We start from the raw sequence: 115,343 nt of genomic DNA, 5'->3' as shown, positions 1-115,343 counted from the left end.
ATCTGAATGCCTGCGCTAGCACCAATTCGTGTGGCGCCCGCCTCAATCATCCTTAGCGCGGTCTCTTGATCCCGAACAGCCCCAGATGCCTTTACACCGATATGCGGGGATACATGAGCTCGCATCAATCGAATATCCTCAACGGTTGCACCGCCTTTGCCAAAGCCTGTCGATGTTTTGACGAAATGGGCTCCTGCTTGTTCAGACAGCCGGCATGCCGAAATTTTCTCATCATCTGTAAGCATGCCTGTCTCAAAAATAACCTTTACGATCGCCTTCCCCTGTACCATGCGAACGACTTGTGCAATATCTTGCTGAACCTCATCGAGCTTACCATCCTTCAAGAGTCCAATTTGCAAGACCATATCGATCTCGGAAGCGCCATCTTCCACAGCTTTCGCTGCTTCAAAAGCTTTGACTACGCTCGAACTTGCGCCTAATGGAAAACCTACGACAGCCGCAATCTTCACATTCGAGCCTTGCAGTAATTCTTTACATTTGGCTACCCAAACACCATTGACGCACACGCTGAAAAATTCATACTTCTTCGCTTCTTCACACAGTTTCACGATATCCGCTTCATTCGCATCTGGCTTCAATAACGTATGATCGATATATTGGGCTAATTGCGCTGTATTCGTCATGCAAAATCCACCTCAGCTTTTAATATTTCCAATGCGCTTCGCAAAATGCGGTCATTGTTATCATATCCGTGTTGTTTTTGTTGTGCCCAAGCCTCTTGCGGCTTAAACCAAAACACCCCGTTGATTTCCTCCACTTGTGCTTGCAAATCGCCTTCTAGCGCTTCAACAACATAATAATGGACAATCTTCTCCGTCTCTCCATGAACAGGATGTTTGTATGTATACGAAATTTGGTCAATCGGTTGTATGATGCGTCCAATCAAACCCGTCTCTTCTTGAATTTCACGTAATGCCGTCTCTTCGATCGTCTCGCCCGGCTCCATTTTCCCTTTTGCCAGCGATACTTTCCCAAAACGATCTTTGATTAATTGGATTTCGAGGCCTTGTTCACCTTGACGGTATACGACACCGCCTGCACTAATCTCGCGCATTTAAATCATCCTTTCGAGTTTCTTTTCTCTAAAATAAACTTTCGCCATCCCCTAAATCCCCTTCCGGAGGAAGGGGACCCCAGAGGGCTTCCCTCTGGACTCCCAAAATGAGCGAGGGATCAACTTTCACTTTATCTATTTCATTTGTTCAATCAATCGCTACTGTCCATACCCATTTGCCAAAATAGGCAAACGGTGAGGACGCGCTTTACATCCACGTATCTACTTACATGCTTTAACCTTACTGACCTTGACTATCTCCTCTAGACTCCCAAAATGGAAGAGGCTCCAGCTTTCCCTATATCTATTTACTGTGTTCAATCAATCGCTACCGTCCAAACCCATTTGCCCAAATAGGCAAACAGTGCGGACGCGCTTTACATCCACGTATCTACTTACAAGTTATTTTACACGGAAATAGGTACGAACGCCATAAAGCGTGTTTAGCCGAGGTTCCCAGCAGGAATCTCGGCTAAACGAAAGCGTTCCTTGCAAATATGAAACTAAAATCCGCCAACCTTGATCCCACGACCCATTTCGGGTGTCCAGAGGGCGGTAGCCCTTGGGGTCCCCTCCTCCGGAGGGGATTTAGGGGTGGTGATTAAAGCCATAAAGCGTGTTTAGCCGAGGTTCCCAGTGGGAATCTCGGCTAAACGAAAGCGATCCTTGCACATATGAAACTAAAATCTACCAACCTCGATCCCACGACCCATTTCGGGTGTCCAGAGGGCGGTAGCCCTTGGGGTCCCCTCCTCCGGAGGGGATTTAGGGGTGGAGAAATAAGGGGGGTCCGGGGGGTTAAACCACCTGGCGTTCCTCGATGACGCGCACGAGTGCCCCTTTGCATTCGTTGACACCCGGTTCTGTAATTTGCACACGGCACAATTTACCTGTCAAGGAGTCATCCCCATCGAAGATCACCTGCAAATAGTTATCCGAGAATCCTTTGACTTTGCCAGGACCCGCTGTACCTTTGGAATCCCGCTCAGGAATGACATCCACCACTTGACCCACGAATTTCTCGGCATAAGCCAATTGCATTTTCTCGGACAACTCAATCAACTCATGCACGCGAGCATGCTTAATCTCGTCATCCACTTGATCTTCCATACGAGCGGCAGGCGTACCTGTACGCTTGGAATACGGGAAGACATGCATTTCAGAAAATTTAATTTTCTCCATAAATTCAAAGCCGTTGCGGAAATGTTCATCCGTTTCACCCGGGAATCCAACGATCACATCTGTCGTAATCGCAACGTCTGGCATCGCTTCTTGAATACGTTCAATTTTAGCGGCAAATTCTTCTACCGTGTATTTACGACGCATCCGTTTCAATACTTCGTTGTCGCCTGCTTGAAGCGGAATATGCAGGTGGCGGCACATTTTCGAAGACTTCCCAAGAACTTCGAGCACTTCTTCCGTAATCTGACTCGCTTCGATCGAGCTGATGCGAATCCGCTCAAGACCTTCCACTTTATCCAGATCCCACAGTAAGTTCGCTAGACGATAGTTCTCTAGATCATCCCCGTATCCACCGGTATGAATCCCTGTCAACACGATTTCCTTGTAACCAGCTGCAACAAGCTGCTTCGCTTGCTCGACAACGCTCTCCGGATCACGGCTGCGTGATAGTCCGCGAGACCACGGAATAATACAGAAGGTACAGAAGTTATTGCATCCTTCTTGGATTTTCAAGTAAGCACGCGTATGATCTGCGAAATCCGGCACATCCAACTCTTCGAATTCACGTGTTTTCATAATATTGCGAACGGCATTGATTGGCTGGCGTTCATGTTGAAGCTGCTGCACGTAAGGCATAATTTTATCGCGATCTTGTGTTCCGATGACAAGATCCACGCCTTCGATATCCAGAATCTCCGCAGGAGATGTCTGTGCATAACACCCGGTTACCGCAATAATGGCATCCGGATTACGACGTACGGCACGGCGAATAATTTGACGGCTCTTCTTATCGCCCGTATTCGTAACGGTACACGTATTAATTAAGTAGACGTCCGCGGTTTGGGTCTCAAAATCCACTTGTTCATAGCCTTCATTCTTGAACAACTGCCAAATCGCTTCGGTATCATAGAAGTTAACTTTACAGCCCAGGGTGTAAAATGCTACTGATGGCATTCTCTACACGCCTCCCATCTCTCCAGATTCATAGAAAAGGCACGTAAGCCCCACCATTGCGGCGGTCTCCGTGCGTAAGATACGTTTGCCTAACCCCACCGATTGCGCACCCGCTGCTTCGGCTGCTTCCATTTCCGAGACGGTGAAGCCGCCTTCTGGACCTACGAGCAGAAGCACCTGCGGGGGTTGACTTGCTTCGTAAGATGCTACGAACGGTTGAACAGCGCTGCGAAGCTGAAGTCCCTCTTCTTTTTCATAACAAAAAAGAATGAGGTCATACGATCCAAACCGTGCAAGCAATTGCTTCCACGTGCTGGTCGACTCTACTTCAGGAACGCGATTGCGATGAGCCTGCTCTGCCGCTTCCTTCGCAATCTTGCCCCAACGTTCCACCCGTTTGGCTTCTTTCTTCGCATCATATTGAACGATCGTTCGCTCAGAAATATAGGGGATAAACCGAATGGCACCGATCTCAGTACATTTCTGAATGACGGTCTCCATCTTATCGCCTTTTGGCAAGCTCTGGGCAACAGTCACCTGCATCCAAGCCTCTTGCGTTAATGCTCTCATCTCTACAATTGAAGCTTCGACGCCGTTAGGCGCCAGATCAACAATCTCCACTAACGCTTCTTTGTCCGCACCGTCGCTAACAATTAATTTCTCACCGACGCGCGCACGCATAACTTTACTAATATGATGGGCGTCATCGCCCGTAATCATAACGGTATGTTCGCCAAATTGGTCTGACGGGATAAAATATCTTTGCATTCATCATCGTTCCTAATCATTATTTCAAAAATCAACAAATTACATCATACCTCTTTTAACCCGTAAAATCTATATGATTAAGTATTTTCCACTCTTCTTACGATAATCCAAGAATTTGGGCACACGCATTATAGAAGCTTGTTTGTATAGGCCGAATGAGGCTAAAGAGCGGTTGAATCGTAACTTGACGAACGGGTGGAAGAAATACAATCAGCAAGAAGATGAAAATAGACCACTTCTCGAACTCTTGTAACTTCGAACGCAGCGAACGCGGAGCAAGGTCCTCAACAATCCGATAACCATCCAACGGGGGCAGTGGAATCAAGTTGAAAATAAAGAGCAAAATATTAAAATGCACGAGATAATTAAAGAAGATATCGATGGCTTCACCAATACGCTCATTGGAGAACGAAGCTTGAACATTAAATTTGTACAGCAGAATATGAATAAACACACCGATAAACGCAACCACGAGATTACTAATCGGTCCTGCTGCAGATACGATAATCCCCATGAGACGCGGTTTCTTAAAGTTATCCCGATTCACAGGGACCGGGCGAGCCCAACCAAACCCTGCAATCAAGAACAGCAATGTGCCCAAGACATCCAAATGACGGCTCGGATTTAACGTGACCCGACCTAAAAGCTTTGCCGTCGGGTCACCGAATAAGTTGGCGAAGTACGCATGTGAGAATTCATGAACCGTAAATGCTACCAGCAAAACAAGCAGCATAAATGGGAGATATTCAACAGGCACGACCAAAAAGTTATTCAAAAAATCCATTCGTCACCTACGACTTTCTCGCCACAAACGCGATCCAATCATCTTCACGGTTCTTCTCAACAATCGTGAAGTTGGCTGCAACCAACGCCTGCTCGACAGCTTCTTCTTTATTCTTATATATACCAGAGGCGATGTAGGTTCCGCCATCCTCTAATGCGTTATATACGTCATCGACGAACAACATAATAACCTCGGCAAGAATATTGGCTACAACGACTTTCACAGGCAATGTTATCCCAAGCTTGGCCATGTCGTCACCTTCAGCATTCCGATTGATCACTTGAAGCAAATCGCTAAGATGCACGGTGATATCCTGCTCTAACCCATTCAATTGTATGTTTTCTTGTGCGCACGTTACTGCGACGGGATCCAAATCGAGCGCAAGAACATGCTTGGCGCCTAATTTCATGGCACCAATGGCGAGAATACCCGAACCTGTGCCTACGTCAATGACCTCTTCGCCGCCTTGAATGACCTTCTCGAGCGTACGAAGACACAACGATGTTGTCGGATGGGCTCCTGTCCCGAATGCCATCCCTGGATCCAACTCAATGATTTTCTCTTCCGGTGCTGGTGTGTATTCTTCCCATGTTGGCTTAATGGTTAACGTATTCGTGATACGGATGGGCTTGAAATACTGTTTCCATGCCGTAGCCCAGTCCTCCTCATTGACGATCTTCGTCTCCATCGTATAAGAACCTGGATCGATATCAAACGTCTTTAATTCTTCAATACGAGGCTTAACTTCCGCAATCAGATCTCCCGGATTCGCAACATCAGCAAAGTATCCTTTAATGACCGCTTCCCCTTCTGGGATATCATTCAGCGGAAAATCATACAATTGACCTAAGGACGTATCCCGCTTGCGGTTCAAAGAACCCGATTCTTCAATGGATACACCATCCGCACCCATTTCATGCAAGAAATTGGAGATCATTTCCTGTGCTTCTTCCGTTGTATTTATCGTTAACTCGTGCCATAACATTAGTTAAAATCCTCCCACAAATCATCATTACCGTTTATTGTACTATACCATGACACTTTTCACAAAAAATCACGATCACACATCTGCTAATTTCATAGCCTCAATCAATGACATCTTCTTCTTATTTTCTTCATGAATCAAATACGTATCTTGTACATGGTCGATGTACAGCACGCCATTCAAGTGATCCATCTCATGTTGGATACAACGGGCTAAATACCCTTCCGCCACAAGCTCAATCGTCTTCCCTTCACGCGTCAATGTCGTGATTTTCACATCATTGTACCGCTTTACGATCCCTATATACCCAGGCAGTGACAAGCAGCCTTCATACCCGATTTGTTCACCGGATTTCTCAATGATCTCGGGATTAATTAACTCGTAATAGACATCTTCAATTTGCATAACAATGACCCGACGGAGAATGCCCACTTGCGGTGCAGCAAGACCTGCGCCATACGCGTCATCCAATGTATCCTTCATATCATTCAATAAATTGATGATTTTTGCATTTATTTCTGTGACGGGTTTCGCCACTTTTCTCAATACAGGTTCGCCAAAAGGCACGATTTCTCTTACGCTCATTACGGTTTTCCTCCCAAAATTCTGATCTATTCGCATCCCCAAATATACTATATGCAAAATAATTCTGACAAGAATAAAATAACCCCACAAAGTGAGGACTTGGCTTAGAAGCGGATTCAGGTACTTTGCGGGGACCCGGAAACTATAAATTCTATAGATGTAAAAAAGCATTCCCTCTAAAAAACAAAGGAATGCTTCGAATTGCACAGAAGATTACTGTATCGATCCACCCGATAATTCAATGGCATGTTTAGCCTGTCCATAGGTATCATCCGGCATCGTTGCCGTCAGAACAAAGCTGCGTGCTGCTTCAGAAAATGCATTCGCTCCTGCTGCATATAATCCTGCCATCGCAGACGTCGAATAGGATAACATCGACATCGAGCTCAGATTTCCTAGACTATACCAAGCTGGGTCGCCATTGTAATTGAGGAAGCCTTGGTACGTATCTGTCGTGCCACCGATCTGTTCAACCGTGACTTGTTCCACACGAAGCGAACGAAGCTTATTTTGAGCGGCCTCAGCATCAGCAGCGCTTTGAAATACAGCTTTTACTTGTATCGTCACCTAGAACCCCTCCATTACTCATTCTCTTGACGTGCGTCTGCTGCCTTGGCACGCTCGAGAGCTTCTAGGTCATCTTCGTCTGCTGCTTCCAGTGCAAATTCAACATCTTCGTTTTTTGAAATAGGCAATTGATGTTTTGCCTGTTCATCCTTATTTCTTGCCACGCTCATCATGCTCCTTTTTCGTTCATGTCTTCTATAGGATGCTCTTTTTGACAGGAACTATAATCAAAGGAACCGAATTCTAATAAAAAAAGCCTGATCAGCGCATAAGGCTAATCAGACTTTCTGTGGTTACAAGTTTGAAATCAATCTCCGCGGAACGCTTTTTTCATCCGATCGAAGAACGATTTCTGCTGTTCATGCGTTTGTTCCCCGCTTAAGCCTGCAAACTGACGGAGCAATTCACGCTGCTCTTCTGTCACCTTGGTCGGCGTAACAAGAGTCACCTTGACATGTTGATCCCCTTGACCAATACCGCGAAGACGCGGAACCCCTTTGCCTTTCAAGCGGAAATAGGTTCCTGTCTGCGTTCCCGCAGGAATCTTCAGTTTTACTTTCTCCGTCAATGTCGGAATTTCGATCTCATCACCAAGCGCCGCTTGCGCAAATGTCAGCGGAATCTCGCAATAAATATCGTCTCCTTCACGTTCAAAGAACTCGTGCGATTTCACACGAATGACAATGTACAAATCCCCAGCAGGACCGCCGCGTAAGCCGCCTTCCCCTTCACCGGACATGCGCAATTGTGCGCCATCATCGACACCCGCAGGAATTTTGACATGAATTTTACGTTGTTTCTTCACTTTACCCTGACCGTTACATGTCGTACAACGTTCACGGATAATTTGTCCTTTACCGCCACATGTTTGACAAGCACGACGATTCACCATACGGCCGAAAGGCGTATTTTGAACTACCTCTTGTTGCCCTGTACCGTGACATGTGGAGCAAGTATCCGGCTTCGTGCCCGGTTTCGCACCTGATCCGTGACAAGTATCGCAATTCTCTGTACGCGGAATCGTGATGTCCGTTTCTTTTCCGAACACCGCTTCCTTGAACTCAATCGTCATCGAATATTGCAGATCATTCCCGCGTTGTGGTGCATTCGGGTCACGGCGACCGCCGCCACCGCCAAAGAACATATCGAAGATATCACCAAAACCGCCGCTGAAATCAGCGCCGCCACCGCCAAACCCTTGGTTTGGATCGACATGACCGTACTGATCATAAGTGGCACGCTTTTGGTCATCGCTTAGCGTCTCATAAGCTTCTTTTACTTCTTTAAATTTATCTTCAGCATCTGCTGCTTTGTTCACGTCAGGGTGATATTGTCGAGCAAGCTTACGGTAAGCTTTCTTGACTTCTTCATCCGACGCTCCCTTATCTACACCGAGAACCTCATAAAAATCCCGCTTGTTCGCCACTTTTCCACCCCCATTGCTTTTTACATTGTACATGGTTCATGAACAAAACGAAAGTCAAAGCGAAGGAAACCCTCGCTTTGACCTGTCGTTTCACCTTGTGAAACTAAAAGCGGTTAACCCGCTTAACGTCCTGCATTACTTCTTCTCGTTGTCGTCAACCACTTCGTAATCCGCGTCAACCACATTATCTTTACCGCCTGCTGCTTGACCTTCTTGGTCAGCACCTTCAGCTGCTTGCTGTGCTTGAGCTGCTTGCTCATACAACTTCACAGAAAGTTGTTGTACGATTTCAGTCAACGCTTCCGTCGTGGATTTGATTTCCTCAAGATTATCTGTCGCAAGGGCAGCTGTCACTTTTTCTTTCGCTGCATTTGCTTTATCGATTTCGGCTTGATCTACTTTGTCGCCAAGATCTTTGATTGTTTTGTCAACTTGGTATACCAATTGATCCGCGTTGTTTTTCGCTTCCACCAAATCTTTACGATTACGGTCTTCTTCAGCATGCAATTCTGCATCCTTCATCATACGTTCAACTTCGTCATCGCTTAGACCGCTGGAGGAAGTGATTGTGATTTTTTGGCTTTTATTCGTACCTTTATCTGTAGCAGATACGTTAACAATACCATTCGCATCGATATCAAATGTAACTTCGATTTGTGGAACACCACGCGGTGCCAATGGAATATCGCCTAGTGTAAAGCGGCCTAATGTTTTGTTACCCGCTGCCATTTGGCGCTCTCCTTGCAATACATGGATCTCAACACTTGGTTGACTATCTGCGTACGTGGAGAACACTTGCGATTTGCTCGTAGGAATTGTTGTATTGCGGTCGATCATCTTCGTGAATACGCCGCCTGCTGTTTCAATACCTAGGGACAATGGTGTTACGTCAAGCAATACAACGTCTTTTACATCCCCTGTTAATACACCCGCTTGAACCGCTGCACCTAAGGCAACCACTTCGTCTGGGTTAACGCCTTTGTGCGGATCTTTACCGATTAAACGTTTGATGGCTTCTTGTACCGCAGGGATACGAGTGGATCCACCTACAAGAACAACGCGGTTAATTTCGCTTGCACTTAATCCAGCATCGCTCAAAGCTTGACGAGTTGGGCCTAACGTACGCTCAACAAGGTTCGCAGACAACTCTTCAAATTTCGCACGTGTTAAACTCAATTCTAAATGCTGAGGAACCCCGTCAACAACCGTGATGAACGGCAATGAAATTGTTGTTGTCAATACACCTGACAATTCTTTTTTCGCTTTTTCTGCTGCATCTTTCAGACGTTGAACCGCTGCTTTATCTTTAGTCAAGTCAATACCATGTTCTTTTTTGAACTCAGCCGCTAAATAGTCAATAACCACTTGGTCGAAATCATCTCCACCAAGGCTGTTATCTCCACTTGTTGCTTTAACTTCGAAGAAGCCATCGCCTAGTTCAAGGATCGATACGTCAAATGTACCGCCACCAAGGTCAAATACAAGAATCGTATGATCTTCTGCTTTTTCCATACCATATGCTAGGGCTGCTGCTGTTGGTTCGTTCACGATACGCAATACTTCAAGACCTGCAATTTTACCCGCATCTTTTGTAGCTTGACGTTGGCTATCATTGAAGTAAGCAGGAACTGTGATAACAGCTTGTGTTACCGGTTGACCCAAGTAAGCTTCTGCGTCAGCTTTCAATTTTTGCAAGATAATTGCAGAAATTTCTTGTGGTGTGTAGTCTTTTCCGTCAATAGATTCTTTATGGTTCGTACCCATATGACGTTTAATTGAGCTAATTGTACGGTCTGGATTCGTGATCGCTTGGCGTTTTGCTGTTTCCCCAACGATACGCTCTCCGTCTTTCTTAAAACCGACAACAGATGGCGTTGTGCGGTTTCCTTCTGGATTCGGGATTACGACGGCCTCGCCGCCCTCCATTACTGCTACACAAGAGTTTGTTGTACCTAAGTCAATACCAATTACTTTACTCATTGTAATTATCCTCCTCTAATTCATACGAACATTCGTTTATTTGGGTTATATAGAAAGCCGCTGCAACAGCGGATGTTACATACTCACTTTAACCATGGCTGGGCGAATTACTTTGTCTTTTAACAAATAACCCTTCTGAACTTCTTCCACCACAACACCTTCTTCATGCTCATCAGATTCAACTTGCATAATGGCTTGATGGTATTCCGGATTAAATGGTTGACCCACGCTGTTCATTTGTTGCAAGCCTTCTTGTTCTAATACTTGCGACAATTGACGGAAGATCATATTGACACCCTTCGAGAAGGATTCGAATTCTTGATTGTCCGTTGTTGCTAGAATGGCACGTTCGAAGTTGTCCAGAACGGGAACAAGCTGTTCAACCAACTTCAAAGATGCATATTTTGCAAGCTCATCTCTTTCCTTTGACGTCCGACGACGGAAATTATCGAAGTCCGCTTGTGTTCTTAAGTAACGATTATTGTTCTCTTCAGCCAAAGCGTTCAGACGCTGAATTTCCAATTCTGTCTCAGATAGTTCCGTTGTGTCTACAGTTTCTTGTTCTACTTCTACTTCTGCTTCAGTTGCTGTATGTGATGACGTCGTGTCTTGTTCATGATGATCTGTCATGTGCTCGTCCCTCTCCTCCGTCGTATTCTCTCTCTTTTTCACGATACATTCACCTCCTTAACGTAGTACGATTATCGCATTTTAATAATGGTATGGATGCGTAATATAGCTGCCGCAACCTCACCCGCTGCATGAATTGCATGTATTTTAACATACGCGGGGTCAATAATGCCCTGCGCTGTATAATCAATCATTCCACCCGTGTCGCAATCCACGCCCACCGCATCTGTTGCATATTGCAATTGTGCCGAACGGGCTTGCTCCACTTTCTCCAGCGGATTAAATCCCGCATTGAGTACAATTTGAGACATGGGCTTTCGAAGGGCTGCTGCAACAGCCGCCACGCCGAATGATTCCATCCCTTTTAAGGATTCCCGATATCGCTCTAACTCATAAGAGACCGCAAGCTCGGTTGTTCCTCCACCAGGTAAAATACCGCTTCGTATGGCCGACTGAACCGCCGAAGCAGCATCCGCAGCAATGCGGGCACGTTCCCCTACAACTTCAGCCGTGCTAGCGCCGACGATGATTGTCACCGCGTTACTCCCTGCAATCCGAACCCTTTCAAGCCGTTCATCATAATGAACGAGCTCAGAATAACCGAGCATACCTAGCAATTGATCATCATGCTTATGTAGCGCAGCACGTTTCACCGGGATTGCACCGGTACATTGACAAATGCGTCGAATTTCCTCTCGACTCACACGCTGAACCACCATCATGTGATGGTCTGCGCAGAACTGTTCAGCATCCGGGTGAATACCTCTTTCTAAAACAATAAGTCCAACTTGAAGGCGAGATAACCGCTCTAACTGCTCCATAAAACGGGATCGCAACTCCATATACTGCTGAAAACCAGCTTCTGTCGTTAATAGCTCTTCATCTAATTGCTCAGGTTCTAATGCATCCTGCATCACTAAAATTCGAGCTTCACGTCGTTCTACGGCTCCGTGTCGGTGGATCGGCTGTTGCCGAAGCATAAGACCCAACCAAACTTCGCTCTGCGCCTTCTCATGCGCAAAGACAGCTTCTGCTAGACTGTAGTTCTCCTCGAGCAACTTAGAGGTCCCTACGCGGTCTGCCGCCTCCATGACGAGTTCTACAATATCTTGTTGCTCTCGCCCTGCAATACGGGCTACCTGGTGTAACAGGGGATCCGCAATTCCTTGAATCTGCACGGCGCGTTGTTGCAGCGCCTCCTTGGTCCATTGAATCCCATGCTGCATACCAGCAACGACCTTGGAAGCTGGAACACCACGCATGACTTGGGCTACCCCTTCCTGAACCAAAGCCCCTGCAAGAACGGTTGCCGTTGTAGTTCCATCGCCAACTTCACGTTGTTGAGAACGAGCAACTTGAATCAACAACTTGGCTGCGGGATGCGAAACATCCATTTTCTCAAGAATGGTCACGCCATCGTTCGTAATGATTACTTCTCCTTGCGGTCCGACGAGCATCGCATCCAGCCCTTTTGGTCCGAGCGTGCCTTCGACAGACGAGCAGATCGCACGAATCGCATTCGCGTTATTGATGAGCGTCGCATGACGCTCATCCCCTTCATGCAAATTAGAGTTCCCTTGCGTCATGCTACACAGATCCTCTCACACGCTATTTGTTCCAATGTTGCAGCACGGCGGTCATATTTTTGGATAAGAAATCTAAGAGTCCAATGACTTTGCCGTACTCCATTCGCGTAGGTCCGAGAATTCCAATCGTCCCCATCGCTTCTCCATCCATCGTATATGTCGCTGTAATTAAACTGCAGTTATTAATCGCTTGATGGTTGTTCTCTGTACCTATTCGTACTTGAATCCCGTTCTGAGCGGATGAGATCATCTTCAATAAGGTAGGCGTCTCATCGAGCAGATCCAGTATGGTCTTCACTTTATCGACATCTTTAAATTCAGGCTGAGTTAACATGTTGGTTGCACCGCTTAAGAACACGCGGTTCTCTTCATCACTCTTAAGAACATTCTCAACGATACCAATAAGCTCTTCATATTGCGACACATGTCTGCTCATTTCGTCGCCGACTTCACTGAACAGCTGTGATTTTAATTTATATAACGGCACGCCGACCAATTTATGATTCAACAGGTTCACCATTTGCTCCAAATCGGAAGACGAAATTCCTGCCGGCAAGGTAACCGTCTTGTTCTCCACATGCCCTGTATTCGTGACCACGATGGCTACTGCCGTCGTGTCTGTCAGCGGGAGCAATTGAAAATGTCTCAGTGACGTACTGAACATTTCAGGTCCAAGCACGATGGACGTGTAATTCGTCATATTCGCTAAGATCGTTGCGGCATGCTGTATCACCTGTTCGGTTGCATTTAGCTTCTCCGCAAAGAAAGATTTCATCATCTCTAACTCGGTTGGTAATAATGTACCAAACTGAACTAGATGGTCAACATAATAACGATACCCTTTATGCGAAGGAATCCGCCCGGCAGACGTATGCGGCTGTTCCAGGAATCCGAGTTCCTCCAAATCAGACATCTCGTTGCGAATCGTCGCAGGGCTGTAAGATACTTCCCCCCGCTTCGAAATGCTTCGGGAACCTACTGGCTCGGCAGAACGAATATAATCATCTACTATGGCATTCAATATCATCCGCTGACGCTCCGTTAACATGCAAAAGCCCTCCCTTTTAATCGATATGCCCGACTCTCGTTAGCACTCCTCTTTAATGAGTGCTAAGCGTTAATACAAAAATACCAAACTGACAAGATAATTGTCAAGTCAGTTCATCGTCTTAAACGCGCCTATTTCGTCACATGAATGTCGCTTCATACAATGTATGCAGCCTTTACGTGCTTTTCCTCTAGAAAAGCTATTTTGGGACGATATTCAAGACATCTTCACGCACGAATGAATTGATATGAAAAAAAACTACGATACAGCCATGTTCGCGGGCTTATTATCGTAGTCTTTTGCTAGTCAGTTCAACATCTTAAGTACTGCAATCTCGTCACATGCATGCTGTTTCTTACAGTGTACGCAATCTTTCCATACCTTCTCTGGGAAAATCTCTTTTTCAACGACATCAAAGCCGTTTTTTTGGAAAAAAGATACTTCATAGGTTAATGCCATGACTTTCGGAATTTCTAGTTGCCTTGCTTCCTCTATGAGAAAATCGACGATCTTTGAGCCGATTCCTTGTCCCTTATGTCCATCGGAGATGCCTAATGATCGAATTTCGACCAAGTCTTGACCTAAGCGGGTCAATGAACCGCATCCTACCACTTCATGATCGATTTCTGCAACAATGAACCATTCCAGCTGTCTCTCCAGCAATTCCCGCGAGCGCGGCAGCATAATTCCCTTTTCCGCATATCCTCTGATTAATTCCACTAAGGTATCCAAATCTTCCATCGTCGCTTTTCTACACACCGCTACCGCAGGCATCGCTCTTCCCCCTTACGAAATCCTGGTTGTATTTGTAAACAAGAATAAATATACAACACAAGGTATAATTACGCAAGAGAGAAATTTCCATGCTTTAGATCACATTAATCATGGGATTCGATGAATTCCGCGAAGACGTCATTTCCGAATAATATGCCTTGTTCACTTAGTTTATAACCGATATCGGTCGCTTCAATTAACCCTTTGTTACGCAATTTCTCAAGCTGAGGTGCATAAATATGATCCAAATCTGCATTGAACTGTTCACGGAAACCTTCCCGCGACACCCCTTGAAGCATCCGCAACCCTACCATCATGAAATCTTCCATCGCTTCAGCTGCGCTGATCTCATATTGCTCTAGACGAGGGAATCCGAGTTTACTCGCATCATTATACGCTTGAACGCCTTTAATATTCACATGACGCTCACGGTTCACATATCCATGTGCACCTGCACCAATCCCATAATAGCTTTCATTGAGCCAATATTTCATGTTATGTCGACTCGCCATGCCTGGTTTCGCGAAGTTACTGATCTCATACTGCTCATAACCCGCTTCCTTCATCCGTTTCATGAGCAACAGATACATCTCGAGCTCAATGTCTTCATCCGGTAACGGGAGCTGGTTCTTCTGGAACATCGCATGAAATAATGTATTCTCCTCGACCTTCAGACTATAGATGGAGTAATGAGGGAGATTCAGCTCAAGCGCTTTTGTAATGCTGTCATCTAACATCTCAAGCGTTTGATTCGGCAATCCGAACATTAAATCGATGGACATGTTATCAAAGCCCGCCGTGCGAGCATTTTCAATACTGCGATAGACGTCATCCGTATTATGAATACGCCCGATTTCACCTAACAGTTGGTTATTGAAGGATTGGACACCGAAGCTAATTCGATTCACGCCACCGGCACGCATCACTTTGAGCTTCTCTAAATCCGTCGTTCCCGGATTGGCTTCCATAGAGAATTCCAGATTCGGATGCATCCGTGGAAACGCCTTGTGTACGGACTTCAGAAAATAATCCATTTGCTCAGGCGTGAGCACTGTCGGTGTTCCTCCACCCACGAAAATCGTCTCAATCACTTCCGGTGGTTGTAACGCCGTTGTCTGTGCCATCTCACGTTCCATGGCCTCCAGATATTCCATCACAGGCTGACCTTTTAACACATAGGAATTGAAATCGCAGTAGAAACATTTATTCGTACAAAAAGGGATATGAATATATAGCGCTTTAGGAGCTGCAACATGCTGCATGCTTCCGATCGATTGTATTTGTTCCATCTTGCATTCACCTAACTTTCACATATGGCTTCTCTTCTATCTAAAAAAAGGGAAGCACGAGGCTCCCCTTCATCTTCAACATCTATCAGCAGATTACTCGTCGATTCGTAGCACAGCCATGAAGGCTTCTTGCGGCACTTCAACACTACCGACTTGCTTCATGCGTTTCTTACCTTCTTTTTGCTTATCGAGTAATTTACGTTTCCGTGAAATATCGCCCCCGTAACATTTCGCAAGAACGTTCTTACGCATGGCTTTGACGGTCTCACGGGCTACAATTTTGGTACCGACAGATGCTTGAATCGGCACTTCGAACATTTGACGCGGGATCAATTCGCGCAGCTTCTCACAAATGATACGGCCACGGTTGTACGCACGGTCTCTGTGTACGATAAAGGACAATGCATCAACTTGCTCGCTGTTCAGCATGATATCCATCTTCACTAAGTTGGATTTACGGTATCCTGACACTTCATAATCAAAGGATGCATACCCTTTTGTGCTCGATTTCAGCTGATCGAAGAAATCATAGACGATTTCCGCAAGCGGCATATCGTACGTAATCGTAACACGGTTTGTATCCAAATATTCCATGTTGATAAATTCGCCGCGTTTGCCTTGGCACAGCTCCATAATTGCCCCAACATAATCATTTGGTACAATAATCGCTGCCTTCACATACGGTTCTTCTACAAAATCAATACGTCCAACTTCTGGGTAGTTCGACGGGTTATCAATGGTAAGCACTTCACCGTTCGTCAATGTAACACGATAAATAACACTTGGTGCCGTCGTAATCAACGGAATGTTGAACTCACGCTCAATCCGCTCTTGAATAATTTCCATATGCAGAAGTCCTAAGAATCCGCAACGGAATCCAAATCCTAAGGCACTCGATGTTTCCGGTTCAAAACGAAGCGATGCATCGTTCAGCTCCAGCTTCTCAAGCGCTTCACGCAAATCGGTGTAATCCGAGGATTCAATCGGATACAGACCGCAATATACCATCGGATTAATACGGCGGTAACCAGGCAATGGCTCAGGCGTTGGATTTTTCGCATCCGTCACCGTATCCCCGACGCGAGTATCCTTCACGTTCTTAATCCCAGCCACGATAAATCCTACGTCGCCTACGTTAAGCTCGTCCACGATACCCATCCGCGGCATAAACGCACCCACTTCGATAACTTCGAAGGTTTTTTCCGTCGCCATCATCTTGATCTTCGACCCTGCACGAATGGAGCCGTCAATAACCCGAACATACACGATAATACCTTTATAGGCATCATAGTGAGAATCGAATATCAAAGCCTTTAGTGGTTGATCCGGGTTCCCTGTTGGTGCGGGAACTTTAGATACGACCTGCTCCAGGATCTCCTTGATTCCGATTCCTGCTTTGGCAGATGCAAGTACTGCGTCGCTCGCATCCAACCCAATAACATCTTCGATTTCTTCCTTCACACGTTCCGGATCTGCGCTAGGCAGATCAATCTTATTAATAACTGGCAGAATTTCCAGATTATTATCAAGTGCCAAGTACACATTCGCTAACGTCTGTGCCTCGATCCCTTGGGCTGCATCGACAACAAGCAGTGCGCCTTCACATGCAGCCAGGCTTCGTGATACCTCGTACGTAAAATCGACATGTCCTGGTGTATCAATCAAGTTCAGCAAATAAGTCTCTCCGTCGTCTGCTTTGTATTCCAAACGTACGGCTTGAAGTTTAATTGTAATACCGCGTTCACGCTCTAAATCCATTTGGTCCAACACTTGCGCCTGCATTTCACGTTGCGACAACGCGCCGGTATATTCCAAAATCCGATCCGCTAGGGTTGATTTCCCGTGGTCGATATGTGCGATAATACTGAAATTTCTAATTTTCTTTTGTCGAGCTTGAATGTCCGTCATTCCTTACCCCCACTACAAAGCCAAAATGTTTTCAATTTACTCATTATAGCAGTTGTGTGAAAACCCTTCAATGGTGGGGGACAAATCCTTAATCCAGAATCGAACTGAACATGGACACAACCCATTCAATTCCTTTATGAGACACGGATTCAAGGACCCCACCTGTCGTGCTTGCTAATTTATCTACGGTTGGCTGTTTCGTGGGAACTAAGGCAATATAGTCTTCTTGCGCTGCCGTATGTTTCCCATCCAAAACTCCATCCTTCGTGATTGTCTGCTGATTTGCTTGTTGCTTCGTATTCGACGTCTGCGGGTACTGAACTTCCATCTGTGAATTAGATTGTTGTTCCGCTGTAGGTATCTGTTGTTGGACAGCCCAGGCAGGCGGATTGTTCTGAAGGGCTGCCGGACCCTGAATTCGTTCAATTCCTGATGAAGCTAAATTTAGTCCCAACATGACACCAACCGCTACCATCGCAACCATGGCAAATACTCTTCTTTGAAAAATGGACATGTGTAACGCCCCTTTCCCTCTATGTAATAAATATCTTTATTTTTTCGTTGCTTTTGCATTTACTTTCTCAGCTTGGAATACTTCATCCGCAATGAGCCTTGCTAAGATATCTGCGGTCCGATAACTTTCTTGCAGCGTATTATCTACCCCGCCGATCTCAATCAAGAAGCTGTTCGGTGAGAGAGATTGATTATATTCTCCGTTTCCATTCGCGGAGCTTTTCCCCCAGATTCCTCTAGAAATGCCAGGATACTCTTTCTCCAACTTGGCATGAATTTTGTTAGCGAAAGCTTCGTTTTCACGCCAATTCTTATTACCATGCCCAATAATGAAATAGACTTGTGCGTAATCTTTTCCGTTAATCGTTACCGTTGTTTTCTTACGCGCCTGAGAATCCCGATGAATATCGAAGAAAAATTGCAGATCCTGATTCTGAGTCATCGCTTCCTTCACCGTTGTCCGAGAATATTTATAAGAATAATTCCAGTTGTATGATTTCACCGTTGCGGCGTAGTCCTCTTCGGAATGAAGGGTTCCAACACCTAATTGCTCTAGCTTTTCGGCTAACCGTTGTCCAACAAGTGTAATATTTTTCGTCGCAGAGTTCGGTTCTTTCATCTTCTTGCTTAATTCTGGATTCCAAGATTCCCGGTTATGCGAATGATAGATAAAGACAAACTTCTTGCCGCTGATCGCTTGCTTGGTGCCGTCTGTTGTTTTACCTGCGTCGATATCTTTGGCTGGTACTTTCGTAGGGACTTGCGTTGCCCCTGGTAAGGGTATCTCAACCGAAGGGGTAGGCAGTGCTAGCGGTGGTTCTTGAATCGCCGGGGAATCGTTAAAATCCTCTGGAGCCGTCATGGCACCATTCCCAATGGCTGTCCGAAGCGGAACGGCGTCATCTCTACCTAATCCCGGCAACTCATGTGATAGTAGGCTCTTTGGGTCCGATGGGTTGACGTTCGTTAGCATTTGAAAAAGAAAGGAACTTAGCTTCTGTCGCGATAAAATGGGCTCTTCCGTACTTGTCGATAAGTGCGGTACTTCCATTCCTAGCATGTCCAAAAAAAAGTGACTTGAAACGGCTGCTGCGAATCCTTTCATCGACGTACTAGGTGACGTATTCCATTGCTTCTGCAGCATCGTCCCTAGACCTAACATTATAAAAAAGAGCATCGAGCACAACGTGAGTATTGCGAACGTTCTGCCCATCACGAGTATTTGCATCATCCGTTGCTTCATCTTAGGAATATGTATCGTTTGGAATGTGGTCGGCTTCATAGCATCTCCTCCTGAATCTAGCGATGATTTACTATATGAGCCGAATCTAGCAGATAGAACAAAAATCGGATCAAGAGAATTGAAAAAGATAGGCATTGATGCAAGTCTATGAATTGATTTTGTAAAAGAGGAGAGGGGCTCTCTTTTCGGTCGCTTCTTGTCCGCAGCTACCAAAGAGCGAACGCAGGCTCCTACAAGAGATCCCCCTCCTCCTTTTCTTAAAAATCCAAATAGGACTTCCATCAATTCTTTTTCAAAGTCTTGATCCGATTTTTGAGAGGAGGGGAGGAGGGGAAGGAAACGCTAGTGGGTATACGCTCCCACGTTGTCTTTATCCACGGCCTTATGCAATGCAGCATTCAGACCACTGGCGATAATATTCGCAATATCCTCAATAAATTCATCGATTTCTTTGGGTGTCACAATCAGATCATGACCTAAAGGCTGAAGGACTTCTTTAACTAATGCAAGTCGGTCATTTTCAGGAATTTCATCTAACATCCCGAGAATCTGCTTTGTATTGTTCGTTTCTTGTTGAAAGTGTGTCCGCATCATTTCGATGGCATTGTTCACGATGGTTGATGCATAACACACGGTAGGTACGCCAATCGCAATACAAGGGATACCTAGAATCTCTTGGGTAAGACCTTTACGCTTATTTCCTATCCCTGATCCAGGATGTATACCGATATCGGCGATTTGAATCGTGGTGTTCACACGTTCTAATGCTTTGGAGGCCAAGGCATCGATCGCGATAATCAGATCCGGCTTGATTTTCTCCACAATGCCTTGCACGATTTCACTCGATTCAATTCCTGTAATACCTAATACGCCTGGAGCGACGGCGCTCACTGGACGGTATCCATCATTCACTTGGTCTGGTGTTAATTCAAAATAATGGCGTGTCACCATGGTATTCTCCACGACTAAAGGGCCTAGCGAGTCCGGCGTCACATTCCAATTCCCTAATCCGACGATCAACACCTTGTCCATTTCCTTAATGCCTAGCTTGACGAGAAAAGAGGCGAATTCTTGCGCGAACTTTGTTGCCACACGATCTTGAAGATCGGTGTCTTTATTGCGAAGTTCAGGTACTTCAATCGTAATATAGTGACCTTTGACACGCCCTAGAATTTGAGCACCCGCATCGGTCTCCACATCAATCCGTGTCACCTTAATACCCCGATCCTCATCCACTTGCTCCATAACACCCGGAATCGTACATCCGTGCTGTGCAGTTGCCATTTCTCTAGCTTCTAGCGCAAGGTCCGTCCGAACCGAATACTGCTGCAAATCCAATTGGTCGCTCATTTCGTTGCTCCTTCACATTCATTTTCTATAGTGTGCGAGGAGTTGCCTATGATTATTCAAATCGCGCATATTCTACGATACGGATTCTTTCCTTGATTTTTGTGAAGTCGCGTGATAAACTATTTTAAGTTGTGGAATCTCTATTGGTTCCAGTTATCGTAGGTAGTAATGCCTTACAGGAGGTGAATGCAATGCCAAACATTAAATCCGCTGTGAAACGCGTAAAAACAAATGAAAAACGTCGTTTACTTAACGCTTCTCAAAAGTCCGCTCTTCGTACTGCTGTTAAAGCTGCTGATGTAGCTGTAGCTGGTACTGAAGTTGAAGTAGCTAAGAGTGCAATTCAAGTTGCTTCCAAAAAGCTGGACAAGGCTGTAACTAAAGGCTTAATCCATAAAAATGCAGCAGCTCGTAAGAAGTCTCGTTTAGCGAAAAAATTAAACGCTCTTTCCGCACAAGCGTAAGGTTAGCGAACAAAAAAAAGTCCTCGAGATCACTCTCAAGGGCTTTTTTATATGTCTTTTTTACATTTAGACAGCTAATCTTAGCAAAAACAACTCTAAACCTAACACTTTTTCTTTCTTCCCCGTCTTCATTTCATAGTCTAATTCCGCAATACTTGATAAAATCGATGCCAGCCGTTCACCTTCGAATTTACGCGCTTGTTCTCCAGCTAATTTGACGACATAGGGATGCAGACCAACTTGTGATGCGATCTGCTGCTGGGAGTAGCTCTGTCGCGTCAATTCCTTCACTTGCAGCATAATCCGGAACTGTCTAGCAATTAACGCTAAAATTTTAATAGGCTCTTCCCGTTGCTTCAATAGATCATACATAATGGAGAGCGCGCGATCTACACGTAGATTGGCAATCTCCTCGATCAACGCGAAAATATTCTGTTCCGTATTCCGCACGACGAGGCTCTTCACCGTCTCCTGATCGATCATGCCACCTTGTCCGACGTATAGACTTAATTTATTGATCTCTGCGGATAACGTCTGTAAATGCGTACCTGCGTAATTGACGAGCAGCTCAGCTACACCCGGTGCCAATGAACAAGCGTGTTGCTCAGCCTGCTTGGCGACCCACTGCAACAGTTCTTCAGCGCTTAAGGGCATGAACGAAATCAAGGCTCCCTTCTCTTTCACCGCCTTGACGACTTTCTTCCGCTCATCTAACTTCTCACCTTGCGCAATAAATACAATGACGCTGTATTCCGCTGGACTATTTAGATAAGCGATAAGATTTTCGACCCGATGCTCGATTTTGGCTGATTCTTTGCCTCCTGCGATGAACAGGGATGGGTCTCGAACAATGATTAGTTTGCGCGGAACGAGGAAAGGCAATGTCTGTGCCTCGTCGATCACGGTATCAATCGGCACTTCCCCTAAATCATATTTGCTTAGCGCAAAGTCGCGATGCTCTTCATCGATCAATTTTTGGGTTAAGTATTGTACGAATTCATCCATTCTATATTTTTCCGTTCCATAACAAACATAGATCGGCTGTATGTTTCCTTTGTGTATATCGCGCATAGCTGCTTTGTAATCCACCAGTCGCTCCCCCTTCTACTACAGTTATCTTAACAAAAAAGCTTGTCCCTCGCCAACTATAATGATGCTTTAACGACAACAAAGGGACTACGCTAATTGCATGCGTAATCCCTCTGTCCCATAGCATCTATATAAACATTCGCGAAGAAGTCCTAGGTTCTTCTTAGCGAACGATCATACGACGCAACGGCGCCGCAGACTTGTTGTTTGTATAGTATACGACGGCGGCGTAAAAGTGTGCATCAAATCCAATGTAAATTTATGATTTGGACTTCTTCGGCGTAATGGTCATGAGCTCCGGCTCACCGAATGTCCCATCTGCATTTTTGGACGAAAATTCAAATGTGAAGGTCTTCTGATCCTCGGACCACATCGGATTCGTTACCATACCGTCTGTTAATGTCTGTTTATACAGCACTTTCTTCTTGCCATTATAAACGACCAACTTATGTTCATCGAATACCGCACGGAAGGCTTTATCTTCTGAGCGTACTTCCATATGGGCGTCAGCAAGCGACGTATCGAAACCCGGTGCTGCTAAGGACATCAGACCCATCATGTCACTGGACTCGAATCCTTTATCTTCAACTTCTTGAGAAATAGACCGGCGATCCTGCTCCTGATCAGAGCTTTTGTCTGTATTACCCGAGTTGTCATTCCCTTGCCCATTATCAGATTTTTTCGACTGTTGATTGGACGAGCCTGCGTCCGATTTAGGATCCGATTTAGTATCTGGCTTAGCGTCCGGTTTCGTCGTAGGAACCTGCTGCTCTCCGCCGCTGCCTCCCACTTTATGGTCTTGTTGACCTGATTTTTCACCTTTGGTCGGAGGTGTTGACTTCGTATCCTGCTCAGAAGGCACGGTTGCAGGTTTTTCTTGCTGCGTGTCCTTTGGGGCAGGCTCATCTGGAGCTTTACCTTGATCCGCAGGTTTTGTTTCATTCAAGTTATCCGCTTTATTCGGCTCATCTGCTGCTTTGGTGTCCGTTCCAGCATCATACGTAGCTGTTGAAGGAGCCGTGGATGTCTTTCCTTTATCTAAGGTCTGACTCTCATTCATAACCATACTCTTGTCAGCAGATGACTCTTGTACACTCGTTAATTCCATATCCGCTTGTTGAACCGAATCCGGTTTGTTAAATAGTAGAAATAGTCCGACTATAAATCCAGCAGCTACAACTCCGCCAAGGGTACGGAAAGGCATCCGATCTCTCCAACGGGGTTTCATCGGCACAATCACCGATGGTGATGATGTTTCACGTACCGCTGCGTTCTGCTGCTGCTCCAAATCTAATAGATCAAGTTGTGGCATAATCGCATCAACAAGACTGAATTTAGGCATGACTTTCGGCATATTCTCGAGTTCTGCGGATAGGTGTTTGAGACGTTCGAACATTTCGGAACAATCCGAGCACTGTTTCAAATGCTCCATTAGGTGGGAGATTTCGATCTTGTTCAGATCGTCATCCACATATCTATTCATTAATTCCATCACCTCTGGACAATTCATCATCGAACACCACCCTTCTGATAATCATGTAGTAATAATTGCAATTGTTGCCGTGCTCGGAATAAATAGGACTTCACCGTATTTAACGGCAAGTTGAGCGCATCTGCGATCTCATTATAGGAGAAATCCTGTAAGTATCTCAGCACAACGACCGCCCGATGATGTTCAGGCAATTTCTCTATTGCCTCTTGAATATCTTTGGCTACATATGTGGACATGACTTCCTGTTCCACATTATCGTCCCCTTGAAATACGAGCTCATGCTCATCAATAGAGACCGACGGTTTATTGCGACGGAATTTATCAATACATATGTTAGTTACAATACGTTGCACCCATGTTTTAAATTGGGCTTTCTCTTCATAGGAATTTATTTTCGAATAAATACGAATTAAAGCTTCCTGAGAAGCGTCCATTGCATCCTGTTCATTATTGAGAATATAGTAGGCTGTACGATAGACGTGTGTTTCAATATTACGCAATAGAGTGATGAGTGCGTCGCGATCGCCCGACTGAGCAGCTCGAATGAGTTCTTGCTCTACCACTACTAGGATCCTCCCCTCTTGCAACATTACAGACGGTTTCATACTCGAAATTGTTGCAATGTTGCGACCAAAATTCATAATAAATATTTGGCAAATCTTTTTGATACTTTTTTTCACATGCTAGAGTTCTTGTCTTAGGATAACAGAAAATGATTTAAGTGACCACTTTGTTCATTCGATAAGCCTTCTAACATCTATGCTGTTGTCGTGTATACGCATCTGAACTTCCCCATATAGGTCTGTGCGATAAATATCTATCCCCATCTGTTCCAGTCGATCTATGACTTGGGGACTGGGATGACCAAAGGTGTTATGCTCGCCCACGGAAATCACGGCAGTTCTGGGGTTCCAATAATCTAACCAGCGTTCAGATGTCGAAGTTTTACTGCCATGATGCGCAACCTTTAATACATCAACCGAACCTTGCCTAGATGCTGATTTTCCCCCAAGCCTCTCTAATTGCTCCACGATTTCTTGCTCTATACCCTGTTCTATATCTCCAGTAAATAGAACCCGTGCATGCTTCATATGTAATAGGAAGACGACGGAATGATCATTTTGCTCGTTCATCAACGTTATACGCGAGGAATCTCCAAGTGTTGCGGTGGGATAGATAAACTGTACCTTCGTCTCGGTATCCAGTTGCATGGGGATGGAAGGATTCGCCTGATATAAAGGGATATCTTGATCCAGTGCCGTTCTGAACAATTTGGACATCGAGGCATTGGGCTTGAATGTTCCGTTGAAAATAAATGCCTTTACAGGAATTTCTTCCAGGACGGCCTGCAACCCTCCAGCATGATCCTGGTCCTCATGGGTCAAAATGAGCGCATCCAATTGATGAACACCACGCTGTTTCAATAGTGGCACCAGCAGCTCTCGTCCGACTTCATACGGCTCTTCACGAGCCTTCCATTCGTCACCCTTTTGGCCAAATCTCACGGTTCCACTCCCATCCACAAGCATATGCTTACCCTCCGGCGTTCGGATGAGAATGCTATCTCCTTGCCCCACATCCATAAATTGAACGTATCCGTGATGATCATAGAATGTAGGATTGTACGCATACAGCAGAAATAAGCTGCCAACAAGCAGGTATCCGCTTCGTGACACCAGCTCTCGTCTCTTCCAAGCTCTAGATTGCCCCTGTGGATGTCCCGCCAAATCCGGAGTTAACGGAAGGGTGTCTTCATGAGAAACTTCGCCAGGCCCTGGTATAGTAGATTTTCGTTCTCCGATCATACGTACACCGATTTCAACAAGCGCGTAATAGATCAGGATCCACCAAATCGGTGGCGACGCCCAAATCATGACGAAAGTATTCGATTGATTCATCCATGTAATCAGACCAAAGCACCACGTATTAAGCCATTCCGTAGGCCATACGAGCAGATTGGCAATCGCTGGATGAATAAAGCTTAGAACTAGTGCGATTGACCCAAATGGTAGAACAATAAAACTAATCAAGGGTACGAATACAAAGTTAGCGAGAAGCGATAGAAGCGATACTTGATTAAAGTAGTATATCGTTAACGGAAACGATACCACCTGCGCAACACTCGAAATAGCTACCAAACTAGCCAGCCATGCTGACCTGAAGGGCAGCCTGCGTTGAATGCGCGGTACCCATAGAATCAACCCCGCAGTAACAATAAATGATAACTGAAAGCTCACATCTAGAATGTAATACGGATTCCATAGTAACATCACGAGTGCAGCAAGACATAAGATATGCAGACCATCTTTCAGGATCTGCTTACGAAGGGCATATAACGCAATCATCGACATCATGCCGGCACGAATGACGGAAGGCGATGCGCCTGATATCAATACATACGGTGGTATTAAACACATGACGATCAGAAGACTCTTTTCCTTCGACCATCGCAGACGCCGAAACAACCATAAAAAAGAACCCACATACACCGCAACGTGTGTGCCCGATATCGCTAGAATATGGGTAAGTCCCAGCTTCGAGAAGTCACGGAATTTTTCTGGATCCAGATCACCGCTATCTCCAATGACAAGTCCCTTCATATATCCATCGTGAGGCGGAGTGAATAGCAGAGACAATTGCTGCCCCAGTCTCAAACGCACTTCATCATTCCCACGTAGAATCGTCTGTTGATTCCAGGCGGTTGGCGCCTCCGTCACGATGGAGTCTAGGCCTTTCGCTTGGAGCATCCAATGCACATGCTTCAGACGCAGATAAGCCCGGTAATCAAAAGCTCCAAAGTTGTGGGCCGTACCTGGAAATCTTAATGTCCCTGATATGTTGATGTGATCTCCACGCTGCCAGGTAGACGCAATCTGCTGTTGAGGCTGCTCTATTAATTGAATTTGAACCATGATATTCTCTGAAATTCGAAGCGGTTGCTTCGGATCATCTGTCCCCCATTCATCAGCCGCCATTTGAAAACTTACCCGATCTCCGTCCAGCGCCACTTGTGAAGTTATTCTCCCAAACATCGTCACCTCGGCGTTGTCGAGTTTAGCCGTTCCGATCCCTGTCATGTCGGGTAGACGGCTCATATTGTGATCATCGGTCCACGTATAATACAGCGTTCCGCATACCAACACCAGACCATATATCAGCATGTGATGTACTGAAGATAAGCGATAGTATATGGATAAAGGCAATGTAACGAGAAGGAATCCCGTCACAATCAACCCTAGAACGAACCCTTGCCACAAACAAGCCATGCCCATACCTATGACCCAACTTACGGTGATCCATACCATAGGCCTGCGGTCGAACATTTTCATCTAACCTGCCACCTCTCCTAAACAAAAAGAACCTTCAATCATCTTCGCCATAGGTTTGGCGTTAGGATTGAAGGTTCTTCCTCATGGTTATATACGATTGGATTGCTTATTTCTCTATCAGTTGGAGACAGACATCACGGTATCATTCGGCGGTTGATAACCTGCCAAGTGGCGGAAGGTAATTCCTTTATGCTCCATCATCGTAATTACTTTTTCACTATCTTTCGGGTATGGACGATGGTATACGATTTCAACCACACCGCTATTGGCTAACATATTCGCACAAGTCCAGCAGGGCTGATCTGTGACATAGACGATCGAGCCCTCCCGGTCATTGCGGTCTGTGAACAACAATAAGTTTTGCTCTGCATGAATGGTTCGAACACAACGCTGCTTCTTCACCATCTCTTCGCGTCCATCTATGATTTTCAATTCATATTCTTCTGCAATCATACATCCCGCTTCTTCACAATCAGGTACACCCATAGGTGCCCCGTTATAGGCGGTACCGAGCAGCTTCTTGCCTTGTACAAGAACGGCGCCGACATGGCGTCTCGGACAACGGGAGCGTGTTGAGACCATGTAGGCGATGTCCATAAAATAAGTATCCCAGTCTTTACGCATGTTCGTTTCATCTCCAGCTTAGTTAAGTGATGCGACCATTGTAGCATGTTTTCATAACGGTGTATATTTTCAACGGTTTTCACACCATTACAACCCAACCAACGGTTTCAATTTAGCGAACACCTTGGGACCAATTCCCTTCACATTCCGAAGCTCATCAATCGACGCAAACTTCCCGTGCGCCTCCCGGTAAGCGATAATTGCCTTTGCTTTGCTATCACCTATCCCTGGCAGCTCCATCAGCTGTTCTTTCGTGGCTGCATTCAACGGAATAAGCTGATGAACAGGTTCGATCTTTGTTTCTCCTTGACGCATATCATTATTCACTTGCGAGGATGGTATCGGAATGATCGCCTGACTCGGGGCTTCTACGATATCGGTTTTCTTAGGTTTCACCTCAGGAGAAGTATCTGTCTGTATGGTTGCGCTTTGTGTACTAGAGACATCTTTGGATTTTGTTTCTTGCAATGTATTCGAGGTTAACGTCTGTTCCATGCCATCATTCAACTTCGTCCAACCCGGAATATCAGCGGCGGAGGAAGAACGAATCCAAGCGAATACCAATATACTTACCCCAATACATACAAGGCCGAACATGAACCAACTTTTACGGTCAGACATGGATTGTCCTTGTCGTTCCATCTAGTCACCTTCTTTGAAAGATTGTCATATCATAGCATGATGGTCAAACCATTGTGCATATATTGAAAAAATAGAATGTGCTCATAGCAAGATAAGGGAGGAATCAGGATGAAAGTAGGATTCATCGGAACGGGGAGTATGGGCAGGACGCTGATCGAATCGTTCATTGAATCCGGTGCACTTGAACCGGGGCAAATTATCGCCAGTAATCGAACCATGCAGAAGGTTCATCAATTGGCATCTCAATATCCGGGGCTGCAAATTGCCACCTCCAATACCGAAACGGTAGTCGGAAGTGAAATCATATTTCTATGCGTTAAACCGATGCAATTTAAGAGAGTTGTCGATGAAATTGAACCTATCGTTCAGGATCATCAAATTCTTGTCTCCATCACGAGCCCAGTGCAAATCCTTCATCTAGAAGATCATTTGCGCTGCAAAATTGCCAAAGTCATACCGAGTATTACGAACTCCGTATTGAGCGGTGCAACGTTGTGCATATATGGCAGTCGTATAAAAGGCAAAGACCGGTTGCTGCTGGAGGATTTGTTGCAATCCATAAGTCGTCCTGTAATCGTTGAAGAAAATTACACCAGGGTGACTTCGGATTTCTCTAGCTGCGGACCGGCCTTCATTGCTTTTTTTCTACAAAAATGGATTGATGCTGCGGTGGAAACGACGGGAATTAATCGGGAACAAGCGACCTGTCTTGCCAGTGAAATGGTGCTAGGAACAGGCAAATTATTAACGGAGGGCCGACTTACGCCTGAAGAAGTTCAGACCCGTGTCGCCGTCCCAGGCGGAATCACCGCCGAAGCTCTTCACTTGTTAGAGAATGAGCTTCAGGGCGTTTTCCATCAATTAATTCGAGCCACCCATACCAAATATGATGAAGATTTAGAAAAATTAAACGTTCTGTTTAACCGGACGGAAGTTAACCGACCACAATATTAACGAGCTTGCCTTTGACAGCAATAACTTTACGAATCGTCTTGCCATTCATCGCGGCTTGAACATTTGGCTGTGCTAATGCTTTTTCTTGCATACCTGATTCGTCCAAGTCTTTGCCGATCATCATGCGTTCAACAATTTTTCCGTTTACTTGTACGACAATCTCAACTTCAGCATCGACGGTCAACGACTCATCATACGTTGGCCACGCTACATAAGAGATACTACCGGAGTGACCCAGACGTTCCCATAGCTCTTCCGTGATATGTGGTGCAAGCGGAGCCAGCATCTGCACGAAGTTCTCGATCGCTTGACGAGGCAATTCTTCTGCTTTGTAAGCCTCATTAATAAATATCATTAACTGGCTGATCGCCGTGTTGAAACGTAGACCATCGAAATCTTCGGTCACTTTCTTCACGGTGCGATGCCATGTCCGCTTAAATGCTTCACTACCTTCTCCATCGGTAATCTTCGGATTAAGTACGCCATCCTCCGTTACGATGAGGCGCCAGATCCGTGCCAAGAAACGGTACGATCCCTCTACCCCATTCGTGTTCCAAGGCTTCGTTGCTTCCAAAGGTCCCATGAACATTTCGTACATCCGTAATGTATCGGCGCCGAACTCGTTGACAATATCATCCGGATTAATGACATTCCCACGCGATTTACTCATTTTCTCATTGTTCATCCCCAAGATCATTCCTTGGTTCACAAGCTTGTGGAACGGCTCTTTCGTATCGACGATACCCAGATCGTACAATACTTTGTGCCAGAAACGGGCATACAACAAGTGAAGTACGGCATGCTCAGCTCCGCCAATATATAAGTCAACAGGCAACCAAGCTTGTTGTTTGTCCTTCGCACACAATTCATCGTTGTTCTTCGGATCGATGAAACGCAAGTAATACCAACAGCTGCCCGCCCATTGCGGCATGGTATTCGTCTCGCGACGAGCTGCCATTCCTGTCTCCGGATCAACCGTGTTTACCCACTCCGTAACATTCGCCAGCGGGGACTCTCCTGTACCGGATGGTTTAATATGTTCCACATCAGGCAGCAACAATGGAAGCTGATCTTCCGGAATCGTCTTCATGGTTCCGTCTTCCAGATGAATCACCGGAATTGGCTCTCCCCAATAACGTTGACGGCTGAACAACCAATCACGCAATCGGTACGTCACTTTACCTTGACCTTTTCCGTTCGACTCAAGCCACTCGATCATGGAAGCCATAGCATCTTCTTTGTTCAAGCCATCCAAGAAGCCAGAGTTCACATGTGCACCTTCACCAGCATAAGCTTCCTCTTGAACATTCCCGCCTTGAACGACTTCAATAATTGGCAAATCAAATTTCTTAGCAAATTCCCAGTCACGTTCATCATGCGCAGGAACCGCCATAATCGCACCTGATCCATACCCGGCAAGCACATAATCTGCGATCCAAATCGGCAATTTCTCACCATTCACTGGGTTAATGGCATAGGCACCCGTGAATACGCCGCTTTTGTCTTTTGCCAAATCTGTACGCTCTAAATCACTCTTATGCGAAGCTTTCAGTTGATACGCAGCTACAGCATCAGCTTGTTCCGCTGTCGTAATCGCCGCTACCAACTCATGCTCAGGCGCAAGCACGCAATACGTAGCACCGAATAATGTGTCAGGACGCGTCGTAAATACCGTTAATTGCCCTTCATAGCCATCGATCGCAAAGTTGACTTCAGCCCCCTTGGATTTACCAATCCAGTTCCGCTGCATATCCTTAATGCTCTCCGCCCAATCCAATTCTTCCAAATCATCTAATAGACGATCGGCATAAGCCGTAATCTTCAGCATCCATTGACGCATCGGCTTACGCACAACCGGATGGTTCCCACGCTCACTGAGTCCATCGATCACTTCCTCATTGGATAGAACCGTTCCAAGCGCTTCACACCAGTTCACTGGCACTTCAGCGACATATGCAAGACCCATTTTGTACAATTGGATAAAAATCCACTGCGTCCATTTGTAATATTCCGGATCTGTTGTACTGATCTCACGATCCCAGTCATAGGAGAATCCTAGCGACTTGATTTGACGGCGGAAGTTGTTAATGTTCTTCACCGTAATGTCGCGCGGGTGTTCCCCCGTATCTAATGCGTGTTGTTCGGCTGGCAACCCAAATGCATCCCAACCCATCGGATGAAGGACGTTATATCCTTGCATACGCTTATAACGTGATACAATATCCGTCGCCGTATATCCTTCTGGATGTCCTACGTGCAGGCCTGCACCTGATGGATACGGAAACATATCCAGGGCGTAGAATTTCTTCTTGCTTGGATCGTCAATCGTCTTAAATGTTTTGTCTGCGTCCCAATACTTCTGCCATTTCGGTTCAATGACAAATGGGTTATACCCTTGTGATTGCTGAATTTCCTGTGTCATTCGCTCTTCATCCTCCTACGATATCAACCATTTTTCATACAAAAAACCTCTCATCCGTAGCGCAAACATGTCGCTAGGGACGAGAGGTTGCTCCCGTGGTACCACCCTAGTTAGCCCTTGGCATACTTTGCCAAATGCTCCCTTTAGCACCCTTAACGCGGGTGAAACGATGCGATTTGATCCACTTGGAGTTGACCGCATGACTCAGAGGCGAGTTGATTTTGACGAACCATCGGCTTTCACCACCCGCCGACTCTCTGACAGAATTCGATCAAAACTAATAATCCTCATCAAAGTCTTCTTCCATATCTAGCTTAATACTGCTCATTATAAAAAATCGACAACGTCTATGTCAAGGTAGAACAACTATTTCAATGCAATATAAAATAATCGGCTCGTCTCATCCGTTGGCTGGTTCCAGGTGAAATCCCCAAACGTATGCACACTCGTAAATCCGACGGCATGCAGCTGAGACATAATCCATTCGGGATCATACGCACGCTGAACATGCATTTCTTCGAACCGTTGGAACAAATCCTGCCCACCTGATTGCCCTTCAGCGCGAGCAAAAATCGTTAATTGATGCTCAATTTCATGCAGGGAAGGTTCATAATCACACACCCAAATATAAGATATGTTCTCTTCATCATAAATGAAAGGCTGCTCAGCGACATACTTTTCAAATTGGCGAGGATGATGCACATCAAATAAGAAGGATCCGCCCGGTTTGAGTGCTGCATAGGTTCGTTGAAAGGCTTGCTCCAGATCTCCGTCTTCCACGAGATAATTCAAGCAATCACAGAAAGAAATAACGGAATCCACTTCATCTGGAATCTCCCATTCCCTCATATCCTGCTGTACAAGGCGGATGCGCCCTTCCCGCAACAACCGGCTGCCTGCTGGCGACTGATCGAGCTTCTGATGCGCAACAGCAAGCATATCTGCTGATAGGTCGATGCCTGTCACCCGATAACCTTCGCTTGCTAACGGAATGGCTAAACTGCCTGTCCCGCAGCCCAAATCAACGATGCTCTTTGGCTTCCCATATGTATCCCAGCCTTGGCGAGCGAATCGCAGCCACTCTGTGTAAGGCATATCTGCCATCAGTTCATCATAAACATAGGCAAATTGCTCATAGGATTGCATCATTGTGAATCGCTCTCCACGTTTTCGGTATTCTCCGTTTTTAGATACGTCCAGTTATCTTTTTGCGTCACAAGCCCCTCGCGCATTAATTTACCTAACGCACGCTTAAATGCTGATTTGCTAATCCCAAAGCGCTGCTTGATAATATCTGGCGGGGTAGCATCCGAATAAGGCATCGCGCCATTCGGACGTTCTTTGATGAAAGCAAGTAAACGATCGGCATCCTCTTCACGCCCAACTTCTTTGCGAGCTGCCATCGACAGATTGATCCGTCCATCTTCTCGAATAAAGCTGACTCTCGCTTTTACGCGCTCGCCAAGACGAAGCATATTCACACGTTCCGAGCTATGAATCATTCCTATCACCCCGAAACCAAGAACACCGCCATCCACAAGGACGAACGTTCCCATTTGAAGGGTTTTGTACACCGTGCCTTCGACCCACTGGTTTAACCAAGTGCTTGGCGCATGGAACGTAAGCGGGTCCAATTCGCGTTCTCCAGCAAGCTTCGCCTTTAGTCGTCCTTGCTTATCATGATCCATCGTGACGAACACTTTATCCCCCACTTGGGGATGAAGCTCCTTCAGCTCAGGTAATTCGCGAATGGGCAAGAGCAGTTGGCGACCCAATCCCATCTCCAAGAAACAACCAAGACGAGGATGAATATCCGCTACTTCAAGTAATGCCAAATCCCCTAACGTCAAATAAGGGGTCTTCATTGTCGCAGCTAGACGATCTTCCGTATCGTAAAAGATAAAGACCTCTACGATTTGCCCCGGCTCCACTTGACCGATAATTTCCGAATAATGAAGCAGGACATCCTGCTCCCCATTGGTTAGAAAAAAGCCATAGGGAGATACCTCACGATCAATAGGTAATTGGACGACTGTACCTGCGATTAAGCTCATAGATTCACAACTTTCGCATCAGACCATAGTCGTTCAATGTTGTAATATTCACGCTCATCACGATGGAAGATGTGCACGACAACATCCCCAAGATCCATGAGTACCCAACGAGCCGAATCCATGCCCTCGATTCCGCGAACGATACCACCCTTTTCATGAACGCGTTTGCGGATTTCCGTCGCGATCGCATTCACTTGTGTATCTGAATTCCCGTGGCAAATGACAAAATAATCTGCAATCAAGGAAATCCCTTGAAGATCTAATGCAACGATATTCATCGCTTTCTTTTCATCTGCTGCCGTAACTGCAATTTCTAGTAATTCTTTGGACTGAACCGCCATTCGTCAACCTCCCAAATGTTGTATTAAATCATTTCTCGCTAAGATCGTTAGCGGATAAATTCGTTTTTTCTTCGATACTAACAGTTCTATGGTGGAATCAAATCCTGCAATCAAAGCCTCTTCAAGGCTATGTTTGGCTAGTTCACGAATATTATTCACACCTGGGAAATCTCTTCCCGGTTCCATATAGTCTGCTAAACAGACGATTTTGTCCATCAAGGTCATTTGTTCGCGCCCTGAGGTATGATAACGAATCGCATCCAATACTTCCGGATCCGTAATCCCAAAATCATTCTCTGCAACAAATGCGCCAACAGGCGCATGCCATAACTGCTTATCATGTTCCAACAGGATCGCCGGCATATGCTGCTCACGTACGACCCGTTCCAATCGATCGATCGGCCAATATTTCGCTACATCATGTAAAATCGCTGCTAACTCTGCTCTTACAGGGTCGCCGCCATATTGTTCTGCGAGCTTCACGGACGTTGTCATGACACCTAATGTGTGATCCCAACGTTTCGCAGGCATCTGAGAACGCACAGCTTCAATTATCGCTTCACGACTTCGATTCATACAGATCATTCCTTTGGATGAATTGATGGACTGGCTCCGGTACCATATACCGGTAAGACCGGCCTTGACTCGCACGCTCCCGAATCTCCGTCGAGGACAATTCAATAAGCGGGATTTCAACCATCTTCACTTTATCGCGTATATGTGCAGGTAACTCATTCAAGTGTAAGGTCGTACCCGGTCTCTGCACACCAATAAACTCAATACGTAACGCCAAATCATCAATGCGATGCCACTTAGGCAAATAATTCACCATATCCGCGCCCATCAGAAACGAAAAGGCATGGTTCGCATGACGACGTTGAAGCTCTTCGATGGTATCTACTGTATAGGAAACACCACCGCGCTCCATCTCAATATCCGTCAAGCGAAAGAACGGATGCCCTTCAATCGCCAGACGAATCATTTCCAACCGTTCCTGCCCCGTAGCGAGCGGCTGGTAATCTTTATGCGGCGGGTCTGCAGCCGGCATGAACCACACCTCATCTAGATGCAAGACTTCACACGTATGTTCCGCAAGGAGCAAATGTCCTATATGAATGGGATCAAAGGTCCCGCCGAAGATGCCGACTTTATGCATGAGCAATCCTTCGCCCCTATCTTATGATCTCGGCAGCTCGATTTGCTTATGTTCGCGAGATTCTTTATACAAGACAATCGTTTTACCTATCACTTGTACAAGTTCTGATTGTGAGCCTGATGCGAGATCTTGTGCAATTTCATTGCGATCTCCTTCATTGTTGTTCAGAATTGAAATTTTAATTAATTCCCGGACTTCAATCGCTTCGTCGATGTGACGAATAAGCTGATCGTTCACGCCACCTTTACCAACTTGAAAAATCGGGTTCAAATGATGAGCAAGCGAGCGTAAATAACGTTTTTGTTTTCCTGTAAGCATGGTTGTTTCAATAGCCTCCAATTTTAACTTCTACAGCAATGACTTTAATACAGCTTGACGCATAACCTCAATAGGTGCAGTCTGTCCTGTCCAATATTCAAAAGCATAAGCCCCCTGATAGACAAACATGCCTAATCCACCGTGCGTTCGGCTCCCTCGTTCCCGAGCCTGTCGTAAAATGGTCGTCTCGAGCGGATTATAAATCAAATCACTTACAATAATATCCGTACGGAACCCTTCTAGTGAAATGGGAGTTTCCTCCATATGCGGGAACATCCCAACAGATGTGGTATTAATGATGATATCGACATCACCGCAAATATCCGAAATTTGTTCGGTTCCTATCCCTACAAGATTTCCACAATGTTGTAAGGCAAGCGCTAGTTCTTCTGCTCGTTCGATCGTGCGGTTCGCAATCCAGATCACTTCCGGCGATTCTTGCGTCAGGGCATACACGATGCCTCGCGCCGCTCCACCTGCACCGATCACCAGAATTCGTCTACCAGCTAGGTCCGGTTCAACTTCTTCCTTCAGAGATCTGACATAACCAATCCCGTCCGTATTATAGCCAATTAAACGTCCCTTGTCATTGACAATTGTATTGACAGCGCCGATGAATTTCGCGCCTTCATCCAATTCATCCAATAGGGGAATGACATTCAGCTTGTGCGGTATCGTGACATTAATGCCTCGAAATCCCAACGCGCGAATGCCGCGAATGGCTTCGCCAATGTCTTCCGGCTTGACATGCAGTGCTGTGTAGACACCATCGATACCCAGCGCTTGCAGCGCACTATTATGCATCAACGGAGATTTCGAATGACGAATCGGATCCCCGATCACGCCGAATACACTCGCTTCACTACTGATCATGACTCCCGCTCCCCTAACTTAAATCATCGAATCTCTTGCCAGCACTTTAACGCCTTTTGGCGCATGGATAGTCACGAGTGCCCCTTCATCGGAGTTCACTTTAATCCAACCCAGTCCTGAAATGAATAGATCCGACTTACTGCCTTTCGGAATCCGGATTTGATGTTTCGTCCATACCGGAAGATCTTCAATCTGTTCACGATTCGGCGGTGCCAGCATCTCCCCGCGATGCTCAGCATATAACTCATCTGCTCGATCCAGCTTGGTCCGATGAATATTCAACCCATTGGATACGAAGCAGGTAAACGATTGTCGTGGGCCTTGTACAAAATCAAAGCGTGCCATGGCGCCGAAAAATAAAGTCTGTCCTTCATTTAACTGAAATACCATTGGCTTCAAAGGACGATCAGGCATAATAGCCCCTAAATCCTTTCGGGAAACAAGCTCCGTTAAGCGCGATGGATAGACAATTCCCGGTGTATCAATGATAAAATTGCCGTCATCTAACGGAATTTTCACTAAATCAAGGGTTGTCCCAGGAAAACGAGATGTGGTCAATTCCCGCTCTATATCACTGTAGTCTCGGATCAAGCGGTTAATTAAGGTCGATTTGCCTACATTCGTCGCCCCAACAACATAAATATCCTGACCGTGTCGACGATATTGCCCCACTTTGTCGAGCAGCATTTCAAAGCCTTGGTTTTTCTTCGCGCTGACAAGCACGACATCAATCACTTTAATGCCATGTTCCTTGGCACGTTTCTGCACCCAGTTCGTCAACCGATTCCAGTTCGTTACTTTTGGCAGCAAGTCGATTTTATTAACAACCAGCAGCACAGGATTATTCCCTACAAAACGTTGCAGACTGGAGATTAAACTTCCGTCAAAATCAAATAAATCAACAATGTGAATGACCAGCGACTCATTCTTGGACGCACCGACTTGACTGAGCAATCGCAAAAAGTCATCCTGCTCCAATGTGACTGACGCTGCATCATTATAGTTCTTAATGCGGAAACAGCGTTGACAAATGACGGGCTCGCGGTCTAACGTCTGAGCTGGGATATAGCCCGGTAATTCTGGTTTCTCTGTTTGTAATTTCACGCCGCAGCCTTCGCACGAGGTTATCTCGTTATGTTGCTGTCGTTGTTCAGTCATCGTTGTTCCTCCTCGTGCCAAAGACCCTTTTTCCGTAATCTTCGCAAAATAACTTTCTCCATTCGACGGTTAAACTGCGTCATCACACCTTCATCCGCAGCTGCGATTGGCAGCACGAGAATGGTATATAATCCTGTGCGGTTCCCGCCAAATACATCCGTTAACATCTGATCTCCAATAACAACCGTCTGCGCGGCCGATAGATTCATGAGTGAGAGCGCCTTCCGAAACGGCTTGCGTCTAGGTTTGCGCGCTGCATGAACGAAAGGAATGCCTAACGGCTTCGTAAATAAGGAAACGCGCCCCTCATCATTATTGGACACAATGACAACTTGGAAACCTGCTTGTTTGGCAGTTTCTAGCCAAGCAACCAATTCAGGTGTGGCATGCGGTTCTTTCGCACCGACAAGCGTGTTATCCAGATCCGTAATAATACCGCGATATCCTTGCGCATATAAAGCTTCCAAGTCAATATCGTACACGGTATTTACCCGTAATCTGGGAATAAACTTCTCTAACAAATACGTCACCTCAGTTTCATACGACAAACTATACCATATTCTTTGTTTTTCGTGCAAAGAATTGCCGCCCAAACCGTAAGGCTTGAGCGGCAATTGTGGTTTACATATTATAGTCTTTGCATGAGCTTTTTCATTTCGGATTGAGCCTGCGACCAATCTTGATCCGTAACAGGTTTGGTGCTGTACTTCGCCTTCTCAAATAAAGGCAATAGTTGATTCCATGCACCAGCGAGCGCACTTCGTTCCTTCTCCCAGCGCGACACACTTTCACGCAGCGTTTCGTGCTCCTCACGAAGCAACCCTTTTCGACGGCAATAATACAGCCAATGTTCCGTAAGGACAATTAATTTCTGTCCGCTTGAAGGACGATGTCCATGAACTAGCGTTCTCCATAACATGTTCCAATGCAATCGATAACGAACAAACAATACATACAACATGATAACAAATATGATACCCATAATGGAATAGGTAAGAATCGAAGGTTTCATAAACGCGAAGGAACTCTCTTTTGTCTCATCTGTATTGGCTGTTGTATCCAAGTCCGGGACGGTTACAGGCGCAGCTTGATTTTCTTCTTGTGCCATCGGAATGGTGAATCCGGGTGTCGCTTCAAAGGGGATCCAGCCAAACCCTTCAAAGTAAATCTCGGCCCATGAATGGGCATCCGCATTACTTACAATGTACGTCCCTTCTTCTTTGGCCATCTCTTCCATCATCGCATTAGGCATGTACTGATCCGGACGGTATCCCTCTTTGGAGCCCCCAACGTACCCCTTAACCCATCTTGCAGGAATGCCAATAGAACGGGCCATCGTGACAAGTGAAGTAGAGAAATAATCACAATATCCTTGTTTTAGCTCGAATAAGAAGCTATCTACAAAATCACTGCTTTGTTTTAATGACAGGTCCGGTTCATTCGTATAGGTGAACTTTTCTGATTTCAGGTAAGTTGTCAGTGCCTGGATTCTGTCGTAATCATTCTGCTGCCCCGCGGTCAGGGATAATGCCAGATCCTTCACACGCGCAGGAAACTCCTTAGGCAGCTGTATATAATTCATGCGATTGATGGATGTGCGATTACGTTCAACTTTTAATTCACGAAGCTTTGCCTCATCTATAATTGGAATTTCGGACACGAACGTATAGGTCTTCGGATAATCTTTCTTCCCCGTAAACAACATGGAAGAACTCTCCGGCTTCCACGAGATATCTCCCATTTTTGCAGCATCATCTAATTGTGTTAAACGCTGTGCGGAATATGCGCCAAATAGGACAGGGTATGACTCGTTGCGTCTCATCGTAACTGTGGCGGTTAGCTGCGTAGTCTCTACCGTAGGTGCCAGGTCAAAAGATTTTAACGGCTGATCTAACGCCACCGGCTGAACTTGGGCTAACGTCTCCGAGTAAGATTCAATCCAACCTTCTCCTGTATAATAAGAACGAGTCTCTCCACGCCAATAACTTCGATGATTCGTATTGATTTCCATCACTGGTGTGTGGTCAAAATCAAAACCCGCACCTAAGGTGCTATCATCACGGCCATAGCCTGAACGGTACGCCCTGGCGTTTATGGTATCAGCACTCACTTCCCCGCTATAAAATGTAGGGACAGCTTCCCCTTTCCATGTTTTCCACATGGTATATGGATCAGGGATAAGCGGAACGGTGGATGGCATGCTCGTACCCGCGACAACAATCACAAGCAAGAGCAAACCTACGGTACAAATCAATTTCAGCGGATAGGTGGCAAGGTTTCTCCAGCCCTCCGGATATTTGGAACGCAACCGAATAAAATGATCGACGATGAGCCAAGACAGCCCTGCCAACACAACCCAAGCGACTTGCTTCCATAAATTCAATACCGTAAATGAATCCAAGATCGCAAGCCCGATCAACTGAATCGTCATAAAAGCGATAATCCTTCGCCGGCTTCGAACAAGAAACCGAATGATCTCGAACAAAGCCCACGTTCCGAAGGTAAATAACATATAAGGGTATTGCGATGCCCCCCATGAAAGGATGACATCACTCCACTTCACTGTTCGCAAGGTAAGCAGCTGATAAGCCCCTAGCACCTCAAATTGAATAAGTCCGATGAGCAGGATGATAAGGATGCGTCGAATCCATACATGGAGAGGAATAAAGAGTTGAATCGCCGTATAACCGAGCAGTGTAAGTCTAACCATCTCTATCGTCTCTTCCGACCATAGATTTTTCAAGGGCAACTGCCACTGCCATAACATTACGAGCACGCAAAGTAGGATTAATTTATCCAGCCCATCTTGCCTAAGATTTCGAGCTATCGCCAACAGCGACTTGACCATTTGACCAACCTCCTAACACAACAGGAAGCTCCTGCAACCGCTGCACAGGATATACCACGATACCTTTTGATAAACAAAACGTGCTCCAGCCTTCAGGTGATCCGGTTAGAGGACTCGTCATCAGCATCTGACTCACGGTCATTTGCTTATGCTGCAGCCATTGTAAAAGTCGTAGGACACTATCACTGGTACCCGGACTGATGACGACATAGAAGCTTCCCGTACCTAATTTCGATTGAAAAGGCTGCAATCGTCCGCTGAGCTCGGCATATCCGTCTGCATCCGTATCCATTAAGTGATCCTTGATTTGTTTATGGTGAAGTGTCGAGCTTCCCGGCTCAAAGATGTCCACGGATTTCCCTAAAGAAATAAACCCAACGGGGATCTGACGCTCACGACTGAATTCAAGCAGTGACGCAGCAATCGATACAGCCAGTTCGAACTGTTCTTCGGTTGCATAATGCCGCTGAGTTCGGTCAAGCACCAACACCATGGAAGGCAAAGACTCCCGTTCGAATTCCTTCGATTTCCATTCCCCTGTCTTCGCCGTAGCGTTCCAATGGATCCGTGAAATACGATCTCCGTAAATATATTCCCGTACCCCGTTAATTTGGGTTGTTTCTTTGGAGGACCGGTGAATCATGGCGTGTCTGCCGTATCCTTGATTCCGAACGTCGAACATTCTCCATCTCGGAATGCGAATGGTCTGGGGCAGCACACAGAATTGGGATGCGACCTGAATGGCTCCCTTGTGCTGGAACCATCCGAAAACATCCTCCATGGCACATTCTGACGTACCAAAGCTATAGAACCCTCGCTTCAAGTTCGTTAGCTTATAGTGCATCACGCAATTCCGATTCCAATCGGGGATTACAAGCGATTCAAAGGTCAACGTCTCTCCATGCCGACGTACGAGTTGATCGCGCAGCAAGACATAAGGGGCCATGCCAATCATTTGGACTTTCACAGACAATTCTGCTTCAATCGTGTCTCCTGCGTAAAATATGGCTCGGTTCTCGCCCGCATAGCGCAGTTTGCGTATTCCCTTCGACTTCGATATTCCGCTCCATTTGCCGATCCATAAATACAAGCAAATCATGGTCATCATGCTTAAGAGCATGAAAGAGGTTTTCCCACCTTGAAACAGCAGAAAAAATAAGCAAATGATCCAACTCGCGAAGACGATCCAGAAACGTGAAGAAAACGAAAACCATTGGCGTGCTGACGAGCTACGATTCGATGGCTTCATTTGCATTCCTTCATCGCTCCAATCTAACGGGAACATCCACCTGCTTTAAGACTTGATCCATAAATGTATAGGGTGTCAATCCTTCAATTCTCGCTTCAGGACGCAGCGTAATCCGATGGGCAAGCACATGAGGAGCCAGCTCCTTCAAGTCATCCGGGATCACGTAATCCCTCCCTTGAACAAATGCATAAGCTTTAGCAGCTTGCATGAACGATACCGATGCCCGAGGGCTTGCGCCTAACACGGTCAGGGCATGGTCTCGCGTCTTGCGGACGATATTGACAAGGTAGTCACCCACGGCTTGATCCAAGTGAATATGTCGAACCTCCGCCTGAATTTGCGCCAGCGTCTCCATCTCTGTCACCGCTTGAACGGTATCAATGGGTTGTCCGTATTGATGGGAAAATAACAAACTAGCCTCGGTTGCTGCGTCCGGATAGCCTAAGGAAATGCGCAGCATGAAGCGGTCAAGTTGTGCTTCCGGGAGCATATAGGTACCATCAAATTCGATCGGATTTTGTGTAGCAAACATCATAAAGGGATGTGGCAATGCATAACTCTCTCCATCCACCGTCACATAACGCTCTTCCATTGCTTCCAACAAAGCCGACTGCGTCTTCGTCGTTGCACGATTGATCTCATCTACAAGCAAAATATTCGTAAATACCGGGCCAGAACGAAACACGAACTGCTCTTCACCGGGATGAAATATGGACACGCCAGTAATATCGCTTGGCAATAAATCCGGATGACATTGAATCCGTCGAAATTGGCCGTTGATCGTTCGGGCTAATGCTTTGATGAGTTGAGTTTTACCTGTTCCTGGCACGTCTTCCACTAACACATGACCGCCTGCAAGTACAGCGGTAAGGAGCAGCTTAATCTCAGCGCTTTTGCCGAGAATACATGCTTCCAATTGGGTTCGAATCGCTGAAATCGTCTGCATATACGGGTTCATATTCATCAACAACAACCCTTTCGTCAACTAATAATATCAATCGTTTCCTATATTTTACATGATGGGGAAATGAGCGTATATAGTAGACTTTTACAGGGTTATGTGGCATTTTCCACAAAAAAACAGACAAAGAAGATCGTGACGAGCACTTCCGTGCCATGTCACTTTTCCTTGTCTGTTTTATCCATTTCACATGTTGCATTAACCTTTTGGCTTCGCAATTAATGAGGCAATAAACGAGAAGATGATCGCCGAAGAGATCCCCGCACTTGTCACCTCAAAAATCCCTGTGATGACACCGACCCATCCATCACGTTTAAGCTCCGTTAATGCTCCGTGAACTAGTGAATTCCCGAAGCTTGTAATGGGTACGGTTGCTCCGGCTCCTGCAAAGCTGATTAACGGCTCGTACCATCCGAGACCATCAAGCGCTGCGCCGGCGACAACAAGCGTTGTCATCGTATGCGCTGGCGTCAATTTAAACACATCGAACATCAATTGCCCGATCACGCAGATGATGCCTCCTATAACAAAGGCCCACAAAAACTGCACGATTTACCCCTCCAAACCTGTTGCAATCTTCCACCAACAATTACATTATGAGTTATTCGAGGGTTGGTTATGCGGACCTTTCAGATATTCATCCGGGTCAAAACGTTTGAGCGCCGAAAGTTTCGGAAGCAATACAAGAATAAATACGAGCAAAATAACACCCATGCCTACAACGGCAAACTGAATTGGGACTTTGGTGTTCAGGTATAAATAAATGAATAGCCCAATAATTGTAAGCGAATTTTCCACCAGGTTCTGTACCGCGATCGTCTTTCCTGCGCCTACGATATCCTTGCCAACGGTCTGCAAGATCGTGTTCATAGGAATTAAGAAGATCCCGCCGAACACGCCAATCAAAAATAACATAACAACAGACAACACCAGACTATGCATGAAGGCCGTGACTAAGACGCAAAGGACCATCAGAAAGCCGAAATAATAAGAAAGGTACATTTTGCTTGCCGGAATGATCCGAGGCATTAGAATCGATCCTAGCACGACACCGATCGCCGTACTGCCGATAATTAACGATTGTTGATCCGTATTCGTAATCCCTAAGTTCGCAGGAATCCAAGCAACAAGCGCAATGCGAAGCACGGCAGCTGTTAACCAAAATGCCCCTGTTGCCACCAAAGAAAACTGTGCTTGCGGATGACGGAACAACGCGCGGGTATCTTGAAAGAATCGTCTGGCTGCAGCGATGTATTGAATTTGCGTATTGCCAGGGATCTTAGGAATCAAGAAAGTGAGCGCCCATGATAATCCGTAAACTATGAAACAGGTAACAAGACCTAATAGATCCGAATATTCAGCCAAAAATCCCCCTACGACAGTACCTAATAAAATGGCTAAAATCGTGGTGCCTTCCACTTTCGAATTCGCACGCAGAAGTTCATCTTCCGTTCTGGTTAGCTCGGTTAGGATACCGTATTTCGCAGGAGAATAAATGACGGCTCCAATCCCTAAGATCGCGTAACAAAATATCGGATGAATACCAAAAATAAGTAATAGAATGGCAGCTGCCTTAAATAAGTTGCCGACCATGAGGACGCCAGACTTCGCATTCCGATCCGCGAATGATCCCACAAATGGGGCTAAGATCAGAAATACAGCTAGAAATCCGATCTGAATATACGTAACCGCTTGGTCTGGGTTCTCCAGTCCTTGTCGTTTCAACATCCCGATAATAATAAAGAAATTAAGATTATCGGAAAATGCGCTCATAAACTGTGTAAGCACCACAGCATTCACAGGGCTAAGCAGCTTCTTGCGAGGCTTAGCAGAGCTATTGTTCTGTAGCATAGATAATGTTCTCCTTTTTCCATAATTCCAATTTGTGACACCGTCCAAGCCACGAAGTAGAATATACCATAGCCCTCCAGATATATCCACGATTACCGATCCCTTCACACCAAAAAACCCGTTTCAACATAGGTTGAAACGAGCTGGGTAACCTATTAACATTCCTAGCAATAAGTAAGATCACCGAACACTCTCTTTCATCGATTTCAATCGTTTCATGACATCATTTTCACCACGGCCAAAATAATCATGGAGCTTCGAATACTCTTGATAGAGCTTCTCGTATACCGCGACATGTTCAGGAATCGGCTGGAATGTCTCTTCTTTAACGCGCGCCATTGCTTTAGATGCATCGACAATGGAGTCGTAACCGCCTCTCTCGGATCCTGCCGCAACGGCACCGAACATCGCAGCGCCTACCGCCGGTGTTTGCTTGGAATCCGCTATTTTGATCACACGGTTCGTTACATCCGCATAGATTTGCATGAGCAGACGGTTCTTTTGCGGCAATCCGCCACAAGCGTACAATTCTTCAACCGGAACGCCGTTATTGTGGAACGCATCTACAATTTTGCGCGTACCGAAGGCTGTGGCTTCTAATAGCGTACGATAGATTTCTTCCGGCTTGGTTAATAATGTGCAGCCGAGCAGCAATCCTGTGAGATCCGTGTCCACAAGAACCGAACGGTTGCCATTCCACCAATCCAACGCAAGCAGCCCTGTCTCACCTGGTTGATATGCGGCAGCTTTCTCCTCTAACCAGACGTGAATGTTCTTCCCGTCCCGTTCCGCAGCATCCTTGACATAACTAGGAACAGCCTCTTCCACATACCATTCAAAAATATCGCCTACGGCCGATTGGCCTGCTTCATAGCCGAGGTATCCCGGAATAATCCCGTCTTCAACCACACCGCACATGCCTTCCACATGTCTCTCTTCGGTTCCTAAAAGCATATGACAAATGGATGTCCCCATCGCCATCACGAGCTTGCCCGGGGTAACCACACCGACGCCTGGAACAGCCGCATGTGCATCGACATTCCCAACCGCGATCGCCGTGCCTGGCGCAAGACCCATTAGCTTTGCCATGTCTTCTGTTAATTCTCCGGCTTTCGTGCCCAGAGGCGCTACCTCACCTCGTAATTTCGTTTCTGTCAGGTTCTCTAAGCGAGGATCTAACGCTTTGAAGAATTCCTTATTTGGGTAGCCATCTTGTTTGTGCCAAATGGACTTATAACCTGCCGTGCAGCTGTTCCGGACAACATACCCTGTCATCTGAGATATAACCCAGTCTGTCGCTTCCACGAACTGATCTGTAACTTCATAGATATCCGGCGCTTCATTCAAAATTTGCCAAATCTTCGCAATCATCCACTCGGATGATATTTTGCCGCCATAACGCGGTAGGAATGCTTCGCCACGTTGTGCTGCAATTTCATTCAACCGATTCGCTTCATCTTGCGCAGCATGATGTTTCCACAATTTCACCCAGCTGTGTGGGTTCCACATAAATTTCTCGTTGAAGCACAATGGCTGTCCCGCCGCATCAATAGGAAGCATGGTGCATGCAGTAAAGTCAATGCCAAGACCAATCACATCAGCCGAGTTAATACCTGATTGCGCAATCACGGCCGGTACGGAACGCTGCAAGACTTCAATATAATCCGCAGGGTGTTGAAGGGCCCAATCATGCTCCAACTCGATCCCTAAGCCTGGAAGCTCCTCATCAATCACGATGTGCGGATAAGGTGTGACATGTTCCGCTATCTCTGCACCGTTCGCAAGATCTACCAGAACTGCACGGCCCGATTGCGTACCATAATCCACACCAATTGCGTATTTTTTAGTCATTTTGGCTCCCCCATTTTTTGTCCGTAGTAGGCATTTGCGCCGTGTTTTCGTAAGAAATGACGATCTAATAATGTCTGATCCATCGGTTGCACATCAGGATTCACTTGACGCATCCGTGAAGCAATTTTCGCCACTTCCTCAAGCACCACCGCATTGTGAACCGCATCCTGCGGGTCCTTGCCCCAGTTAAATGGCGCGTGGCAGTAAACTAATACGCCTGGAACTTGGTCTGGATCCAAATCCCTGAACGTCTCAATGATGACATTCCCTGTCTCTAGCTCATACGCACCTTGAATTTCGGCCGCCGTCATCGGACGCGTACAAGGTACTTCGCCATAGTAATAATCTGCATGTGTTGTTCCGTAAGCCGGAATGCTTATACCCGCTTGCGCCCAGCTGGTCGCCCAAGGTGAATGGGTATGTACAACTCCGCCAATGTGTGGAAAAGCTTTATATAACGCAATATGCGTCGCCGTATCGGAAGAGGGTCTTAAATTCCCTTCAACTACATTCCCGTCCAAGTCTAATACGACTAAATCTTCCGCTTTTAACTTCTCATACGCGACACCGCTTGGCTTAATAACGACAAGCCCTCGTTCCCTGTCGATACCGCTTACATTTCCCCAAGTGAATGTGACAAGCCCGTGCTTCGGCAGATCCAAATTCGCTTCTAGAACGGCCTGTTTCAATGATGCTAACAATAGATATCAGCCCTTTCTTAAAGGATTATGCTTTTGAGATTATTATAAACTTGTACGTACAACTTTGGAAGATATAAATCGAAACTTGCCTAACCTTGTCTCGAACTTGTATGTAATTGGATGTAAAAAAAGAACACCAACCTTTGATAGGCTAGTGTCTCTTGAGAAACGCTGATTGTATGATGTAATAACTTATTCGATGCTGCGGGTAGATTCCCGGATAATAAGCTCCGGCTTATAGATATAAGGTTCTGGTTGTTTGATATTCCCTTCAATCATATCGATCAATTGTTCTGCTGCACGTTTCCCCATTTCATTCTTCGGATGAACAACGGTCGTTAATTTGGTTTCTGTCGCCGTGGCCAAAAATGAATCATCAAATCCGACGACAGATACGTCCTCAGGGACGTTCATGTCTGCTTGCCGGATCGCTTCGAGCAATCGAACCGCAAGCTCGTCATTATAGCTTACAAAGGCCGTTGGTCGATTCACTTCACGACTCAGGAGAGACAACGCCATCTCGAATGGCTTTGTCTGTTTCTCTTCGGTTTTATAATGAATCACCGAATCCGGCTGCAAAGGCATATCATACTCTCGATGTGCGCGAATAAATCCTTTTAATCGATTTACGCCTTGTAGGTCATCCATCTTGAAAAACCCTGCGATATGACGGTGCCCCTGCTGGATCAGATGCTCCGTCGCCATAAAACCGCCTGCTTCATCATCCATTTTCATATAGGGACAATCCATTTCAGCATACCGTTCGTTGATCATTAAGAAAGGAATATGTTCCAGATCCAGCGATAAATAATAGCTTAAGTTCGGATTCCCTTCTGCACTGCGCGTAGGCTCGATAATAAGTCCGCTCAAAGGCTGACTTAAAAGAGCTTGCAGATTCTCACGTTCGCGTTCTTTATCGTTGTCTGTACTGGATAATACCAAGCGATAGCCACGGTTCCGCAACACAGCTTCAGCACCTTGCACGATATGCGGAAAGATATAGTCCGAGATGTACGTTGTTAAAATACCGATCGTTGGGACTTCAGGGTTCACGGACCGATGCTGCTGCGGCGCAGACACGAATGTCCCTTTCCCTTGAATCCGTTCAAGCCATCCGTCTTTCTCCAGCTCACCAAAGGTCTGTCTTACCGTCTGCCGGCTTAATTGGAACTGTTCTGCAATTTCATTCTCAGACGGCATTTGATCGCCGCGTTTCAGTCGTCCTTCATCGAACCAAGTTAATATTTCATGCTTTAACTGCATATATTTCGGCGGTTGCTTCTTCTCCATCATTCACCTCGTAAATCGGATCGTCCTAAATATCATTACAAATTACGAGTATTATAGCATGATTGCCCGTATTTTGAGAAAAAAGCGGCTGTCACATCGACAACCGCCTTCTAAATTAGTCCTTTATTAACGCAATTTCCAAGCGATATCATTCAAACGAAGTTCGTTGCGGAATGCCAGCGCCGTCGTGCTATGATCAATAATAACACACTCAATCCCCAACATTTCTGCAAAGTCTACGATATCTTCCGCTGTCAACGCGTAAGAGAATCCTGTATGATGCGCTCCGCCGGCATGGATCCAAGCCTCTGCCGAGACTTTCAAGTTCGGTTGCGGCTTCCATAATACACGTGCTACAGGAAGCTTCGGCATATCGTTCTCTAATTTCACCGCATCGACGACGCTCACGATCAGACGTAACCGGTTCCCCATATCGACGATGGATACATTAACCGCTGCTCCTTCTTTGCCATCAAACACGATCCGAGCAGGATCCTCCTTCCCGCCAATCCCAAGCGGATGAACCTCAATCCGAGGGCGCGTCTCGGCGATTGTCGGACATACTTCCAACATATGTGCGCCAAGAATCATTTCATTATTAGGTTCAAAATGATAAGTGTAGTCTTCCATGAAGGAAGTATCCTTGCCATCCGCCATAACCTTCATTAAGCGCACAAGTGCCGCTGTCTTCCAGTCGCCTTCACCGCCGAACCCGTAACCTTGTTCCATCAAACGCTGAACAGCAAGTCCTGGCAGCTGTTTCATGCCGTGTAGATCCTCGAACGTTGTCGTGAATGCCGTGAATCCGCCTTCTTGCAAGAAAGCTTTCATCCCTAGCTCGATCCGCGCCTGTTCCGAAATAGAATCCCGGACAGCACCAGCTTCTAGTCCTTCTGGGACGATATCATATTGAGTTGCATATTCATCGATCAATGCTTGCATGTCCTCATCGGACACCGCTTGAATGTAATCCACCAAATCTCCAATACCATATCCGTTCACAGACCAACCTAATTGAATTTGCGCTTCGACTTTATCGCCTTCCGTAACTGCAACCTGGCGCATATTGTCCCCGAAGCGTGCAACTTTCAATTGACGGCTCTCATTATATGCTACGGCAACACGCATCCATCTTCCGATTCGAGCGCGTACTTCGCCATCTTCCCAATGTCCTACAACGACTTTGCGAGCAATCTTCATCCGTGCGCCAATGAACCCGTATTCACGATCGCCATGCGCAGATTGGTTCAAGTTCATGAAATCCATATCAATGCTGTCCCATGGGATATCCCGATTAAATTGTGTATGCAGGTGGAGCAGCGGTTTACGCAGCTCATTTAATCCTGCGATCCACATTTTAGCTGGGGAGAAGGTATGCATCCATGTCATAATCCCCGCGCAAACAGCATCTGAATTCGCTTGGATCACGAGGTTATAGATTTCTTCAGCCGTCTTCACTACCGGTTTGAAAACCAAATTTACCGGGATGGCTGAATCTAGATTTAGAGCATCCGTAATCATCTTGGAATGAGCATCCACCTGCTCTAAGGTTTCTGGACCATATAAATGTTGGCTTCCTGTAACAAACCAAATTTCATATGTTTTTAATGGCAACATGTGTGAAATTCCTCCTTAGATTCAATAAGGTTATTACTCCAAATGTATTGTCTTTAATTGTATGTACATTTATATATTAAACCCTGAAAATAATTTTAGATGTACGTACAAGTTAATGTTGAATTCATTCTACGCTTTTTAGATTAGAAATTCAAGAACAAAAAAAACCATGTCTCTGCTCAAAATCCAAGAGACATAGTTAAGATCTTATATTCATGATTAATTTCCTGTTCTTGATCGTCCATAAATTTCTCGAAATGTATTCAACATCGCATCCACATCCGGTTTACGACCTGTCCGATTACGAATATCGATCGCTTTATTCAAATATAACGTGAAAAGACTTAAGATCTCAGGACTATCACCGCTACCCACAGAACCTTGCCGTGAGATTCTATGAACCCCCAGCTTCGAGGCGCGCTGACGAATTCTTTTCAATGACCGATCTTCTGGAAACAACGCTACCAGCTCCTCAACGTCTATCGTCGGATATTGATTGCGAATGATTTCATCTTCCCACGGTTCCCATCTTCTCCCTGTCACTGACATTCAGCATACTCCTCTCGATGGTGTTGAGTAAAATATACGTCAATAAACCCGCATGAACACAACAACGGAACCATAATAAACCCGGTATATGAATGAATCATATGGCTCCCCTCATTAATCAAAGGTTTTGTGACATACACCGATAATCCATATTCCTTAAATTTTTTGCATATGCCTTGGCCGAATAACCTTCCAAACTCATGAAGTACGCGCCATCCCTTGTCATCGAATAAAGTAACATTCGTTCGACCACACATCTGCTCTATCAAATTCAAACAAGTTAGCCGATTAATATTACATATGATCTGTCCCTCTATATCTCCAATTACCTGCAATATGATCGTAATATGTTCACTCTTTAGTTTGTTATCTGAAACGTCGTTGTCCATGGATACGGCTTCAATGCCTAACTTATCTTCTAGAATGATTGCCCCCACATCGGCGATGATTTGCGATATTTCTGTGATTGCAGCCATGCAGTAACCCCCTTGCTTCCACTTTTTTCTTTATAAGACTAATGTACTACATGACTTTTAGCATAAGTTGTGATTTATGTTTAACGAATGTGTTTTCTGCTCATATTTATTTAACATTTACCTGCCTGGGCACAAAAAAAAGCAGGAATCACAGAAAAATTAGTCTGTAATACCTGCTTCTTAAAGCATATTTGCTTATTTTCCGCTAACATCCTGCGGGTGTGCTTCTGTTACGAGTTCGACTGCACTTGCATTCGATACGACTTGGTCTGGATTTTTACACCCTGGAATCACGGTTGTCACCGCCGGATGCTTCAAACACCATGCCAGAGCCCACTTCGCCATATCCACGCCAGATGGAACTTCATTTTGCTTGATCTGTTCAACTTCCTCCAGCTTGCGACGCGTCGCTTCCTGATCATGACGATGACGAACGTCCGTCTCCCCGAATACAGCGCCAGGCTTGTATTTACCGCTCAAGTAGCCGCTTGCAAGCGGAACGCGAGCGAGAACACCTAGATCCTGTGCCTGACAAGAAGGGAAGACACGCTGTTCAGGAGCACGGTCGATGCGGTTATACACCACTTGGATCGCACGTGAGTTCACTTGCGAAGATGCTGCCGTCTGATGTAAGTTATCGTTATTGCCGATCGATGTACCTAAATTGCGAATTTTGCCTGCTTGAACCTGTTTGTCCAGAACCGTCCATAGCTCATCATTATCAAAGGATGTATCCGGGCCGGAATGGAATTGATATAAATCGATATAATCGGTATGTAATGCTCGAAGCGAAGCATCAAGCTGACGAACGACGCCTTCAGCATCGAATACGTCGGTTCTTGTGAACCTTTCATGAAAGTGATGCCCGAATTTCGTGGCGATGATCCAATCCTCACGCTTGCGTCTAGAAATATAGTCCCCGATAAACGCTTCAGATAAATGATCCCCGTAGCATTCCGCCGTGTCAATCAAGTTAATGCCTAACTCATGTCCTTTGTCGAGGATCGCATCTACATCCTCTTGCGTAAATTGCTGTCCCCATTCCCCGCCGAACTGCCATGTTCCTAACCCAACGACGGATACATTTAAATCTGTTTTTCCTAATCTGCGGTACTTCATGGAATCACTCCTTCATCCGTAATTAAGTTGATGTCCAAGCATCAAAATGCATTCAACCTGCGTTGACACCCAGCAAGTACTTTCCACCCTAAGCGTACCATAGAAACACCCGTGAAGGCTAACGGAAGAGGGGCGAAGAAATTGCTGATATTTCAGCATCATGGTAGCAGGCAACACACTACTTACAAGCAACACGTTAGATGTTAACAAAAAAATGTTTCTAAACGATCAAACTTCCCACACACACATGAGAAAAACCGTCAGGTGATCACCCGACGGTCCTTTATTGAGTGAACCTATACGTTGATGGATAGGGGAGATGGGTTGGTGTTTTGCGTAATAGCTGTCGTAGATACGAAATTTTGACAATTTTATAAGCTCTTTGTGTGAAACGGACATGAGAGACCTTATTGTTTGCTATGCTCTTAGATTAGCCGTTGTTGCGGACACAGATACACTTATTCCATTCGGATCATGAGTATATAGCTTATGTTTAGCATGATAAGAGCTGCTGTGTCCGTTCACCCTGCATTTTGAGTGCTTTTGGCATCATTAAGGTCTACTGTGTCCGTTCATTTCTCGCTCCGTTCGCTGCACCCTAATTTGATTTCGGCTATCTCTTGAAAAGTTAATTCTAGAACGTCTAAAAGAACAACGACTACAGCGGCAAGCTGAAGAAATCATACGTTTCTCTGAACCACGCTCCGTCTTGAATCGCTTCACCACCCAAGATGCGTGGCCACGCCACAGAGAAGCGATAGGTTTGGATACCTAGCTCTTTCATCAGCGTCACGTCTTCTTCCTAGCGATGGTAGCTGTCACAAGCGACATCTCTCCCAGGATTTTTGCAAAACACTAAATTTACCATGATTTACAAATGCAGCAACAAACAAGACCCCACCTCCCGAAGAAAGTGGAGCCATAGTCATACTATTCCTTACTTTTAGTTGGTTCCAGTGGCTTGATCCTCTCTAGGTCCGAATTCTCCGCGAATAACAACATATTCGGCTTGGTCCGTTGTTCCCGATTTCAACCACACGGTGATCATCTCGTCTGCTTTCAGATCATTCGCTTGGATTTTCTCGTACGCCATCTTCTCATCTTGGCGCGTCATCGTATAGATTGGCGTATCTGCCGCAATTTGAATGACACTCGTGTCTTCCTCAAACGTCATACCGCCGCCCATCCCCCGACTGCGTTGTCCTTGCTTCTCGCTGCCGTCGCCTTCGCCTTCCTTCATATCATTCGGTGCTGGTTGGTCGCCAGAAGTAGCTGAGGCAGACTGTTCATTCCCCGTTTGGTTCGATGGTTTGTTTCCATCGCCCTGACTTTGTCTCGCACGTTCTCCACCCTGCCCCGGTTGGAAATTTGCTTTCTGTATCGTCACTTTCGTACCTTCAATCGCAACAACTTTCGCCATGAAATCCATTTGACGATCCGGCTGGTCGGGGGCATTTTGCATTTGCATCATACCTTGTCGTCCCATCCCAGTGTCTGTACCCTCGTTTTGTGCGCCAACCGCTTGGGAGGTCCCATCATTCCCTGCATTCGAGCTGCAAGCTGTCGTAAGACCTAGGACGATCATGAATGTACAGATCCATCCGATCACTCGTGTTCCTTGCCGACTCACTGTCTTCACCTCTTCATAAAATATCTGTTTGATCCCTTTTTGGATCCCTAACAGCATATCAAAAAGGTGTGAACAAATTATGGACAAACAATCGGAATTATATTTATTTTTGTAATTAATCCAATTTAGGTTATTGACTTTAATTTTGTTTGTAACTATACTAAGTCCATAGATATTCATCATATTTATTTTTTTCACACGGAGAGGATTGATAATCATGACAACAACATTATACAGCGCAATCGAAGGTAGACGTTCCGTATACGGAATTAACAAAGACGTGAAAGTATCTGACGAGAAAATCCAAGAAATCGTGAATTTCGCCGTCAAACATACACCATCATCGTTCAATTCCCAAAGCGCACGCGTCGTTGTTCTATTGAACGAACAGCACAATAAATTGTGGGATTTAACGACAGAAACACTTCGCCAAATCGTTCCTGCCGACCAATTTGAGCCAACGGCTCAAAAAATGGAATCATTCCGCAGCGGTTACGGTACGGTATTGTTCTTCGAAGACAACGCGGTTGTCGAGAGCTTGCAAGCTAACTTTGCAACCTATGCAGATCGTTTCCCAGTATGGTCCCAACAATCCAACGGGATGCTGCAATTCGTGATCTGGACATCGCTTGAAGCAGAAGGCCTTGGCGCTTCCTTGCAGCATTACAACCCATTGATCGACGAGCAAGTGACAAAAGAATGGAACATTCCTGCAAGCTGGCAATTGGTTGCTCAACTTCCATTCGGTAACCCAGTCGGCGAGAATGGCGAGAAACAATTCCAAGCACTAGAAGATCGCGTTAAATTTTTCAACTAATACGATACGTAAAAGCCGCTATATATCAGCACCTATGCTGCGTATATAGCGGCTTTTCTCATGCTATCATTTCCTGCCCCGATAAGTCCTGTAATTCGTCTGGCGTAACGAGCAATGACAAATCATCATGTTCATTCACATTCATTACTTGAATGCGAATAGGCACATCAACTAGGAGTTTATGTCCCGGGTAATAATTCCGAACCTTGAACACGCTCCCCCTATCTTCATATCCATCTGAACTATCCGATAATCTTCGTCGCAATCGCTGCAAGATCTTTTACGTCAATGACGCCATCTCCGTTAATATCTGCTTTTTTCGCTAGTTCCCAATCTGGGCTCGCAGACGTTTTACCATAATGCACAGCGACGATAGCAAGATCCCCAATCGTTATTTTGCCATCTCCATTTAAATCTCCAGGAATCGTGGTATTGACGGAAGCCTTGAATGTATTCAATGCTTGTTGCAACGCAGCTACAGCACCATCCACTTGGGCTTGCGTCGCTTGGTTTTTGTTCGCAACACTCGAAGCTTTTTGAATAGCTGACAACAGAATTTGCTTTGAGCCTACCGGATACTGACCGATCTGCGTACCTTCTGTGGCTCCATCATGAACGTTCTGTGCCTCGCGAATAAGGTTATTCAACGCCGTCTTATCCGTATTGACATTCACGTAGATGCTCATGGATGTAACCGTAGTCTTCGATTCCATTCCGTTGCTATCTGCCAGAACAGCTTCTTCAACCGCAATCTTGCCTTCTGTCCCTTGAGATACGGGCTTTGCTTTGAAGGTGAGTTCAAACAATTCCCGGTCTCCTGTAATGCTATGTTCAGCACCTTCGCTTGCGGCGATCAACCGCAGCTTTCCTGCCGTTTCCTTACCTATGTTCAACAAATGGACGCCTTCATCCAGTGACTTCGCAGACACGAATTCCACCAGATTCGCATCATAGGTCAGGGTCATATCCTCGGCATATACAGCCTGTGTAACATGGTTGACGCCGCTGCAGCGTAAAAGATTGATTAGCTTGAACGAAATCATCGCCAGACAATACAGCCGTAGGCTCCTTCGGAATCCGCTGCGAAGTGACTTTGAACTCTCTCACTATCACCCAGAACGTCTGCGTATCCGTCACCCGAATGCGGACAAAGCGCGCAAGTTGTTGATCTACCGCGGCATTGATTTCAGGTTGCTCCTCCAGGTTCGCGATCTTCGTCCAATTCGCGCCGTCTACTGAAATCTCAAGCACGCCATGATGTATAAAATCCGAAAGACTGCCGCTTTTACCCATAAGAACTTGGATATTGGACACCTTCCGAATTTCATTCAAGTCCACACCGATGACATCGCCAATGGCCGGTGAGTTATTGCTCCAGAAATACGTATTCAAATTACCATCCAGCATCCGGTCCGGCGTATTGTTCTGATAGGTTCCCATCGTTGTGATCGGGAACGGAACGGACGAATCGCTCCCTAACCATACATCATTCTCCCGAATGGCTCGTGCGAAGAAGTCCTCAAACACTTGGTTGGACTTCGCTTTTGTGATGGCTTGAATATGCGTCTTGGCATCGAGCAGCGCACTCCGGTGTTCGGCAGCTTGCTGTTTGTTGTTACGTTTCTGAGCTTGCAGCATTTGTACAGCTTCTTTACCGGCTTTCCCGTACCATTCATACTTATTCAGATATTCCGCCGTTTCTTCAATAAAGCCGGCATTATTCAACTGGCTGCGCAATATGCCGGGGGCCTGTTGAAGCTTCGCAAATGCGTCTGTGAGCGGCATGGCTGCATTCGTGACATTGCCTCCGCCGACAAATGCGGTCCAGAAGTTGCCGATCAGAGGTTGAATGGTCAGGGACTCTTTGGCATTCAGCGGAGAAGAGTAGTTATTCTCTGCGAAAATTTGCAGCGCATCGGCCGCGGCCCCGCCAAATCGCTGAATACTGAGCTGCCAAGACGTCTCCGGATTATAAGCCTGCGGGTTCCACAAGTAATCCGCGATTGTAAATAACGAAATCTTCGATGCTTCTGCTTCATTCATCGGATTTGATGTCAACCCGATAATGCCATGGTCGGCAAGACCCGGATCCCGATTGTATAACGGCCCGAGATACAGCTTGTCGCGCGCATAGTCGTTCACTGGGAAGTTATCCCAGATTAGCAGATCATGCTTGTATATTGCGTTTGCTTTATCGGCATCCGAAGCCGAAATACCGGCAGGAACGACAGCCGCCCCCGTCCACTGAACGATAATACTCGGATCCACCAACGCAGCGAATCGGCTGATATACGCCGTCGTCGTGATGTTGGCATAATCCGTCGGCACCGTAATCAAACGATGGGCACCCGCGTGTGTGTCAATAAATTCGGTTTTGAACCGATTCAGCAAAAAGGCTTGCGCAGCAGCAACCGGATTCGTATCACTGTTGAATTTGGTTTTATCCGCATTGCAGCGCAATGTCTTGTTAATATCATCCAAGAAGATTGCATAGGATCGAACCCCAATATCCCACATTGCTTGCGCTTTCTTCATTAAGGCTTGGAAATCAACATCATCCGAGAAACAGACCGTATTCCCCGGTGAAATCGCAAATACCAGCTCCACATGATTCTGCTTCGCTTTCGTTACGAGCTCCTTAATTTCGTTCACTTTATCCGCAGGATACGGATCTCTCCACTGATCGCGGTGGTACGGGTCGTCCTTCGGTGCGTAAATATACATATTCATTTTCTGTTCACCATAAAAATCCAGCTGACGCAGACGGTCTTGATGGGACCACGGATCACCGTAGAATCCTTCAATCGAACCGCGCCATGTCATTTTCGGCCAATCCTTGACCGTTACGGCAGGAATCTGCTTGTGTCCACTTTCAGACATCAGCAATTGACGAAGAGTCTGAGCAGCATAGAATGTACCTGTAGGCGTCGTACCAGCGAGAACAATCTCTTTCTTCCCCTGGGCATCCGTTCCGGAAGCTAAGATGTAACCATCCTGCGGTAAGTCATTCAAACCCGTAACCCCCAGGGCTTGGAGAGCAGCAGCTGAACTTTGATTCTCAGTCGGACCGCCGATCCATACGTTCAAAGGAGCGGTAGGTATTTCATTATCCTGTATCCGCTTAATCGTCTGGACGCCAGCTTGTTGAAGGATCGCTTCGACGGCTTGGATCGCTGGCTCATCCGTCGTTGCTCCTGTCACTACGCCAACCTCCGACGGAATCGCGATGCTGCCACCCGCTGATTGAAGCGATTGCGGAACAGGAGATATTGGCGGAACTTCCGTCTGTGATGCACTCGCAGACACCGAGGATGGCGAAGCAAGCATAGGTATAGCTAATGCAAGCGTCAAAGTGACTGTTAGGAGCCAACGTGTACGCTGCCTTACCGAGGTTATAAAGTTCATGAGCACGGCACCTTTCTTCATTAGAATTATGGGTTTCTGCTGCACTCTACACTCGTATGTATCTATCTCTCTCTAATGTCCCTCCTTCTTCAGAATTCCCTTAACGTAAAAAAGAACACGAACAAAAAGAGTCTCCTCTTTAAGCTCGTGCCCGCCTACGTCCGGTTACACGCTTATAGGCAGAATCGCTAGATAACTGCATCATCGCCTTAAGCATAAAATAATCAAGATTGCTGCTCATTTCAATAGCTTCGACAAAGGTTATCAAACTATAACAGGAATTTATGCGCCTCGCGTATGCTTCTCGCAAGCAACTCCGAATTCACGCCGAGCTCTTCCGGCGTCGTCTTGCCGCCTACTTTTTCCAGATACCCTCGAATGGTTGCTTCATCCGGAATTAGGGCAATCTCGTCTTCGATGTGTGATCGGTTGCCATCGTTTTCCCCGAAGCCCGAAAGGAGTAATCTTTTTTCGCATCAAGCCCTCCTTTCCTGTGGGAAGTATGCTACACTATGGGCACGTCAATCTATTATCCCAAAAGGAACCTAAATCCTATGAATGACATGAATGTACATAATCGCTTCAACTCCGTTTATTGGCAGCAGCACCTGGCCAACGTGCAGTTAGATTTGTCGATTGCGGCCTATACGAAGGTACCGGAAGACTGGCATGATACCAATTACATTCCTGAATTTAACAAGCTCTATTACATTGTCGAAGGGGAAGGATTCGTCCAAGTGGGGGAGGAGCGACATGTGTCGCAGCCGGGACAGCTCATTCTCTTGCCTGCTGGGACCTTGCAAAGCTACGGCACCATCCCTGACGCACCAACCTTTGGGAAGTATTGGTGTCATTTCAGCGCAAAGGTGGGCAATCAGCATCTGTTTGACCTGCTGCGCACGCCTCTCTTCGTGAATGTGGACGAAGACGATGAGCTGCGCAAGCAATTCGATCGATTGATCCGCTTCCAGTACGCCGAAGGTTTATCCGCGGCATTTCGAGTGCGATCAGCGCTGCTAGAGATCATCTCGATGTTTTTGGATCAAAGCCCACGGATTCAAGTGAATACCTCCAAATCTCCCAGTTTCGAGAAAATGAGCCGTGTCATTCGACACATTGAGGATCATCTATCTTCGACATTCAGTATTGAGGAATTAGCTAGAATCGTTCATCTCCAACCGAACTATTTTATTCAAACCTTCAAACAAGTCACAGGGCAATCCCCTATTCAATATATCAACCGATTGCGATTAGAGAAGGCTGCCCAATTACTTAATTTCACGAATCTAGGGATCACTGAAATCGCGGAAACGGTCGGGATCGAATTATCCTATTTCTCCCGGATGTTCAAAGAGTACACAGGCTATTCTCCCTCAGCATACCGGGAATATATGTTGAACAGTCAGACAGGACCTATGCAAAAATAATAACCGAATCCAAAAAAGGCAGTGGTGCGATATAAGCACCACTGCCTTTTGCATATGAATGTAATGATCAAGGATAAAAAGTACTGGCAGGCGTTGTCGTCGAACACCACCGGGACTGGAATAAGGAGTCGATGAGTATATCCTTCGCCCGTTCCGAACCAATATAACGAAGCGCTTCTGCCGCATGTGCGCGGACGTAGCGATTGTCATCTTCAAGCGCAATTTCAAGCTGAGGAACGGCTGCATCTGCCGAAGCTCCAATCCGTGACAAGGCTAGGCCTGCCGTAAATCGGACTTGCACATCGCTATCTTGCAGGCATTGAATCAAAGCAGACACCACTTGATCGGATGGAGACCCGATTAACCCCAAAGCCTCTGAAACGGCCTGACGGACGCGATCCTCAGGAAAGCTCAATAGCTCCGTTAGACGGGGTACCGCCACAGCGGCATGCTGCTGCTGTTCACTTAAAGCAAAGATCGTACGAACCAATGTAGCCGGGATCTCATCATCTAATGCACTTAGCAATGCTGGTACGGCATCCGGACCCGCGACGGACAAGCCGTAGGCAGCGGTACGTGAAGCGTTCTCATCGCCATCAAGCAGCGCTTGCATGAGTACATTCACCCCTGCATTGCCATGGCGAGCCAGTTCATAAGCTGCATTCAAGGCGTCAGGCTCGAAGTCAGAAGTTAACTGCTGTGCGAGTGCATCCACAACGGATGGCTCACCAGACCCTGTCTTCGCCAGACTTCCTAACCGACCAGACAACCAGTTCCACGTTTCCTCCCACAGGGTCTCATGCTCAGCAATTGGCGTGGTATACGATGCCGGTTTGCTCCACTCGGTTACTTGGTTATCCCAACTTGGCAGCATCGGGGCTTCCGTCCGCATGAATTCGAACTTCAACATATACCGGGGCTTACCAAGAACATTAGGCGTCGAGCGATGCCAAATGTCGTAATGGATCAACGCGAAGGTTCCTGCTTCACCACTGGCCAAGGCCTCTTCCGGCATCTCGTCAGGTACGAACGTACGGGTTTGATGGTTTTGCGTTCCTGGCAATACACCTGTTGGACCCAATTCCTTCGGCGTTGCTTGCGGGAAATACATGATCATAGCCCACCATGGATGGTGGTTTCGCATTTTGTCATATCCCCAGTAACTATCTTTATGCCATCCACCGGCAATTTTCTGTTCATTATAATGACCATGCCGATGCGCGTGCATCATATAGTTAGGTCCAAGGACGCTGGTAAGCGCACCCGTCACAACGGGATGATCGAATATTTGTTGTACTTCGCGGATTCGCGGAAGCAAGTTATTCCCCGGATTTCCTTCTTGCTCATATACGTGGTTTAATTGATCATTCAATCTTGCATGGAAGTCTTCGGAGAAGTCAGTTTGCAGAATTAAAAAGCCTTCCGTAATGAATTTGCTCATTTGCTCATCGGTCAACAATAAAGGCGCGTTCGGTTTCAAGTTAAGGATCCCTCCTCAGATTTGAGTTTACGCCCTTATTATATAAAGCAGAACGCCAAGCGGATATAGATAAAACTAATTTAAATTTGAAGAAAATTAAGATACGATCACTTGTTTAATTTTAATGGAAGATTGCTGGCTTAGATTCAAAAACTCCTGATCGACTTGGACAAGAGGATGCAGCGGGTCTTGCGTATGAATCATTCGGATGGTGGCAATACGTCCATCGTTTAAAATCACTTTTTTGCCTAGAAGCGACTGCATGAGACGATCTAGAAATACGCTCAAAATTTGTGGATCCAGTGCGCCAAATGCCTGATCTTTCATTTGCTTCATTATTTCATGAAAAGGAAATGCTGCCTGATAAGATCGATTCGATAGAAGCGCATGAAATATATCAGCCACAGCTACAATTCGGCTAAACAAATCAAGACGTGAAGCTCCAAGGCCTAGCGGATATCCGCTTCCATCTTGGCGTTCATGATGTTGTAAGGCAACAAGCGCGACTCGATGGTTCATGCCGACGGTCTCTTTCAGCATCCCATACCCAATGACCGTGTGTTTCTTCATGAGCGCATATTCGAATGCAGTCAATTTCTCGGGTTTCGTCCAAATTTCCATCGTTATTCTGAACTTCCCAATGTCATGCAGTGTTGCAGCTAGCGACAATGCTGGTAGTTCAGATTCACTAACGCCATACCACTTGCCGATCCATGTAGCCATGACGCCAACGCCGATGGAATGCCTGTATATATAGTCATCTTTAGACTGCAGAGCTGCGAGCAAACAAGGAATATCAAGCGATTCGGCGGCATGTTGGATGCTCGGAATGATTTGCTTGCGAATCTCAAACAGAGGTATTTTATGATGAAGCTGTACAGTATTCATCAATTCTTTCATCATCCGTACCATATCATCAATGAATTGATGTAAGGCATCATCCTGTCCTCCGGTAAACGGCGAAAAGGGTTCAACATCGATAGATGCTGAAGGTGTTGCTGTAGGCCATATGTTCTGGGTATGTAAATTGCTGCTCATTTCATAATCTCCCCTCCTTACAAAATTCCCCCTTAGCTTAGCAGACCAATCTCTCAAAAATCTCACAAGCGGCAGCACAAAAAACAGAGAGAATCACTTCCCTCTGTTCGACGTACAAGCCTGAAATTCATCACGTATTTCCATGTACATGTACTAGAGCCCAATCTCTCATGGCTTGCGGTGGGTCTATACCAAGTTCTTTGCGGCAGCCCAACTCAAATTGCGTATAATGCTTCATCATGAGGTCCCTGTTCCCGCTGCGCTCATACACTTCCAAGATCGCCTGATTCATTTCTTCGTCCAATGGATAGATGAGCAAAAAAGCGTGTAGACGCTGTTCCATCCTAGACCAAGCCTGACGTTTGCCATCCTCCCGATTCAAGGTTCTTACAAGCATCCGGTACTGCTTCGCATAAACTTCTTCCAAAGAGACCTTCCACAAATAATCTTTCCTCCCAAACAACGGTCCTTTGTACAGCGCACATAATTGCTCTAGTTGCTCGATATCTATTTGATCCTCCGGTAAAGTAAAATCATACTGTTGAAAAACAACAACATCCACCCTCTGAGATCTTGAATCCAGTGTATACCCTTCATTTCTCTTGAGGAGTTCCATGCCAAGATTATGCTCTTTCAAAATCTTCTTCAACCGATACACGGTATTGTATAAATTATGCGATGCGCGCTCTTCATCCATATCAGGCCATAATAAGTCTGCTAACCGCCACTTGCTCATTTCTTTCCCTGCATGGCATAACAAATAGGCGAACAACTCTTCTGTCTTGCGAGTCGGCCAGCGAACCCATTCCCCTCTGGCGCTCCGAACTTCAAAATCTCCGAAGCATTGAATATGGGCAGTACGCCCCATCTCCACCGCAGAAGTTTTCGGATGATGGTTTTTCAACAGCCGTTGTGCAACACGTTCAATGGATGCTGGGGTTACAGGTTTTAAAATATAATCCACCGCATTGACTTCGAATGCATCCAACGCATAGGTTTTATACGCGGTGGTGAAAACGACTTGCAGATCGTCCAGCTTCAATAGCAATCGGTGCGCAAGCTCCAGTCCATTAAGATTCGGCATCTCCACATCCAGAAATACGACATCCGGTCTCAGATTAGGAACTTCTCGAAGCGCCTCGATTGGATTGGTGAATTCCCCCTGAATGTTGTAATGTGAATTGCGGCTAATGATGTATTTCATCAATTCCAATGCAGGCACCTCATCTTCCACAATGACAACATTAAACATCTCCTACGCTCCTTATCCGGTTCATGTCGACAACAGCTTCCGCGTCTAAAGGGAGGTACATCGTTACTTTCGTGCCCGCATCCAATTCGGAGCTAATTTGGAGCGAAGCCCCTTCAATGACATCCAGCCTTTTACGGATATTCGGAATACCGATACCGCCCGCATGATGATTGCCATGAATCATTTGATAGAGGAGATCATCCGGGATCCCAACACCGTCATCTTCAATGACCACTTTCATATATTGATCTCCCTCATGAATTTGAAGCGTAATCTTGCCTTGCCCGTCTTTCTCGAACAGGCCGTGCCGAATCGCGTTCTCAACAAAGGGTTGAATGGATAATGAAGGGATGGAGACCTCCATGAGCCCTTGCTCGACCTGACATACAAAATCGAATCGTCCGCCAAATCGGGCTTTCTCAATTTCGACATAAGCCTCGATAAGTTCCAATTCATGAGATAGCGGGACGAACGGCGTAGAACGGTCCATATCCAGAATGTGCCTTAAATATTGAGAAAGCATGAATAATAAATGTGCAGCCTTCTCCCCGTCGGTGTAACAAAAGGAAATAACACTGTTGAGCGCATTATACAGGAAATGCGGCTTAATCTGCGCTTGATAGAACGCTTGTTCATTCTGGATTGCCTCGCGTATCGAGGTCTTCATCGCAATCAACGTTTGAATTCTGGCAAGGATCGTCTCCTCGTCGAAGGGTTTCGTCACATAATCATTCGCACCCGCTCTGAAACCGATGGCCACATCCTGTGATGTATCCTTGGCAGTCGCAAATAAGATCGGCAGATCCAGGATCGAATAATGATTCCGGATTATCTGACATAGCTCAATACCTGAGGTGACAGGCATCATAACATCCAAGATAACCAAGTCTATATTCGGATAGTCTTTCATTTTCGATAAAGCCTCTTTGGCAGAAAATGCAGTAATCACATTGTAACGATGACGCCGCAACATATTCCGAAGCACTTGAATATTTGAGGATTCATCATCTACGATGAGAACCGTGTACCCCTGTTGATCCATGCTATCCAGCGAAATGGGTCCCTTATCGTATGAAGGGCGCTCGTCTATAGCATAGGCCGTCTCTCGATACGCCGCCGTAAGTCTGTCCACGCTTGGCAGCGTGAAGGACATCTGTGTCCCTTGTCCGACTTCAGACCAAGCCACTTGAATGGTCCCACCCATCCGTTCAATGAGCTTCCGACTAATATATAGCCCGATCCCCATGCCTGTATAACCGTCCCTAGAAGGAACGCGATCCACCTGCTCGAAATATTCAAAGACCGCGGTATGCTTATCCGAGGGGATGCCTGTCCCGGTATCCTCTACCATAACGGTAACGATCCCTTGATCTATGCTCGTCATCACCTTGATGGTGCCTTGCTCGGTATGCTTCATGGCATTATGAATGAGGTTGTACATGACTTGCCGCAGACGATTCTCATCCGCAAAAACCCAGATATCCGGCTCGACTTGATTATCTAGTTGAACTTCTTTTCCCAGAAGCTCGAACTGCAGCACGTCAAACACAATTTGGGTGATTACCTTCATATCGACCACAGTCAGATGCAATTGCAATTCATTATGCTTCAGGCGACTCACATCAATCAGATCCTGAATCAGCATCGATAATTTCGTTGACGTATCTTTGATCAACCATAAATTCTGACGCTGCTTCGCCGATAAATGATGCTCTTCGTCATCCAGCAGGTACGAGGTCATATTCATGATGCCATGAAGGGGTGTCTTTAACTCATGCGATGTTTGCGTTAGAAATTCATCCTTGAGCTGGTTAGAGACCATTAATTGCCGGGTAAGAAGCTCGGTATCGGCATAAGCTTTCTCGAACCGAAGCATCAACAGGAAATTCATGCATGCAACAAACGTGATCACACCAAGTTTGCCGACCAAATCGGACTGAACTATATTTTCCGAATATAGGGAGCCGTCTACCAAATAGATAATTAGCGATATTCCTCCCCCAATAAACAACATGAGCTCGTTCCGGCCAGTCGCATCTTTTTTAAGGTTAAGCAAGTAGATCATGCGTCCAATGATAAATATATGCATGATACCCAGATAAGGAAATAATAAATACTTAAATTGAATATGTATCGCGTAAGGCAACACAACAATCGTGGAGATGTAAATCAATAATGGTGCTAACATCGCAATCATCATGCGGCGTGACAACAGTTTGGTATGGATGGATTGGAAAAATAAGATAATAAACAGCGAACTCAGGCATTGGGTCATATCAAGCAGCTTGTAAGCCAAAATAAAAGGGATGTCCGGCAACAGCTTCAAAAGGATTTTCTCTCCATACAGCAATGACATGATGACGAGAAGAAGTTGGTACACGCCAATATATAAATAGATTTTTACTCGCTTCTGCATAAAGTACAAGCCCAAATGATAGGCACCGAACATCACGAGCAGCAAGATGACGCCGAGGTCTGTGCCAATCTGCAGCCCATTTAATCCTGTAATATCTTCCGCGGTACCGAACTGGATGGAATGAATAATGCCCCCTGTTCCATACATGTAATTCGCAACTTGAACAATAATTTCTATTTCTTGGGCATTGTTATGAAAAAAAGCGTTATATGGTGTATTTCCAGGCTTATGGGATTCTTGCGATTCGGCAGGATTCCCGCTTCCCCCTGCTTGTATGCCATTGATAAATAAACAGTGGGACATACGGATATTTTCAATTTTCATCCCCAAAATCTCATCTTTATCTTGTACGAGAACCTTCAAACGGTATGTGCCAAATCCTTTTCGAGGAATACCATTGGATTGCATGCCCTTCCAAGTTCCAGGAACCATCGGATATTGCACTTTGGGTCTGGCTCCTTGTTGAAAGTCTGCGGGCTGAAGCAATTCATTCTCGTAGAACTCCCATTGCCCGTCCAGACTAACCATACCCTGCTGATGGAAATCCCAGTGCCTTAGATCTAACACCCCTTGCTGTGCAGCGGGTGAATTCTTATTTGGTAATGTCTGGGCATAAATTGCCGCATACATGAGAATAGCTAGCATAAAGATCAACCCAATAGAAATGAGCTTCCCATAATTTGTTCTTCGCATGCTCGGTCTCCTTCTCATGATTGATCTTCATCTATTCTATCATTTTGTCCTCACAAAAAACTCACAAAGTCAAACGTCAAGAACATAGATGTTTGTCGAATAATATCTACCTCGCACCCATCTCTTAATTTTTACGATGAAAATATTGAGGCCTGACGCTTTTTTACAATACAAGCCGCATGATTATTTGGTATATTCATGAAGATGGCGTCAACACTGAGGATGCATAGAGGTACGAAGGCGAAATAGGAGATGATCGAGGAATGACCATTTATATTGCACTACTACGGGGAATTAATGTGAGCGGACATAATAAAATCAAAATGACGGATTTGAAGAACATATGCGAGAACATGGGTCTGACCCACGTAAAAACCTATATCCAAAGCGGAAATGTACTCTTCAAATCAGGTGATGAGCCAAAGGTACTCCGCCAACGAATCGAGGAAGGCATCCAGTCGGCATTCGGTATTTCGATCACGGTCGTGATCCGAACAGCAGATGAAGTCGAACGTATCATTGCGGATTGCCCGTACGCAGGCGTTCCCTTGGAAAAAGGGCATAGCATTCATGTTTCCTGCTTAACTGAAGCACCGCCCCAGAAGGTTGTCGACCTCTTGGCGAACAGCGAACGTAATCGCGATGAGTACCATATCCACGGATGCGAAATCTACTTCTTGTTCCGTCAGAGCATATCAGATTCCAAACTGGCAAAAAACCTGCAAAAGTTAGGGAATACAGCAACAACGCGCAATTGGAATACGATGAACAAGCTGGATGAGTTAGCGAAGGCATTATAGGCTAAAATGGGAGACAGGCTGGCTAGCCTGTCTCTTCCGACGTTACAGAGAAGGCCACTACACTGCAAATCTTGCCCAACTGATTGAATGTTCACCCAACTACACGCTTAACCTTGTCAAAGAGGCACAGGACAACACCTCTCGCTTAAATGCATCGGACCTATCACCCTTCAATGACGCGAACCGTTATCCTACATCATTCACTCTTTATGCGAATGACGGGGAATAACGATACTTCGTTACTTGTTCAAAGCCGTAGGCTAATTTGATTAATGTCGGTTCGCTAAATGCCGTACCCACGAACGTGATCCCTTGCGGGCCTTTCGTAGTATAACCGCCCGGTGCAATGATGCCCGTCCGTGCGAAGCCTCCCGGCACCGTAATCACGGGATAACCCGCTCTTGCAGCGATATCATCCCCGCCTTCATTGCCAAGAAAGAGAAGTGCATCTAACTGATGCTCCGCTAGAACATAGTCAATGCCTTGTGTCCCAGCCAATTCTTTATTTCTCCGCTTGCTGTCGAGATATTCTTGTTCTGTCAGCGTCCCGCTCGTCTCCTCTGCCCACGTCAGTCCATCCTGCCCATATTTGAGACAGGTTTCTGCATGATCGTTATTGAATGCAATAACCTCCTTCATGGAGTGGACCGGTATTGCAGGAGCTAGTTTCTCAAGATAATCATTCAGACATTTCTTGAACTCATATCGCATTACATTACCGTCCCAATCTACACGTTCGCATGGGAGCTGCACCGGATCGATAATCGTTGCGCCCGCGTTTCTCAGCACTTGAATGGCTGCTTCAATGATTTCAAGTCTCGCATCATCTAGGTCTTGGTAATAATATCGAGGAATGCCTATTCGTGCGTGCTGCAAGAAATCTTTATCCAAAAATGGGGTATAGTCACCATGAGCATGGTTGGCACTTAAGTTAGTCGACTCATCCCGTTCGTCCACGCCCGTTAATGCACCAAGAAGAATCACAGCATCGGCCACGGTTCTTGCCATGGGACCCGCCGTATCTTGGCTTCGTGAAATGGGGATAATCCCCGATCTGCTAACTAAACCGATCGTAGGTTTGATTCCCACCAGACAGTTCTGACTCGCAGGGCTAATGATCGACCCCGATGTTTCTGTACCAATAGCAGCTGCCCCCAAATTTGCCGCAACCGCAGCCGCCGACCCTGAACTAGAACCGCCGATGAATAATTCTCCGGGTCCATACGGATTCAGCGCGAGCCCTCCTCTTGAACTGTATCCCGCCCATATGGTGGAAGACATCATCCCTGCCCATTCGGTCATATTGGTTTTCCCTAATATTACGGCGCCCGCGATGCGTAGTTGAGCGGCGACAAACGAGTCCTCCGCAGCGATGGATTCCGCTAAAGCTGCAGATCCTGCGCTCGTGTGCATGCGATCCGCCGTATCGATATTGTCTTTTAATAAGATGGGAATTCCATGCAACCATCCGCGACTTCCCTTTTCCTGCCGTTCGATATCAAGCGATCTGGCAATATCCAGCGCATCAGGATTTATTTCTAAGATAGAATTGATCCTCAAATCGTATGTTTGGATTCGGGCTAAGTACAACTTCACTAATTCCTCCGAGCTTAATGTGCCTGATTCCATGGCAGCTTGCATGCTCATCATATCCGCTTCGATAATCCATTCATCTAAGTTTCTTTTCATATGAACAACCCCCTTATCATTCCTAGTTTAACTATAATGAACGGGCTCCCTTGAACCAATATGGAAAATAACTACGAATCATTTTTTACCACAATAGAAACTACCTCTATACGTGGTCGCTCATCTTCGAATGGAGAGATTGCCGAAATCAAATTAGGGTGCAGGGAACAGAGCGAGAAATGAACGGACACACGAGACCTTAATGATGCCAAAAGCACTCAAAATGCAGGGTGAACGGACACAGGAGCTCTTATCATGCTAAACATAAGCTATATACCCATGATTCGAATGGAATAAGGGTTTCTGTGTCCGCAACAACGGCTAATCTAACAGCATAGCAAACAATAAGGTCTCTCATGTCCGTTACACACAAAGCGCTTATATAATTTGTCAAGATTTCGTATCTACGACAGCTGAAACTGACAATAACATTCTACTTGGCGATAAAAAAAGTACACATCGGTTATCCAACCAACATGTACTTTGTCCATCTCATTTCGTATATATAATTTTTTTAATACTATCATAGGAAAGGCAGAATTGATCTGAAAGACCGGTGATCGTCTCGCCCTTCGAGAATCGCTCACGTATTTCAGTGTTCCGCTGTCTGAGGAGTTGCCGGCTCCCTGAGTTCTCTCCCCATCTCTTGCGGATACCTTCGGGGTTAGGGATATACACGAATTCCCCGTGTACATATTTTTGAATTTCTGCTAGCAATTTTTCGGGAAGAATACCCGCTGCGTTCTGATATTTCATCATTACTCCGCTCCCTTAAAAATGAATTCATAATTTTAAGGTTGCAAAGCCTAAATAATAAACCAGATTTCACTCTACATTGCAGAATAACAATAAGCAGTTTTATTTACTTTAGCTCCATGCAATCCCTGCTCTAGTCCTCATTTAGACTTTGCATGGAGCTTTTCATTCGCTGGATCCTTGACATACTGAAACATCGTACATCCCCCTCGCTCAAAAGTTGGCATAACCCTTAGTATCATCATACACATTCTTTGTCATTTGTACAGTCGGGCAAAGCCTTCTTCGGCTCTCCTAAGCATCCATTCCTTTCAACACTTTTCGGGCACGGAGCGATAAGAAGTAACAGAGTAGTAGAATAATGGCTGCCGATACATAAGGATAATTGATATTAATGTCAAATAGGAACCCCGCTGTCACGGGACCTATGATATTCCCAAGACTTGTATAGGCCGAATTGAGTCCCGCCACATACCCTTGCTGCTCTTGGGCCATCTTGGACATCTGCGTACCGATCGCAGGGCGCAAGATATCAATCGATAAGAATACAATGAATGTTACCACAATAATCATCCAATATTGATGCACGAAAAGCGTCATAAATACTAAGAGGGCCGCGATGAGTAAGCACCATGAAATGACTTTCTTCTCCCCGAACGTATTCACAATCCACCCGAAAATCGTCACTTGTACGACAGCGCCAGCAATGGAGCCGAATGTAATGATAAAGGCGATATCTTTTGGTGTGAAATTAAATTTATGGTCAACGAACAATCCAAACACGGTCTCATAGTTGGCCAAACCAAAGGAAGTTACGAATACAATGATAAGACTTATGAAATAAGGCTCTTTGTACGAATGTAACAATTGAGTCAGAAGGCTCTGCCGAGGAACGGGGTTCTCTTGGCTCCGCAACTGATTTTCCTTCTTCAATGATTCTGGCAGAACGAACAACGTGATTAAGGCAGCAACTGCCCCTGCTACGCCGGCTGCATAGAATGGAACGCGTATCCCAAATTCTGCGATATACCCGCCGATTCCAGGACCAATGATAAACCCGGTCGTGATCGCCGCATTAATGAGCCCCATCCCTTTGGCTCTCTCTTCATCTGTCGTGACGTCCGCGGTATAGGCCATGACAGCAGGCATAATCAATGCTGCCCCTACGCCGCCCAGCATCCTGGAAGCAAAGAGTAATACGGGCGTATTAGCAAATCCGAACAATCCTTCAGAAATTGCAAAAATGACCATTCCGATTACAATAACCTTTTTCCGACCATACGTATCCGACAATCTGCCTGCTACAGGTGAACACAAGAGCTGCGTTAAGGAAAATGCCGCAACCAGCATCCCCACCGTACTCCCGCTAATATGGAGTTCGGCCATATAGGTAGGCATAATCGGGATAACTAACCCAATTCCTGTAAACACGAGAAATATATTGAACATGAGAAGCAAAATAGCCCCTCTATTTTTCATTAATAATGACATATAAAATCCTCTCTTTGTGTCAAGTTCCTATCCATAAATAAGAGCTATATTATTTCTCTATAACACAATCTTTAATAATACTGAATGTTCAGTCTGTAAAATGGCGTGGATCGGTACAGATTCATTTGGAAAATGAACGACCGCCCATGAAAGCCTGCTGCATTTCTATCATCAGTCCTGCGATTTGACAATACCGTACAAAAATACTTGGAAAGCCGAATGATATAATGTCAAGGCGTCTTCGAGATTGTATTTCCGTCGCGTCATATGACTCAGCCCCATGATCAGACTCTCCAAAATAAAAGCAAGCACCTCGACTTTGTCTGGCTTGAATTCACCGCGATCGATCCCTTCCTGCAGCAATTCCTGATTGAATTTCAGGTGTCGCGCCACCATTTCAGCGATACGCTCTTCCACGTCATTCGTTTTTTCTTCATTATTAAAAAATTCATCCGCCGCTTTGGTTAGAGGATGATTCAGATCATCCTGAACCATTAATTCTGCCATCCCGAACAGCTTATCGATCGTGGTTGGGTACAGCGCTACTTTTACTCGCCATTTCTGTTCCCACTCATAGTCCCACTCATCCAGCAAATGAAGAAATAACCCTTCTTTACTTTTGAAATGATAGTAAATGTTACCCTTGCTGCTCCCGGTTGCCGCCACGATGTCTTCAATCGAAGTTGCTTTGTAGCCCTTCTGGACAAACAGCGCTCTCGCAGCGTCAGCCACTCTTTTCTTCGTTTTTTCGGTTTGAAGCTGTTTCTTATTCATGATTTCACCTCCAACAACACCATCTGAATGACCCCAAATCCATCGTAAATAATACTGAACGTTCGTTCTGTATTATAGCAAGAAGGAGCTTTATTTTGCAACTTCTGAAGTATTTCCTTATTTCCACGAAGCAACTCCAATGTTATAGCGATATTCTCTCCTGATATACCCTGCTCTCTCACTTTCCCATTTTCCCACTTACCTACTTTCCCAACAAAAAAACAATTTAGTCTTATCCCTAAATTGTTTTTTGCATGGAAGATACCTAGTCTTCCTTAATCCATTCATTTGTTATCTACAAGAAGGACGCTCCGAGGCTCATATGTCCATGGTTCCAATTGCGCTTTGTATGGATCATCGATACGAAGAAGTTCGCCTAAGTCCTCTGCGAGCATAGGCTTACTGAAGCTGTAACCTTGCACTTCATCGCAACCATAATGAAGAAGGCAAACCACTTCTTCAATCATTTCGGCACCTTCCGCTACAACTTTGATCTTGAGATTATGAGCCAGCGTGATAATCGACGATACAATCGCTTTATCATAATCATTCTGTGTCATTCCTTGAATAAAGGAACGATCGATCTTCAATACATTAACTGGAAAGTCCTTCAAATAACTTAATGATGAGTAACCTTTGCCAAAATCGTCGATCGCCAGGCTTACCCCGAGTCCTCTCAATTTGTGAAGTGTACGTATGGACGCTGCTGTGTTCTGCATCATCATACTTTCGGTGATTTCAAGCCTTAGAAAATTTGGATCTAGGTTCGTTTCCGCGAGAATATCGCACACCGTCTCCACAAATCTCTCTTGTTGAAGTTGCCTTGCCGATAAATTTACAGAAACACAAATTGGTGTTAATCCTAGATCTATCCAGCATACATTCTGGGTACATGCCTCTCTCATCACCCACTCCCCTATTGCCGTTATGCACCCTATGTCCTCCGCAATCGGTATAAATTCGTCTGGCGGGATAATCCCCATCGTGCTGTGGTTCCAACGGATCAGTGCTTCTGCACCCACGATTCTGCCTGTCGAAATATCCACTTGCGGCTGATAGACAAGATAGAATTCCTTTCGCTCCAGCGCGCACTGCAAATCGTTTTCCAGCTTTAACCTTCTTGTTAATTGATCGTAATTAGATTGATATAATTGGTACTTATTTTTCCCTGTCTCCTTCGCTTGGTACATCGCCTGATCCGCATTTCTTAATAATGTATCCATATCCCCCCCATCTTCTGGATATATCGCGATCCCGATGCTAACCGATACATGAAGATCAAACGTATCGATAGTTAGAGGGTCCTTCATCGAATTTACGATTTTATTCGCAGTGATTTCGTATCTCTCCTGCGAATTCTTACTCGAAAGAAGCAAGGTAAATTCATCACCGCCCCAACGGGCAATGAAATGATCTTCAGGGAGGCAGGATTTCAGTCGATCCGAAATCATCCTTAACAATCTGTCGCCAACCGCGTGACCGAGACTGTCATTCACGGATTTAAATCGATCCACATCCATAAACATCACCGCAAATTGAAAATTCGAGTCTGCTTGTTCAATTAGCGCATGACACTCCTTATTGAACGATCGACGATTTGGCAGACCGGTTAATTCGTCGTGGAAGACCAAATATTGAATTTGTTCTTCGGCTTCCTCCTGAATTCCGTTCACGATCTGCTCGATTTGTCGAGCCATCCAATTAAATTGATCACCGATTAATTGAAACTCATGATCTCCTTGGACTTCAAGCTGTATATTGAAATGTCCTTGCGAGATCTGTTCTGCACCTCGTATAACCTCGCGAAGCGATAGCATAATGGAACGGTATGTCCAACGTCCGAGATATACGAAGGAAACCAATGTCACCAACAGAACAAAAGATAAGAGAACGAATAGAGTCCCTGCACTTTTGCTGTTAGCCTCAAACGTTCCATATGTAATTTGGTCTAAGCGGTATCCCAGGTGGTCTTGCTTATCAAATAGTTGGTACACCAGCGGTTGGATATCCGACAAAAAGAACTCATAAACTTGATAACTAAGCGTATTATTCCCTTTCGCAACGACAACATCGCGCTTCTGAAGATATTCTTCAAGCTTAAGGTTACAATCGGTGAACTCCTCCATCATCTCTGGATTAAAGTCGATGTAATCGAACTTCTGAATTATTGCATGGATCCGCTCAATCCGTTGCTGAGAATCCGTCTCAAGGGCATTCCTATGTCGTACATCCGTACTTAGAATCATTTCAAGCGTATTGGCATTCACCTGCCGCAGTTGCATTCGAATCTCTTGAAAATCTTGGGTTTGGAGCTGGGACCGATGTGAATACTCCGCTAATACTTGCAACCGATAACACGATAAAATTCCAAGTAACCCTACGATCGCGATCATGGTCGCGGCTGTGCTAAAACAAATACATAGTCTCTTGCGTACACTCCAATTTTTCATTTCTCACCATGGTTACACTTTGAACATGGAAATGTTCGTCTGTAATTCTTCAGCCATGGTCGTCAGTGATTCGGAAGATGCCGCTATTTCTTCCATTGTTGCCAATTGTTCTTCCGTGGCAGCTGAAATATTCTGTGTGCCCGCTGCAGAAGATACTGCCGTTTCATTAATTTGCTGGATCGTAGCGAACATTTGCTCCGTACCGGAAGCCAGATGTTGAACGGCTGTAGATACATCTTGGATTTGGCCTGCAACCGAATGAACCGCTTGCTGCACGTCTAGGAATGACTCGCCAGCAGCGTTGACCGTCATCAAGCCATTCGATACTTCTGTTGTCGCGAGATTCATGGAATCAACAGCCGCATCTGTCTCGGTTCGAATCGCATCCACAAGCGTTGAAATACGGCCTGCCGAGTTCGCGGATTCCTCTGCTAATTTACGCACTTCACCGGCGACGACTGCAAATCCTTTGCCGTGTTCCCCGACCCTTGCCGCCTCGATTGCGGCATTTAATGCAAGTAAATTCGTCTGTGAAGCAATACCTGTAATCGTATCTACAATAAGTCCGATTTCGCCCGAACGCGCACCAAGCCCTCGGATGACTTCGCCGAGTCCCTGGATGGTTTCATTAATTGTATTCATCTGGGCCGACACTGTACCTATTGCCTCAATACCACGTACGGATTTCCCCTCCGCCTGCACAGCTTGTTCCGTGACAGTCTGCGCGCTTTCCGCGATGTGTTGTGCATTTTGTGCCATGACTTCTAAAGTGCTGCTGCTCGCTTCGACAGCACGAACCTGCTCTTCCACGCCGTTAGCGATTTCTTGAACGGATACAGCAATATGCTCGCTTGCAATACTCGTTTGTTCAGCGCTTGCATTCAGCTCAATCGAGAACGCTGCCAATTGATGCGATGACTCAGCAATCTGACTGAACGAGGATCGTAATGTAATAAGCATTTGATTGAATAACTTAGCCATCATGCCAAGTTCATCTTTCGAATCGTAGTTCACATGACAGGTGAAATCTCCTGCTTCCGCTTTTGCGATAACACCTCTTACGACTTGAATCGGATATGTAATCATCTTCGTAATGGCGATGCCGAGTAAGAGACTAAGAATCATCGCAATCGCAGTTCCAATGATCATAATCAAAGAAGTTTGTTCCGCTCGTGCCGTATTATCGTCATTCAAACTTTTAGCATAAGCTTTATTATTATCCTCTAGCTTGTCCCCTAAGGAAACAATGGTATTCTGCAACGCATCTGCATGATCTTTGTAATATTGATAAGCTTCCTCATTTTTATTCTGCGCACCTAAAGATACAGTATCCTTGACAACTTTCATATAACTTTGATATTTCTGATTAATTTGCTGGATCAATTCCTTATTCTCCGATGAAATATTCGCATGCATTAACTGATTTAGGTACTCGTTATTTGCTGAGAACAGACTCTCCATTTTCAACAATAATTGTTGACCTTCTGATTCACTAACCATTTGCATGATCTGAAACGTGATCGTTTCAATTGCACGGTTATTCGCCCGATAATGTCCCAATGTCATTGTGGGGAGTGCAACATCTTGGTACATGCTCTCTGTATCATGTGCCAATCTGTTCATAACATAGATTCCGTACCCCGATAAAGCCGATGTTAGCAACAATAAGATGCCAACTAATAACGTCAACTTTTTTCCAACCCGTAAATTTCTTAGCAAGTTCATTGTTATTCCCCTTTAATTACTAAATTAGAATTCAAACCTTATATTGAAATCTATTGTAATAGTCAGGTCTTAATAATAAATTTGCTGGGCATTAAAAAAGCATGTCTTTTGGGACATACTTTCGTAACAAACATGCAGCCTATCACATCACAAATTTATAGCCTACGCCCCAAACCGTTAGAATATGTTTAGGGTGTTTTGGATCCTTTTCAATCTTTTTTCTTAATTTCGTGATATGAACATCGATGGAGCGATCGCTGACAGGAGCATCTTCGCCTCCAAGCGCAGTAATCAAGTTCTCTCTCGTGAACACTCTTCCTGGATTGAAGTAAAACAATAATAATAATTCATACTCACTAAAAGTGGTTTCAATATGCTGACCATCAATCCGTACGGTTCGTTGAATTTGGTTTATTTGTATGGAGGAGATAGATTCCGGCATATCAATCCTCTCATGAGGTTTGGTCTCATGATTGATCATTCTTCGCATACAGACGATGATTCGAGCCAGCAACTCTCTCATGCTGAAAGGTTTGCACATAAAATCATCGGCACCGGCCAACAGGGCTGTTATCCGGTCAGAAACGTTCGTTTTTATCGAAATCATGATAATTGGAATGGAACTGAAGCTCCGTATTTCAGTGCATAATTCGATGCCGTTCGCATCAGGAAGAAGGAAATCCAAGACGATGATGTCCGGGTGAAAGTCTCTTACTTGTTGAACTCCTTCTTTGCCGTAACCTACTCTTAACACGTCATAATTTTCATCACGTAAATACATTGCAATCATATCTCCGACAACATAATCGTCTTCAATTAATAGAACTTTCATTCTAACAACCTTTCGATAGTAAAGTTATTTTGCAATAACGTCCTCCAGAGAATTTAAGATTTCTTGTAATGCACGTTGTATATCAACGAGATGCAGATGGTATGCCTCACCTTGGTCCAAGACCTCTTCTAAACGAGATGCGTAATTCGTCAATGTATATGCAGAGATATGTCCAGCAACACCATGCAGCGTATGGACCATTTTATAAGCTTCTTCGGTAATCCCCTGATCAAGCACGTTATGTAGCCTCTCCGAGAAATCAGAATATTCATGATAAAAGTTCTCTAGGATTCGAATGAGAATATGTTGTTTCCCTCCAACACGATCAAGCAAAGACGAAACATCAATTCCTTGGATCCCTGTAAAATCCATATCCTTAATCGGAACGATAGATTCATGAGTTTCCCTTCGTTTTTTCACCCATTTATCCATGATAAAATCTAATTTTGTTTCACTTAACGGTTTGACGACCACATCGTTCATACCCACTTGATAATACGTGCCATGGTCCTGAACAACCATGTTGGCCGTTAGTGCGATGATAGGCACATCTCGATAACGTTCTTCCCCACGGATGATTCGCGTCGTGTCGACTCCATCCAGCTCAGGCAAATGAACATCCATCAGGATGATATCCCATTCAGCTATAGCTAATTTCTTCAGTGCATCGTAGCCATTGCTCACTACGGTAATTAGCCCACAGCGCGAACGAATCATTTCCGTAATCACAAGCTGATTGATCTCATGATCCTCAACGAGCATTACATTCACATTATGCATACAAGACATCCAGCATGGTTGTTTCACAAATCCAGATGGTGTAAGACTGCTACTTGCCTCTTCGCGTCTGTTCATGGATTCTAAGACACGATATAGTCCCTTCTGACTCACAGGTTTGATCATGTAAGCATCAGGTTGAATGTAAGCGGGATACTTCGAAAATTCATCTCGAACATGGGTCGTAACGACCCCGATGATCTTACTGTTTGTCCTTGAAACTTGATCCCTCCATTGAACCCACTTGTTCAACGTACCTTCACCTTCATACACATGCAAATCCGTCACGATGAAATCAAACGCAACGCATCGAATCTGCGCTTCTTCGAAATCCTCGCACCATTCAACTTGTATGCCCAAGGAAGCCAGCAACGCACACAAACCTTGCCGGATCACAACATCGCGTTCGATTACAAGTGCTGTTTGGTTTCTATCCATTTGCGAACTTCTCGTGATCTGTTCTACTAGCATAGGTCCTTGCGATATTTCAAATGGCAGCTGTATGGTTAATTTACTGCCCATTCCTAATGTACTTTCTAGATCAATAGATCCTCCTAAGAATTCGACCAAATACTTGCAAATAGCCAACCCCAGCCCTGTTCCGCCGAACTGGCGACTGATGTCGTCATCAGCTTGCGTAAAGGGTCTGAATATCTTATCGATCTGATCTTGTGAAATTCCAATCCCCGTATCCTCTATCGTAAATTGAATATAGGATACACCATTCGCTCGATTCATTTCTTCCACTTTAACAGATATGTAACCGTGTTGCGTAAATTTCACAGCATTCGTCAATACATTTAATAAGATTTGTTCCAGTCGTAGGGAATCGCCGTAAAACAGGGCTGGCAGGCGACTAGAATCATTGATAATAAATTTAAGCCTTTTGTTATGCAATAGACCACTAAGTATGCTTGCTAAATTTTCTAGGATTTCTTTTATGTGAAAAGTACTAGGTAGTAACTTTAATTTCCCGGATTCAATACTGGATAAATCTAAGATATCGTCGAGCATACCTAGAACGGAATGCGATGATAACAGTATTTTACCGGCATAATCTGCTTGCAACGGGGACAATTCCGTTTCTTTTAACAAATAAGATAGACCAACGATACCGCTAATCGGTGTTCGTATTTCATGACTCATATGGGATATAAATTGACTTTTCGACTGATTCTCTCGATCGATTCTCACACGCTCCGTATAATCCAAACCAACACAAATTAATGAAACGATGCAAGATTCCTCATAATGAGGGTAGATGGTAAAGGTAATATGACGATCGTTGATGATAAACTCATCCGTTACAAGGTGACCGTTCCACGCTTTCTCTAACTGATTCTTCAAATATGTTTTCGTACCCAGAGAAATGTTTTGTAATTCATCAATCGATTTTCCCGTAAGTTCTGAGGATTGTAATCCCAAATCCAACAACAACGAACCGCCCGAAACAGTAATTATAAATTCGCGTTTCCGTTTCTCTACCTTCGCAATAATACCTTGTTGATAGAATAAAATATCGAAGAGATCCGACTTGGAATCCTCCACTTGAGCTCTTACTTTACTGGATTTCATAAATAGAATAATAAGGATAACCAATTGAACCCCCACAAATTCAAAAAGCATAAATAATTGATCTATTGAAATCCAATTTCTGAATTTAGCTGCCACTAATAAAAAAGAAAAGGAATGAAGTAATATTTCCATAAGAATCATGTTCCACCTCTACGATAATCATCCAAAATAAAACGCTGGTTTTGACCTCAGCATGACGGAAAATATTTACTAAAGTATTGCGTATTTATTAACTCATCGAATTTTAACGATTAGAGACATGTTTAATAGGTCTATTGGCAGGGGAACAAATCCAAGAATTATGGATGGAAGAGAGGAAGTTGCAAGACTAGCGTACTCGTACGGTCTTAGATGATTGTAAGAGATACTTCATAAGTTCACAATATATAGACGACTGGTAAAAAAAAACACCCTATCACAACCTAAGGGCACTGGATTGCTATGTTGGATAAATCCAATAACTTTAACGGATTTGCATATGTTTTCGTGTCTAGACATGAATATACAACATGACTTTTAACCTATTTTGTTGTCGATATTTATTAAATATGTTTTCTTCATCATATCCCCCTAACAATTTCAAATTCGTGAACTTTCGTAATAACAAAAAATCGAACAGACATGATTCTGTTCGATCGTATGCGCATCTCGCATCCTGCTACTCAATTGTTCCTGTTCGAATAATATCGATATCCACCCGACCTTGTATCGAGGACTTCGGAAAGGCTTCCCTCCATTTCTCATTTTCAAGCTTAGTATGCGGCACAAGACTTCGATACTTCTCTCCGAAACCGACGCAATCCGAATTCACTTTGCGAAGCTTATCCAAAAATTGTTGCAAGTGCGCTGTTAATTCCTTGCTCAATTGACGTTTCAAAGCCTCAACTGCACCTGTTTTCTCGAATGAATAACGTTCGGAAATCTCCTGAATATCCATATCGATATGAAGATTGACGTCAAATTTAATGTTTTGGGAATCCAGAAGCTTGATCGTTCCCTTACTCTGAATCACATGAAATACGACTTTGACCTCGTCCTTGCCGTCATTCATGGCCAGAAATTGCGCCATACCACTGGCTTGCATCGCTGATTTTTTGATAACCGTTTCATACAAAAAGGACGTTTTCTCTCCTTTCATGGTCTTGAGAAAATACCCCTCTCTCGGCGTCGCTTCACCGACAATATGATCCCCATGTAACAAAGCGACGCCCTTTAACGCAATCTCCTCTCCTTCCCTTTTCATCATCGGGATCGCCAACTCCTTGGTATGAATATCCCGGCTATGTGTAAATTCATGTAAGGTCATTAACGGTCCCCAATTCCACTTCATGTTATGATCAAGCAAACTATTGACTGTGACGCCAATATTCGATTTATTTTTGTACGGATAAGTCAACAGATCCTGAACCGAGCCATCTACAATCGCAACCATGACCATATCCCCAAAAGCAGGATCACGGCTGAGGACATCCACTTCATTCAACATCTTTAAACGGAAAATATTGCGATCCAGCAAAATAACCCGCAGCTGCCCATTCGCAATTTCATGAGGGAGCATCTCATTCATTTTCCGACGAGCTCCTTTGCTCGTAGCTGCATCAACAGAAACCGTTCGATTCATATCCTTGACATCCGGTTGAGATTCCATCAATGCGGCTGTAACCTTAAAGGTATTATCTTCTTTGGCATCATATCCAATGGCAACGAGAATGGACAGACGCTCAAGCACATTCGTCTTGAGGCAGCCGCTTAGCAACAATAGGATGACAAATACCGAAATGAAGCGCAATCCTTTCACCTGGAGCCTTCCCCCTTACTGGATGCTTTCCGTCTTCGAAAAGCAAATACAATCGCAACAATACAGCTTAGTAACATCGGATACACAAAAGATAACGCAACATTCCATTTCCCGATCCATTTGTTCATCTGCGCGATTTGCGAATGCGCCTCAAAGCTGAGCGATAACGCTACTGTAATAATAGACACGATCACAAGCATCGTCTTCTGATTCCAATTCCACATACGTTTGAAGCCTCTTGTAATGGCCCATGTATTCAATAATAGTCCTGTTAGTGCTACAAGCATCCATACAGATACCACGATAAACTCCAACCGTTCCAAATACGGGTACTTGATGATCTTCAGCATATTAATCGATGGCCAGATGGAGCGCAACAGCTGAGACGGCGAGAAGTAGACGATCGATATGATCATCGTCACAAGATAGATGACATTACTGCAAGCAACCCCAAGCTGAGTGTGAAGCATCGTTCGCTCCTTATTGCGAATGAAAGGATAGAGCAGCAGAATAAGCTCGAACCCGGATAGACTAAAGCCCATTCGAACAGCGCCATTCATCACATGCCATGCATCCGTCTCCATGACCGGGAGCAGTTGCGTCCATATCGCGTATTTCAAGGGAGAGTAGAATAGGAATGCAGTGAACAGAATGACGATGAAACCTAACACACACATGCCAATAATGACACGTATCCCGCCATATCCTGCATAAATCGTTAAAAGCGAGAGCAAGACAATGACCAGCCACGCCGGAAGATCCGGAAAGATCCAAACTTGTATCACCTCGACATAATTTCGCATCATAATCGCGGTAACGCATAGATAATACAACATATACAAGCAATTCAATAGGGTCCCTGCAAGCTTGCCAAAGACATCATAATGGATGCCATACAGATCCGTAGATCCATACCTTTCAAGCATGCGAACGATTAGCCATACCGTCAAATGTGTGATCAGACCTGCAAGAACTACCGAGATCCATGCGTCATGCCCTGAGACCTGATAAATATATCGCTCATAACTAAACACACCTACGCCAATCTGAACATTACAAATGACAAAGAACAGAAGAAAAGCATGAAATTGAAAGTTCTTTCTTGGGGTATATCGTATATCCATAGCTTCTCCTCTTCACTCCGCTTCACTGTCAGATGTAAACCATCTGGATAAACGCGTCTTCCAACCTCGAATGTTACTGCTCGCTAGATCCGTTTTGTAAGAAAACAAAGATGGGACCGTCATCAGCATGGTATCGATGAGTCCCTTCTTATTCGGGGGATACATGGGATACATATATGGTTTGCCATAACTGGTCATGCGCAGCAAATGAATGCATAAAAATGCGGTAAAAAATGCGATTCCAATCAGCCCTAAAAAACCGGCTGCGATGAGCATTGGAAAGCGGATTAACCGAATGGACGAACCCATCATATAATTCGGTGTTGTAAAACTACCTAATGCAGAAAGAGCCACCAGCATAATCAACGTATTGCTCGTAAAACCTGCTTGTACAGCAGCTTGACCAATAACGATACCGCCTACGATACCCATCGTTTGACCAACCTTCGTTGGTAGCCGAGCACCTGCTTCCCGCAGCAGTTCAATGGAAATCTCCATGACCAGCGCTTCGATTAATGGCGGAAAAGGGACGCGTGACCGTGATATAATGAGCGGCTCCAGCAAAGGCATTGGAATCATTTCATAATGGAAGGTTAAAGCAGCAACATACATTGGAGTCAAAAATATGGAGAGCACCAGGGCAAAGGTTCGCAGAAATCGAGTGAACATTCCGATTCCCCATGTAGAATAGCGGTCCTCGACCGAATGAAAAAAGTCAATGAACGCGTTGGGACCGATAATGACCTGAGAATTCCCTTCCACCATCACAACAACCTTACCCTCCAGTAAAGCTTGTGCCGTTCGGTCCGGGCGTTCAGATAGACTCATTTCGGGAAACAACGAGTATTTATTATCCGCGAGAAGTTGAAGAAACAAGGGGCTTCCGATCAGCCCTTTCATTTTACGTTTCCGAATTCGCTTGCGAATGATTTCCACGAAGGGGCTGGCGTCTTCCTCTTTCATGTAGAGCATATTGGCCAACGTACCGGTTTCTGAATCGACCTGAATCGCCTCCTGCATGAAGTCCGTACTCGTAATGTAGGATCGGAGTAAAGCAATATTATTCTCCATGGATTCGGTGAAGGCAATCATCGGTCCATAAATGGTGGATTCGGTCTCTGCGTTACCTGGAGAACGTGAGGGGATGTTGACCACATTCACGAGTAATCCGCCGTTCGCACCTTCCAACGTCACGATCGCAAATCCGCTGATCAGCTTGTCAACCGCATCTGTAAGCTGTTCAAAGCGTTGGCAGTCGCCGATTGCGATATAATCCAACAGCTTATCTAGCGATTCGATATGTTCTTTTACAGGTAAGCGCCCGAGCAGGTTCAAGTTCAATTGAGCGGTATCAATCATTCCCGTCATATAACAGACTGCTATGCGTTTACCGATCGCTTTCACGACTAATCCGTCGCTATGATGAATTAGCTTCTTCAACTGATTCTGAATCTGTTCGCTGTATACTGACATCCTTGCCCTTCTCTCATCCATCATGGGATAGACTTGCACATCACGATCATCAAAATATTCCAATTTTCGGTTAAGTTCAGGTTACCCTGCGTATTACCAGATCATGCATATATCCGTTCCTGAGGTACAGTTACATGCGTGTGGAATCTCAAACAGGTTAAAAAAACAAAAAAACTGTCAGAGAATGAACTCCCTGACAGTTGTTGTATGTATTATCTTTATACGGTTCTTATGTATGATATCACTCGTGTTGCATGCCTTGCCCCGATTGATTCCTCGATGTCAGTATCCTTCTATCGGAACGACTCTCCTTCTTGGTTCTTTAAAAAAGAGTCTATTTGTTCTTTGTGTTTTAGATCATGATTGACCATTCCAACAAAATATTCATATAGAGTCATAGTTTCTTTTCCTGGAAACGGTTGGTTGAATTTCTCTGCTGGAATAACATCTATAAGGGAAACTAACTCTTTGCGGACAGAGATAAACCTATTTATTACCTCTTCTTTCGATATACCTGTTCTTGCATAGCTAATTGCTCCCTTGTTAATCGACTCAACATCTACAGTATTTGTAGGAAGACTCTCGTCTTTCAGGATATAAGTTATCCGATTTTCTATCATAAATTGGTCCCAGGATATAAAATGGGATATTACGTCAGCAGTACCCCACGTTCCATTATGAAATTCCTTGAACCATAGTTCATTTGACAAGTTTCTCAAAGAATTTGACCATTCTATTAAACCTAATTTCTCTTTAATAATACGTTCTTTATACATAAATAAACCCCTTTAAAAATATTAACTTTCATCTTCATTAGTTTGTTCAACACAACTTGATAAGTTCCTTCTTTCTGGAATGAACTACAAGCGTATATTTTACATTCGCGAAAAGTCCATATCAATATATGGTGTGTTATTCAGTAAGTTGAAATAATAGAAGCGTCGAGTTTGTTCATCCCATTCACTCCAATCAGGAGCATTAAAATCTCTGCTTCTATATAGCGCGGATAAAACCCACGGGATAGGGATTTCATAAAATAATGGTGTAGCAATATCAGACACAAGCCAGCTATATTCCGCATCGTCAAAGTCGATAATATTGGCCATATCCCCATCATTTAGATAATTACCACAGCTGACATCCCCTATTAAACGGTCGAAACTGTTATATCCAAAGGTAATATGATCTAATTCTAATCGGAATCAATTGATTGCTGTAGATAAAAAACGTTTTTAATTGAATTTCCTAGCTGAATAAGTGTACGTGGACGCTTGCGCGTTAAGGAAACGTCCATGAGATAACATGGGATCGGTACTGAACCGATCCCATGTTTTTTATCAATATTCCTTTACAGGAATATTCCTGATCATGTATATTAAAACCAACAGGAAGGATAATAGTGATGAAGGAGATGAGATCATACCGAGAGACCATCAATTAACGAGGTGAGCGACATGTCAGCGAAGAATCGGGGCATAAATATGATGACGCTGAGCGGTTTGGCCGAACCGAATCGTATGGATATCGTCGAACTCTTGCGCGAAGGTCCCCTGACCGTGGGGGAAATCGCCGATCGGCTGGGACTTCGCCAGCCCCAAGCCTCGAAGCATTTGAAGGTGCTTAGCGACAGTGGGATTTTGGAAGTAAAGGCCGAAGCCAACCGCCGGATCTACAAGCTCCGGCCCGAGCCCTTCCAAGCTCTCGATTCTTGGGTGAAGTCCTTCCGGCGCGCCATGGAAGACAGATTCGATAATCTGGAGGACTACTTGCGGGAACTGCAAAATAAGGAAAAATCATAAGATCATCAAATGAATGAGGAGGAATTACAATGACAAACAATTCAATGGTTTCGAGGGTAGAGAACGATCGGGTGCTGGTGCTGGAGCGCATTTTCGACGCGCCGCGCGATCTCGTATTCAAGATGTTTAAAGAAGCTGAGCATCTCAAGCATTGGTGGGGACCGAGAGGCTGGGAGATTCCAATTTGCAACGTCGATTTTCAACCGGGCGGTTTTTGGCACTACTGCATGAAGTGCGTCGATCAAAACCTAGGTGAATTTTACGGCATGGAATCTTGGGGCAAAGCTGTTTATAAGGAAATTGTCGAGCCGGAGAAGATCATCTACACCGATTACTTCTCAGATGCCGAAGGCAATACGAACGAGAGCATGCCATCGACCGAGGTCACGTTAGAATTCATCGATCTCGGCGGCAAGACAAAGCTGATTAACCGCGGTGAATATGTCTCCGCGGAGGCGCTCAAGACCGTTATGGACATGGGCATGCTGCAGGGCATCACCGAAACTTGGGACCGTCTGGAAGAGCGTCTGAACGTGAGCAAGTAAGGAAATATGGGGACGGCCGCCTGGCTTTGAGAGCCGGCGGCTGTTTTAATTTTGGCGTTTTGTTTGAAACGCGCGTGATTAATCCTTACCGCCAATACCTTTGATTACTTTTCTCCAACATGAAACACACCAATTACGGTTTCACCATCAACGTCATACAGTGGAATATCATGACCACCTGGTGATCTACTGTTCTGTATCGCAATGGCTTCCTCGGGTGATTTTGGTAGCTCACCATCTAAGTCTTTTTTCAGCACATATCCTGCAGTGCCATCCACTCCTATAGCACTGATTAATTCAGGTTCCGTTTCTGGAGAAGTAGCATCTGCGCTAGAACCGTATGTCTGTCCATGTTCATTTTCAGGATAGTTAGGAGAATCTGTGTGGCTTTGATTAGTCGTACTTTTAGCATATGTGCTTTGGAATACCATTACACCTCCCACTACACAAACGATAAAAACCACACCAATCAATATTCTAATGCTTTTAGAATACATCCTCACATTTGTTCACTCCTAAAAGTTTTCTCGCTCTTCACTCTATAACCGTTGTCCCGTCTGTTTCACTCCTTAAACGACACCAAATAATGGAAAGTTGCACTAATCTGCCAAATTGTTTAATAAACGAAAGAAGCAGCTGCCGTAGCAAACTGCTTCTTGTTCTGTTCCGCTATTGGTGATCCGCCTCTACTTGATTAAATTGCAGATTAGTACTTGAGGGTGCCTGAGCAAGCTCCGTCGCGACAGCTTCATACCCGCTCCAAGCTTCTTGATCCCGCTCCTATGCTCGGTAGTTTATAACTCGTTGATTGGATAACTGACATTGAGCGATTGCCTTCTCTGCTGTGTTCAAGTTATTGCCCCAATAAACCGAATATCGGAACTCATAGAAGCCCCCCAGTGTCGCTTTAAAATTCGTCTCCCAGAAATTGTTTAATATCCACGAGTATACCACTCTTGTTTCGTTACCGTCCTGCTGACCTTGCAGCTTCCGATCCCCAAAAGCAAGCGGGCCGATTTGGACTAAAGGTGCATCCGGTATGGCAATAGCCAAACCTTGATCTTGGCCGATCCAACCCAACCCGTCTTGAATACAATAGAAATCTAAGCCTGTACCTGGAATCTGGTCAATTCCTGGCTGCATGAGCGCACCCGATTTCTCGAACCAAAGCTGAGCGTTAGGCATATACATCGGTAGTGAAATATACACATTCTCCGGTTCCCACACACTGTCTTTATGTAGGCGTATCGTCGCGTCCACTCTAGGCTCATGAGCATAAACCGTCAGTCTCAGCGTGTAATAGCTCATCCCTGCCGTTTCATACTCTTGCTCTATCGTGATCCAAAGCGGACCCCGTTCCACTTCGCGCACTTGAACAAGCCTGCCTACGGTCCTCTGCACGTTCATGCCCTTCCGGTTCCGCCCCATTCTCGTACGCGTCTGGCGGATCAGACCCCTATCCTTCACCGGCGTCACTTCGTAGACCGGAGCAAAAGCCGAGTGTGGAGCCGATGTATCGATGAGTTCTACCCCTGAATGCTTGTCAATCCAAGATACGATACCTTTTCCCGCCTCCCAGGTGATCAAGACATGAGCACTCTCCACGGCGTTTTCCGTCACGTAGAATGGCTGTTCTTCCATCCGAAAATCGCGAACGTCCTTCACTCGGTCCGAACCGATTAAGTTAAAGCTCGAGGTCGTCTTCCCTATCTCGACTGAATGAGGCATAATACGGAACATTTTTTCTTCCTCTGCCTTCAGCGTGATCAGGATGGACACTTCCGTGCCCCGACTAACTTGGCTTAGCTGATGGATAATTACGTCAGTCTGGCCTTCCTCTCTGACCTCAAAGCCATCTCGAATCAAAGGAAGCTCCCAATAATCCAAGTACATCTTGGCTATAACCCGGATTTCATGCGGAAACGGATTGATTACTTTGTAGCGCATTTGTCGGCCTGGTGCGAGCATGACTTCACCCTTGGCCTCCAATACGGCATCAATAGCGGTATGGACAAGCCGGCTCGCATTGGCAGCGTAAGCTTCCTTGCGAGCACCGAGCGATTGCACCATGGGATTCCAAGGCTCGCTAACCGAATGTGAATATCCCCAAGTATGCTCCGCATAAAGAGTGAGATGCTCCTCTATCTCCCGAACAGCGGCTTTGGGAATGATGTTATTCTTCGGATCAAGTCGAGTGAGAAGTTGGAAATTGCGCTGTGCATCCCTGAAAAGTTGAGTGTGTGCAGCTGTCGAAGCAACACCATCCGACCACCAATCTGGCCAGTCACCGCGATAGACGGGAATATCAATATCCTTCTGCTGTCTAAGCTTTGCAAATAGGTCCGATAAAGTCGTCATTTGAATCGTTACTATATCTCCGTGAATCTCATTCCATTGATGGAACAGATCCATAATGGAGCCGTTTGGCGGGGCGTTGTCCACGATAATCCCGGAAAGCGCAATCGGAGTAAAATCATAAGGATAACCTTCCTCCTCCAAGCGGCTCAAGTAGCGCATAATTCGAGCCTCCATGATCTCCCAATGATTGTTCACGATAGGTGGAGTGTTGAACTCGTCACGAATAATGTAGGAGTGAATCGCATTCTGGGCTAACCCCAAGTCATTTCCAAGATTATAATGATCCCCGTTCCACACGAGCAGCCGATCACCGCCAGGAGTTTCCCACCAAAAAGGCGTTTGCTTTTGTCCCAGCGGATACATGCCGTGATGCGTGTGGATGCACGAGAATAGGTTATTGATACCAGCGTCTAATAAACATTGCGCGAATCCCCAGCTGTATCCATTGATATCGGCTGTCATTGCAGAGTCCAGCGTAACGCCAAAGGAGTTGGCGTAATCCGTCGAGCGCTTGATCATTCGTGCAAGAAGGTCGGCATGAATAAGCTCAGTCATATTCAGATAGTTGCCGGACAATGAAATATCCCCGTCCTGGATGAAGACTTGTAACGCCTTCGCCTCTTCTTCCGTTGCCTGAGCCAAAAACCGTTCCACGGGCCAGAACGTTTCACAAGTCCATTTAAAGCCTTCCCAATTTTTCTTTTCACCTGACTTGATACTGCTTAGGATCTGTATGGCTTGCTTAATAAAATGAACGTGATAACGTTCGATCTTCTCTTGACGTTCGGTATAACCGATATCCGTATGAGAATGATGGATGATATCCAAAGTCCATTTTCGGGTTGGCTTCTTCATAGGATGATTCAACTCCCTCTCTACTCCTTCTCTATTCCTTGACACTTCCCATAACTAAGCCGGTCATGAAATATTTTTGTAAAAACGGATAGGCTGCAATAATCGGTAAAGCGCCTATAAAGATTTGCGCCGCACGTGTAGTCCGATCCGATATCTGAGATAAGGTTTTCACATCCTCGGCGCGCATGTTGGCGAAATCCTGTTGAATTACTGCTGTCTGCAAATAAGTGGCAAGCGGGTAATGACTTGGCGAATTCATAAGCATGAGACCGTCAAACCAGGAATTCCAATGTCCAACAACCGTAAACAACGTTACCGTCGCTATGGAGGGCATGGAAAGTGGAAGGGAAATTTTCCATAACGTCGTCCAATGACTTGCTCCATCGATGAAACTCGATTCCTCTAGCTCTTTGGGCAGTCCCCGAAAGAAATTAAGCAAGAGAATGACATTAAACACCGTCACCGCTCCCGGGATGACTAGAGCCCAAATCGTATCCAATAAATGCGTGTATTTAATCGTCAAATACCATGGAATTAATCCGCCACTGAATAAAATCGTAAAAACAAAATACCAGGCATAAACGGTCCTCATACGGAAATCCTTCACTTCTTTGGAAAGTGCATATCCCAGCGTTACCGTTAAAAACATACTAATACTAGTTCCCAATATGACTCGCATTACGGAAATCAGGAACGACCCTAGAAAGTCTTGTTTCTTTAAAATGAATTCATAAGATTTCAGTGAGAAATCGACCGGCCATAGCTTGACTAACCCCGACGCTGCGGCACTACTCGAGCTGAATGAAACGGCGATGACCTGGATAACAGGCAAGATGCACAGCAACGAAAGCGCGATTAAGCAAATATAATTGCAAATGTCGAACAGACTCCGTGACACGGAGACGCGTCGTATCATTGTGTTAACCTCCCCATTCTAGAAAATTCGGTAATTCGCAAACCGGTAAGCCATCCAATAGGAGACCGAGATCAGCATCAGCGAAACGCTTGATTTCAGTAATCCAATGGCGGTTGCCGGGCCATATTGAGCATCTGCGACTCCGATACGATAAATCATGGTATCCAAAATATCTCCACTTTCGTAAACTTGAGGACTGTATAAATTGAACACTTGGTCAAAGCCTGCATTTAAGACATTACCTAAACTAAGCGTCGTCATCAGAATGACGATAGGTAAAATTCCCGGCAGTGTGATGTGTAGGGTCTGCTTCCATCGATTGGCGCCATCTATCAGTGCCGCTTCGTAGAGAGACGGATTGATGCTTGTCAATGCAGCCAAGAAAACGATCGTGTTGAAGCCGAATTCTTTCCATGTATCCGTTACAACAAGTGTAATGGGAAACCATGTATTATTCCCGAGGAAGTAAATAGGCTGGATACCGAACCACCCCAATGCTTGATTAACAATACCATTCTGGACTGAAAGAATATCGATGAGAATTCCAGCAAGAATGACCCACGAAAGGAAATAAGGGAAATAAATCATGGTTTGTATGCTCCGTCTTACATATGTTTTTCGGATCTCATTCAACATTAGAGCGATGATAATCGGAACGATATTACCCATCATAATTTTCATCGTAGAAATGTAGACCGTATTCCAAATAATGCGGTACGTGTTTGGCATTTCCAGCACATATTTCAGATTAGTGAGTCCCGTCCACTCCGAACCCAGAAGCCCTTTGATAGGTCTAAAATCTTGAAACGCAATGATGTTGCCGAACATAGGAATATAACAATATAGAAATACAATAATTAAGCTTGGAAATACCAATATATGCAAAGGTAACTCGCGTCTCCATTTAACGGTTTTCATCCGTCATCCCACCATCCGGTTGTTAGGATAAAGAAAGGGAAAAGAAGAGTGACCCATCTTTTCCCTTTCTTTTTCTTAGAACTCTTTATGATTATCCGATTCCTCGATATTTCAGCTAGAACTGTACGGGCTTACTTCTTTTGGGTCGCAGCCCACTCATTGACTTCTTTCGTAATTTGGTCACCGCCGGACTTATTCCAGTTCTCAACGAATTTATCAAACTCGTCTAACGATGCTCCTACGATAATCTTCGTAATCATCTCTTTTTCCAAATTCAATAGCGTTGAGAATTTAAGCGTCATCGTCTTCGTCTGCAAGCTAGTTTGATATTCATTCGTATACAAAAGCCCTTTTTCCTTATACGTATTAAGGACCGCGAAAGAGGAATCGGTAGGACCTGCTTGACGGACCGTAGACCATTTCGTTTGATCGCCGCTATTGTAGGCTTGATAAGCATCATAATCCGCTTTTTGTTCACCATTCATAGATGAAGGATCATTCGATGCTACAGCTTTTTTCAAAGCCTCGTATCGTCCGGGAACATCCTTGTTGGGTGGGAAGCCATACACAAATGGCCACTTGAATGCTTCCAAACGGTCCTTCGTCACTCCCCATTTGTTCCAATCACCCGTTTCTCCAAAAAACTTCTCATAGTTCATGTTAAACATCTTAACAATGACTTCGGGATGCTTATAATTCTTCTTCACAACATAATACGTACCGATCGGGAACCCTACGGTAGGACGAGCCGGTTTATCATCGATAGAAAGAATCGGATAGGCCTTCCAATCCATATTGGGATTTAGCTTACGCGCGTCATCAAAAGGATAGTACGGATTGGAGTTGGACCCGAACGCAATACCTAATTTATTTTGCCCGACCAGCTCTGCCTCTTTGGCCGCATCCTTCACTCCGAATTCCTTATCGATGAATCCGGATTTGTATAGCTCCTGCAGCTTCGCAAGAGCCGACTTCATTTCCTGCTGTATGGCACCGTACGCCAACTGACCGGAGGCATCTTTGATCCACACGCCATTCGGATAAGCATGATAACCATTAAAGAAGCTCTGCAAATCGGCAAAACCATCATAGATGTTCTTATCGGCTGCCAATCCCACAACACCTTTACCGCCATCGCCATTCGGATCCTTGGTAGCGAAGGCTTCTATGATGTTGAACAGATCCTGCATATTCTTCGGTTCGGGCAGATTTAACTTCTTCATCCAGTCCGAACGAATCCAAAGAACGCGGGCATCTGTAATATTTCCGTTAAATCCGGGAATCGCCAATAGTTTTCCTTGGATCGTAGCGGAATTCATGGCCATACCGCCATCCTGCTGAGCCACATCCTTCAAATAAGGGGAAGCGTATTTAGCAAAAACATCCGTGAGATCGGCTAACTGTCCGTCCTCGGCCAGCTGCTTGAACTGCTTGGAGTTCGCAGCCACAATATCTGGCAACTCACCGGAAGCTATCAAGAGGTTCAGCTTCTTCATGTATGCGCTATCATTCCCGCCCGAGTTGTCTGCAACCCAGTCATAAATCAGATTAATGCCGAGCTCGTCCTTATAAGCCCTCGTCCAGAGGTTATTGCCGATATCCTCTCCCTGCGGAAATTTATAACTCCCATTAATGCCGCGCACCGCATGGACATCAATGGGAGTTTCGTATTTCCCAAATGGATCCGCTGTTCCTGTTGTTGACGGTTTGTTCGTGTTGCCAGTTGCAGACGGACTGCTTGTGGCATTATTGCCTGCATCGCTGCAAGCTGTAGTCATCAGGGCGACACTCATAAAGAAAGCCATTGCTAAGGATACATACTTTCGTCTGTTCAAACCAATTCCCCCCTCATCGTACAATGATTTTGAAGATCTATTCCTCTGTATTATAGGAGGTGGTGCTGTTCTCAATCTACTGACGCATTTATACTTATCGTGACCATTGTTTACTTCTGCAGTTCGCGGTATTCCTGTGGTGTCAGATTGGTGATCGATTTAAAAAAACGGTAAAAGGATCGTTCGGACAGGAAACCGACACACTCCGAAATATCCGTCATCCGAATGCTGGGATTTCTCAGAAGCTCCTTAGACTTCTGTAGTCTGGCTTGTTTGATCGTCTCAGTGAGCGATTCCCCTGTATGTTTCTTGTATAATCTCGATAAATAAGAAGGGTTCAGTGATACGAAATTGCTTAAACATGTCAAGGAAAGGTCTCCGTCCAAAAACTCGTAAATATACTTCTTGATTTTCGTTATGATGCCGTTCTCAGAGTTCGCATGGCCCTTTAAACGATGAGTAAAAATCAATTCCGCTAATTCTCGCAAATATTCAAACGCCGAACTCCATGTCTCATGGGCTTGCATCTTCGTCAGCTTATCCAAGTCCATCTGCTCTGCTGCTTGGTAGAGAACAGAACTGTCATTCAGAACGGATAAGTAAATGGCGACTAAGGTATAGTACCACTCTGTTCTTGCTTTCTCGGTCTGCTCATCCTGGGCAGCAAGCAAAGCGGTTATCTTATCAAATGCAGCCATGTAGGCTTCACGTTGACCGGCTTCCAAGTCATTTTTTAAATCGATCCATAAATGAGTCTGCAAAGGATTTATTACGGAATCGAGTCGGCTTTGATCCGTAGAATCCATAGTATAGGGTTGGTCGGTCAACAATAGCTCTTGACCCAAGCCAAGTCCATATCCGAACATACGTTTGATATGAATAAAACGGTTAGGCAATTCCATCCACTCGCAAGGCTGACTAGCTGATATGAGCGAAAGCTTGATTTTGAGCAAATGCTTGCACGTCTGTTGGACTTGCTCCAATGTACCTTGTACGAACCTATGGAGTTGATCCCACGAATCTTCATCATCCGATTTCGGTTGGATGAACCAAAGCATACGGAAACGTTCGTAATCTGTAAAAGCGACACGAGTTGAAACACCGAGCAATTCCTCCGAAATATTTTGCGCTGCATACATGATCAAGGCCCGGTCGAATGTGCTCAGTCCCTCTCGCCACTCATCTACGCGACCAACAACCAATAGTACGGGTTTAGAGGGCTCAAGTGAAATGGATAGCTGGGAAAACTGATTCCGAAGGTTATCGAGCGCATAGGACTCTCCTTGAAGGATATCGCGGAGGTATTCTTTTTGAATATATGGCAGCGCCCGCTGCAGCAAATGCGTTGTTTTCTGTAGCGTGCTATGCATTTCCATCTCTTCTTCCAGCTCCACGATCGCTTTCTTGACGGATCCGATAATCACCTCATCGGTCTCCGTCTTAAGTATATAATCGAACGATCCGTTTCTCATCGCTTCGTGGATATAGGTAAATTCGTTATAGCCTGTCAGGAAAATGACCTTGCAACGGGGCCAAATCTCCATGATTCGCTGCTGCAGCTCGAGTCCGGTTATACCTGGCATTTGAATATCGGACAGAACAATGTCAAACTTCGTTTGCTTCAGCCAATCGATTGCCTCTAATACATTGTAGGCCCGACACACCTCCAGCTCCATGTCTGTTTGCTCTTGAAACAAAACGGCCATACCATCCACAATCACATCTTCATCATCAATAATCAATAGTCGATACATTCGTTTTGTCCTCCTCAATAGGAATGTAAATCTCGGTTCGCAACCCGCCAAGAGAGCTGCGCGAAACAAGGACACCGGCATTGGTCCCAAACTTCAATTGCAGACGCCGATGCACATTGATTAATCCCGTCGTTTCCATATGTACATAATGAGAATTCAGTTTGGCTTGAAGCATACTCAATTGCTCGTCAATCAATTCTTCACCATTGTCTTCAACAGCCATACAGATGAATCCCATCTTTACTTCAACGGAAACGCTGATGATTCCATCCTTAATCTTGTTCAGCAGTCCGTATTGGTAGGCATTCTCCAGAAGAGGCTGAATGATGAGCCTTGGTACTTTCAGAGAAGCATACAAGCCCGGATCACCGACAAAATCGGTCCGCAGCCTCTTTCGGAAACGGGCCATCTGGATGTCCGCATAGGTACGGGCGTGCAGCCACTCCGCTTCTAGCGTTACCTCGTCATCCGCATTTCTTGTAATATATTGAAAATAATTCCCGAGATGCTCAACAAAGCTTATTGCGCTTTTATTATCATCCGCCGTTATCATACGCTTCAGTACAAAAAAACTGTTATACAAAAAGTGTGGATTGATTTGCGACTGCAACTGCTTCAGCTCCGCTCGCTGGCTATGAATTTTTTCTTCGTACACTTCCTGGATCAACGTATTCAGTCGGCTGATCATAACATTGAATTGCCGGTACAAGTATCCGAATTCAAAGGCCGTTTTATAGGGGATCGAAATTTCCATATCACCATATTCCACACGACGGAAAGCGGATACAAGACTGCGCAAAGGCTTATGAATCATCCGGTAAATCCAAAAAGAGAAAAAGATAATGACAGCGACCGATAAAATGGACAGTACCAATAACATAACGAAATAACGGCTAATAGGATCAAGAATTTGTTTCTCCGGAACATATACGAGCAGCGCGGCATCCAGCATATCGGACGGCTCATAAGTGACGAGATAGTATTGATTATCAATCTTAAGACGTTCGCTACCCGCTTTGTGATCTTCCGCTTTTTGCTCCCATAACTCCTTTAATGTTTGAATAAGTTCATCTTCTTGGGTGGAAGTGATATGCCAATCTTGCTCCCTCGCAAATAAAACCGCTCCCCCTTCTGATGTACTGGGAATTTGTTTAAGCATGTTTTTCAGACTTTGTAAAGAAATCTCAACCTCAATGACCGAAGTCGGCGCCTGCGCAGCCGTAATACCTAAAGGGAACAAGCTTCCCATGAAGAAGCGGTCGCCCAGCATTGTAAAAGGCGAAAGTGTTTTATATTGCACAGAGCGAATCTCGCTTATTTCTTTATCTGGAATGGATACCTCGTCATAGCCTCTCTCATGAATCGTAATTCCCATAGAGGGAATGTACAGCTTCGAACTCAAAATATACTGGCTGGAATTATTTAAGAAAAAGAGCTTGCTCTCCAAGCGATTGAGCATTTTAAACCGTTCATAGGTGGGTATGTTTGGATACAAATTGCTTAAATCGGACAAATCTATGTCATTTATGAAATCCCGCATGGATTTGGTCACCCGATTCAATTCGTCTTCATACGAGGAAAGGTAGAAATGAACCCGAGATTGCATCGAATTCGTAATTTCCTGACGGACACTTGCCGCACCTGACAAGTTGATATAAAGACTCAATGTATACATCGGAATAATCGACAATAAAAAGGTTAAAACCAGGTTGAGATATGTAGACGATCTCCACAGACGCACTTTTTCCCTACCTCCTAAAATCCCATGAAAGAAATAAAAGCAACCAACGGAATACCGTAAGCTGCTTTATTCATACATTATAAGTCTAAATTCCACTTTCTTCCACTGACTAATTTTGATTTTGTTATGACCAATTTTTACGTGTCCATGTTTTTTTCAATGACCCATCCTCGGTTGTAAAGTTAAGATTACTCTTTGTAATCTTGTGCTCATTTCCGCATAGATCCAGTCTATTTATCGCATCATCGATATCCGCAAGCCCAAGTATTTTTATTTTTAAAGACATATATGACCAACACTTTATAGGGTGCTATTTTTCAAAAATGTATCTCGGGTCAAGTTCAAAAAGGCTTCGATCGCAGGCGAGATCCACTTCTCTTCATGCCAATACATTTGGGTTGCAAACGATGTGGCGGTCAAATCCCACGGCAACGGAACCAGTTCTCCCCGATTCACTTCTGCAGTCACAGCCATTTCAGGCAATATGGCGATGCCCATTCCTATTTTCGCACATTGTTTAATCGCCTCTGCACTGTTAAATGCCAGTTCGGTAATTCCTCCCATGCCTTTCTGCGAAAGACTTCGCTCAAAAAACGTGCGATAGGAACATCCCTTCTCCGTCAACAAAAAGGTCTCTCCATTAAAATCTTCAATGGCCAATGCAGTACGTGCAGCCAATGGATGATCGGGCGCTGCCAATACATAAAACGGCTCATCCAGCATTTTCTCTCCGCAAAATCCTGTCTCGCCCTTGTCCTCATCCAGCATAAAAATAATGTCCGCGCCCCCTTCCCGCAAGCTCTGTTTGAGGTTCGAGTTAGCCAGCGGTCGAAACATCAGCCGAATCCCCGGATAGCGCAAGCGAAACCGGCGCAGTACAGCCGGCAGCCGGTACGTGCACAACGTTTCATCCGCACTGATGATCACCGTACCCGTCACCTCGCCGGATTGCTTGACGGCATGCTGTGCTTCTTCAAGTTCACTCAACATGTTGTCTACATAGACCAGAAAACGTCTCCCCGCATCGGTCAGGATCACTTTTTTACCCAATCTGTCCACCAGCTTGACACCCAGTTCTTCCTCCAATGCCTTCATCTGCATCGTAACCGTTGAGGGGACATAGTTCTGCACTTCTGCAGCGCGGCTAAAGTTGAGTGTGGAAGCAAGCGTATGAAAGGTCTTTAGTTGGCGCAATTCCATGGTACATCCCACCCCTTAATTCAAAAAAATTGAACGTTCTATTCAGAAACGTTTCTTTGACTTCACAATAACATCATCGTAGAGTGATGACAAGAAAGGCAATTCATCTTCAGCTATGAAAAGGAGATTTTCACATGAGAGATTATGAAATTTATGAACTGGGGGACGTTCTGCTGCAATCCGGTGACACCCTGCCACATGCCGTACTCGCCTATAAAACATACGGAACACTAAATGCCGCAAAAAATAATGTGATTGTTTATCCCACCTGGTTTGCAGGTCTGCATACCGATAATGAATGGTTAATCGGACCTGGCAAGGCACTGGACCCGGAAAAGTATTTTATCATCATACCGAATATGTTAGGCAATGGATTATCCTCCTCGCCAAGCAATACGCCACCGCCCTATCATCAAGCTAATTTTCCGCAGGTTTCGATTTATGATAATGTACGGCTGCAGCATCAACTGGTTACCCAGAAGTTTGGCATTACGAAAGTCGCCCTCGTTGTTGGCTGGTCGCTTGGAGCTGTGCAGACCTTTCAGTGGGGATCAAGCTATCCGGATATGGTCGAACGAATCGCTCCATTCGGAGGGACTGCCATGACCCGGCCGCATGCAAAGGTTGTATTTGAAGGAATGATCGCTGCCCTTCAGGCTGATTCTGCCTGGCAGAATGGCTTTTACACGCAGCAGCCCAAAGCGGGATTGGCAGCCATGGGTCGGGTCTATGCGGCTTGGGGCTTCTCCCAGGCTTATTATCTGGAGCAGCTCTATCAGCAAGAGGGCTACCACACACTGGAGGAATATCTCGTGGATTACTGGGATCAAGTGTTTTTGACCTTTGACGCCAATGACCTGATCACCATGCTGCGTACTGGAATCACCGGCGACATTAGCGCAAATCCGGTGTATGACGGCGATTTTGAACTTGCATTAAGCAAGATTACAGCACGGGCCCTGGTTATGCCGGGAAGTACGGACCTTTTCTTCCCTCCCCAGGACAACAAATATGAGGCACAATATATGCCTAGTGCGCTCTTCCTCCCGATTGAATCGAAGTGGGGGCATTGCGCAGGTATTGGACAATATGAACCAGATTCCGTATTTATAGATAAAAACCTAAAAAGGTTCTTGCTTGAATGAAACCTTCGCAAGTCGCCCTAACGATAAATGTGGATCGCAAGAAGCTACTCATGGTTACCCTCAGTGTGTTCATTGCCAGCAACGGACTGATGTTTATTAGCCCTTCTTATGAAACAACACTATGGATACGAATTATTCAAGGGGTTAGCGGAGGAATCGCTACCGTGGTAGCCATGGCAGTAGCTACTCGTCTGGTTGAAAAAGAACGAAGAGGCCGTGCTATCGGCATTATTTTGATGGGCCTAAGCAGCTCGCTCGTGCTGGGTGTTCCGATTGGCACATTTTACACTATTTACTTATATTACGCCTTTCTTGCAAGCCACATCTACTCTTTCCATTACCGAAATTAGTGGCATTCTATTCCTGGCGGGAATTTGCAGCTTCGTTGGATCCAAAATAGGTGGGCAATTAGCAGATGCAAGGGGATCGAAATTCACAATTAGGTACCTCGAAATCCGGACATTGCCCTAAGTGTAAATACTTCCTTCATCCAATTTGGTTTTGCACTGGGATCTGGGTTAGGCGGGCTTGTCATCAGCCGTACATCAGTGCTGTATCTGAATTGGCTGGGTCTTGCTGCTGTTAGCATCGCTTTACTTCTTGCGATCTTACTATTCAGAAAAATGAGCAGTGGGCTTGGAACCCCTATTGTTACTAAAGAAAAATGAAATGGACTGAACCAGGGGTGATACTAAATTATACTTATGTCTCCTAAATAGGCGACACAAAAACCCGCTCATCAAAAGAAGCGGGTTTTTGTGTGATTGATTTTTCTCGTTTCATTTACCGATTCATCCATTTGCCGTTCGTAAAGTCAGGAATGGCAACCGGCTGGCCTCCAAGCGCAATGGATTCCTCCGATAAGGCGGAAATACACATCCATGAAGCCATATCATACACATCGAGTGGCGTAGGGGTACCGTTCTTGACGCTATTGAAGAAATCCGAGAACACCAGCCAATCCATACCGCCATGGCCGCCCTTGACGCCTTCCGCAATATACTTTTTCCAGACCGGATGATCATATTGCTCCCTGAATTCCTCTACGTTGCCCCACTGCTTGTTCCATTCAGCATGATGAGCATCATGCTGTCCGTCGAGATAGATGGACTGATTTTCCTCGTGATACATGCCTTTCGTCCCGCGAACGTTAAATCCTCTGGAATAATATCTTGGCAGTGTCGTATCCAAGGTTAGCGTAATCGTCTCGCCATGGGCGCATTTAATCATGGTCGTGACAATATCGCCTTGCATAAACTCGGTATGGGCTAATGCCGAATCCTCGCCTTTCTTCTTCAACACATACTCATGCATCCCTCTGGCCTTCGAGGCCATGGAGACGAGAGATACCATTCGATTCCCGTGATTAATGCCCAGAATTTGCGCAATGGGACCCAGCTCATGAGTTGGATAGTTCTCGCAATTACGGTGGATATAATTCTGCAATCTATAGTGCCGATTCTCCACGCCATAGGCAATCTCTTCTCGCAAATCATGATGGTATCCGCCGGAACAATGAACAATATCACCGAATATCCCTTGCTTCACCATGTTCAGAACCATCATTTCATCTCTTCCATAACAACAGTTCTCCATGATCATACAAGGCACTTTAGTTCTCTCATAGGTTTCTACCAATCGCCAACATTCTTGAATAGAATACGCTCCGCCTACCTCACTGGCGACGTAAATTCCTGCCTCCATGCAGGCTACTGCAATATCGATATGGTCTGCCCAGGATGCGCCAATGACGACCGCATCAATGTTGTCCAGCGCTACAACCTCTTGATATTGTTTCGCAGCAAACGGCCTTTGGCCTCTGGCTTCTTCTACCAGCGACGCTGCCTTCTCGCGGCGGTCCTCATATAAATCACATACCGCTACGACCTCGACATCGTCCATATGCAGTATAATCCCCGTTAATAACCCCATGCCGCGGGCGCCCAACCCAATCATGCCTACTCTAACCTTTTCCATTTCTTTAACCTCCTTTATCCATTTTCGTTTATAGATTCACAATAGAGATTTCCAATATATGATAGAGGAGATGACGTCCGAAGATCAACCCAAACATTTTGCCCAAAAAATAAAACAGCCAACGCTAAGTAGGCCGTATGCAAAATCATCGCATGATAGCATCCTCGTTCAGAGCTTATCACATGCCATCTTCCTACTCGTCTTGCACAAAATTCAACACACGCTCATCCAGCTGTGACGTAATCCCTAAATCAGGTTGGTCAACGAGTGAAATGACCGGCATTTCCGGAGAACCATGCAGCTCAAAAAGTACAATCTCATTGCGTCCGACCCTCAGCAGGGGTCCGGGAACGTACAACGCACGCTGCGGCCCCGCGTTCCAGTAGCGTCCCAGATGAAAACCGTTCACCCAGGCAATCCCTTTCTGCCATCCGTCGAACCGCAGGAACGTATCGCCAATCTGATCCGCCGTGAAATATCCCCGGTAGAAAGCGGGGGTTGAACCCTGAATGGAGTGAAGTTCGTCTTCCCTCTCTATCTCCCTCTCCACATAGTTGATCGTCGAAATAGAATTCGGTTGCAAAGGCAGTGTCCGGATGGTCCAATGATATTGGAACTGGTTATCGATACGTACACCTTCCGTGATTCCCTTCGGATCGCGAAGAAGCGGACCGTAATTAATTCGTCCCATATTCTCCACCAGAATATCCAGTCTTCCGCCCTCTTCTGGCACGCTGATCTCCAATGGCAGCGGGTTCCAACGCTCGACAACGCCTAATGGCTTGCCGTTCAAAAAGACCTGCGCCCGGTCACGAACCTCCTGAATATGCAGCTGCTGCCGTGATCGAGGACCCTTCACCCACGTCGAATAAAGAATAAACCCATACGCTTGTCCGAATTTTTCCATCGGCTGAATGGAGGTCTGTTCAATCGGCTCAGATAGCTGATCCAGAGAATCGAACAGTGCAACACTTTCCGATAAAGCGACTTCGCCATATGCATATTTCGGAATAGGGTTTGGTAAAGGACAGCCCGGTTCAAAGCCATGCTTCCCAAGGACCTTCTGGACTTCCTTGCATTTCTTCGTTACGTCTCCCCATTCGGTCAACGGCGCATCATAATCGTAACTCGTAACCGTAGGTTCATAGGTTTCAATGTGATTGGCACCACTATAGTAACCAAAGTTCGTTCCCCCATGGAACATGTACATGTTTACGGACGAACCCTGCTCTAACATTTCATCCAAAACTTCCGCGACATCTGCCGCTTCGCGCACGTGATGGGGCTCCATCCAATGATCGAACCAACCATTCCAGTACTCCATGACCATAAGCGGCTCCGCTGCCCGATACTCACGGAACTTTGCGAAGGATTCCGCGACACGGGAACCGAAATTCACCGTAGCGTGAACCCCTTCGATCGTTCCTCCTATCAGCATTTCATCGGTTGGACCATCCGACGTAAAGAGCAAGACATCGATCCCTCTTCGCACAAGCCCTTCCTGTATATATGTCAAATAAGCCGTATCGTTACCGAAACTCCCGTATTCGTTCTCGATCTGAACCGCTAGAATCGGTCCGCCATTCGTCGAGAGCAGCGGCACCAACCTAGGGATTAATTGATCGTAGTACCGATCCACTTTAGCCAAAAATAACGGATCCATGCAACGGAGCTGCAGCTGGTTGTCCTGGAGCAGCCATGCCGGCAATCCGCCGAATTCCCACTCCGCGCAGATATACGGACTAGGCCTTACGATAACGTGAAGTCCCAGCTGTCCCGCAAGCTCAATAAACTTCGCAACGTCTGCCATCCCATGAAACTGGAAGTCTTCTTTCTGTGGTTCATGCACATTCCAAGCTATATAGGTCTCCACTGTATTGAACCCGCAGGCTTTCAGCTTCAACAACCGATCCTCCCAATAAGCCGGAACGACCCGAAAATAATGGATGGCGCCGGACACGATCCGATAGGGAGCTCCATCCAAGACATATTGCCCTTCGCTAATTTCCAATCGACTCATCATTTACCCTCCCATGCTAGACCGAAAAAAGGGTTTTGAAGCAGCCCTCCGTTAGACGCTTCAAAGCCCTTCATCATTATTCCGCTAAAATATATTTACTTGTTTTCTTTCTCATTGATAATCTTCGTTGCTTCGTCGACCATCCACTTCTGTACGCTATCGATCGAATCATTGCTCAGCATGAATTTACTGAATCCATCATCGATGACTTTGGTTAAGTCTGACGTGCTTTTCGTAACCACTTCAGAGGTATCCAAATATTGAATGTCTGGTCCGAACAAAGTGCTCTTCAGGGATTCCACATCATATTTGTCCGGATTCTTACCGATCAACCGATCGAGGACTTTATTCTGGTCGGCCTTCTTCCAACCGGAAAACTCCATTCTGGATTCCGAATCGGTTGTCGTCATGAAACGCATTAATTTAAACGCGGCCTCCTTATGCTTGGAAGTTCCCCCCATCGCAAGCTGCGAACCGCCTACAAAATACTTCCCGCCTGCATAATCTTTAGGCAGCGCATTTTGCGGAGGAAGCGGAACCGGTGCAAAGGCTGTTTTGAAATCATGCGGATATTGTTCGATATTGCCTGGATCCGGGATCATAAAGCTGCCGGAAAGAATCATTGCCGCATCACCGCTGAAAAATTCGGAACGATAGTTCAGCTTCGCAGCAAGTACGTCCGCATATGGTTTGGCAGATTGATCGATCTTCTCCATGTCTTTGCGTAATTGGAAGAAATACTTATAGGTCGGGTCGGACAAAATCGTCGTTCCGTCATCATACCGGAAAGGATCTTTCATGACAGTCTGCGCCGGCGCATTCATATAGAGCTCCCATGTATGGAAATACGTTCCGTAACGCTTGTCCACGCCTTCGCCTTTCGTCAACTTCTTGGCATAGTCACGATAATCGTCCCAAGTCCAGCCAAACTTCGGCACTGGCAATCCAACCTCATCCAATGCATCCTTATTCAGCAATACGAACTGATATCCTGTTGTGAATTGCATGCCGTACGTCTTGTTATCTACCTTCGTATTCACATAGTACTCGTCCGCAGGAACAAGGCTGTTCGCTTGATACAATTCATCGAGTGGCGCCAATGCGCCCCGGCTTGCCCGCTCAACCAGCGAACCAGCGCTCGGCATGGCGATCACGTCTACCGCTTCCCCGGATGAAATCAGAAAATCCAGCTTTTTCAACATTTCTTGGGAATTACCTGGAACTAGGACAACATGTTCCACTTTGATGTTCGGGTTCTGTTTTTCGAATTCCCCAAGCATCGCTTTTGTAGCAACTTCGCTATCCGCATTATCCCAGTTATAATACTTGATCGTTACTTGCTCTTCGGTCGAGCTGGCTTGACTTTCCGTAGTTGACGAACTTGTGGTGCCTTCCGAAGAAGACTTGGTGCCACAAGCACTAAGCATCAACATGACTGCCATCATGAGACAAAGTGAAACAGAAAACTTGCGTTTTACCGATGGATTCATTTTGTTTCCCCCTTTGATCTTTGTACAACATTTGTCATTCGACTACCCCCTCAGTATACAGACCGGTACGATTTACCAAGTGCATAATTTTGAGGTAAAAAGATTACTTTTTTGACCTTTTCCCTACATAACCTATCCTTTAACGCCTCCAAGCGCAATGCCGTTAATGACTTGCTTCTGCAGGATGATGAAGACAATAAGCAGCGGAATGATCGCAGATAACGAAGCCATCATCATCATTGCGTCATTGGTCGTATAATCATCGCGGAATAAGGTCATCCCGAGCGGAATCGTATATAAACTTTTGGTCTGCAAGAAGATGAGCGGATTCTGATAATCGTTCCATGACCAAATAAATTTAATAATGGCAACCGTAGCAATTACGGGTCTGCATAACGGAATGACAATGGAACTGAAGATCCTTAACTGACCTGCCCCATCAATTCTCGCCGCTTCGAGATATTCATCACTGATGCCCACCATGAACTGGCGCAACAGAAACGTAAAGTAAATCGAGAACATACTCATCAAGATCAGCGCAGCGTGCGTATCGTAAAGACCTAACCATCGAATCAGCATAAAACGTGGAATCAAGGTTGCTTGATCCGGGATGATCATGAAGGACAGCAATGCCGTAAATACGAGATTTCTTCCCCGAAAACGAAGCTTCGTAAAAGCATAGGCCGCCATCGTTGAAATCACGATGGTAATCAACGTCACGATAATTGAGATTTTAATCGAGTTCATGTACGTCTGTAAGAAGGGTACTTTTCCCATCCAAACCGCTTTGAAATTGTATACCACATTGACCGATTTTGGAATCCATTCAATTGGAAACCGCATGACATCTTTCTCATATTTAAAGGCGGATGACAGCATCCATACAAATGGAATCATAAAAAATACGGATAGCAGCCCCATCATGATCGTTGTGATCAGTTTCGTCATGTTTTTCTTGATATAGAGCATTCGAATTCCCTCCCTTTTGATTCTGTATCTTTATTCTTCTTTTCTCATTTTCCAGGTTGCCGCCGTAATGATCGCGATGATCGCGAATAACAGCCACGAAATCGCAGCAGCGTATCCCATGTTGTAATTTACGAAACCTTCTTCGTAAATCCGGAAAACAATAACGGTCGAAGAATTGTCTGGTCCTCCCTCGGTTAGGTAGGAAATAATATCGAATACTTTAAAGGAGCCGATGAGCATTGTAATGAACAAGAAAAACGTAGTCGGACGAAGCAAGGGCACCGTGATTTTCAAGAACTTCGTAATGGACGACGCCCCATCGATTTCAGCCGCTTCATACAGCTCGTTCGAAATGTTGGTCAATCCAGCCATATAAATGATAATGGTATATCCGAGTCCGGCCCAAGAACTGATAATCGCGATGGACAATAGCGATGTTTTGGGATCGACAAGCCATTTCGGCGGCGAGGATATGCCCAGATCCATCAGGAACTGATTAATCGGTCCTAACGAAGGGTGGAACAATGCGCTCCACACGGCCGCAATCGCGATAATGGAAGAAATATAAGGAATGAAGAACACGACCTTAAAATATTCCTTCCAGAAGACCTTGCTATGAATCAGTACGGCCAATACAAGTGCAATGGCGATCGGCACAGGTACCGTCAACACCGTATAAATCAGATTGTTTTTCAATGCCCGGATGATCGTTGGATCTTGGAACATGTGGATGTAATTATCCAATCCGGTAAATTTAATCCCCGATATGCCTGATAATAAATCCCACGAAGTAAAACTTAAATATAGAGAAAACCCCAGTGCAAATACATTTAACAACAGCATCCCCACAATCTCAGGGGCAAGGAACAACCAGCCAATCAAAGCTTCTTTCCGTCTTGGCGTCCAAAACTTCTTGCGCTTCTGCAGACCATCCGGCGTCATCGCTCGTTTCGCAGCTTCCATACCAATCACCTCAACATCATTAAGTTAATTCTAATCATAATGAAAATAGCGGATTATAGAGCGATGGATTATGACTAGGTACGAGCAATATTTTGACTTTTCTTGACGATCAAACGGGATAAAAAAATAACCTGCCCGATCATGAACATGGGGGGCAGGTTATTGCGTCGCGCGTATGTGCGCTATTATTTTATTGACCGATGGGTGGCGTTTCTTGTTTTGTATTCACTCGGTGTCGTACCGACATATTTCTTGAACACTTTGGAGAAATATGTTCTGTCGGAGTATCCTAGTCCCATGGCGAGCGACTCTAGGGATTGGCTGGATGATTTCAACATGTTAGTTGCAATTTTCATCTTGTATTGATGAACGTAATCCGTAAAGTTAATCCCTGTCAAGCGCTTAAAATAGCGTGAGAAGTAACTTGAATTCAGATATAAATAACGGGCGATATCAATAGACGTGATATTATCCGATAAATGCTGATCAATATATTGTTGAATCACTTGCAGCTTCGGTTCCTTAATTACAGGACCTGATCCTTGCTGGCGATATTGCGCAATATGCTCCAGTTTCCTGAGGACCAACGTCATAACATCCTTTAATGATCTTGCGGACGAAAGGTAGACATAGATCTCTTCATTGGACTTCCATCTTGAGAACATCAACTCCATACTCCGCAGCGTCATCGATAACTCACGGACCAATTCAACAGGCTCAATTCTCGACTCTTCAGCCGTCATTTCTATACGCGACACGATACTCTTCATCACTTCTTGGTCATTCTTTAAGATCGCGCGTTCCAGATCCGATTTATAAGGATCTAGAAACCCTTGAGGCATCGGGAAGAAGACGTGCTGCTGTAAATCATTCCGATCGATTACCTTGAGATCCTTAGCCTTATAAAACTCTTTCTTCTCTTGAACGAGCTGATGGTACGCAGATCCTAACGTTCCAAGCTCCAATTTATCCGGCATGACTAGCAGACTAACCTGCAGTTTTAGAAACTCGCAACATTTATAACACAACTCCTGCATGTAACTTTGCATGCGGGACGAGGCATTATGCGCCAGATCCAGACGATAATTATAGAGAATAACGAGATGGCCTTGCTCCACAAAAGGCGTTATTCCTTCGTAAAATGCGGATACTTCGATCGCAATATTGTAGATGGCGTAATAGATCAACGGAAGGTTGCTCTTTGTATAATGCGTCGCATATGATGAATATTGAATATGGACAAGACCTAGCATAAACCATGGATAATCCCATGAAATACCTAACTGAGCTGCATAACCTACTGTCGATTTCGCATGTGCTCCGCTCATCGCTTTCTGAAGCAATCCTTGCTTGAACAGCTCTCGATTATAATTCGACACTTCCTGCTCAATCGCCATGGGTTTCGATTTCAGCAAACGAATCGATTTCACCAAGCTTTGCTCCAGCTGCTCTGCCGTTAATTTATCCTTAAGCAGGTAATCATCCGCATTCAACTTCACGGCTTGCTGCGCATAATGAAAATCCTCATGACAGGTCAGAAAAATGACCCGCGTATCCGGCTTCTGCTGCCGGAATATCGTCGCCAGCTCGATCCCGCTTTTTTGCGGAATGCCGATGTCCGTTATAACAATATCCGGCGAAGTTTCTTGGAACATCTGCATTGCCTTCGTGCTCGAATAGGTGGAACCAACGACATGCAAGTTCAGGGAATCCCACTCAATCATCTGCTGCAGTACTTTAAGCATCGGGACATCATCATCAATTAACATTACTTTGTGCATCATAGCGCAGTCCTCCCGGTAAGAAAAACATGATGATCTGGATCTGGAAAACGAAGAACAGCGGTTACCCCGCCCATTTCATTCGGACAAAGTACTAGACTAGCCGTTGAGCCAAAGGATAACCTCATTCGCTGGACCACATTTATCAATCCTACCCTTTGGTATGAAGCATCCTGTTCAGAATCACTGGATTGTAAATGATCGTTCAACGCGATTCGCGCTGCTTCCTCCATCCCGCTCCCGTTATCCTCAATTTCAATAATAATATCGCTCTCTTCTCTTCTTCCGTATACTGAAATTCCGGCATCGTCATGATCGATGAACCCATGGACAATCGCATTCTCAATTAAAGGCTGCAGCAGCAGCTTCGGAATAACAAGCTGGTCCAACCCCGGTTCCAGATCGACCTTCAGCTCTACGGGAATTTCATTGCGGACCTTCATGATATCCATGTAATGCTTCAGCAATCTGCACTCTTCCTGCAAGGTCGTAGGTTCATTCACTTTCAGATATGCCCGCAGCAAACTCATTAAGGAATCAATGATTCCGCTGTGCAGCTGGTCCTTCTGCAAGATCAGACTGCATTTGATCGAATTCAAGGTATTGATCAGGAAATGAGGTCGAATCTGCATGAACAATGCATCAAGCTCCATCACACGTTTCTGTTCCTGTTCTTGCTCGATATCATAAATGAGATGTTGAAGCTGATCGAGCATCGTATTTAATGTCTGGCTCAACTCCGCAATATCATCCTTCCCTTTGACTTCAAGCCTGGCATCCAAGTTCCCGCTCCCGAATTGCCGAACGACGCGCTGTAATTTTTGAATCGGGTTGTGTAACCTTTTGGCTATAAAGATCGAGGTGATCGAGAAAATAATACAGAAAAAGATGACGCCCCCCATACCGGTATAAAAGGTTCTTGAAATTTGGCCCGTAAACGATTCTTTATTGGCTTCATAAACCAGTGTCCAATTCGTCTTGTCCAAGGTGACTTCGGAACGCAAGGTCGACCCCTTCTTTGCATTTTCGTTCCATGAAAGCTCCGTATTGCCCGCGATCCGGTTTCCCGCTTTGTCGAACAACGCGACTTTTCCAAACTCGACCGGTTCCAGCAGCTTTTCGAAATACGATTCCGCAATTCCGATAATGAGCACGGATAGGAACTGCTTTTCATGCTGATCATAGATGACTCTGGCCATGTAATAGGTTCCGTTCCGGTTCGATGAATCCCTCACCATGCCCAGCCACTGAAGGTTATCCGGCTTATCTAATTCGACTTGGGACAGGAGGCCATCTAAGTTTTGATGAATCAGCTTCAGATCATCTTCTTCATTCGATGAGATGATGAAATGCTGCCGATTGACGAGAAACATCCGGATGTTACTATTCAATGGCTTCGAGGTGATGAGCGAGAACACCCCTTTAATCTGAGTGAAATTCGTGTAATCTTCAAAGGTACGGATTCGCTCTGCGTCCGCAAAATTTCGCAAATAGGTGCGAAAGCTTGTATCATTCACGATAAAATGGGACGAAAATGTCACATCATCAATCGTCTTCCCTATCTCATCGATCATAACTTTCAAAAAATTATCGTTGCTTAATTGAATCTTCTCTACCATCGACTCTTTAATCAGAACATACGAAATGACTGAGACTGTGAGAATCGGAAGGATAATAAACACGAGAAACGAGATTTGTATTCTTCGGTAGAACGTAAACTTAAACATGCTGACCCGCGCCTCTTTCGACCCTTTTTTACTATTATTGTATCAGGTTCGTCTACTTTGCTGTAACCGTTTTTATAATAATCGCTGGAGCATCATGATGATTTGCTAGGATCGTTCGTACCAATATCCTGTGATGCCATTGTCCAGCCTCATCAGCGCTTCCAGATAGAAATAATCTCCCCAAATCATATAATCATCGGGCGATAAGCCCCCATGTACGTAATATGAGCCATGCTTCAACAATCCTTCGGCTTCAGCTTCCCCGAGGGTCGCATAATGCTGAACTAGAGATGTCATCGATTTTAACAACATGTCCTGAAAATAGGCGCGATCCGGGTCCTGTTCATCCAAGTGGGATAGGAGCTCCACGAGGCCTGCAGCCGCAATCGCAGAGGCCGAGCTATCCCGATACGTATCTGCTGTGACAGGCGCATGAAAGTCCCAGTACGCCACGTTGTCCTCTGGCAAATGCGCGAGAAAATATTTCGCTAAACGCTTAGAAGTCGCTAAAAATAACTCGTTTTTCGTATACCGGTAAGATAATGCGAATCCATAAATGCCCCAAGCCTGTCCTCTCGTCCAGGTCGATCCGTTCGTATAGCCTTGATGTGTCGCACCGCCGATCGGTTCCCCCGTTGCCGTATTGAAGAAAAACGTATGGTACGAGCTGTCATCGCCTCGAACAAGATACCGTCTAGATTTCTCAGCTTGCGTAATGGCGACCTCTCGGTAAGCAGCGTCACCCGTCTGTTCGCTTGCCCAGTATAATAACGGAAGGTTCAGCAGGCAATCGATAATGATCCGCCCGCCTTCTTTGGGATCGTCCTTCTGGCCCCAGGCTTGAATATAACCACCGGGTTCACGCCAACGCTTCATCAGCACATCAGCTGCCTGAAGGGTTAATTGCCGTGCATGCTCATCCTTTTCCACGATCCACTGTGCCTTCGAGGACAAGGAATACAAGAATCCGATATCATGGTGATCGAGTACGACATGCTGCCGTAGACGTTCTTCGAAGCTTGCAACGGACTTCACTGCCGCCTGGCGAAACCGCTCGTCTTGGGTATATTCATAGCAGAGCCACTGCATTCCCGTCCAGAATCCGTTCGTCCAATCGTTATTCTCTATCAATTCATACTTCCCATGTCGGCTGACATGCGGGAATTGTTCTCCGAATGTATCTATATTCGCTAATGTCTTGGCTATCGCGTCACGTATGGCGTCTTTAAACATGTGTTCAAGCTCCCTTCGATTTCTAAGAAATCATTTGCTGTTTTCCATGATAAGCCAGAGAACTCAATCTTATAGGTTAAAATTATGCTTGGATTGTGCACTATTTTGACTTTTTGGCCGCATGGATTATCTACGATCGAAAAAGGATACTCTTCGTCATGGGCTTGACGTTGAGTATCCTTTAGGAAATCGGGATTTAAGATGGAGCTGCTAAAAAACGCTTATACCAACGTGATGTTGTAAATTTCTCCGGGTGAGCTATGAAAGACATATGTACCTTCCAGCGAATCTACAGATATCGGATCGTCTTCAGCGCCTCGAATCTCTATGGGGACCTCGCTATATATCACACATCTCCCCTCTGCTTCGCTGCGTATCCTTGCCTTCTCCAGCTGTCCATGCGACCATTCGATATCCACGACGAATCCGCCTCTGGCTCGAAGCCCTTTTACACGGCCCGAAGCCCATGCAGCAGGCAGTGCTGGCAGCAGCCGAATTTCTCCCCCATGGGATTGCAACAGCATCTCTTGGATCGCAGCCGCTCCACCAAAATTCGCATCAATCTGAAATGGTGGATGATCACCGAATAAATTCGGATGCACTGCTTTGCGCAATAGCTCCTGAAGGCTTCTATACGAAGAGTCTCCGTCCTCTAACCTAGCCCAGAAATTCGAAATCCAAGCCTGGCTCCATCCCGTATGCCCCCCACCGTGTGCCAATCTCCGTTCGAGGGTACGCCGTGCTGCCGTTCCTAAAGCTGGCATCCGATGTGGGATGATTTGCTCCCCCGGATGCAGTGCAAATAAATGCGAAATGTGACGGTGCCCAAGCTCAACTTCCTCGTAATCTTCAGACCATTCCATGATCTGACCCTGCCGACCGATCTGAGGCTGCGGAAGTCTCTCACGGATTTTCTTCCAATCTTCCTGTTGCGGATGATCCAGATCCAGAAGGCGAGCGGCCTCGATGCTTGCAGTGAATAAGGCATACACGATTTGCGAATCCATGGACGGTCCCATGCTTAATGCCCCACGTTGACCTTCCTTCGTCACATAGCTGTTCTCGGGAGATACGGATGGTCCTGTGACCAGTGCTCCCTGGCCATTATCGACCAAGTAGTCCTCGAAGAAGAGGCATGCTTCTTTTAAAATCGGATAGGCACGATCTCGCAGGAAGGATTCCGATAGCGAATACCGATAATGCTCCCATAGATGGAGCGCCAGCCAGGCGCCCCCCGTCGGCCAGAACATGGCAGGTACCCATGTGCTGAAAATCCCCGTTTCTGCCCAGATATTTGTCACGGAATGAGCTACAAAACCCCTGGCGCCATATAATCTCCTTGCCGTTTTGCGTCCTTGAATAACCATTCTGTCCACCAAATCAAACAAAGGTTCATGACATTCCGGTAAATTCCCTGCTTCTGTGATCCAATAATTCATCTGAAGATTGATGTTGAGATGGAAATCTGACTCCCACGGCGGCATGAAGCTATCATTCCATATGCCTTGCAAATTCGCCGGCAGACTTCCAGGGCGAGAGCTCGATAGGAGCAAATAGCGTCCATATTGATAAAACAACACTTCCAGCGAAGGATCTGAATCCCCCTGTTGGTAGCGGCGCAGCCGATCTGACGTAGACCATTCTGTATGCTGTGCTTGGTCCTCGTCAGCAAGCTCTAAGGAGACGCGGCCGAACAATAGGTTGTAATCCTTGATATGTGTAGCTTCTAGAATCTCATAATGTTGAGCGGCTGCCCGCTCGGCTTCCTTCATCGCCTCTATATATGGGTCACTGCACCGAAAAGAGGTTTGTGCCGCTAGGATCAGCGTAACGGTATCTGCTTGGCGAATTTCAATATAATTGCCAACCCTCTCCGTTTCTCCTCCCTTGGCAACCGCACATAATGTCGCAGCATAATGAACCCCATCCGGCCCGCATTGGCCCTGCATGGTCAGCATGTTGCTAGATTCACTACGAATCGTTCCTTCGAAAGGACGTCGACTCAACCGGGCCGTTAGCGAAATGGATGCGGGCTCCGAAGCCGTCAATCGAATGATTAGAACCTGATCTACCGCGCTTGAAAATACCTCTCGCCGATATCTCGTGTTACCGGATCGGTACTCAACAGACGTTATCCCACGCTCCAAATCAAGCTCGCGGCGGTAATCGGAGACGTTCTCTTCGCCAGTGATGTTCAAATGCAGCTCCCCTAGCGGCTGATAAGGGCCGAAATAATGAGGCGCATTTGACATGTTCAATAACGCCATACGCTCCGCTTCCTGCACTTTTCCTTCCTGAAGCAAGGTTCTGATTTCCCCGAGCTTGTTCGCGGCGTTGGAAAAGTCATTCTCTACCGGGCCGCCATACCAGACCGAATCTTCATTCAGCTGAATTCTTTCAGTTTGAATTCCCCCGAACACCATCCCGCCTAATCGGCCATTGCCCACGGGAAATGCTTCTGTCCACACTCGTGCTGGTCGTTGTTCCATGAACTTGAGGCTTCTACTACTCACATTCTCCCCTCCTGATCGGTAAATACGTTCGCGTTCCAATAGATATCGCTTCTATTATAGAGCAACCGAATTTTTTTCCAAGTTGGAATTCTGACCAAAACAAGTCATATTTTTACCTAAATGTGATGATGCTTGATCTATAACGCTTGTTTATGATGAAGTGATTATTCGATAAGAAGCTTATATGCTTCCATAAAAGGTCGAGGATCTTCCGAAACCATATACGAAAATACACCTTGCCGTGTATGCAAATAAAGTATCCCTCCGTTCCCTCCCATGGACCGATAAGACATATCAAAGACCTCCTGAATAGGAAACTCGCGATACTTCGTCACAATCTTCTCTTGATATAAATAGATCCATCTCTCCTGTTTCATGATGGTTTGTTCTAAGCCAGTTACGTTCCTCTCCACCTTGTAATAAGACTGTACTGCAATCCAACTCATGATCCTCCCCCTATCCGAACCTCATTATATCGACCTTACTAGAATTCACCACGCATAAAAAGACAAAAAGGAGCCTTGTTGACAGGCTCCTCCGGTAATAAACACATATTCAATTATTATTTGGGGCTCCAATCCAAAATAAGTGCTTGACTAGCTAATCACCGTTAATCGATAGTGATTCGTACGAGACAAAGCCCCGGGCAGAACATATTACGGACTGAGAAGCCTCTATTTGCTACAATCGACCCCGTTTTGCAATCGTTACGGACTGAGAAGCCGTTATTTCCACAAAACATACCTAACTCCGCTTAAATAAGCGTAAATAACGGCCTTTCTGCTCTTCTGTCAATAAAGTGGACACAAAATTAAGCTGAATTTCGCTCATAATAGAGCTGCTCGAAGCGAACCGGCGACATGTATCCCAGCGTGCTATTGGAGCGTTTCCGGTTATAAAAGAATTCTAAGTATCGATATAGTTTCTCTTGCGCTTCTTGCTTGGTTTTAAACTTTGGTTTGCAGTAGATCAACTCGCGCTTCAAAATGCTGTGAAACGCCTCAATACAAGCGTTATCGTAGCAGTTTCCTTTCCGACTCATACTGGGTTTCATATCGTACTTTTTAAGTTGTTCACGGTAATCTTTTGACGCATACTGCGAACCGCGATCAGAGTGGTGGATTAGTCCCTTTCCCGGTCTTTTCGCTGTATGGGCTTGCTTCAGCGCATCCAAAACCAAATCTGTTGTCATATAGTCGCCCAATTTCCATCCTACGATCTGTTTCGTGTACAGATCCAAGATACTGGCTAGATACAGCTTTCCTTGGCGACAAGGAATGTAAGTGATGTCCGCCACCCATTTTTCATTCGGCTTAGTTGCTGAAAAATCTTGTTGCAGCTCATTGGGTGCGATAGGTAGTTCGTGTTTGGAATCTGTCGTGCTTATTCTGAATTTACGTGACATACAGGAACGAAGCCCTTCTTCGCGCATAATGAGGCCAACCGTTCGTTCCGATACGGTCCAGCCTTCCTTCTTAAGATCCCGATGAATTCTTGGGCTTCCATAGCGTTCTTCGGAGTCATGGAAGTGCCAAATAATACGCTTTTTGAGCTTCTCCTTTCGTTGGAGCTGCTCAGAAGGCGCTGCCGTACGCCATTTGTAATAACCACTCCTGGATACGCGTAGTACGCTGCACATCTTCTCCACGCGAAACTCGGAGAGATGATCTTCAATAAATTGAAATCTTAGTTCTTTTCTTTGCTGAAGATGTGCAGCGCCTTTTTTAGAATGGCTAACTCTTCTTTTAATTCATTAATTTCACGCTCTTTACGGCGGTTCTCCTCCTCATTGTTCTTTAGCACTTGCTCGAGTTGTTTAATCTTCTCCGGATGATTGACCGCTTCCTGATCGAATTGCCGATATTGCGCGATCCATTGGTGTACGGTGCTTTTCGGAATGCTAAGTTCATCACATATTTCGGATAGAGACTTCGTTTGCTCTTGAATGTATTTCACTGTTTGCATTTTAAATTCTTCGTTATACCTTTGCCGTTGTTCCCCCACAATTGGACACCTCTTCTTTCGTTAAGTTTATTATCTTTTGTTCCTTAACGTCGTGTCCACTTTTTATTCTAGTTGCAHGCTNDGRYANAGTATHNATSSGYAS

Annotated in this window: 97 protein-coding genes, 1 pseudogene and 1 other annotated feature (1 of these 99 running past the window's edge); of the genes and pseudogenes, 9 read left to right on the top strand and 89 right to left on the bottom strand. The window is 45.4% G+C overall.

All coding sequences use genetic code 11. From position 1 onward, the window contains the following. The 20 genes from deoC to gpr form a co-directional block, all read right to left on the bottom strand. On the bottom strand, positions 1-644 hold the 5' portion of the coding sequence (deoC, locus tag BVG16_RS10985; protein WP_078498662.1) for a deoxyribose-phosphate aldolase. The gene continues 40 nt to the left of window position 1, outside the view; only the first 644 of its 684 coding nucleotides appear in the window; it begins with the start codon at positions 642-644; the stop codon falls past the left edge of the window. Beyond that, a complete protein-coding gene (locus BVG16_RS10980) occupies positions 641-1,075 on the bottom strand; it encodes an NUDIX hydrolase (RefSeq protein ID WP_078498660.1) in 435 nt (144 codons plus the stop codon). The genes deoC and BVG16_RS10980 overlap by 4 nt, the downstream gene beginning before the upstream one ends. Before the next feature lie 798 nt (positions 1,076-1,873). Next, positions 1,874-3,211 carry a tRNA (N(6)-L-threonylcarbamoyladenosine(37)-C(2))-methylthiotransferase MtaB gene (gene mtaB / locus BVG16_RS10975; protein WP_078498658.1) on the bottom strand — a complete coding sequence of 446 codons (1,338 nt, stop codon included), beginning with the start codon at positions 3,209-3,211 and terminating at the stop codon, positions 1,874-1,876. Positions 3,212-3,214: 3 nt separating this feature from the next. Then, a complete protein-coding gene (locus BVG16_RS10970; RefSeq protein WP_078498656.1) occupies positions 3,215-3,979 on the bottom strand; it encodes an RsmE family RNA methyltransferase in 765 nt (254 codons plus the stop codon). Between the two features lie 97 nt (positions 3,980-4,076). Next, positions 4,077-4,763 carry a site-2 protease family protein gene (locus BVG16_RS10965; RefSeq protein WP_078498655.1) on the bottom strand — a complete coding sequence of 229 codons (687 nt, stop codon included), beginning with the start codon at positions 4,761-4,763 and terminating at the stop codon, positions 4,077-4,079. Between the two features lie 7 nt (positions 4,764-4,770). Continuing rightward, the gene (prmA, locus tag BVG16_RS10960) at positions 4,771-5,748 is read right to left on the bottom strand and encodes a 50S ribosomal protein L11 methyltransferase (RefSeq protein WP_078498653.1); all 978 of its coding nucleotides are present in this window, start codon (positions 5,746-5,748) and stop codon (positions 4,771-4,773) included. A gap of 75 nt (positions 5,749-5,823) precedes the next feature. Continuing rightward, positions 5,824-6,333: a peptide deformylase gene (gene def, locus BVG16_RS10955; protein ID WP_078498652.1), complete on the bottom strand. Its 510-nt coding sequence runs from the start codon at positions 6,331-6,333 to the stop codon at positions 5,824-5,826. A gap of 213 nt (positions 6,334-6,546) precedes the next feature. Further along, complete coding sequence (locus tag BVG16_RS10950; RefSeq protein ID WP_078498651.1) at positions 6,547-6,900, bottom strand: hypothetical protein; 354 nt, start codon at positions 6,898-6,900, stop codon at positions 6,547-6,549. Between the two features lie 14 nt (positions 6,901-6,914). Next, a complete protein-coding gene (locus BVG16_RS10945; RefSeq protein ID WP_408635325.1) occupies positions 6,915-7,064 on the bottom strand; it encodes a YfhD family protein in 150 nt (49 codons plus the stop codon). Positions 7,065-7,207: 143 nt separating this feature from the next. Then, positions 7,208-8,326, bottom strand: a complete 1,119-nt coding sequence (gene dnaJ, locus BVG16_RS10940) for a molecular chaperone DnaJ (RefSeq protein ID WP_078498648.1) — start codon at positions 8,324-8,326, stop codon at positions 7,208-7,210. A 135-nt stretch (positions 8,327-8,461) separates the two neighbouring features. Then, positions 8,462-10,306, bottom strand: a complete 1,845-nt coding sequence (gene dnaK / locus BVG16_RS10935; protein WP_078498646.1) for a molecular chaperone DnaK — start codon at positions 10,304-10,306, stop codon at positions 8,462-8,464. Between the two features lie 75 nt (positions 10,307-10,381). Continuing rightward, entirely contained in the window at positions 10,382-10,978 is a 597-nt protein-coding gene (grpE, locus tag BVG16_RS10930) for a nucleotide exchange factor GrpE (protein ID WP_078498645.1), read from the bottom strand. Between the two features lie 29 nt (positions 10,979-11,007). Beyond that, a complete protein-coding gene (locus BVG16_RS10925; RefSeq protein WP_078498643.1) occupies positions 11,008-12,522 on the bottom strand; it encodes a TCP-1/cpn60 chaperonin family protein in 1,515 nt (504 codons plus the stop codon). Between the two features lie 22 nt (positions 12,523-12,544). Continuing rightward, complete coding sequence (hrcA, locus tag BVG16_RS10920; RefSeq protein WP_078498641.1) at positions 12,545-13,570, bottom strand: heat-inducible transcriptional repressor HrcA; 1,026 nt, start codon at positions 13,568-13,570, stop codon at positions 12,545-12,547. Between the two features lie 306 nt (positions 13,571-13,876). Further along, positions 13,877-14,344 (bottom strand): N-acetyltransferase, encoded by a 468-nt coding sequence (locus tag BVG16_RS10915; protein WP_078498632.1) that lies wholly within the window; start codon positions 14,342-14,344, stop codon positions 13,877-13,879. Between the two features lie 104 nt (positions 14,345-14,448). Continuing rightward, on the bottom strand, positions 14,449-15,633 hold the full coding sequence (gene hemW / locus BVG16_RS10910; protein ID WP_078498631.1) for a radical SAM family heme chaperone HemW: 1,185 nt from the start codon (positions 15,631-15,633) through the stop codon (positions 14,449-14,451). 93 nt (positions 15,634-15,726) lie between these two features. Continuing rightward, the gene (gene lepA / locus BVG16_RS10905; protein WP_078498629.1) at positions 15,727-17,541 is read right to left on the bottom strand and encodes a translation elongation factor 4; all 1,815 of its coding nucleotides are present in this window, start codon (positions 17,539-17,541) and stop codon (positions 15,727-15,729) included. An 88-nt stretch (positions 17,542-17,629) separates the two neighbouring features. Beyond that, positions 17,630-18,055, bottom strand: coding sequence for a hypothetical protein (locus BVG16_RS10900; protein WP_078498627.1), 426 nt, complete (start codon positions 18,053-18,055; stop codon positions 17,630-17,632). Positions 18,056-18,091: 36 nt separating this feature from the next. Then, on the bottom strand, positions 18,092-19,336 hold the full coding sequence (locus BVG16_RS10895) for a stage II sporulation protein P (protein WP_078498625.1): 1,245 nt from the start codon (positions 19,334-19,336) through the stop codon (positions 18,092-18,094). Between the two features lie 303 nt (positions 19,337-19,639). After that, positions 19,640-20,647: a GPR endopeptidase gene (gpr, locus tag BVG16_RS10890; protein ID WP_078498623.1), complete on the bottom strand. Its 1,008-nt coding sequence runs from the start codon at positions 20,645-20,647 to the stop codon at positions 19,640-19,642. Between the two features lie 191 nt (positions 20,648-20,838). Here gpr and rpsT point away from each other — a divergent pair, with 191 nt between their 5' ends. Then, a complete protein-coding gene (gene rpsT, locus BVG16_RS10885; RefSeq protein ID WP_078498621.1) occupies positions 20,839-21,111 on the top strand; it encodes a 30S ribosomal protein S20 in 273 nt (90 codons plus the stop codon). Positions 21,112-21,177: 66 nt separating this feature from the next. Here rpsT and holA read toward each other — a convergent pair whose 3' ends face one another. The 6 genes from holA to BVG16_RS10855 form a co-directional block, all read right to left on the bottom strand. After that, positions 21,178-22,200: a DNA polymerase III subunit delta gene (gene holA / locus BVG16_RS10880; protein WP_078498619.1), complete on the bottom strand. Its 1,023-nt coding sequence runs from the start codon at positions 22,198-22,200 to the stop codon at positions 21,178-21,180. Between the two features lie 259 nt (positions 22,201-22,459). Continuing rightward, a complete protein-coding gene (locus BVG16_RS10875) occupies positions 22,460-23,713 on the bottom strand; it encodes a zf-HC2 domain-containing protein (protein ID WP_078498617.1) in 1,254 nt (417 codons plus the stop codon). Continuing rightward, on the bottom strand, positions 23,710-24,255 hold the full coding sequence (locus BVG16_RS10870; protein WP_078498615.1) for an RNA polymerase sigma factor: 546 nt from the start codon (positions 24,253-24,255) through the stop codon (positions 23,710-23,712). The genes BVG16_RS10875 and BVG16_RS10870 overlap by 4 nt, the downstream gene beginning before the upstream one ends. A 171-nt stretch (positions 24,256-24,426) precedes the next feature. Further along, positions 24,427-27,021: a ComEC/Rec2 family competence protein gene (locus tag BVG16_RS10865; protein ID WP_078498613.1), complete on the bottom strand. Its 2,595-nt coding sequence runs from the start codon at positions 27,019-27,021 to the stop codon at positions 24,427-24,429. Positions 27,022-27,138: 117 nt separating this feature from the next. Continuing rightward, entirely contained in the window at positions 27,139-27,645 is a 507-nt protein-coding gene (locus tag BVG16_RS10860; protein WP_078498611.1) for a deoxycytidylate deaminase, read from the bottom strand. An 87-nt stretch (positions 27,646-27,732) separates the two neighbouring features. Next, entirely contained in the window at positions 27,733-28,287 is a 555-nt protein-coding gene (locus tag BVG16_RS10855) for a ComEA family DNA-binding protein (RefSeq protein WP_078498609.1), read from the bottom strand. 108 nt (positions 28,288-28,395) lie between these two features. Between BVG16_RS10855 and comER the strand changes: the two genes are divergently transcribed. Beyond that, the gene (gene comER, locus BVG16_RS10850) at positions 28,396-29,241 is read left to right on the top strand and encodes a late competence protein ComER (protein WP_078498607.1); all 846 of its coding nucleotides are present in this window, start codon (positions 28,396-28,398) and stop codon (positions 29,239-29,241) included. Here the strand turns inward: comER and leuS are convergent. The 24 genes and pseudogenes from leuS to BVG16_RS10730 all read right to left on the bottom strand — a co-directional run bounded on the left by leuS (position 29,222) and on the right by BVG16_RS10730 (position 53,705). Next, the gene (gene leuS / locus BVG16_RS10845) at positions 29,222-31,663 is read right to left on the bottom strand and encodes a leucine--tRNA ligase (protein WP_078498605.1); all 2,442 of its coding nucleotides are present in this window, start codon (positions 31,661-31,663) and stop codon (positions 29,222-29,224) included. The two genes, comER and leuS, sit on opposite strands and share 20 nt — an antisense overlap. A 72-nt stretch (positions 31,664-31,735) precedes the next feature. Next, positions 31,736-31,966: a binding site (T-box leader), on the bottom strand. 63 nt (positions 31,967-32,029) lie between these two features. After that, positions 32,030-32,809, bottom strand: a complete 780-nt coding sequence (locus BVG16_RS10840; protein WP_078499092.1) for a class I SAM-dependent DNA methyltransferase — start codon at positions 32,807-32,809, stop codon at positions 32,030-32,032. Next, complete coding sequence (locus BVG16_RS10835) at positions 32,809-33,717, bottom strand: CvfB family protein (protein WP_078498603.1); 909 nt, start codon at positions 33,715-33,717, stop codon at positions 32,809-32,811. Before BVG16_RS10835 ends, BVG16_RS10840 begins: the two co-directional genes overlap by 1 nt. Beyond that, on the bottom strand, positions 33,714-34,058 hold the full coding sequence (rsfS, locus tag BVG16_RS10830) for a ribosome silencing factor (RefSeq protein ID WP_078498601.1): 345 nt from the start codon (positions 34,056-34,058) through the stop codon (positions 33,714-33,716). The genes BVG16_RS10835 and rsfS overlap by 4 nt, the downstream gene beginning before the upstream one ends. Positions 34,059-34,061: 3 nt before the next feature. Continuing rightward, the gene (gene yqeK, locus BVG16_RS10825) at positions 34,062-34,634 is read right to left on the bottom strand and encodes a bis(5'-nucleosyl)-tetraphosphatase (symmetrical) YqeK (protein WP_078498599.1); all 573 of its coding nucleotides are present in this window, start codon (positions 34,632-34,634) and stop codon (positions 34,062-34,064) included. After that, positions 34,618-35,214 (bottom strand): nicotinate-nucleotide adenylyltransferase, encoded by a 597-nt coding sequence (locus BVG16_RS10820; protein WP_078498597.1) that lies wholly within the window; start codon positions 35,212-35,214, stop codon positions 34,618-34,620. The genes yqeK and BVG16_RS10820 overlap by 17 nt, the downstream gene beginning before the upstream one ends. Before the next feature lie 21 nt (positions 35,215-35,235). Next, entirely contained in the window at positions 35,236-35,532 is a 297-nt protein-coding gene (gene yhbY / locus BVG16_RS10815) for a ribosome assembly RNA-binding protein YhbY (RefSeq protein ID WP_078498595.1), read from the bottom strand. Between the two features lie 30 nt (positions 35,533-35,562). Next, a complete protein-coding gene (gene aroE, locus BVG16_RS10810) occupies positions 35,563-36,405 on the bottom strand; it encodes a shikimate dehydrogenase (RefSeq protein WP_078498593.1) in 843 nt (280 codons plus the stop codon). An 18-nt stretch (positions 36,406-36,423) separates the two neighbouring features. Beyond that, positions 36,424-37,563, bottom strand: coding sequence for a ribosome biogenesis GTPase YqeH (gene yqeH, locus BVG16_RS10805; protein ID WP_078498591.1), 1,140 nt, complete (start codon positions 37,561-37,563; stop codon positions 36,424-36,426). After that, on the bottom strand, positions 37,560-38,084 hold the full coding sequence (locus tag BVG16_RS10800; RefSeq protein ID WP_078498590.1) for a YqeG family HAD IIIA-type phosphatase: 525 nt from the start codon (positions 38,082-38,084) through the stop codon (positions 37,560-37,562). The genes yqeH and BVG16_RS10800 overlap by 4 nt, the downstream gene beginning before the upstream one ends. 107 nt (positions 38,085-38,191) lie before the next feature. After that, positions 38,192-40,411: a DUF4129 domain-containing transglutaminase family protein gene (locus tag BVG16_RS10795; protein ID WP_078498589.1), complete on the bottom strand. Its 2,220-nt coding sequence runs from the start codon at positions 40,409-40,411 to the stop codon at positions 38,192-38,194. Beyond that, positions 40,374-41,666: a DUF58 domain-containing protein gene (locus BVG16_RS10790; protein WP_158081667.1), complete on the bottom strand. Its 1,293-nt coding sequence runs from the start codon at positions 41,664-41,666 to the stop codon at positions 40,374-40,376. Before BVG16_RS10790 ends, BVG16_RS10795 begins: the two co-directional genes overlap by 38 nt. 4 nt (positions 41,667-41,670) lie before the next feature. Further along, positions 41,671-42,624 (bottom strand): AAA family ATPase, encoded by a 954-nt coding sequence (locus BVG16_RS10785; RefSeq protein WP_078498588.1) that lies wholly within the window; start codon positions 42,622-42,624, stop codon positions 41,671-41,673. Between the two features lie 195 nt (positions 42,625-42,819). After that, positions 42,820-43,170: a stage V sporulation protein AE gene (gene spoVAE, locus BVG16_RS10780; protein ID WP_078498587.1), complete on the bottom strand. Its 351-nt coding sequence runs from the start codon at positions 43,168-43,170 to the stop codon at positions 42,820-42,822. A 45-nt stretch (positions 43,171-43,215) separates the two neighbouring features. Beyond that, entirely contained in the window at positions 43,216-44,472 is a 1,257-nt protein-coding gene (gene lplT / locus BVG16_RS10775) for a lysophospholipid transporter LplT (RefSeq protein WP_078498586.1), read from the bottom strand. 180 nt (positions 44,473-44,652) lie between these two features. Further along, positions 44,653-46,323: a ribulokinase gene (locus BVG16_RS10770; RefSeq protein WP_078498584.1), complete on the bottom strand. Its 1,671-nt coding sequence runs from the start codon at positions 46,321-46,323 to the stop codon at positions 44,653-44,655. Further along, on the bottom strand, positions 46,320-47,024 hold the full coding sequence (gene araD / locus BVG16_RS10765) for an L-ribulose-5-phosphate 4-epimerase (protein ID WP_078498582.1): 705 nt from the start codon (positions 47,022-47,024) through the stop codon (positions 46,320-46,322). The genes BVG16_RS10770 and araD overlap by 4 nt, the downstream gene beginning before the upstream one ends. Positions 47,025-47,216: 192 nt before the next feature. Beyond that, positions 47,217-48,314 carry a GntR family transcriptional regulator gene (locus BVG16_RS10760; RefSeq protein ID WP_078498580.1) on the bottom strand — a complete coding sequence of 366 codons (1,098 nt, stop codon included), beginning with the start codon at positions 48,312-48,314 and terminating at the stop codon, positions 47,217-47,219. Between the two features lie 126 nt (positions 48,315-48,440). Further along, a complete protein-coding gene (gene araA / locus BVG16_RS10755; RefSeq protein ID WP_078498578.1) occupies positions 48,441-49,931 on the bottom strand; it encodes an L-arabinose isomerase in 1,491 nt (496 codons plus the stop codon). A gap of 219 nt (positions 49,932-50,150) precedes the next feature. Continuing rightward, complete coding sequence (locus tag BVG16_RS10750) at positions 50,151-50,480, bottom strand: hypothetical protein (protein WP_078498576.1); 330 nt, start codon at positions 50,478-50,480, stop codon at positions 50,151-50,153. Further along, positions 50,471-50,956, bottom strand: coding sequence for a hypothetical protein (locus tag BVG16_RS10745; RefSeq protein WP_078498574.1), 486 nt, complete (start codon positions 50,954-50,956; stop codon positions 50,471-50,473). Before BVG16_RS10745 ends, BVG16_RS10750 begins: the two co-directional genes overlap by 10 nt. Positions 50,957-51,151: 195 nt before the next feature. Further along, positions 51,152-52,075 (bottom strand): aldo/keto reductase, encoded by a 924-nt coding sequence (locus BVG16_RS10740; protein WP_078498573.1) that lies wholly within the window; start codon positions 52,073-52,075, stop codon positions 51,152-51,154. A 730-nt stretch (positions 52,076-52,805) separates the two neighbouring features. Then, positions 52,806-52,907 (bottom strand): annotated as a pseudogene (locus BVG16_RS10735) (family 1 glycosylhydrolase); the annotation flags it as partial. A 111-nt stretch (positions 52,908-53,018) separates the two neighbouring features. Beyond that, a complete protein-coding gene (locus BVG16_RS10730; RefSeq protein ID WP_078498572.1) occupies positions 53,019-53,705 on the bottom strand; it encodes a hypothetical protein in 687 nt (228 codons plus the stop codon). A 217-nt stretch (positions 53,706-53,922) separates the two neighbouring features. Here BVG16_RS10730 and BVG16_RS10725 point away from each other — a divergent pair, with 217 nt between their 5' ends. Further along, positions 53,923-54,522, top strand: coding sequence for a nitroreductase family protein (locus BVG16_RS10725; RefSeq protein ID WP_078498570.1), 600 nt, complete (start codon positions 53,923-53,925; stop codon positions 54,520-54,522). A gap of 58 nt (positions 54,523-54,580) precedes the next feature. On the opposite strand, the gene BVG16_RS32770 is transcribed toward BVG16_RS10725, so the two are convergent. The 3 genes from BVG16_RS32770 to BVG16_RS10715 are packed head-to-tail and all read right to left on the bottom strand — an operon-like array spanning position 54,581 to position 57,927. Next, positions 54,581-54,736: a hypothetical protein gene (locus BVG16_RS32770; RefSeq protein WP_158081666.1), complete on the bottom strand. Its 156-nt coding sequence runs from the start codon at positions 54,734-54,736 to the stop codon at positions 54,581-54,583. Between the two features lie 28 nt (positions 54,737-54,764). Further along, positions 54,765-55,487 (bottom strand): dockerin type I domain-containing protein, encoded by a 723-nt coding sequence (locus BVG16_RS10720; protein ID WP_078498568.1) that lies wholly within the window; start codon positions 55,485-55,487, stop codon positions 54,765-54,767. Next, positions 55,471-57,927, bottom strand: a complete 2,457-nt coding sequence (locus BVG16_RS10715) for a beta-N-acetylglucosaminidase domain-containing protein (RefSeq protein ID WP_158081665.1) — start codon at positions 57,925-57,927, stop codon at positions 55,471-55,473. Before BVG16_RS10715 ends, BVG16_RS10720 begins: the two co-directional genes overlap by 17 nt. Before the next feature lie 554 nt (positions 57,928-58,481). On the opposite strand from BVG16_RS10715, the gene BVG16_RS10710 reads away from it, so the two are divergent. Next, the gene (locus BVG16_RS10710; RefSeq protein WP_158081664.1) at positions 58,482-59,354 is read left to right on the top strand and encodes an AraC family transcriptional regulator; all 873 of its coding nucleotides are present in this window, start codon (positions 58,482-58,484) and stop codon (positions 59,352-59,354) included. 67 nt (positions 59,355-59,421) lie between these two features. Here BVG16_RS10710 and BVG16_RS10705 read toward each other — a convergent pair whose 3' ends face one another. From BVG16_RS10705 to BVG16_RS10690, 4 genes are all read right to left on the bottom strand, one after another. Continuing rightward, entirely contained in the window at positions 59,422-60,834 is a 1,413-nt protein-coding gene (locus tag BVG16_RS10705) for a HEAT repeat domain-containing protein (RefSeq protein ID WP_233146999.1), read from the bottom strand. Between the two features lie 96 nt (positions 60,835-60,930). Then, a complete protein-coding gene (locus BVG16_RS10700; protein ID WP_078498562.1) occupies positions 60,931-61,872 on the bottom strand; it encodes an HD-GYP domain-containing protein in 942 nt (313 codons plus the stop codon). 130 nt (positions 61,873-62,002) lie between these two features. Continuing rightward, positions 62,003-63,124, bottom strand: coding sequence for a response regulator (locus BVG16_RS10695; RefSeq protein WP_078498560.1), 1,122 nt, complete (start codon positions 63,122-63,124; stop codon positions 62,003-62,005). Next, on the bottom strand, positions 63,117-66,233 hold the full coding sequence (locus BVG16_RS10690) for a hybrid sensor histidine kinase/response regulator (RefSeq protein WP_144027356.1): 3,117 nt from the start codon (positions 66,231-66,233) through the stop codon (positions 63,117-63,119). Before BVG16_RS10690 ends, BVG16_RS10695 begins: the two co-directional genes overlap by 8 nt. 263 nt (positions 66,234-66,496) lie before the next feature. Here BVG16_RS10690 and BVG16_RS10685 point away from each other — a divergent pair, with 263 nt between their 5' ends. Next, a complete protein-coding gene (locus BVG16_RS10685) occupies positions 66,497-67,033 on the top strand; it encodes a DUF1697 domain-containing protein (protein WP_078498556.1) in 537 nt (178 codons plus the stop codon). A gap of 207 nt (positions 67,034-67,240) precedes the next feature. On the opposite strand, the gene BVG16_RS10680 is transcribed toward BVG16_RS10685, so the two are convergent. The 12 genes from BVG16_RS10680 to BVG16_RS10625 form a co-directional block, all read right to left on the bottom strand. Then, the gene (locus BVG16_RS10680) at positions 67,241-68,722 is read right to left on the bottom strand and encodes an amidase family protein (protein WP_078498554.1); all 1,482 of its coding nucleotides are present in this window, start codon (positions 68,720-68,722) and stop codon (positions 67,241-67,243) included. A gap of 492 nt (positions 68,723-69,214) precedes the next feature. Continuing rightward, positions 69,215-69,478 carry a CD3324 family protein gene (locus tag BVG16_RS10675; protein ID WP_078498553.1) on the bottom strand — a complete coding sequence of 88 codons (264 nt, stop codon included), beginning with the start codon at positions 69,476-69,478 and terminating at the stop codon, positions 69,215-69,217. A 294-nt stretch (positions 69,479-69,772) separates the two neighbouring features. Further along, on the bottom strand, positions 69,773-70,969 hold the full coding sequence (locus BVG16_RS10670) for an MFS transporter (RefSeq protein ID WP_078498552.1): 1,197 nt from the start codon (positions 70,967-70,969) through the stop codon (positions 69,773-69,775). 171 nt (positions 70,970-71,140) lie between these two features. Continuing rightward, positions 71,141-71,743: a TetR/AcrR family transcriptional regulator gene (locus tag BVG16_RS10665; protein ID WP_078498551.1), complete on the bottom strand. Its 603-nt coding sequence runs from the start codon at positions 71,741-71,743 to the stop codon at positions 71,141-71,143. A gap of 284 nt (positions 71,744-72,027) precedes the next feature. Then, the gene (locus BVG16_RS10660) at positions 72,028-74,193 is read right to left on the bottom strand and encodes an EAL domain-containing protein (RefSeq protein ID WP_078498550.1); all 2,166 of its coding nucleotides are present in this window, start codon (positions 74,191-74,193) and stop codon (positions 72,028-72,030) included. 12 nt (positions 74,194-74,205) lie between these two features. After that, positions 74,206-75,918, bottom strand: a complete 1,713-nt coding sequence (locus tag BVG16_RS10655) for a methyl-accepting chemotaxis protein (RefSeq protein ID WP_078498549.1) — start codon at positions 75,916-75,918, stop codon at positions 74,206-74,208. Between the two features lie 142 nt (positions 75,919-76,060). Then, on the bottom strand, positions 76,061-76,750 hold the full coding sequence (locus tag BVG16_RS10650) for a response regulator transcription factor (RefSeq protein ID WP_078498548.1): 690 nt from the start codon (positions 76,748-76,750) through the stop codon (positions 76,061-76,063). Between the two features lie 24 nt (positions 76,751-76,774). Then, positions 76,775-79,234, bottom strand: coding sequence for an ATP-binding protein (locus BVG16_RS10645; protein ID WP_158081663.1), 2,460 nt, complete (start codon positions 79,232-79,234; stop codon positions 76,775-76,777). Positions 79,235-79,760: 526 nt separating this feature from the next. After that, on the bottom strand, positions 79,761-80,900 hold the full coding sequence (locus tag BVG16_RS10640) for a Ger(x)C family spore germination protein (protein ID WP_078498546.1): 1,140 nt from the start codon (positions 80,898-80,900) through the stop codon (positions 79,761-79,763). Further along, on the bottom strand, positions 80,897-82,024 hold the full coding sequence (locus BVG16_RS10635) for a GerAB/ArcD/ProY family transporter (RefSeq protein WP_078498545.1): 1,128 nt from the start codon (positions 82,022-82,024) through the stop codon (positions 80,897-80,899). Before BVG16_RS10635 ends, BVG16_RS10640 begins: the two co-directional genes overlap by 4 nt. 12 nt (positions 82,025-82,036) lie before the next feature. Continuing rightward, positions 82,037-83,497 (bottom strand): spore germination protein, encoded by a 1,461-nt coding sequence (locus tag BVG16_RS10630; protein WP_158081662.1) that lies wholly within the window; start codon positions 83,495-83,497, stop codon positions 82,037-82,039. A gap of 293 nt (positions 83,498-83,790) precedes the next feature. Beyond that, positions 83,791-84,273 carry a DinB family protein gene (locus tag BVG16_RS10625; RefSeq protein ID WP_078498543.1) on the bottom strand — a complete coding sequence of 161 codons (483 nt, stop codon included), beginning with the start codon at positions 84,271-84,273 and terminating at the stop codon, positions 83,791-83,793. A gap of 678 nt (positions 84,274-84,951) precedes the next feature. Between BVG16_RS10625 and BVG16_RS10615 the strand changes: the two genes are divergently transcribed. Both BVG16_RS10615 and BVG16_RS10610 read left to right on the top strand, forming a co-directional pair. After that, positions 84,952-85,296 (top strand): ArsR/SmtB family transcription factor, encoded by a 345-nt coding sequence (locus tag BVG16_RS10615; protein ID WP_078498541.1) that lies wholly within the window; start codon positions 84,952-84,954, stop codon positions 85,294-85,296. Positions 85,297-85,325: 29 nt separating this feature from the next. Then, positions 85,326-85,841, top strand: a complete 516-nt coding sequence (locus tag BVG16_RS10610; RefSeq protein WP_078498540.1) for an SRPBCC domain-containing protein — start codon at positions 85,326-85,328, stop codon at positions 85,839-85,841. A gap of 104 nt (positions 85,842-85,945) precedes the next feature. Here BVG16_RS10610 and BVG16_RS10605 read toward each other — a convergent pair whose 3' ends face one another. The 8 genes from BVG16_RS10605 to BVG16_RS10570 form a co-directional block, all read right to left on the bottom strand. After that, positions 85,946-86,344 (bottom strand): hypothetical protein, encoded by a 399-nt coding sequence (locus tag BVG16_RS10605; protein ID WP_078498539.1) that lies wholly within the window; start codon positions 86,342-86,344, stop codon positions 85,946-85,948. Between the two features lie 277 nt (positions 86,345-86,621). Further along, complete coding sequence (locus BVG16_RS10600; RefSeq protein ID WP_078499089.1) at positions 86,622-89,054, bottom strand: glycoside hydrolase family 38 N-terminal domain-containing protein; 2,433 nt, start codon at positions 89,052-89,054, stop codon at positions 86,622-86,624. 31 nt (positions 89,055-89,085) lie between these two features. Then, a complete protein-coding gene (locus BVG16_RS10595; protein WP_078498538.1) occupies positions 89,086-89,970 on the bottom strand; it encodes a carbohydrate ABC transporter permease in 885 nt (294 codons plus the stop codon). Between the two features lie 18 nt (positions 89,971-89,988). Beyond that, positions 89,989-90,888 (bottom strand): ABC transporter permease, encoded by a 900-nt coding sequence (locus tag BVG16_RS10590; RefSeq protein WP_078498537.1) that lies wholly within the window; start codon positions 90,886-90,888, stop codon positions 89,989-89,991. A gap of 131 nt (positions 90,889-91,019) precedes the next feature. Continuing rightward, a complete protein-coding gene (locus BVG16_RS10585) occupies positions 91,020-92,723 on the bottom strand; it encodes an extracellular solute-binding protein (protein ID WP_078498536.1) in 1,704 nt (567 codons plus the stop codon). Positions 92,724-92,833: 110 nt separating this feature from the next. Then, the gene (locus BVG16_RS10580) at positions 92,834-94,477 is read right to left on the bottom strand and encodes a response regulator transcription factor (RefSeq protein WP_158081661.1); all 1,644 of its coding nucleotides are present in this window, start codon (positions 94,475-94,477) and stop codon (positions 92,834-92,836) included. After that, positions 94,455-96,218, bottom strand: coding sequence for a sensor histidine kinase (locus BVG16_RS10575; RefSeq protein ID WP_078498534.1), 1,764 nt, complete (start codon positions 96,216-96,218; stop codon positions 94,455-94,457). Before BVG16_RS10575 ends, BVG16_RS10580 begins: the two co-directional genes overlap by 23 nt. 300 nt (positions 96,219-96,518) lie before the next feature. Next, entirely contained in the window at positions 96,519-97,418 is a 900-nt protein-coding gene (locus tag BVG16_RS10570; RefSeq protein WP_078498533.1) for a LysR family transcriptional regulator, read from the bottom strand. A 134-nt stretch (positions 97,419-97,552) separates the two neighbouring features. Between BVG16_RS10570 and BVG16_RS10565 the strand changes: the two genes are divergently transcribed. Further along, positions 97,553-98,563 (top strand): alpha/beta fold hydrolase, encoded by a 1,011-nt coding sequence (locus tag BVG16_RS10565; RefSeq protein ID WP_078498532.1) that lies wholly within the window; start codon positions 97,553-97,555, stop codon positions 98,561-98,563. Continuing rightward, on the top strand, positions 98,560-98,913 hold the full coding sequence (locus tag BVG16_RS33830) for an MFS transporter (protein ID WP_332888771.1): 354 nt from the start codon (positions 98,560-98,562) through the stop codon (positions 98,911-98,913). Before BVG16_RS10565 ends, BVG16_RS33830 begins: the two co-directional genes overlap by 4 nt. A 433-nt stretch (positions 98,914-99,346) precedes the next feature. On the opposite strand, the gene BVG16_RS10555 is transcribed toward BVG16_RS33830, so the two are convergent. The 12 genes from BVG16_RS10555 to BVG16_RS10500 all read right to left on the bottom strand — a co-directional run bounded on the left by BVG16_RS10555 (position 99,347) and on the right by BVG16_RS10500 (position 115,240). Further along, entirely contained in the window at positions 99,347-100,540 is a 1,194-nt protein-coding gene (locus BVG16_RS10555) for a Gfo/Idh/MocA family protein (protein ID WP_078498531.1), read from the bottom strand. A gap of 193 nt (positions 100,541-100,733) precedes the next feature. Continuing rightward, positions 100,734-102,560 (bottom strand): glycoside hydrolase family 35 protein, encoded by a 1,827-nt coding sequence (locus BVG16_RS10550; RefSeq protein ID WP_078498530.1) that lies wholly within the window; start codon positions 102,558-102,560, stop codon positions 100,734-100,736. Positions 102,561-102,655: 95 nt separating this feature from the next. Beyond that, positions 102,656-104,050, bottom strand: a complete 1,395-nt coding sequence (locus BVG16_RS10545) for an ABC transporter substrate-binding protein (RefSeq protein ID WP_078498529.1) — start codon at positions 104,048-104,050, stop codon at positions 102,656-102,658. Between the two features lie 132 nt (positions 104,051-104,182). Continuing rightward, positions 104,183-105,019, bottom strand: a complete 837-nt coding sequence (locus tag BVG16_RS10540) for a carbohydrate ABC transporter permease (protein ID WP_078498528.1) — start codon at positions 105,017-105,019, stop codon at positions 104,183-104,185. Between the two features lie 30 nt (positions 105,020-105,049). After that, on the bottom strand, positions 105,050-105,982 hold the full coding sequence (locus tag BVG16_RS10535; RefSeq protein WP_078498527.1) for a carbohydrate ABC transporter permease: 933 nt from the start codon (positions 105,980-105,982) through the stop codon (positions 105,050-105,052). Positions 105,983-106,167: 185 nt separating this feature from the next. Continuing rightward, a complete protein-coding gene (locus BVG16_RS10530; protein ID WP_078498526.1) occupies positions 106,168-107,766 on the bottom strand; it encodes a response regulator transcription factor in 1,599 nt (532 codons plus the stop codon). Continuing rightward, positions 107,763-109,490 (bottom strand): sensor histidine kinase, encoded by a 1,728-nt coding sequence (locus BVG16_RS10525; protein ID WP_078498525.1) that lies wholly within the window; start codon positions 109,488-109,490, stop codon positions 107,763-107,765. The genes BVG16_RS10530 and BVG16_RS10525 overlap by 4 nt, the downstream gene beginning before the upstream one ends. A 105-nt stretch (positions 109,491-109,595) precedes the next feature. Beyond that, a complete protein-coding gene (locus tag BVG16_RS10520; protein WP_078498524.1) occupies positions 109,596-110,723 on the bottom strand; it encodes a glycoside hydrolase family 88 protein in 1,128 nt (375 codons plus the stop codon). A 221-nt stretch (positions 110,724-110,944) separates the two neighbouring features. Continuing rightward, positions 110,945-113,236 (bottom strand): glycoside hydrolase family 95 protein, encoded by a 2,292-nt coding sequence (locus tag BVG16_RS10515; RefSeq protein ID WP_078498523.1) that lies wholly within the window; start codon positions 113,234-113,236, stop codon positions 110,945-110,947. 164 nt (positions 113,237-113,400) lie between these two features. After that, positions 113,401-113,682 carry a hypothetical protein gene (locus tag BVG16_RS10510; protein ID WP_078498522.1) on the bottom strand — a complete coding sequence of 94 codons (282 nt, stop codon included), beginning with the start codon at positions 113,680-113,682 and terminating at the stop codon, positions 113,401-113,403. Positions 113,683-114,047: 365 nt separating this feature from the next. Then, entirely contained in the window at positions 114,048-114,911 is an 864-nt protein-coding gene (locus BVG16_RS10505; protein WP_233146885.1) for an IS3 family transposase, read from the bottom strand. 11 nt (positions 114,912-114,922) lie between these two features. Continuing rightward, positions 114,923-115,240 carry a transposase gene (locus BVG16_RS10500; RefSeq protein ID WP_078497227.1) on the bottom strand — a complete coding sequence of 106 codons (318 nt, stop codon included), beginning with the start codon at positions 115,238-115,240 and terminating at the stop codon, positions 114,923-114,925. Between the last annotated feature and the right edge of the window lie 103 nt (positions 115,241-115,343).

Source organism: Paenibacillus selenitireducens, from assembly GCF_002021565.1.
Classification (GTDB): domain Bacteria; phylum Bacillota; class Bacilli; order Paenibacillales; family Paenibacillaceae; genus Paenibacillus_K; species Paenibacillus_K selenitireducens.
This window is presented reverse-complemented; position numbering and strand designations above follow the sequence as displayed.

Coding starts and splice junctions, on each gene's coding strand:
- BVG16_RS10980 (WP_078498660.1), bottom strand. CDS start 1,075: ATGCGCGAGATTAGTGCAGGCGGTGTCGTATACCGTCAAGGTGAACAA.
- mtaB (WP_078498658.1), bottom strand. CDS start 3,211: ATGCCATCAGTAGCATTTTACACCCTGGGCTGTAAAGTTAACTTCTAT.
- BVG16_RS10970 (WP_078498656.1), bottom strand. CDS start 3,979: ATGCAAAGATATTTTATCCCGTCAGACCAATTTGGCGAACATACCGTT.
- BVG16_RS10965 (WP_078498655.1), bottom strand. CDS start 4,763: ATGGATTTTTTGAATAACTTTTTGGTCGTGCCTGTTGAATATCTCCCA.
- prmA (WP_078498653.1), bottom strand. CDS start 5,748: ATGTTATGGCACGAGTTAACGATAAATACAACGGAAGAAGCACAGGAA.
- def (WP_078498652.1), bottom strand. CDS start 6,333: ATGAGCGTAAGAGAAATCGTGCCTTTTGGCGAACCTGTATTGAGAAAA.
- dnaK (WP_078498646.1), bottom strand. CDS start 10,306: ATGAGTAAAGTAATTGGTATTGACTTAGGTACAACAAACTCTTGTGTA.
- BVG16_RS10925 (WP_078498643.1), bottom strand. CDS start 12,522: ATGACGCAAGGGAACTCTAATTTGCATGAAGGGGATGAGCGTCATGCG.
- hrcA (WP_078498641.1), bottom strand. CDS start 13,570: ATGTTAACGGAGCGTCAGCGGATGATATTGAATGCCATAGTAGATGAT.
- BVG16_RS10915 (WP_078498632.1), bottom strand. CDS start 14,344: ATGCCTGCGGTAGCGGTGTGTAGAAAAGCGACGATGGAAGATTTGGAT.
- hemW (WP_078498631.1), bottom strand. CDS start 15,633: ATGGAACAAATACAATCGATCGGAAGCATGCAGCATGTTGCAGCTCCT.
- lepA (WP_078498629.1), bottom strand. CDS start 17,541: ATGACGGACATTCAAGCTCGACAAAAGAAAATTAGAAATTTCAGTATT.
- BVG16_RS10900 (WP_078498627.1), bottom strand. CDS start 18,055: ATGTCCATTTTTCAAAGAAGAGTATTTGCCATGGTTGCGATGGTAGCG.
- BVG16_RS10895 (WP_078498625.1), bottom strand. CDS start 19,336: ATGAAGCCGACCACATTCCAAACGATACATATTCCTAAGATGAAGCAA.
- gpr (WP_078498623.1), bottom strand. CDS start 20,647: ATGAGCGACCAATTGGATTTGCAGCAGTATTCGGTTCGGACGGACCTT.
- rpsT (WP_078498621.1), top strand. CDS start 20,839: ATGCCAAACATTAAATCCGCTGTGAAACGCGTAAAAACAAATGAAAAA.
- BVG16_RS10875 (WP_078498617.1), bottom strand. CDS start 23,713: ATGATGAATTGTCCAGAGGTGATGGAATTAATGAATAGATATGTGGAT.
- BVG16_RS10865 (WP_078498613.1), bottom strand. CDS start 27,021: ATGAAAATGTTCGACCGCAGGCCTATGGTATGGATCACCGTAAGTTGG.
- BVG16_RS10860 (WP_078498611.1), bottom strand. CDS start 27,645: ATGCGTAAAGACTGGGATACTTATTTTATGGACATCGCCTACATGGTC.
- BVG16_RS10855 (WP_078498609.1), bottom strand. CDS start 28,287: ATGGAACGACAAGGACAATCCATGTCTGACCGTAAAAGTTGGTTCATG.
- comER (WP_078498607.1), top strand. CDS start 28,396: ATGAAAGTAGGATTCATCGGAACGGGGAGTATGGGCAGGACGCTGATC.
- leuS (WP_078498605.1), bottom strand. CDS start 31,663: ATGACACAGGAAATTCAGCAATCACAAGGGTATAACCCATTTGTCATT.
- BVG16_RS10840 (WP_078499092.1), bottom strand. CDS start 32,809: ATGCAATCCTATGAGCAATTTGCCTATGTTTATGATGAACTGATGGCA.
- BVG16_RS10835 (WP_078498603.1), bottom strand. CDS start 33,717: ATGAGCTTAATCGCAGGTACAGTCGTCCAATTACCTATTGATCGTGAG.
- rsfS (WP_078498601.1), bottom strand. CDS start 34,058: ATGGCGGTTCAGTCCAAAGAATTACTAGAAATTGCAGTTACGGCAGCA.
- yqeK (WP_078498599.1), bottom strand. CDS start 34,634: ATGAATCGAAGTCGTGAAGCGATAATTGAAGCTGTGCGTTCTCAGATG.
- BVG16_RS10820 (WP_078498597.1), bottom strand. CDS start 35,214: ATGCATAAAGTCGGCATCTTCGGCGGGACCTTTGATCCCATTCATATA.
- yhbY (WP_078498595.1), bottom strand. CDS start 35,532: ATGCTTACAGGAAAACAAAAACGTTATTTACGCTCGCTTGCTCATCAT.
- aroE (WP_078498593.1), bottom strand. CDS start 36,405: ATGATCAGTAGTGAAGCGAGTGTATTCGGCGTGATCGGGGATCCGATT.
- yqeH (WP_078498591.1), bottom strand. CDS start 37,563: ATGACTGAACAACGACAGCAACATAACGAGATAACCTCGTGCGAAGGC.
- BVG16_RS10795 (WP_078498589.1), bottom strand. CDS start 40,411: ATGGTCAAGTCGCTGTTGGCGATAGCTCGAAATCTTAGGCAAGATGGG.
- BVG16_RS10790 (WP_158081667.1), bottom strand. CDS start 41,666: ATGCAAATGAAGCCATCGAATCGTAGCTCGTCAGCACGCCAATGGTTT.
- BVG16_RS10785 (WP_078498588.1), bottom strand. CDS start 42,624: ATGAATATGAACCCGTATATGCAGACGATTTCAGCGATTCGAACCCAA.
- lplT (WP_078498586.1), bottom strand. CDS start 44,472: ATGCTACAGAACAATAGCTCTGCTAAGCCTCGCAAGAAGCTGCTTAGC.
- BVG16_RS10770 (WP_078498584.1), bottom strand. CDS start 46,323: ATGACTAAAAAATACGCAATTGGTGTGGATTATGGTACGCAATCGGGC.
- BVG16_RS10760 (WP_078498580.1), bottom strand. CDS start 48,314: ATGGAGAAGAAGCAACCGCCGAAATATATGCAGTTAAAGCATGAAATA.
- araA (WP_078498578.1), bottom strand. CDS start 49,931: ATGTTGCCATTAAAAACATATGAAATTTGGTTTGTTACAGGAAGCCAA.
- BVG16_RS10750 (WP_078498576.1), bottom strand. CDS start 50,480: ATGTCAGTGACAGGGAGAAGATGGGAACCGTGGGAAGATGAAATCATT.
- BVG16_RS10745 (WP_078498574.1), bottom strand. CDS start 50,956: ATGGCTGCAATCACAGAAATATCGCAAATCATCGCCGATGTGGGGGCA.
- BVG16_RS10740 (WP_078498573.1), bottom strand. CDS start 52,075: ATGAAGTACCGCAGATTAGGAAAAACAGATTTAAATGTATCCGTCGTT.
- BVG16_RS10725 (WP_078498570.1), top strand. CDS start 53,923: ATGACAACAACATTATACAGCGCAATCGAAGGTAGACGTTCCGTATAC.
- BVG16_RS10720 (WP_078498568.1), bottom strand. CDS start 55,487: ATGACCCTGACCTATGATGCGAATCTGGTGGAATTCGTGTCTGCGAAG.
- BVG16_RS10715 (WP_158081665.1), bottom strand. CDS start 57,927: ATGAACTTTATAACCTCGGTAAGGCAGCGTACACGTTGGCTCCTAACA.
- BVG16_RS10710 (WP_158081664.1), top strand. CDS start 58,482: ATGAATGACATGAATGTACATAATCGCTTCAACTCCGTTTATTGGCAG.
- BVG16_RS10700 (WP_078498562.1), bottom strand. CDS start 61,872: ATGAGCAGCAATTTACATACCCAGAACATATGGCCTACAGCAACACCT.
- BVG16_RS10695 (WP_078498560.1), bottom strand. CDS start 63,124: ATGTTTAATGTTGTCATTGTGGAAGATGAGGTGCCTGCATTGGAATTG.
- BVG16_RS10690 (WP_144027356.1), bottom strand. CDS start 66,233: ATGCGAAGAACAAATTATGGGAAGCTCATTTCTATTGGGTTGATCTTT.
- BVG16_RS10685 (WP_078498556.1), top strand. CDS start 66,497: ATGACCATTTATATTGCACTACTACGGGGAATTAATGTGAGCGGACAT.
- BVG16_RS10680 (WP_078498554.1), bottom strand. CDS start 68,722: ATGAAAAGAAACTTAGATGAATGGATTATCGAAGCGGATATGATGAGC.
- BVG16_RS10675 (WP_078498553.1), bottom strand. CDS start 69,478: ATGAAATATCAGAACGCAGCGGGTATTCTTCCCGAAAAATTGCTAGCA.
- BVG16_RS10670 (WP_078498552.1), bottom strand. CDS start 70,969: ATGTCATTATTAATGAAAAATAGAGGGGCTATTTTGCTTCTCATGTTC.
- BVG16_RS10665 (WP_078498551.1), bottom strand. CDS start 71,743: ATGAATAAGAAACAGCTTCAAACCGAAAAAACGAAGAAAAGAGTGGCT.
- BVG16_RS10660 (WP_078498550.1), bottom strand. CDS start 74,193: ATGAAAAATTGGAGTGTACGCAAGAGACTATGTATTTGTTTTAGCACA.
- BVG16_RS10655 (WP_078498549.1), bottom strand. CDS start 75,918: ATGAACTTGCTAAGAAATTTACGGGTTGGAAAAAAGTTGACGTTATTA.
- BVG16_RS10650 (WP_078498548.1), bottom strand. CDS start 76,750: ATGAAAGTTCTATTAATTGAAGACGATTATGTTGTCGGAGATATGATT.
- BVG16_RS10645 (WP_158081663.1), bottom strand. CDS start 79,234: ATGGAAATATTACTTCATTCCTTTTCTTTTTTATTAGTGGCAGCTAAA.
- BVG16_RS10635 (WP_078498545.1), bottom strand. CDS start 82,024: ATGGATATACGATATACCCCAAGAAAGAACTTTCAATTTCATGCTTTT.
- BVG16_RS10630 (WP_158081662.1), bottom strand. CDS start 83,497: ATGTCAGTATACAGCGAACAGATTCAGAATCAGTTGAAGAAGCTAATT.
- BVG16_RS10625 (WP_078498543.1), bottom strand. CDS start 84,273: ATGTATAAAGAACGTATTATTAAAGAGAAATTAGGTTTAATAGAATGG.
- BVG16_RS10615 (WP_078498541.1), top strand. CDS start 84,952: ATGTCAGCGAAGAATCGGGGCATAAATATGATGACGCTGAGCGGTTTG.
- BVG16_RS10610 (WP_078498540.1), top strand. CDS start 85,326: ATGACAAACAATTCAATGGTTTCGAGGGTAGAGAACGATCGGGTGCTG.
- BVG16_RS10600 (WP_078499089.1), bottom strand. CDS start 89,054: ATGAAGAAGCCAACCCGAAAATGGACTTTGGATATCATCCATCATTCT.
- BVG16_RS10595 (WP_078498538.1), bottom strand. CDS start 89,970: ATGATACGACGCGTCTCCGTGTCACGGAGTCTGTTCGACATTTGCAAT.
- BVG16_RS10590 (WP_078498537.1), bottom strand. CDS start 90,888: ATGAAAACCGTTAAATGGAGACGCGAGTTACCTTTGCATATATTGGTA.
- BVG16_RS10580 (WP_158081661.1), bottom strand. CDS start 94,477: ATGTATCGACTATTGATTATTGATGATGAAGATGTGATTGTGGATGGT.
- BVG16_RS10570 (WP_078498533.1), bottom strand. CDS start 97,418: ATGGAATTGCGCCAACTAAAGACCTTTCATACGCTTGCTTCCACACTC.
- BVG16_RS10565 (WP_078498532.1), top strand. CDS start 97,553: ATGAGAGATTATGAAATTTATGAACTGGGGGACGTTCTGCTGCAATCC.
- BVG16_RS33830 (WP_332888771.1), top strand. CDS start 98,560: ATGAAACCTTCGCAAGTCGCCCTAACGATAAATGTGGATCGCAAGAAG.
- BVG16_RS10555 (WP_078498531.1), bottom strand. CDS start 100,540: ATGGAAAAGGTTAGAGTAGGCATGATTGGGTTGGGCGCCCGCGGCATG.
- BVG16_RS10550 (WP_078498530.1), bottom strand. CDS start 102,560: ATGAGTCGATTGGAAATTAGCGAAGGGCAATATGTCTTGGATGGAGCT.
- BVG16_RS10545 (WP_078498529.1), bottom strand. CDS start 104,050: ATGAATCCATCGGTAAAACGCAAGTTTTCTGTTTCACTTTGTCTCATG.
- BVG16_RS10540 (WP_078498528.1), bottom strand. CDS start 105,019: ATGCTCTATATCAAGAAAAACATGACGAAACTGATCACAACGATCATG.
- BVG16_RS10535 (WP_078498527.1), bottom strand. CDS start 105,982: ATGGAAGCTGCGAAACGAGCGATGACGCCGGATGGTCTGCAGAAGCGC.
- BVG16_RS10530 (WP_078498526.1), bottom strand. CDS start 107,766: ATGATGCACAAAGTAATGTTAATTGATGATGATGTCCCGATGCTTAAA.
- BVG16_RS10525 (WP_078498525.1), bottom strand. CDS start 109,490: ATGTTTAAGTTTACGTTCTACCGAAGAATACAAATCTCGTTTCTCGTG.
- BVG16_RS10520 (WP_078498524.1), bottom strand. CDS start 110,723: ATGTTTAAAGACGCCATACGTGACGCGATAGCCAAGACATTAGCGAAT.
- BVG16_RS10510 (WP_078498522.1), bottom strand. CDS start 113,682: ATGAGTTGGATTGCAGTACAGTCTTATTACAAGGTGGAGAGGAACGTA.